We start from the raw sequence: 111,831 nt of genomic DNA on the forward strand, positions 1-111,831 counted from the left end.
GCGCCGTCCTTCATGCGCATCTCGTCGGCATTGGTCTCGCCGGTCAGGGCCGCGGCCGCGAAGCCGTCGCCGATCTCCACGCCCTTGACCGCGTTGATCGACATCATCGCCTGGGCCAGGTCGGAATCCAGCTTGCCGTAAATCGGCGCGCCCAGTCCTACGGGCACGCCCTCGGCCACCACCTCGATCACCGCGCCGACCGAGCTGCCCGCCTTGCGCACGCCGTCGAGATAATCCTCCCAGCGCGCGGCGGTCTGCGGATCGGGGCACCAGAAGGGGTTGCGATCGACTGTCTCCCAGTCCCATGCGTCGCGGTCGACGGCGATCTCGCCCACCTGCACCAGCGCGCCGCGAATGCGGACACCGGGCCCCAGCACCTTGCGCGCCAGCGCCCCCGCGGCAACGCGGCTCGCCGTCTCCCGCGCAGAGGAACGCCCGCCGCCACGATAGTCGCGGATGCCGTATTTCTGCATGTAGACATAGTCCGCATGGCCGGGACGGTACTTGTCCCTGATGTCGGAATAGTCCTTCGAGCGCTGGTCCACATTCTCGATCATCATCATGACCGGCGTGCCGGTGGTGCGGCCTTCGAAGACGCCGGACATGATGCGCACGCCGTCAGGCTCGCGGCGCTGCGTGGTGAAGCGGTTCTGCCCGGGCCGGCGGCGGTCGAGAAAGGTCTGGATATCGGCTTCCGCCAGTTCGATCAGCGGCGGACATCCGTCGACCACGCAGCCGATGGCGGGTCCGTGGCTTTCCCCCCAGGTGGTGACCCGGAACAGATGGCCGAAGGTATTGTGCGACATGGCCGGTCCCCGGCCCGGCTCAGATGTTGCCGATGTCGGGCGCGTCCACGGCCTTCATGCCGACGACGTGGTAGCCCGAATCGACGTGCAGCACCTCACCGGTGACACCGTCCCCAAGATGGCTGATCAGATAGAGCGCCGAATTGCCCACCTGGTCGATGGTGACGTTGCGCTTCAGCGGCGAATTCAGTTCGTTCCACTTCAGGATGTAGCGGAAATCGCCGATGCCGGAAGCCGCCAGGGTCTTGATCGGTCCTGCCGAGACCGCGTTGACGCGGATGTTCTTCGGCCCGAGATCGACGGCGAGATAGCGCACGCTCGCCTCCAGCGCCGCCTTGGCGACGCCCATGACGTTGTAGTGGGGCATCACCCGCTCGGCGCCGTAATAGGTCAGCGTCAGCATGCTGCCGCCATCGGTCATCAGCGGTTCGGCCCGGCGCGCGATCGCCGTGAAGGAATAGCAGCTGATCTGCATGGAGCGGCGGAAGTTCTCCAGGCTGGTGTCGACATAGCGGCCCTTGAGCTCGTCCTTGTCGGCGTAAGCGATGGCGTGAACCAGAAAATCGAGCCCGCCCCAGCGGCCGGAAATATCCTCGAAGACCGAATCCATCGAAGCGGGATCGGTGACGTCGCAGGGCATCACGTAGTCGCAGCCGATCGACTCCGCCAGCGGCACGACGCGCTTCTTCAGGGCGTCGCCCTGATAGGTGAAGGCGAGGTCGGCACCCTCCCTGGCGGCCGCGCGCGCAATACCCCAGGCGATGGAGCGGTCGTTGGCAACGCCCATAACCAGTCCGCGTTTGCCCGCCAACAGCCCGCTCGGTTCGCTCATGCTTGTCTCTCCTACAGGACCCTCCGCCACCGGCGGCCATGGCCCGAGTTGCTTTGACGCCCGGTTCGGCGCAACCATGTGATCCATTGGCGCCATGTGCAACCGAAGCGAATTGATGAGGATTTATAAGCGTTGAACCGGCAAAAGGCCATGCAATTGGCGCGGCGCTGGGGGCGCCTCGGGGCGTCGCTCGCCGTCTTCGTGGCCAGGCGCTTCGTCGCCAACCGCCTGCCGGAAGTGGCCTCGGCGCTGACCTTCACCTCATTGCTGGCGCTGGTGCCGCTGATGACGATCAGTTTCGCCATATTCGCCGCATTTCCGGCCTTCAATCAGGCCGAGGCCGAGCTGGAGGCCTTCATCTTCGGCAATTTCGTGCCCCACGCCAGCGACGCGGTGCAGGAGTACATCACGCGCTTCCGCGGCAATGTCGGGCAGCTCTCCGCCTTCGGCATCGTCGGACTGGGCGTGACCTCGGTGCTGCTGCTCGTGACCATCGAGAGCGCGCTCAATCGCCTGTTTCTCGTCCGCCGCCAGCGCTCGATGATTCGCCGGCTGCTGGCCTACTGGGCGCTGCTGACGCTGGGACCGATCTTCTTCCTGGTCAGCGTCACCCTGTCCTCGATGCTGTTCACGCTGGCCAACCAGACCGGCGGGCAGGAACTGGGCAATGCGGTCTCGTTTCTGGGCCGCGTGGTGCCCTATGTTCTGGCCTTCGCCGGCTATGTGGTGATGTACACGGTGATGCCGAACCGCCATGTCGAGGTACGCGACGCGGCCATCGGCGCCGGCGTCGCAGCGCTGCTGTTCGAGGCGCTGAAGGCGCTGTTCGGTCTCTATGTCACCACCTTTCCCGTCTACCAGACGATCTACGGCGCCATTTCGGTGCTCCCGATCCTGCTGCTCTGGATCTATCTCGCCTGGGTCGTCACCCTGATCGGCGCGGGGATCACCGCCGCCCTGCCCGAATGGCGCGCGGCGAGCGGCGTCGAACTGGTGACCGCACCCCGCTCGGGCCGGCTGGCGCTGGCCATCGAAGCCCTGCGTATCCTGCGCAAGGCCCACCGCGATGGCGACGACGTGCGCCCGCACGTTCTGGTGCGGCGGCTCAGGATGTCCCCCACCGCGCTCGAACAGCTCTTCGAGCGGCTGGAAGATGCCGGCTATGTCCGCGAAACGCGGCGGCACCGCTGGATACTGGCGAGGGAAATCGCCGACCTGACGCTGTACGACCTGATGCTCGCCATGGACATCCAGACCCGGCAGCCCTCGCTGGCCGGCAGCCCGGTCGCCGGCCTGGAAGGCCCCATCGACGAAGCCATCCAGATGGAGCGTTCGGTCTTCAGCGTACCGCTGGCCCGGGTTCTCGACGGCGACCAGCCGACGCCCATCACGCCGCGCCCCCGGGAGGCCGCGGACTGAGCGAGTCCGGGGCGGCTTCAGTCGGTCTTCAGGTCGGCGCGCGCGTCGAAGGCCTCGCCGCGCGACCAGGACTTCACGAACTGCTGCAACTCGGGATCCTTGCCGTCGGGCAGAACGATCTTGAGACGCACATACTGGTCGCCGTCCTGCCCCGACTTCCGGTTGACGATGCCCTTGCCCTTCAGGCGGAGCGTGCGTCCGGTATTGGAGCCCTCGGGCACCGTGACCGTGACATCCCCGTGAATCGTCGGCGCCTTGATCTTCGCGCCGAGCACCGCTTCGGTCAGCGATATGGGCAGCTCGATATGGATGTCCTGGCCGCGGCGCGTGTAGAGCGGATGCGGCTTCACCGAAACCTCGATCAGGGCGTCGCCCGGCGCGCCGCCGGGAGGCGCGTCGCCCTGCCCCTTCAGGCGTATCTGCTGGCCGTCTTCCAGGCCGGCGGGAATCCGCACGTCCAGCGTCTTGCCGCCGGGCAGGGTGAGCCTGCGGTTGGCGCCGCGCGCAGCCTCCAGGAAACTCACGTCCAGGGTGTACTTGCGGTCGCGGCCGCGCGCCTGCTGCCGGCCGCCGCGGAAGCTGGTGAAGATGTCGCCGAAGATATCCTCGAAGCCCCGCGCGCCGCCGCCATGAAACCCGCCGAAGCCCTCTTCGCCGCCTTCCGGCCCGGTGTAGGTGCGGTACTGGGTGCGTGACATGCGCTCCTGTCCGTCGGGGCCGATCTCGCCCCGGTCATAGCGCGCGCGCTGGTCGACGTCGCCCAGCAGGTTGTAGGCCGCGGACACTTCCTTGAAGCGGTCGGCGGCGGACGAATCCCCGGGATGCCGGTCAGGATGAAGGTCCTTCGCCAGCTTGCGGTAGGCTTTCTTGATGTCTTCCTGGGACGCGTTCCTGCCGACGCCCAGAACCGTATATGGATCTCGCATCATCTGATTCGGTCTTTTCGGATCGACGGCCCCCTGCCGTCATCCACGCCGCCATCAATAGCGCGGATGGGCCCGGCCGGCCATATATATGGTCACTGCCGGTCCGGTGAAAAGAGCACCACCAGATGATCCACGAGACCGTCGGTGACCAGCTCGGTGTTGCGCGGCGGCGGCCCGGAAGCGATCGAATCCTCTCCGGCCGGCGCCGGCGCGGATTCGATCTGCGAAGTGTCGGCCCCGGCGCGGCTTTCCGGGCGCTCCCCGGCCGGCGCACGAACCTCGGCATCCGAAGGCGCCTGGCGGTCGACGCCCATCTCCGTCAGCCGCGCGGCAGCGCGGCCGAAGCCGAGTTCAGCGGCGCGGCGGAACCAGCGGATCGCCGCCTCGCGGTCGCGCGCCGTGCCGTAGCCGCTTTCATGGAGAATGCCCAGATTGTGCATCGATTCCGCCAGGCCGCCCTCGGCCGCCTGTTTCATGTAGCGGAAGGCCCGTTCGGCATCCGCCTCAACGCCATTCCCCTTCAGATAGAGGTCGGCGAGGTTCGCCGCCGCCGGCGCGAAATCCTGCTCGGCGGCGCGGCGGAACCAGTCCGCGGCGGTCCCCGGATCGCGCGCCACGCCGACGCCGTTCAGATACATCAGGCCCAGATTGCGCTGCGCCGCGGGATCACCGGCCCTGGCGGCTTCCTCCCAGATTTCCGCGGCGCGCGGATGATCGCCGGCGCGATAGGCCTCCAGCCCGTCGCGGAAACTGGCTTCGGCGACCGCGAGCGGCGCACAGACGAAAAGAATGGCGAAAAGGGAGACTATACACTTGGTCATGGCTTGACCCTCCGGTGTGCTTCTGACGGCAAGGCGCACGGCGGCCTCATTCTCCGTTGATCGGGCGGTTAACCTTCCATACCAGATAGGGTGTGACAGGCGCGGGCGAAAGCTGTGGCACTCGGCAGCATGGCAATCGGGACGATACGCCCTAGCTTGCGCTTCACGGCAAGGAGACCTTCATGAGCGCACCCACCGACCCCATCGCCCATTTCCGATCCTGGATGGAAGAGGCGCGGGAAAGCGAGCCGAACGACCCGAACGCCATGGCGCTCGCGACTGTGGGCGCCGGCGGCATGCCCAGCCTGCGGATGGTGCTGCTGAAAGACGTCGATCGGGAAGGCTTCGTCTTCTACACCAATTTCGAGAGTCAGAAGGGGCAGGAACTGCTGGCCCACCCGAAGGCGGCGCTCTGCTTCCACTGGAAGAGCCTGCGCCGCCAGGTCCGTGTCGAAGGCATGGTGGAGCGCGTCGACGAGTCCGAAGCCGACGCCTATTTCGCCTCCCGCCCCCGCGACAGCCGCATCGGCGCCTGGGCCTCGGACCAGAGCCGCCCGATGGAGGGCCGGTTCGAACTGGAGAAGCGCGTGGCGAAATTCGCGGCCAGGTACGCCATCGGCGAAGTGCCCCGGCCGCCGCACTGGTCGGGCTTCCGGATCGTGCCTTCTCGGATCGAGTTCTGGCGCGACCGGCCCTTCCGCCTGCACGAGCGGCTGAATTTTGTCCGGGAGCGGGACGGCTGGCGGAACGAGGTGCTGTTTCCCTGATGGCGCCGGCGCGCAAACCGGAGAGCTGGATGCGCCTCGCCACCCTGGCGTCGGTGCTGACGGCCTTTGTCCTGTTGGTGATCAAGACCGTGGCACTGGTCATGACCGGCTCCACGGCCATGCTCGGGTCCCTGCTGGATTCGGCGCTCGATCTGACCGCTTCGCTGACCAACCTGTTCGCGGTCCGCTACAGCCTGACGGAAGCGGACGAGGAACACCGTTTCGGCCACGGCAAGGCCGAATCCCTCGGCGCCCTGGCGCAGGCGGCGCTGATTTCCGGCTCCGCCGTTTTCCTGGCCTGGGAGAGCGCTGCGAACCTTCTCGACCCCGATCCAGTACGCGCCACTACGCTCGGCATCATCGTCATGGTGGTATCGATCGCGATGACGCTCGTGCTCGTGGCCTTTCAGCGCTTCGTCGTCCGCCGCTCCGGCTCTGTCGCGATCAGCGCCGACCTGCTGCATTATTCGGGCGACCTGCTGATGAACGCCGGCGTCATCGTCGCGCTGGTGCTGTCGGGCATGATGGGCGTGCATGTCGCTGATCCGATCATCGGCGTACTGATCGCACTGTGGCTGCTGCGCGGGTCGTGGCAGATCAGCCGCAACGCCTTCGACCAGTTGATGGACCGGGAACTGCCCGAGGACGAGCGCGCGCGCATCCTGACCGCGGCGCTGGCAGTCCCCGACGTCAGCGCCGTGCACGACCTGCGCACGCGGCAGTCCGGCCTGGCAGCCTTCGTTCAGGTCCACGTCGAGCTGGACGGCGGCATGTCGCTCTACCGCGCGCATGTCATCGCCGACATGGTGGAGGCGGAGATCGAGCGCATCCATCCGGGCGCAGAGGTCATCGTCCACCTAGATCCGGCGGGCGCGGAAGATCTCGCGGATCAGTACGACCGCGTCACGGCGGCGGAGTGGGACGGCGGCGCGGAGGAGACCTCCGAAGAAGACAATTCCCAAGGGGAGCGGGCGTGAGTTATCTTCCCGGCCATGGCTGATAGCGGCAAGACACTGATCCTGACCGGCGCCTCGCGCGGGATCGGACATGCGACGGTGAAGCGCTTCGGCGCCGCGGGCTGGCGCATCATCACCGTCTCCCGTCATCCCTTCTCCGAGGACTGCCCCTGGGAGCATGGCGAGGAGGATCACGTCCAGCTCGACCTCTCGCGCCAGGAAACCATCCAGGAAGGCATCGCCAGCCTGAAGTCGAAACTGCCCGACGGCCGCCTCGACGCCCTGATCAACAACGCCGGCATCTCGCCCAAGGGGCCGGACGGCGGACGGCTGAGCACGATGAACACCGCCCCCGAGGACTGGTACAGCGTCTTCAACGTGAACCTCTTCGCCCCGGTCTGGCTGGCGCGCGGTCTGTTCGACGAACTCAAGGCGGCGAAGGGCGCGGTGGTCAACGTGACCTCGATCGCCGGCAGCCGCGTGCATCCCTTCGCCGGTTCCGCCTACAGCACCTCGAAGGCTGCGCTGGCGGCCCTGACGCGGGAAATGGCGGCCGACCTGGGCCCGCACGGCATCCGCGTCAACGCCATCGCGCCGGGCGAGATCGACACCGCGATCCTCTCGCCCGGGACCGAGAAGATGATCGAGGACATTCCGCTGCACCGGCTCGGCCGGCCCGAGGAAGTGGCCTCGACGATCTATTTCCTCTGCTCGCCCCAGGCCAGCTACGTCACCGGCGCGGAGGTCCACATCAACGGTGGACAGCATGTCTGACGCCGGCACGGCGAAGCATGCGGGCGAGACCGACCCTTTCGGCAAACAGGCCCAGGAAATCAACCGCGAACGCCTGATCTCGAGCGAGGCCGACCGCGCGGAAATGGCCGGCGCCGCGGCGCATCTGGCCAGGCATGGCTATGCCGTGTTGCCGGACATGCTTGATGCGGAGGGACTGGAGGCCGCGCGGGCGGCGCTGGACCCCATCAACGAGGCCAACCGCTGGGGTGTCTACGAGTTCGAGGGCAAGCGGACCAAGCGGGTCTACAGCCTGCTCTCGCTCAGCCGCGGTTTCGACTTCATGGCCGCCGACCGGCGCATGATCGCCCTGATCGAGAGCCGTTTCGGCGAGAGCCCGGTGATCAGCGCAGCCCAGGGCATGACCCTCCATGGCGGACAGAGCGCCCAGCCGCTGCACCGCGACGACGGCCACTACGCCGCGCCCCGGCCGCGGCCGCCCTTCGTCGTCTCCTGCATCTGGGCGCTGGACGACTTCACGGCGGAGAACGGGGCGACGATGTACGTCCCCGGCTCCCATACCGATCCGGGCGATACGCCTCCCACGACGCCCCCGTCGCAGGCGATCGTGCCGGCGGGCTCGGTCTTCGTCTATGACGGGGCGCTCTGGCACGGCGGCGGCGAAGCCCGGGGCGACAGCCGCCGGCGCGCGGTCAACATGATCTACTGCCGGCCCTGGCTGCGTCAGCAGGAGAACTGGATCGTCACCACCCCGCCCGAGGAGGCGAAGGACCTGCCGAAGGTCATGCAGCGGCTCTTCGGCTACTGGATCTACGGCTTCACGCTCAACACCGCCTTCGGCACCGCACCGCTCAAGGCGCACGAGATGCTGAAGGCGCGGAAATAGCTCGTAACATTATTGGCGTCCTGGGGCTTGACCTCAGGACCCAGTCTGTCGGTTCGCTGGGTCCTTGGATCAAGCCTGCCCCGGACATGATCCGGGGTCCAAGGGCGCCGACTTGACCTAGCCCGCGACGCCGGTCTTCTGGCGGCGTTCTCGTTCGCTGGCGGTCTTGAGCTGGCCGCAGGCGGCCATGATGTCCTGCCCGCGCGGGGTGCGCACCGGGCTGGAATAGCCGGCGTCGTTGACGATCTCAGCGAACTTGCGGATCGCCTCCGGCTTTGAGCACGCATAGGGCGCGCCGGGCCAGGGATTGAACGGGATCAGGTTGACCTTGGACGGAATGCCCCGGATCAGGCGGACCAGTTCCCGCGCCTCGGCCGGGCTGTCGTTGATGCCGTCCAGCATCACGTATTCCCAGGTGATGCGCCGCGCATTGTTCGCCGCCGGATAGGTGCGGCAGGCGTCCATCAGCTCCCGGAGCGGGTGCTTGCGGTTGATGGGCACGAGCACGTCGCGCAGTTCGTCGTTCACCGCGTGCAGCGAGATCGCCAGATTGACCTCCAGCTCCCGTCCGCAGCGTTCGATCATCGGCACGACGCCCGAGGTCGAGAGCGTGATGCGCCGCTTCGAGATGGCGATGCCGTCGCCGTCCATGGCGATCTTCAGGGCGCGGGCGACGTTCTCGTAGTTCAGCAGCGGCTCGCCCATGCCCATCATGACGATATTGGAGATGTAGCGGTTGCCGTCCTTCGGCGTCGGCCATTCGCCGATGGTGTCGCGCGCGACCATCAGCTGGGCGATGATCTCGCCGGCGGTCAGGTTGCGCACCAGCTTCTGCGTGCCCGTGTGGCAGAAGGCGCAGGTCAGGGTGCAGCCGACCTGGCTGGAAACGCAGAGCGCGCCGCGGTCTTCCTCCGGGATGTGCACCGTCTCCGCCTCGTGGCCGTCGCCGAAGCGCATCAGCCATTTGCGCGTGCCGTCGCTCGACTCCTGGTAGTCCGTGACCTCCGGCCGGCCGATCACGAAGCGGTCGTCCAGATCCGCCCGCCAGGCCTTGGAAATCGACGTCATCTCGTCGAAGGAGCGCGCGCCGCGGTGGTAGATCCAGTGGAAAAGCTGGCTGGCCCGCATCTTCACCTTGTCGGACCGCTCGCCGGCGTCCAGCAGGGCGCGGGCGATTCCGTCGCGATCCAGACCGATCAGCGACGGCCGCCGGTCGAGGCCGGCGGGAAAGGCGCGGTCCGTGGCGCGGAAGTCCGGCGCGATGGCGGTATCGTTCACTGGCAGGCCTTGTCGATGGCGTTGGAGGCGGCGGTGAAGCCGAGCAGCGAATAGACATCGACGGTGTGGGTGCCGCGGCTGGAATAGCCGTCGATGCGCATGTCGCGTCCGGCCTTCATGTCACGGATCATCGCCCGGTCGTCTTCCGGGTCCACCGTCCAGGCGCGCTCGCCGTCGGTGCTCATGCCGTACTCGCTGCTGCCGATCCTGGCAATGGCCTCGCGGTTCTCGGCGAAGGGATAGCCGACGATCATGCTGATCTCGCCCTGCACGCCTTCGGCGGGTCGGTGCGAGACGTAGAAGCGAATATCGCCGCGGCGCACGTTCGACGGCTCCGTCGATTTCGGCGTCGAGGTGATATAGCAGATGCGCACATCGCCCTCGCGGTAGACCCACGCCGACCAGTCACGGAAGTCGCCGATCTTCTGCGCCGCGTTCTGGGCCGACGCGACGCCCGACAGCAGGCCGGCCGCGACGGCAATCATGATGATGAGTGCCTTTCCCATGGGCGCAACATAGAGAGCGATTGCGGCAATTTCCAGCCAGCGTGAAGCCCGGCACATGGCGGCCCGCGGCGATCGGCGATTGTGCCGCCCGCCGGGCGCGGATAAACGGTCCCGACACCGTCACGGACCACCATCCTTGCAGCTTCATCCCAAATCCGCGCTCGGCGCCACGCTGGCCCTGCAGGTCGTCGCAGCCGCTATCTTCACCACCGGGGCGGTGCTGGCGCCGGCGCTGCCCGTCAGCCTCGGACTGGACGAAGCCGGCATCGGCCTCTACGGCGCCATCACCTTTCTCGGCGCCATGTTCGGCTCCCCCATCGCCGCCGCCTTCATCGGCCGTCACGGGGCCATCCGGCTAACCCAGGCGGGCATGGTGATCTCGATCCTCGGGCTGTCGGCGCTCTACCTGGAGACCTATGTCCTGGCGCTGGCCGGGGCGCTGCTGATCGGCCTCGGCTACGGACCCAATGCGCCGGGCGGCTCGCATCTGCTGGCCCGCCACGCGCCGCCGCGGCGACGCGGCCTGTTCTTCTCCATCAAACAGTCGGGCGTGCCCATCGGCGGCGCCATCGTCGGCCTGATGGTCCCGGCGCTGGAGGACGCATACGGCTGGCGCGTGGCCGCCGCGGCGGTGCTGCTGTTCGGCGGCGCCGTCCTGCTCGCGGTGCAGCCCTGGCGCGGCCGGCTGGACGTGGAGCGGCTGGCGCCGCCGAAGTCCGTGCGTCTCGGCCTGCGGGAGATCATCCCGCTGGACGGCATGCGCGCGCATCCGCTGCTGCCCTTCATCTCCTTCACCGCCTTCGCCTACGGCGCAGGGCAGATGATCATGTTCACCTACACGGTCATCTTCCTGACCACCCGGGCCGGGCTGAGCCTCGTGGAAGCCGGCCAGGCCTTCGCGGTAATGCAGGCGACCAGCTTCGCCATGCGCATCTTCGCCGGCTGGCTGAACGACCGCTGGCGCCGCCCGCGCCCGCTGCTGGCGGGCTTCGGCGCGGTCACGGCGGTGGGCGTGACCCTGCTCGCCGGGGTCGGACCCGACACGGCCCATGCGGCGATCCTTGGCATCGCCGCGCTGTGCGGCGCGGCGGCCGCGGGCTGGAACGGCGTCTACCTGGCCGAGGTCGCGCGCATCGTGCCCCAGGACAAGGTGGCGGCCGCGACCGGCGCCACGGTCTTCTGCACCTATTTCGGGCTGGTGGTGGGGCCGGCGCTGTTCGGACTGGCCGTGGCCAGCCAGGGCTACGCCTTCGCCTATGGCGGACTGGCGCTGGCCTCGCTGATCGGCGCGGCGGCGGTCTTCGCCCGCAAGCCGGTGGCGTAGCCGATTTGTTGCCCTCGGACTTGATCCGAGGGCCTGTGCAACGGCGCATCCACAACTCAGGTCCTCGGGTCAGGCCCGAGGACGCCAGCAACATTCACCCGCCGCCGCAGAGCGGGCATTCGGGATCGGGTTTCACCTTGATGCGGCGGAAGCTGGCGGACAGGCCGTCATAGATCAGCAGCCGGCCGGTCAGTCCCTCGCCCAGATCCAGCAGTTCCTTGATCGTCTCGGTCGCCTGCAGGCTGCCCATCACGCCGACGATGGCGCCCAGCACGCCGTCGCGGGCGCAGGTCTGTTCCTCCGGGGGGATGTCGCGGTAGAGGCAGCGGTAGCAGGGATTCTCCGGCTCCCAGCCGCGCCAGGTGGCGATCTGGCCGTCGAACCGCAGCACCGCCGCCGAAACCAGCGGCCGGCGCGCGGCGAAACAGGCGTCATGTACGGCGAAGCGGGTGGCGAAATTGTCCGAGCCGTCGCAGACGATGTCGTAGCCCTCGACCAGGTCGCCGGCGTTGGCGCCCTCGATGCGGGTGCGGTGTTCGACGATGCGGACGTCGGGGTTGATGCGGCGCACCGCGCGGACGGCGCTCTCGGTCTTGGCGAGGCCGAGATCGTCGCCGCCGTGCAGGACCTGGCGTTGCAGGTTCGACAGGGCGACCGTGTCGTCGTCGACGACGCCGATGGTGCCCACGCCCGCGGCGGCGAGATACATGATCAGCGGCGAGCCCAGTCCGCCGGCGCCGATCGCCAGCACCTTCGCGCGGAGCAGCTTCTGCTGGCCGGCGCCGCCGACCTCCTTCAGGACGATGTGACGGGCGTAACGCTCGATCTGGGCGTCATCCATGGCGCTCAGCCGTCCAGGGGCACGTCGGCGATACCGCGATAGGCGCTGCGCAGGGCCTCCGACCAGCGGTGCCGGATATCCTCGAAATACGGATCGCCCTCGGCGATGCGGCGCTCGATATGCTCGCCCGGATGGTCGCGGCGATAGACCATGAGGTCCAGCGGCAGGCCCACGGACATGTTGGAGCGCAGCGTCGAATCCATGGAAATCAGGCAGACCTTCGCCGCCTCCTTCACCGGCACTCCGAAGGTCATCACCCGATCGAGGATCGGCTTGCCGTACTTGGTCTCGCCGATCTGGAAGAAGGGCGTGTCCTCCGTCGCCTCGATGAAATTGCCCTCGGCGTAGATCTGGTAGAGCCTGAGCTTGCGCCCGGCGATCTGGCCGCCCAGCAGGAACGTGGCGTTGAAGCCGTGCGCGCCCTGTTCCAGCGACGGGCCGTCGACCTCGCGGACGTCGCGGATCGCCGCGCCGACCAGACGGGCGACGGCGAACATGCTGGGGGCGCCGAGAATGGTCTCCCCGGGATCGACCGAGTTGTCCTCCATCCGCTCTTCCAGCAGTCCGACCACGGCCTGGGTGACGGCGAGATTGCCCGCCGACATCAGCGCCACCAGCCGCTCGCCCGGACGCTTCCAGATCTTGAGCTTCCGGAAGGTGGAAATGTGGTCGATCCCGGCATTGGTGCGGGTGTCGGCCAGCATCACCAGCCCTTCGGCCGTCAACGTCCCGACGCAATAGGTCACTGCGGCGCATCCTCCGAGCATGAACAGGAAACAGGCCGCCTGATTAACGCAATCCGGCGGATTACGCCACGGATTGTGACTGGCTCTGGGTCTCGCCCTGCTCCTCCGGCACCAGCAGGAAGTCCCGCTGTATCTGCGCGCCGATCTCGATGTTGCGGTCGACGACACTGGTCAGGAACTCGTGCAGGCCGATCAGGTTGAAGATCTCGTCGATGGTGCCGTACTTGATCTGCGCGTGGACGCGGCCGGCCATTCTCAGGCTGGGCAGCGAGCGGCCGTAGTCGCCCGACAGATCCTCCAGGTTCCGCATGATCTCGTCATAGCAGCTCCGGATCGACCGCGGCATCTCGTCCCTGAGAATCAGCAATTCCGCCACGCGGATGGACCGGACCGCTTCGCCGAACAGCCGCCGGTAGTTGACATGCGCCGAAACCGACTGGAGCAGCGCCGTCCACTGATAGTAGTCGGCGGCGCCGCCGAGCGGCACGCCCTCCGGCAGGATCAGGTGGTACTTCACATCCAGGATCCGCGCAGTGGAATCGGCGCGTTCGACGAAGGTGCCGATGCGCAGGAAGTTGTAGAGGTCGTCGCGGATCATGGTGCCGGCGATGGCGCCGCGCACCAGATGGGAGCGCTGCTTCACCCAGTCGAAGAACTCCGAACGGCCGCGGCGCTCCATGGCCTCGACATCCATGTCCCGGATGCCGTGCCAGGTGTCGTTGACCGCCTCCCACAGTTCCCGCGTGATGGTATGCCGCTGGGCGCGCATGCTTTCGCGCGCGTTCTTCAGGCAGTTGTAGATGCTGGAGGGATTGTCACCGTCGAAGGCGATGAAATGGATGGCGTCGGCCTCGGTGACGGACTTGTATTTCTCGAGGTAGAGCGGCTCGGTGCCCGAAGCGATCAGGACCGAAAGCCACTCCCCGCCGTCCTCCGCCTTCATCGGCATCAGCGACATGCGCACGGCCACTTCCATCAGGCGGGCAAGGTTCTCGGCGCGCTCGACATAGCGGGAGGCCCAGTAGACGTCGTCTGCGGTACGGCTCAGCATCTCAGTCCTCCAGCACCCAGGTGTCCTTCGTGCCGCCGCCCTGGCTGGAATTGACCACCAGCGAGCCCTTCTTCATGGCCACGCGCGTCAACCCGCCCGGCACGATGCGGACCTCGTCCGCTCCCGTCAGCACGAACGGCCGGAGGTCGACATGCCGCGGCGCCACGCCTTCCTCGACGAAGGTGGGGCAGGTCGACAGCGCCAGCGTCGGCTGGGCGATGAAGCCGTCCGGATCCGCTTCGATGCGTTTCAGGTAGGTTTCCTGCTCGGCCTTCGTCGACTTCGGCCCCACCAGCATGCCGTAGCCGCCGGAGCCGTGGACCTCCTTCACCACCAGTTCGCCCAGGTTTTCGCGGATGTATTTCAGGTCGTCCGCCCGGCGGCCCATATAGGTCGGCACGTTCTTCAGCGTCGGCTCCTCGCCGAGGTAGAACCGCACCATCTCCGGCACGTAGACGTAGATCGCCTTGTCGTCGGCGACGCCGTTGCCGATGCCATTGGCGATCGCGACGTTGCCGGCGCGATAGGCCTCGACCAGGCCGCGCACGCCCAGCATGGATTCGGGATTGAAGGCGTCCGGGTCCAGGAAGGCGTCGTCGATGCGGCGATAGATGACGTCGACCCGCTTCGGGCCGCGGGTCGTACGCATGTAGACGACGTTCTCGCTGACGAAGAGATCCGCGCCCTCGACCAGTTCGACACCCATCCGGTCGGCCAGGAAAGCGTGCTCGAAATAGGCCGAGTTGAAGCGGCCCGGCGTCAGCACCACCACCTGCGGCGTACCGGTCTGATTGGGCGAGACCGACATCAGACTCTGTCGCAGCTCGTCCGGATAGTGGTCCACGGGCCGGACGCGGTGGCGCATGAACAGCTCCGGGAACAGGCGCATCTCGGCTTCCCGATTGCCCAGCATGTAGGACACGCCCGACGGCGTGCGGACATTGTCCTCGAGGACCACGAACTCGCCATCGACGCAGACCATGTCGACGCCGGCGATGTGCGCGTGAACGCCGGCGGGGGGCTCGATCCCCCGCATCTGCGGCAGGTAGGCGTCGTTGGCCTCGATGATCTCCCCGGGCACCACGCCCGAGGCGATGATCTCCTGGGCGCCATAGATATCGGAAAGGAAGGCGTTGATGGCGCGGACGCGCTGCTCCATGCCCCTGGCCATCTCGTCCCACTGCGTGCCGGTCAGGACGCGGGGAACGATGTCATAGGGTATCAGCCGCTCGGGATCCCCGCCCTCGCCATAGACCGCGAAGGTGATCCCCAGCCGGCGGAAGAGGAACTCCGCCTCCTGCCGCTTCTGTTCGAAGAGCTCGGTGGGCGTCCGTTCCAGCCAGTCGCGGAGATTGGCGTAGGCCGCGCGGACGTCCCCTTCCGGCGTCCACATCTCGTCGAAGGTCGCGGAACTGTCTTCTGTCATTGGCCCCCCTTCATCTCAAAGGACGTGGCTGCCGGCCGCCGCCCTTCAACGGGCAACAACGTCGCACGCGAACTTCGGGACCATGATTCCATGCGCCGCCGCGCTTGTCGTGGCGCAATTTTGGGCAGTGTCAGAACTCGAGCTGCATGTAGGCGACATTCAGCCAGCGCTCGAACTTGAAGCCGATGCGCCGGGCGACGCCGAACGGCGCGAAACCGGCCGCGCTGTGCAGCGCCACGGAAGCGCGATTGACCCCGGGGTCGCCGATGACCGCGATCACGCTGCGGAAGCCGTCGGCGCGCAGCCGGTCCAGCAGGGCCGCGAGCAGCAACCGTCCGGCGCCGTGGCCGGTCGCGCCCGGATGGAGGTAGATGGAATCCTCGGCCGTGAAGCGATAGGCCGGCCGTGGCCGGTAGGCGCCCGCATAGGCGTAGCCGATGACCTCGCCCTGCCGCTCCGCCGTCAGATAGGGAAATCCCCCCTCCCGATAGCCGGCGAAGCGCCGGCGCATCTCGGCCTGCGAGGGCGCCTCCAGTTCGAACGACGCCGTACCCGTCTCGACCCAGTGGGCGTAGATGGCGGTGATCGCGGCCATGTCGTCATCGCGGGTGTCGCGTACCCGCACGTCGCCTGCGGCCGGCGGCGTCAGTTCGCGTTCCATGGCGCCATGCCGTGCAGCCGGAGTTCCTGGAAAGCCCGGTCGGGGAAGACCGTCGGCAGTTCCCCGATCAGGACCTCCCCGCCCAGTTCCTCCCCCAGTCGCGTCAGGGCGCGGCGGTCGCCATCGTCCAGGCCGGCCAGGGCCTTGTCCAGAGGGTGCAGCACAAGGATCGGACTGAAGAACCGTCTGGGCCGGCCCGGCCGTATCAGGCCGCGGAGCAGGCGGGCCGCCGCCGGCAGGTCCACGGGCACGCCATAGGAATTGAAGGCCGCCTGTTCGTCGTCCGTCCAGGTTCGCCCGGCCTCGAAGACACGGCTTACCGGGCTGCCACGGAAGATCTCCACCCGTGCGCCGGCCTGACGCAACCGGACATAGATGATGTCGCGATAGCGCCGCGGCAGCCGCACCTCCAGCCGGGGCAGCACCGCGACGAGGATGATCAGAATGCCGAGGACGGCGACGGCGACGAAGATCGACGGCACGGACGCTCCTATGCCCGGGGATGATCGCGATGGTTGCCGATCCCGGCGGCGGCCGCAAGTTTCGCCGTCACATGATTGCCGGCGGCCATGGACCTTTGGCACACTGCGAATCCGTACGGCGCAAGGGGAGGTTTCCATGGCGGGCAGAAACAGGGCCATGATCGTGACGGCGCAGCCAGAGGCCTCTGAAGCCGGCGCCGAAGTGCTGATGCGCGGCGGCAACGCCGTCGACGCGGCCATGGCGGCGGCCTTGGTGCAGGGCGTGGTCGACCCGCAGATGTGCGGCATCGCCGGCTTCGGCTCCTGTCAGATCTACATGCCCCGGCGCGGCGTCCACACTTTCATCGACTTCCACGGCAAGACGCCGAAGGCGGCCCGGCCCGACATGTGGACCGACATCATCGAGGGCGAGACGCGCGACGGCTTCGGCTTCGTGCTGAAGGACAAGGTCAACGACCTCGGTTATCAGGCGGTGACCACGCCGGGCAGCCTGAAGGCCTATCACGAGGCGACGAGCGAGTTCGGCACCTGGGACTGGGCCGACATCTGCGCACCCGCCGTGGCCCAGGCGGAACAGGGCTTCATCGTCCGCCCGCATGTGGACTTCTGGTGGCATTCGGGGGCCAGCTTCGGCCGCGCCGACGTCACCGACCGGCTCGCCTTCTCGAAAACCGGGCGTGAGGCCTATTTCCGCGCCGACGGCTCGATCAAGCGGATCGGCGACCACGTCGCCAACCCCGACCTGGCGAAGACGCTGAAGCTGATCGCCGAGAAGGGGCCGGAAGTGTTCTACGAGGGCGAGATCGCCGAACGCATCGCCGAGGATTTCCGCGCCAATGGCGGCCTGCTGTCCTTTGACGACCTGAAGGATTACCGCACGACGCGGCTCGATCCGCTGCGCTTCGCCTATCGCGGCTGGGAACTCGCCACCAATCATCCGCCGGGCGGCGGCATCATGCTCAACGAGATGATGAACATCCTCGGTCACTTCGACCTCGCGGAAATCGGCCACAACACGGTCGAGTACATTCGCGTCGTCGCCGAGGCGATGAAGGTCGCGACCTCCGACAAGGACAATCACGTCGGCGATCCGGCCTTCTACGACGTGCCGGTCGAGCGGCTGACCTCCGACCTGCACGCCGAGGCGGCCGCGCGCCGCATCAAGGCGGGCAAAATGCACCATGTCGAGCGCATCGGCATGGAGGAATCGAAGCAGACCACCCACGTCGCCGTGATCGACGCCGACGGCAACGCTGTGACCATGACCCATTCGCTGGGCATGCCGTCGGGCGTCATCACCGACGGTCTCGGCTTCATGTACAACGGCTGCATGGCGGTCTTCGACCCGAGGCCCGGCCGCGCCGGCTCGATCGCGCCCGGCAAGTCGCGTTTCAGTTCGGTCTGCCCGACGCTCGGCTTTTGCGACGGCGATCTGCGGCTGGCCATCGGCGCACCCGGCGGCACCCAGATCGCCATGGGAGTGATGCAGGCGACGCTGAACGTCATAGACCACGGCATGACCATGACCGAGGCCGTCTCGGCCCCGCGTTTCTCCGCCACCTCCGACATCATCGATATCACCAACCGCATCCCCCGCTACGTCCAGCGGGAACTGATAGAACTGGGCTACGAGGTGGTTCGCAACCCGCTCAACTTCGACATCGGCGCCGTGCACGGCATCCGGCTGACCGAGGACGGCCGGCTCGATGGCGGGGCCGATCCCGGCCATGACGGCGTCGCTATCGGTGTCGAATAGGCGCGGCCCACCGACGCAGCCGGCGGTGATCTTCCTGTGACCGGCCTTCCTCCGCGGAAATCCGCACCCATCTGCGTGTCAGTATGGCGTCCCGGTCGTAGCGCAGGAGGTGTAGATGAGGATCCTGGTTCTGGTACTGATGTGTCTGGCCCCGCTGCTGGCGAAAGCCGGCGGGCTGCCGCCGGAAGGCGAAGTCCGCACCCACAGGGGCGTCGACCTGGTCGGCACCACCTATGCCGACCGTGACAGCGAGGATTTCTTCCGCGTCGCCGGGATGGCGGTCGACATGGTCCGCTCCCTGCCCCGGGCGGAGTGGAACCGCAGCGGACTGATCCGCAGGATCATCTACAACCCGCCTTCGAAATACCGCGACATCGACGACGAGACCGCGCACTTCACCGGCGTCTACTACCCCGAGCCCATGAACAGGTGGCCGGCACCCATGCTGATGAACCGCAGCGCCCGGTACGCCTCCGCCCTCGAACTGGCGCTGGCCATCGTCAGCGCCGGCATCCTGGCCGAGGACCACCGGAAATATGTCGACATGTCCGGCAGCGCGGCCGGGCGCGAGAGCGGCGAATACCGCCAGCTCCGCCTGCTGATGACCAAGTCGGCGTCCGCGGATGTCCAGCTCTCGGCGGACTGCCGGAACCTCGTCGCAGTCTACAATGCGCTGCGCATCCTCAACCCGCAGTCGATGGAACTCAATCAGCGGGTCCGCGAGATCAACAACCGCGGCTGCCGCTGACCGCCGTGCGGCTCAGGCGCCGTTCGTCTCCTCGACGATCCATTGCAGGTAGTCGTCGTTCACCATCGTGATCGGCAGGCCGATGATCGCGGGCGTCTCGTAGGGATGCAGTTCCCTGACCGCCGCGACGAGCCGGTCGAACAGCGCGGCGCGGGTCTTCAGCACCAGAGGCACCTCCGGCTCCCGCTCCACCTTGCCCTTCCAGTGATACGCACTCTCGATCGGCGCCATGACATTGGCGCAGGCGGCCAGACGCCTCTCGATCACGGCATCGGCGACCCTGTCCGCCGCGGCCTTGTCGGGGCAGTTGATCCAGACGTCGACAGCTTCCGCCTTCATGCCAGACCTTCGGGCGCCCGGAAGCCGCTCATGATCTGCTCCAGCATGGCCGCGACCGCGAGCGTGCGGCGGTCGCCCATCTCCGGTCCGACGATCTGCACGCCGACGGGCAAACCATCCTCCGAGGGCCCGGCCGGATAGACCGTCGCCGGCAGGTAGCTGACGCCGGTGAAGCCGGCCCAGAAGAGCTGCTGGAAATAGGGTACCGACCGGCCATTCACCGTGAGCTGGCGGGCGTTGAGATCCTCGGATTCGTCGTGCGGGAAGGCCGGCACCGAGGCAACGGGGCAGAGCAGCACGTCATAGCGGTCGAAGAACGCCGCCCAGGCCCAGCGCATCCGCGTCCGCGCCTCGTTAAGCCGCGCCCAGTCGCGGTGACGCATGGTCTGGGCGCGCAGCAGCATGGCGCGCCCGCTGGCGTCGTCGTCGGGCAGGGCATCGAGCTGCCTCAGGTTCTCCGTGAACACGTCCTCGGGCTGCCGCGCCGCCAGAGCGGCGTGGAGAAGCTGCATATAGGTCTCGTGGCACTCCCTCGGCTCGAAATCGGGCCGGGCCTTGTCGTCCACTTCGGCGCCCGCATCGGCCAGCGCCTTCGCCGCCGCCTCGATCCGCGCCTTCACGCGGTTGTCGACCGGCGCCATCGGATCGTCGGACCAGAGCGCCACCTTCAGTCCCTTCGCGCCGTGGTAGCCCGGCTGCGGCAGGTCGAGCTTCCAGCCCGGCGCATGCGGCCGGTCCGCGCCCGCCGTCAGGTCCAGCGCCAGTTCCAGATCGGCCGCCGACCGCGCCAGCGGCCCGACGACGGAGATATCGGTCGGCGTCAGCGCCCCGGCGAGGGAATGCCCGCGCATGGGCACGATTCCCCACGTCGGCTTGTGGCCGAAGACGCCGCTGTAATGCGCGGGGTTGCGGATCGAACCGCCGATGTCGGAGCCGTATTCCAGCGCCGAGAAGCCGGCCGCCAGCGCCGCCGCGCCGCCGCCCGAGGAGCCGCCGGGCGTATGGCCGGCCCGCCAGGGGTTGTGGGTGGTGCCGTAGACCGGGTTGTAGCTCTGGAAATCGGCGAGCATGACGGGGATGTTGGTCTTGCCGAAGATCACCGCGCCGGCGTCCTTCAGGCGCTTCACGACCACGCTGTCGGCCTTCGCGCGGTTGTCGCGGAACGCCTCGACGCCCCAGCAGGTCGGCAGCCCCTCGATGTCGAAGCTCTCCTTCACCGTCATCGGCAGGCCGTGCAGCGCGCCCCAGTTCTCGCCCCTGGCGCGGGCCGCGTCGGCGTCCCGGGCCCGGTCGCGGGCGCGATCGAAGTCACGGACCACGACGGCGTTGATGGCGTTGTCGTGACGCTCGACGCGGCCGATGTAGTGATCGAGCAGTTCCAGCGCGCCGACCTCGCCGCGGGCGATGGCCCCGCTCAGTTCCCGCGCCGTCTTCCAGGCCATGCCGGTCATCGTTCCCTCCCGCGCTGCCGGTTTCGGCACGCATCATTGCAGAATGCGAAGCATTCCGACCAGTTCCGATGCGCCGAACCCCGAAATCAGGAGCGCAGCCAGGCCCAGGCCTGATCCTCGTCGTCGCGGTCGAAGGAACGGATTTCCATGGGCAGGACGTGTTCGGCGGCCTCCACGGCGCGCTTCATCCAGTCGCTGGCCCCGACCAGGGCGTATCTGCGCACGTGCCGGATCGCGCCGATCTTCGCCGAGAACAGCGAGCCCGAGACCAGCATCGCCGGGTCGAAGCCCTCGTAGTCCTGCAGGCGGACGAACAGGTCGATACGCCGGCCGCTGGCGGTCGCTTCGCGCAGCGGCCCGACGATCGTGTCGATATCGCCCGGCGTGACGCGGCCATTGATCTCGAAGGCCAGCACGCCTTCCTCGCGCGGCTCGATCCGCCGGACCGCCTTCCGGGGTTGCGCCGGCGCCGCCGGGACATCGGAAGCGAAGGCCATCGCGGCGTCGCGCGAGGCCGGATCGTAGGCGCGGAACTCGACCGCGGCGACCGAACGGTTGAGGAAACGTACGATCGCGCTGACGAACTTCTTGTCGGAGACGGCGGCAACATGGGGGAAACGCTCCCACATCGACAACATCTCCATCTCGAAGCGGATGTCCTCGGCGATGGCGTCGCCGGTAACGTCGGACAGGCCGGTCAGGTCCACGAACAGGCCGAGGGTCTCGTGCCGCTCCAGCCTGGCGCGGCAGGCGCTTTCGATGGACTGGATGTCCTCCCGCGTGACCGTGCCCGAAAGCTCGATGGCGAGAACGTCGTCGGGGGCGTCGAGGATGGCGTACATGGCGGAATTCCCGTGCTGCCGTTGCTGACAGGCAGGGATATGCGCTCACGGGCCGCGGCGTTCAATGCGCCCGCCGGAAAAGAAAGGCCCCCGCCCCGGCAGGGATCCGGGACGAGGGCCGGAAGGCAATCGGGGGATCACGCGGAACCGATTTCGTGATCCCCCGACCGCAGGGTGGGTCTCAAGGCAATGGCCCGGCCGTTGGTGTCCCACCCAGCGGCTCTTTGTAAGGTCAGGCCGGCGGCACTCGGGCGTGAGAACAATACCGCCGGCCTGAAACGCCCCCGACCCCGATCGGTGGCGCGTTCTGTCCTTCGTCGCTGTCGGCTCGTGGTCCGCGCTGACCGGCAAGGCCTTCGGCGCTTGCCGTGAAACGCGTGACATGGGAACAATCAATCAATTCCAGATTGCGCCCGCCGACTGCGTGGAGGGGGCCCGAAGCGAAAGCGGGATATGTGATCTTCGCCATGTGCCACCCTCCGATAAGCTGTCACCCCGTCAACAACCCACCCCGCCGGCCTATTCGGTTACCCTATGAGCGAAGATGATCACGAAAGCGTGAGCGACGGACTGGCGGCGAATCTTCCCCGCCTCTGGCGCTATGCGCTCGTGCTCAGCCGCGATCACGCGACCGCCGAGGATCTGGTGCAGGCGACCTGCCTGCGGGCCCTGGAGCGCCGGGATCAGTACCGCACGGGCACCAACCTCCGGGCCTGGCTGTTCACCATCCTGTCCTCGATCTGGAAGAATCATCTCCGCGCCGAGCGGGTGCGGCAGGGAGCGGGTTTCGCCGACCCGGAAACCGCGCTGGTCGCCGACGGCGAGGGCGAGATGGAAATGAATAATCTGCTGCGGCGAGTGTTGATTGAGGTCGAAAGACTGCCGGAAGCGCAGCGGCAGACCGTCACCCTGGTCTATGCGGAGGGGTTTACCTACCGTGAAGCTGCGCGAATTCTGGACGTCCCCATCGGAACCATCATGTCCCGGCTTGCCACGGCACGATCCATGCCTGCAGGCCTGAAGGAGTCGCCGTCCGCGACCCCGCCTATGGAGGAAGACGAGCGGGAATGACCGCCAGTGCCGACAATGCGATGCTTGGGGACGAGGAGCTTGTCGCCTTCCTCGATGGCGAACTGCCGCTGGAAGAGCGCCGCCGGGTCAACCGCGCCCTCGCCGAATCGGCCGATGCGCGCCAGCGGCTGGAGCGACTTCGCACCGGCGACCGCCCCTTCCGGGAAGCCTTCGACCTGCTGGAGCGGCAGGCGCCGATGGACCGGCTGCGTCCCATGCTGGCCGACGCCGAGCGCCGCGCCGGCGCGTCAGCATCCCCCGCCGCCGACAGCCGCGCGCCGATGGCCGCGGCCGCCGCCATCCTGCTGGCTCTGGTCGGCGGCTTCGCCGGCGGCATGCTGCTGCAGCCGGAACCGGCCGAAGTGGCCCGGACCGCACCGGTCGAAGCGCCAGCGGAGCGCGGCTGGCGACAGGCCGTCGCAGATTACCAGAGCCTGTTCACGACCGAATCCCTCACACCATATCAGGGCGGCGATTCCGGTATCGAGCTGGCAAGCGCCACGGTCGGCCTGGAGCTGAAACGGCTGGCGCAGAACACGGACGAGCTCAATTTCCGGCGCGTGCAGGTGCTGCGCTTCAACGGCAAGCCGCTGATCCAGTTCGCCTTTCTCAGCGCCGACGGCATTCCGGTATCATTCTGCGTCATTCCGTCAGGCAACGAGCCCGCGCCGGAGAGCTTCGAGACCCGCAACGACATGGGCGTGGTCCACTGGGTCGATGACGGCTTCGGCTACATGGTCATCGGCGGCATGCCGCAGGAGCGCCTCTTCGACGTCGCGCACCAACTGAAGATGCGCCTGCCGGCCTGAACCGTCGGCGGGGCCGGTTCCTGCGAAGATTCCAGAGCATTCCACTGGTTGATTGAACCGACCCTCCAATTTCCTCCCCCATCAAGGGGGAGGTGGCTGCGCAGCAGCCGGAGGGGGGAAGGCCGGAGGCCATTTCGGCTTCGCCGATTCACCCCCACCCCGACCCTCCCCCATCAAGGGGGAGGGAGAGGGCTTCAATCAGATGTCGTAATGCACAGCTAATCCGTGGTCACGGCGTCATCCGCCGCCGGCGCATTTTCGGCGGCGGGGGATTCGGCGTTTTCCGGCATCCGGCACCCGATGGCCCAGAGCCCGTAGACCGGATGTTCCAGCGAGTTCAGGGACGGCATGGACGCCAGCATCCAGCCGTCGAAGACCACGGCGCGCGGCCGGTCGACGGCGTCGTCCTCGACGTGCAGCAGGACGAAGGATTCAGGCTGTTCGAACAACGGGCGGCTGCGGCAATAACGGGCGGTGATCTCCAGCGTGCCGAAACGCATGGTCTCGCCGATCGGGATTTCCAGGTCGGTGGTTGCGGCGGTGATCTTGTCGAGCACGCGCAGCACGGCGGTGTGACCGACCGGACGGTCGGGCGACGGGGCGGGCTGCGCGACGGCGGCGGCGGCGAGCAGGCTCAGCCCGGCAAGGACGCCGAGAAGCGCAGTCTGACGTAGTCGGCGGTCCATCTTCCCTCGCTGTCGCAGAGGCTGGGCCTCAGCAGTTCCACGGCCTCGGCGCGGGCCTCGGCGCGCTGGTCGGCCGGCAGGGCCTTGAAGAACGCCTCGCCAAATGTGTCCATCCAGCCGCCGACATCGGTCGGCAGCGGGGTCGGACGCGGTATCAGTTCGGCGGTGTGGACCTCGAAACCCTGCGCCGTCAGCAGGGATCCATATTCCTCGGGCGTGGGGAAATACCATGGCGAGAACGAGGCGCCATCGAGGCCGCGCGCATTGAGCACCGCGATCATGGCGGTCTTGCAGGCGGCGACGTTGGTATGGCCGCCGAACTCGCCGACGAACCGCCCGCCCGGCTTCAGCGCCCGTTTCACGCCGGCGATGACCTCGGCGGGCCGCAGCATCCAGTGCAATGCGGCATTGGAGAACACGGCGTCGAACTCCGCCTCGAAATTCAGCGCGTGACCGTCCATGACATGCGCATCCAGGCCCTTTTCCCGGGCGACGCGGATCATGTCCTCGCCGGCGTCGACGCCAACGACCTCGCAACCCATTTCCACGAGCTTCTCGGTCAGATAGCCGTCGCCGCAGCCGAGATCGAGGATGCGCTCGCCGCTCTGCGGCCGCAGCAGTTCCACCACGGGCATGCCCAGGACCGGAACGAATCCGGCGTTCTTCTGGTAGCGGTCGGACTGCCAGTCCTGCGGCTGCCCGCTCATTCCGACTTGCCGCTGGAATAGATCGCCTGGCCGACCAGATCGATCAGGTTCACCGCCCCCTGGGCAAAGCGGAAATTGTCGCCCGCCTCCATGTTGTCGATCCCCCCGCCCGGTTCGACCGAAAGATAGGAATCGCCCATCAGGCCCTCGGTCAGGATCCGGATGGCCGAATCGTCGGGAATGTCGACGCCCTTGCGCACGTTGATGCGCACGACGGCGAGCAGGCTGGACGGTTCCAGTTCGGTGGACATGACGGAACCGATCTTGATGCCGCTCATGCGCACGTCGGCGCCGACGTTCAGGCCGTCGATCTTGTCGAACTTGGCCGTCAGCGGAAAGCCGGACGTGGGCGCGATATCCGCGGTCCGGTAGGCGAAGATGATGAAGATCGCGGCGATGGCGAGAACCACCGCGCCGATCACTGTCTCGAGGACATTGCTGACCATGATCCGCGCTCCTTACCGGTCGGGCGACCAGGCTTCATAGTCGGCGTCCGACGCATCCCGTTCCGCCCGGCGCGTGACATGACCCTTCGGGCGGTAGGCGTGCGGCGTACCCGTCAGGTTCGGCTCATGCGGCCTTTCCCAGTCATAGACGATCGAATCGCCCTCCTTCGGGACTTCGTCGATAGTGTGGTGCAGCCAGGCGTTCCACATCGGCGGCACCTTCGAGCCCTCGTCGATCCCCTTGTAGACGACCCAGCGGCGGCCCGCTTCCTTGCGGTCCTCGTAGTAGGCGTTGCCGAACTGGTCCTCGCCGACCTTCCTGCCGCGCCGCCAGGTCATGAAACGGGTGAACATGTTGGGCATGAGCTTTCGGGACTCCCTGATGCGTGGGGCGGAATATGCCGAAAGGCTCCGGCGGCGGCAAGTACGCCCGCCCGGGGCTATGACGCAATATCGACGGCATGGGTATAGCCACCCTGACCGTCGGGAGCGAAATCAACCTGCACGCGCACTTCGCGCCCGCAGATGCGCACGGTCCAGATCTCCCGCCACAGGCGGTCGGCCAGCGGCGCATCGCCGGTGCTGCCCAGCCAGCGCCGGAATTGCGTATCGACGATGTGCCGCGCCGAGCTCCGGCAATCGCCGTCCAGCCGCGCGCCGGCGATGGCGAAGACGGCCGGCGTCGCCCTCACCTGCAATCGCCCGTCGGCCTTCGACGATCCCGGCAGCAGCACGGTCATGAACGGGCTCGCGCCCTCGCCCGCCGTCACCAGCACGTTGTGCAGCGCCGGCTCGCCGCAGCGGTCGATGCGCACCTGTTCGCGCCACTGTCCGCCGGTCGGTATGGGCAGGCCGGGTTCGAAGGACGGCTCGGCGATGATGCGCAGTTCCTGCCGCCGCATGCCCTTCAGCACCTGCACGCACTGCGGCGCCAGCCGGGTCTCCAGCCGGGCGATGCTGCGGCCCATCTCGTTGAGATAGGCCGGCGCGTTGACATATGCGCGGAAAGGCCCAACCCAGTCCGGTTCCGCCGCGGCGGCCAGTGCGGGCAGAAGGCAGGCCAGCGCTGCCAGCAGGCGGCGCATCAGGCGGCCGAGAGGCGCTCCAGCGCGGCGTTGAGCTTGGTGCGGGCCGCCGCCGCGTCCTCGCGGCGCTCCCGCTCCTGCTCGACCACGTGTTCGGGTGCGCGGGAGACGAAGTTCTCGTTGGCGAGCTTCTTCTCGATGCGCGCGATCTCGCCGTCCAGCTTCTCGATCTCCTTCGACAGCCGCGTCTTCTCGGCGCCGATGTCGATGACGTCGGCCAGCGGCAGCACCACCCGCATGCCGTCGACGACCGTCTCCGCGCCGCCGGCGCCGTCGGGCATGGCGAACACCAGTTCCGACAGCCGGGCCAGGCGGGAGATCATCTGCCGGTTGCGCTCGATCCGCGACTTACGTTCGTCGTCCGCATCGGGAAAGTGGGCGACGATCTGGGCGCCGGGCGGGACGTTGGTCTCGGCCCGGACGGAGCGGATCTCGGAGATCAGGTCGATGACGAAGCCGAATTCCTTCTCGGCTTCCGCATCCGCGAAATCGATGGCCGGCCAGTCGAGGGCCGAGACCGAACCTTCGCCGCCGGTGCGCTGCCAGAGCTCCTCGGTGACGAAGGGTGTGAAGGGATGCATCATCGCCAGGATGCGGTTCAACGCCCAACCTGCGGTTGCGCGCGTCTCGCCGGAGACCTCGGCGTCGTTGGACTGCAGCGCCGGCTTGGCCAGTTCCAGATACCAGTCGCAGAAGGTGTTCCAGACGAAGCGGTAGGCGGCGCCGGCCGCCTCGTTGAAACGGAAGGCCTCCAGTTCGCGGTCGATCGCCTGGGCCGCACGCGCCGCTTCGGCCGCGATCCAGCGGTTCACCGGCTGGGTCAGGGCCGCAGGGTCGAATTCCGCCGGCTCTGCGCACTGGTTCATCTCGCAGAAACGCGCGGCGTTCCATATCTTGGTGGCGAAGTTGCGGTAGCCGGCGACCCGCTGTGGCGAAAGCTTGATGTCGCGGCCCTGTGCGGCCATCGCCGTCAGCGTGAAGCGCAGTGCGTCGGCGCCGTATTCGTCGATCAGGTCCAACGGGTCGATGACGTTGCCCTTCGACTTGGACATCTTCTGGCCCTTCTCGTCGCGGACCAGGGCATGGATGTAGACCGTGTGGAACGGAATCCCGTCCATGAAGTGAAGACCCATCATGATCATCCTGGCGACCCAGAAGAAGATGATGTCGAAGCCGGTGATCAGCACGTCGGTCGGGTAGTAGCGTTTGAGCTCCGGCGTCTCGTCGGGCCAGCCCAGCGTCGAGAACGGCCACAGTGCGGACGAGAACCAGGTATCCAGGACGTCCTCGTCGCGGGTCAGCTCGACCTTGCGGCCATAGTGCTTCTCCGCCGCGGCTCCCGCCTCTTCCTCGGTGTGCTCGACGAAGATCGCGCCGTCGGGTCCGTACCAGGCCGGAATCTGGTGGCCCCACCAGAGCTGGCGGCTGACGCACCAGGGCTGGATGTTGCGCATCCACTCGAAATAGGTGTTCTCCCAGTTCTTCGGGACGAACTGGATGCGGCCTGTCTCGACGGCCTCGATGGCGGGCTTCGCCAGCGTGGCCGCATCGACGAACCACTGGTCGGTGAGCCACGGTTCGATGACGACGCCGGAGCGGTCGCCATAGGGCACCGTGTGGGTGATCTCGTCGATCTGCTCCAGCAGGCCTTCGGCCTCCAGATCGGCGATGACCTTCTCGCGCGCGGCGAAACGCTCCAGACCGCGATAGGCCTCGGGCACATTGTCGTTCAGGACCGCGTGCTCGTCGAAGATGTTGACCATCTCGGCGTCGTGGCGCTTGCCGACCTCGAAGTCGTTGAAGTCGTGGGCCGGCGTGATCTTCACCGCGCCGGAGCCCTGTTCGGGATCGGCGTATTCGTCGGCGACGATCGGGATGCGGCGGCCGACCAGCGGCAGGATGACGTGCTTGCCGATCAGGCCGGTGTAGCGCTCGTCGTCCGGGTGGACCGCCACGCAGGTGTCGCCCAGCATCGTCTCCGGCCGGGTGGTCGCGACGGTGATGAAGGCGCCGTCCTCGCCCTCGACCGGATAGCGGAAGTGCCACATGTGGCCCTTCACTTCGCGGTTCTCCACCTCCAGGTCGGAGATCGCGGTCAGCAGCTTCGGATCCCAGTTGACCAGCCGCTTGTCGCGGTAGATCAGATCCTGTCTGTAGAGGTCGACGAAGACCTTGCGGACGGCAGCGGAAAGCCCCTCGTCCATGGTGAAGCGCTCGCGGTCCCAGTCGCAGGACGCGCCCAGGCGGCGGAGCTGGTTGGTGATGGTGCCGCCCGACTCCTCCTTCCATTCCCAGACGCGCTCGACGAAGGCCTCCCGGCCCATGTCGCGGCGGTTCTTCCCCTGCTCGGCGAGCTGGCGTTCCACGACCATCTGGGTGGCGATGCCGGCGTGGTCCGTGCCCGGCTGCCACAGCGCATCGCGCCCCTTCATGCGCCGCCAGCGCATCAGGACGTCCTGCAGCGTGTTGTTGAGCGCGTGGCCCATGTGCAGGCTGCCGGTGACGTTCGGCGGCGGGATCACGATGGTGAAGGGATCGCCGTCCACCTGACCGCAGCGGAACAGGCCGCCCTGTTCCCAGTCGCGATAGAGCCGCTGTTCGACCTCCTGGGGCCGATAGGTCTTGTCCAGCATCGCCGAACCCGCCGTTTCCGATTGAACTGACACCATCCGCGGCGCGTCCGCGCCGGGATGCAGGGTACTAGGGCGCAGGACGCCAGGGCGTCAAGTGGAAGGGCGGCTAGCGCTTGCTGTCGTCGACCTCGCCGGCGAGCTTGGCGATCTCGCGTTCGACGATACGCTGGACGATGGCGGGCAGGTTCTTGTCCAGCCATTCCTTCAGCATCGGCCGCAGCAGCTCCTTGGTGATGTCTTCCAGACTGCGGTGGGTCGGCACGGAAATGTCGCGCTGGGACGAAACCCGGTGGGTGAGCGCGGCGAGCGAGGCTGCCGATTCGGCGGCGGTGACGTCGGAGATCAGACGATCGGTGATCGTCTGCGGCGACAGCGGCGGGGCCGGCGCTTCCATGCGGTCGTCCGCCGCGCCGCCCGTCAGGTCGGTGTCGGAATCCTCGTCCTCGACCATGTCGGTCAGTTCGAGAACCTCTTCCTCTTCGGGCTCCGGCGCGGGCGCGGGCTCGGGCTCCGGTTCGGGCGCGAATACCGGCTCCGGCTCGGGCTCGGGCTCCGGTTCCGGATCGGAGTCCGGCTCGGAGTTCAGCATCTCCTCGACGGAGTCCTCTTCCTCGGCCGCATCCGGCTTCGGCTGTTCTTCCTCGTCGTCTTCGGAAATGATCCGCCGGATGGAGGCGAGAATCTCCTCCATTGTCGGTTCGTTCTGGGCGTTGGCGTCGCTCATGATCTTTCCGTGTTCAATGACGGCCGTCGGTCGCGCGGCGTCCGGAATGGCCAGCGTTGCACGGATGACGCTAAAGCTTGGTTAACGCCCCCGCAATGCTCACTCGGCCCGCGGCTGGGTGCCCCACCACTGATCGCGGACCTGCCTGTAGTGGACATCGGGGTCGTAGGCTTCGACCGCGAGACCAAGCACCGCGACGCTGAGACGCCCGACGGCGTCCAGCAGCTGATAGGCCCCGACATACTCGTCGCGCTCCGCCTGAACCAGCGCGACCTGCGAATCCAGCAGGTCCTGTTCGGCGTCGAGCACGTCCAGCGTGGTGCGCGAGCCGACCTGCGCCTCCTGGATCACGCCTTCCAGCGCGATCTCGTTGGCGCGCACTTCGGCGCGGCCGGCCACGATCCGGGCGCGCGCGGTCTCCAGCGCTTCCCAGGCCTGGGTCACGCCTTCGCCGACCAGCCGGCGGGTCTCCTGCACTTCCAGCATGCGCTGGCTGTGCACATTCTTCTGCTGGCGCACGCCGCTGTGGACGGCCCCGGCCTGGTAGATCGGCACCGTCAGCACGCCGCGCAGACGCAGCGTGGTGTCGTCGTCGCCGGCCTGGGTGCTGTTGCGCGAATGGGTCGCCAGCGCCTCCACGTCGACCTGGGGCAGAAGCTGGCCATAGGTCGCGCGGATGTCGTGCTCCGCCGAGTCGGCAGTGTTGACCGCGACCAGCAGATCCGGATTTTCCGCGTAGGCGATCTCCAGCGCCAGCTTCTCGCTGGGCGGCACGTCGGGCAGCGGCGGCGGCGGCTGCAACTGATCGGGCATGTTGCCGACGACACGCTCATAGGCCGCGCGCGAGGCGATCAGGTTGCCCTCGGCCTGCGCCCGGTCGGCCGCGGCGCGCGACAGCGCCGCCCGCGCCTGGGCCACATCGGTGCGGGTGATCTCGCCAACGTCGAAACGGTCCTGCGCCGCCTCGAGCTGACGCCCCAGCCGCTCCTCGTTGTTCAGGTTGAGCTGCACGATCGCCTGGTTGAGCAGCACTTCCATGTAGACGGTGACGGCGTCCAGCAGGATGTCCTGCTCGGTGGAACTCAGATTGGCGCGGCCGGCCAGCACCAGCGCCTCGGCGGAATTGACCTCGGCCGGCGTGGTGCCGCCGTCATAGACCGGCTGGGTCAGGTTCAGCGTGGTGCTGAGAGGCACGGTGGTGTCCGAACTCGAAACGCCGCGGACCTCCTGATCGCTGAACTGGACGGCGCCGTCGGCCGTGGCCACGACGGTGGGCCGCCAGCCCGCCAGCGCCTGGTTGACGTTCTCGTCGACGGCGCGGAGGTTGGCGCGTTCGGCGGCCAGTGTCGGATTGGTCGTGTAGGCGGCGATCAGGGCTTCACGCAGGGTCTCGGCCGCCGCCGGCCCGGCAAGGGCCGTCAGCAGGGCAGCGCCGGAGACCGCGCCTAGTAGCGCGCGATTGACGGGTCGATTTCGAGCGACCATCTGTCGATGCCCCCTTCCATGTTGGTGACATTGCCGAAACCCTGCTGTCGCAGGTAGTTGACCGCCTGCATGCTGCGGCCGCCATGGTGACAGTTGATGACCACGGGCCGGTCCCGCGGCACCTCGGCCACGCGCTGGGGCAGACTCTTCAGCGGGATCAGGAGGGCGTCCTCGATATGACCCTGGTCGAACTCCCAAGGCTCGCGCACATCGATGATCGCGGCGCCCTTCGCGCGCATGTCGGCGGCCTCGGGGACCGTCACCTCCAAAGGCAGTTCGGGAGCGCTCAAAACACGAAACTCTTCTTCTTCTCGAAGCCGGGCAGGACGGGCGTCGCCGCGTCGAAGATCGTGCGCCGGCCGATCCCGCCCACGCGGGTGAAGATGATCAGCTTGCCGATGCCGCCCTCGCGCAGCACCGTCATCAGCCGCCCGCCTTCGGCGAGCTGGTCCAGCAGGGTCTCCGGCACTTCGGCCACCGCACCTTCCAGTATGATCACGTCGAAGGGGCCCTGGTCGGGAATGCCCTGCGCCAGTTCGCCCTCGACCACCGCCACGTTGGCGATGCCCAGGCCCGCCAGCGTCTCGGTGGCGCGGCGGACGAATTCCGGATCCTGCTCCAGCGCGATCACCGTGCCGGCCAGCGCCGCGGCCACGGCCGCGCCGTAGCCCGTGGTGCAGCCGACCACCAGCACCGTATCGTCGGCCTCGATGCGGGCGTCCTGCAGCATGCGCGCCAGCACCATCGGCTCCATCATGTAGCGGCCATCGCCCAGCGGCAGGTCCTCGTCGACATAGGCGATGCCGCGCAGTTCCTTGGGCACGAAGGCCTCTCTCGGCACGCGATCGATCGCCTCGATCAGACGCTCGTCGATCAGCCGGTTCGGCCGGAGCTGGCTGTTGATCATGGCCTGGCGGGCGGCCTCGTAATCCAGACTTGTGGACATTCACCCTTTCCCGGAAGCGCGCGGACCCCTCGGATCCACGGAAAACTCATGCAATTCGTGGCGTTATAAGGTGCGCGGGATCGCCGCGCAATGCGACCGGAACGCAACACCGCTTCCCGCTTGACCCGCCCCGGAGCGGGGCCTATACCGCAGCCCGCCCACTCATTGGTACGGCGCGGTGGCGGAGTGGTGACGCAACGGACTGCAAATCCGTGTACACCGGTTCGATTCCGGTCCGCGCCTCCAGCCTTTCCATCAGTCCAGTGGCCCGGCATCCGGGACGCAGCGGGTTGAATGCCGGGGCGGTCTCTCTCAAGTGAAATGCAGACGGGGTCGCCCGGCCCCGAAGGGGGCGCGGACGCGCGGCGGCGGAGCCGCCATTGGCCGTGGCAGCCGTTCTCCATCGCGGCGGGGCGGAGAGCCCCGCTCCGGATTCCCCGTTCCGGATTCCCCGCTCCCCCGGCAACCACCGCAGGAACCTCATGTCATGATGCCACCCAGAAGAACCGCACCATTCAATCCCCGCGGTTTCTGGCATTGGCGCCATGCGCCCGTTGTGGTGATGCTCGCCGCGGCGGTCGCGGCCACCCTGCCGCCCTACCTCATTGCAACATGGCCTGCTCCCCTCGAAGCGTTCTGGGCCTGGCTGAACCGGGGCCATGGCGCGGACGGAGTCACGAACGGCGCCACGCTGCGCAATCTGGGGCTGATCCTGCTCGGGCTGATCGCCCTGCCGCTGCTGGTCTGGCGCAGCGTCACCGCCCACCGCCAGGCCCACCGGCAATTCCGGCAGCTCGAGTCGGGCCAGCGCGGCAACCGCTACGGCCGGCTTCAGGATGCCGCCGGGATGCTGGGCGCGGACTCCCGACAGGAGCGGATGGCCGCGATGTTCGTCCTCGACGAACTCCGCTGCGAGGATCCCGCCGCCTACCACGTCCCGGTCATGCGCCTGCTGACGGCCTGCTTTCAGGACATGCGCGGCCCGGAGAGGCCGCCCAAAGGTGAGCCGTCCGCCGGCGGCGCCGGGAGCCTCTACACCGCAGACGAAAAGCGCCTGCTGTTCCGCACGCTCGGCACACGCGACGACAGGATGAAACGCGCCGAGCGGGCCGCCGGCTATCACCCCGAACTGCGCGGCGCCCGCATCCCCGCGCCGCTTGCCTGCCACTTCCTCGATTTCTCCGACTTCGATTTCGCGAAGATGGACCTGTCCGGGATCCGGTTCGAGGGCTGCGATTTCTCCCGCGCCGGCCTCGATCGCTGCGGACTGCGCCATTGCGCCTTCTTCCGCGGCGCAATGAAGGGCGTCCACATGACCGGCAACGCCATCGACGGCGCGACGTTCCACAGGGTGGAGGGGCTGAGCCCGAGACGGCTCCGGCACAACGCCTATGACTGCGAAGACGGCCTGCCGGCAGCGTTCATCGACGCCACGACCGGCGAGGAGCAGCCGGTCGATGTCACTCCGGCCCCGGAGACAGCCGCCGACAGGACCGCCGCGGAGCCCGCCTGATCCTGCCGGCGATCGTGGCGACACTGGCGCCGGCGCAGCGATCGCGCGGCTGTCGCCGATGCCGCGGCGCGGCCGGGGACGGTGGGATTTTTCGCTGGCCAATCCATGGGGCCTTTGTTATATCGCCGCTCCGCCACGGCTGGTCCTCGGTAGCTCAGTTGGTAGAGCAAGCGGCTGTTAACCGCTGGGTCGTAGGTTCGAGTCCTACCCGGGGAGCCAACCGGCGGCTTTTTTCCGATCATCTCCACGTCGGCCTGAGCGAGGCGTTGCACCCTCCGCCGGGCAGAATCCGTCGGAGCTTTCGGTCGACTTCCTCGGGGCACTCCGCTCGCACGCGACAGGCGGACGCGCCCGCCTCGGGTTGAAGCCCCTGATCCGACTGAAGAAATCAGAAGCAGGCCGGGTGCGCCTCCACACTCAAGCCCGGTCCCGCGGCCGATGACGGTCCCTGCGCGATGGCGTGCAGCCGTCGTTGGCCGTTGCAACGCTGCACCGGCCACCCGCCACCGCGCCAATCGTCCGCCGCGCCGTCACAGCCGGTCGGCCACCGCCTCCATGAAGGCGTCGCGGACGCCGATCTCCCGCAGGTGCGCGACCGTCTCCCGCACATAGTCGACATTGCGGCCGCTGTGGCCTTCGGCGCATCGCACCGTCTCCACCGCCGTCTCCACGCTGATGCGGTCGGCATATTGCGGGTTGGCGCGGTCGACGGTGAAGGTCAGGCCTTGCACCGCGCCGCCGTCGGCGAGGTCGAGGCGGACATGGGTGGGCACGTAGACCGGCGTCACCATCTCCCGGGCCGCGAGGTAATCGAAGGCGGCCTGCGCTTCATCCTCGGGCACGCGGTAGGCCGCCCCGATGCAGGAGCCGCCGCGGTCCAGGCCCATCACCAGCCCCGGCGCGTGCTGCAGCCCGCGGTGATGCCAGGACCAGACGCAGAGCCGGCGGTGCCGGCCGCGCAGCAGCGCCTGCTGGCGCTCGGCGTGTTCGAAGCCGGGCCGCCACATCAGCGAGCCGTAGCCGAAGACCCAGAGGTCGCCCCGGGGCAGGTCGAATGCGCTCACGCCGCCTTCAGCCGCTCCCGTCCGTGGGGCGCGTCGAAGTCGATTTCCGGACCGATGGAAACGACGCGCGCCGGGTTCACCCAGGGATGGCTGTAGTAGTAGTGCCAGCGGATGTGCTCCATGTTCACCGTCTCGGCGACGCCGGGCCACTGGTAGAGCTCACGCGTCAGGCCGAACAGGTTGGGGAACTCGATCAGCCGGTTTCGGTTGCACTTGAAGTGGCCGTGATAGACGTGGTCGAAGCGGATCATGGTCGGGAACAGCCGCCAGTCGGCCTCGGTGACGCGGTCGCCGGCGAGATAGCGCTGCTTCGAGAGCCGGTCCTCCAGCCAGTCCATGGTGTCGAACAGCTCGGTGACCGCCTCCTCATAGGCGTCCTGGGTCCGCGCGAAGCCGGAGCGGTAGACGCCGTTGTTGACGGTCTCGTAGACGCGTTCGTTGACGAGATCGATCTCGTTGCGGAGATCCTCGGGATAGTAGTCGTCGGTGTTGCCGGTGAGATCGTCGAACGCCGAATTCAGCATCCGGATGATCTCCGCGCTCTCGTTGGAAACGATGCGGCCCGTCTTCCTGTCCCAGAGCACCGGCACGCTGACCCGGCCGGTGTAGGCCGGGTCGTTGGCGGTGTAGACCTGATGCAGATAGGTGAAGCCGTTGACCGGGTCGCCCGTCGCGCCCTCGAAGTCCTTCGTCAGTTCCCAGCCGTTCTCCAGCATCAGCGGATGGACCACGGAAAAGGAAATGTGATCGGCCAGCCCCTTCAGCTTGCGGAAGATCAGCGTGCGGTGGGCCCAGGGACAGGCATAGGAGACATAGAGGTGATAGCGCCCGGATTCGGGCGGGAATTCGCCGCCCTTCCCGATCCAGTTGCGCAGCTGGGCGTCCTTGCGGACGAACTCGCCTTTCTTGCCCGGCTCGCGGGGCTTGTCGCGCCAGACGCCGTTTTCCAGCAGGCCCATCGCAGATCTCCCATGTCGTTTCTCGTTTCCGTTCATCTGGGACGGTAACGCTTGGCGGCCAGAGGCGCGCGTGGAAGAATTCGGTTTCCGGATGGAAACGGAACGGAGCCCATGCACGACCTGACGGCCATGGCGGTGTTCGCCGCGATCGCGGAGGCGATGAGCTTCAGCCAGGCGGCGGAGCGGCTCAACCTCTCGAAGTCGGCGGTCTCCAAGCAGCTCGCGCGGCTGGAGGAGCGGCTGGGCGCCAGGCTGGTCAACCGCACGACGCGCCAGATCAGCCTGACGGAGGTCGGCGAGATCTACTACGGCTTCTGCGCCCGCATCCTGAAGGACGCGGAGGCCGCCGACATGGCCGTGGCCCAGCTGCAGGCCGCGCCGCGCGGGCGGCTGCGCGTCAACGCGCCGATGAGCTTCGGCACCATGCACCTCGCGCCAGCGGTGGCGAGCTTCATGGCCGAATACCCGGACATCCATGTCGAGCTGGAGTTGACGGACAGCTTCATCGACCTGATCGACAGCGGTTTCGATCTGGCCATCCGTATCACGCAGATGGCGGATTCCAGCCTGATCGCGCGCCGGCTGGCGCCCTCGCGCAACCGGGTGATGGCGAGCCCCGCCTATCTGGAGAAGTTCGGCCGGCCGGAACATCCGGGGGACCTGAAGCGTCACCGCTGTCTGATCTACGCCAATTCGTCGGAGACGAGCTTCTGGACCTTCCGCCAGGGCGGCGACAGCCAGCAGGTCGCCGTCGACGGGCCGCTCCGCTCCAACAATGGCGAGATCCTGCGCGACGCGGCCATCGCCGGGGCCGGGCTGTCGATCCAGCCGCTGTTCATCGCCTGGCAGGCGGTGCGCCGGGGCGAACTCGTGCCCGTGCTGGAGGACTGGACGATCCGCGAGCTCTCGATCCAGGCGGTCTATCCCCACCGCCGCCACCTCTCGCCAAAGGTCCGCGCCTTCATCGACCACCTGGCCGGCTGCTTCGGCGACCCGCCCTACTGGGAAGGATAGGAGTTCGGTGTCGTGCCCGCCCCCCGAACGGGGTCATGCCCGCCTGGTGCGGGCATCCGGCTACCCAACGACTCGCGGCGAAGCCGCGCCGGACCCCCGCACAAGGCGGGGGTGACATTGAGAACCCGGGCCCCTACGCCGCCGGACGCGCCGCGCAGGCGAAGTAGTTCACGTCCAGGTCCTTCGCGTCGAGCGACCAGCCGGCCAGCGGCGAGTAGACCAGGCCCGTCAGGTCAGTGACCTCCAGCCCGGCATCCCGGCACCAGCGGGCGAGTTCGGACGGCTTCACGAACTTGTCGTGGCTGTGCGTGCCGCGCGGCACCCAGCCCAGCACGTACTCCGCGCCGACGATGGCGAGCGCGAAGGACTTCGCGGTGCGGTTCAGCGTGGAGAAGACCACGAGCCCGCCGGGTTTCACGAGGCTCGCGAGCGACTGCACGAACAGCGGCGGATCCGCGACATGCTCGATGATTTCCAGCGCGAGGACGGCGTCGAAGCGTTCGCCCTTTTCGGCCAGGACCTCGGCCGTGCCGTGGCGGTAGTCGATCTTCAGCCCCGCTTCCGCGGCGTGCAGGCGCGCCGCCTCGATGTTCTTCGCCGCCGCGTCGACGCCGGTGACTTCGGCGCCGAGGCGCGCCAGCGGCTCCGAGACCAGACCGCCGCCGCAACCGATGTCGAGCACGGAAAGCCCCGTCAGCGACGCGGCGCCGGCGCCGCGCCCGGAATGCCGCGCCAACCGGTCGGCCAGATAGCGCATGCGCGCGGGCGTCAGGCGATGCAGCGGCTTCATGGGTCCGTCCGGATCCCACCAGTCCTCCGCCATCGCGGCGAAACGCTCGATCTCGTCCGGGTCGACCGTGGTCGAGGTCATGGCTGCTTTTCCTACCGGCTGGTAACACGGAAGCGCCCTTGCGGGCCGTCCCGTGCAAAGTTAAGAGGTGCCCGCGCCCGGCCGCAAGGGCGCCGGTTTCAGCATCATCCATCCACGTCGAGCGGCTTGGGATAATATGGCGCGCATCGTCATGAAATTCGGCGGCACGTCCGTCGGCGACATCGATCGGATCAAGGCGGCCGCCCTGCGCGTCAAGCGGGAAGTCGAGGCCGGCAACGAGGTCGCGGTCGTGGTCTCGGCCATGTCGGGGGAAACCAACCGGCTGGTCGATCTGGCGCGGGCCGCCTCGCCCATGCACGACGCCCGCGAATACGACGTCGTCGTCGCTTCCGGCGAGCAGGTCACCATCGGCCTGATGGCGATGGCGCTGCAGGCGGTCGGCGTCCATGCACGCTCCTGGCTGGGCTGGCAGGTGCCCGTGCACACCACCGACGTGCACAGCTCGGCCCGCATCACCGGCATCGACACCGACGAGATCGTCCGCCGCTTCGGCGAGGGCCAGGTCGCGGTGGTCGCCGGCTTTCAGGGCGTGGCGCCGAACGGCCGGATCACCACGCTGGGCCGCGGCGGTTCCGACACCTCCGCCGTGGCGCTCGCGGCGGCGCTGAAGGCCGACCGCTGCGACATCTACACCGACGTCGACGGCGTCTATACCACCGACCCGCGCATCGTGCCCGCGGCGCGCAAGCTGGCCCGCATCACCTACGAGGAGATGCTGGAGCTGGCCTCGCTGGGCGCCAAGGTGCTGCAGACCCGTTCGGTGGAATTGGCCATGAATCACGGCGTCCGCATACATGTGCGGTCGAGTTTCAGCGACGAGCCCGGCACACTGGTCGTCGACGAGGAGGAAATCGTGGAACAGCAGATGGTCAACGGCGTGACCTACGCCCCCAACGAGGCCAAGATCACGCTCCGCAAGGTCGCCGACCGCCCGGGCGTTTCCGCCGGCATCTTCGGGCCGCTGGCCGACGCCAACATCAATGTCGACATGATCGTCCAGAACGTCTCGGAGGACGGCGCCACGACCGACCTGACCTTCACCGTGCCGCGCGACAGCCTGGACCGGGCGCTGAAGGTGCTGGACGGCGTCAGGGACGAGGTCCAGTGGAGCGAGCTGACCTCCGACCCCAATGTGGTCAAGGTCTCCATCGTCGGCGTCGGCATGCGCAGCCATGTGGGCGTCGCCAAGACCATGTTCCGCGCGCTGGCCGAGAAGGGCATCAACATCCAGGTCATCACCACGTCGGAGATCAAGGTCAGCGTGCTGATCGGCGCGGACTACACGGAACTGGCGGTCAGGGCGCTGCACAGCGCGTTCGAACTCGACGCGGCCTGACAGGGGGCCGGAAGGGAGGACGACATCGGCACAGGGGCGATATCGCCGTGAGCGGCGGACAGGCCATGACCGGGCCGCGCTTCCTGATGCGCCGCTTCCGCGAGATCATGCGGAGCGGCATGACGCCGGAGGAACGCCTGGAGCAGGTCGTCCGCCTGATCGCCGGCGCCATGGTCGCCGAAGTCTGCTCGGTCTACCTGATGCAGCCCGGCGGCGTGCTGGAGCTCTACGCGACCGAGGGCCTGAAGCGTGAGGCCATCCACCAGACCCGCCTGAACGTGGGCGCCGGCATCGTCGGCCATATCGCCGCGCTCTCGAAGCCGCTCCGGCTGCGCGACGCGCGCTCCCACACCCAGTACGAGTACCGGCCCGAGACGGGCGAGGAAGCGTTCCGCTCCATGCTGGGCGTGCCGATCCTCTACGCCAACAAGGTGGTCGGCGTTCTGGTGGTGCAGAACGTCAAGGAACGCAACTACACCGACGAGGAGGAAGAGGCGCTGGAGACGGTGGCCATGGGCTTCGCCGAGATGGTCGGCGTCGGCGCCCTGGTCTCCCCCAACGTGCTGGCGGAATCGGTCACCGCGACCAAGCGCGCGGCGCGGCTGACCGGCCGGCCCCTCTCGGACGGCTTCGCCATGGGCACGGCGGTGCTGCACGCGCCCCGGATCGAGATCACCCGGACCATCGCCGACGACATCGGCCAGGAGCTGGAGGACCTCAACGCCGCCATCGTCGACATCCAGTCCCAGATCGACGAGATGCTGTCCCAGCCGGTGCTGGCCGCCGGCGAATCGCGGGAGGTCATGGAAGCCTTCCGCATGTTCGCGCACGATCCGGGCTGGCAGCGCCGGATGCGGGAAGCCGTGGAAGCCGGCCTGACCGCCCAGGCTGCCGTCAAGCGCATCCACGACCAGACCCGGGCCCGCTTCCGCCAGGTGCCGGACCCCTATATCCGGGCGCGGATGGCCGACATGGACGACCTGGCCAACCGCCTGATCAACCGGCTTCAGGGCGGCCTGAACACCCTGAACGAGGAACTGCCCGACGACATCGTTCTGGTTGCCCGCGACATGGGGCCCGCGGAGATCCTGGATTTCGGCGAGGACAAGCTGAAGGCCGTGGTGCTGGAGGAGGGCTCGTCGGGCTCTCACATGGCCATCGTGGCGCGCGCCATGAACATCCCCGTCATCGGCAATGTCCGCGGCGCCACCGAGCAGATCGACACCGGCGACCCCATCATCGTCGACGGCGAGCACGCCCAGGTCTTCATCCGCCCCGACCAGAACGTCATCGACGCCTTCGACGAGATCGAAAGCGTGCGCGCGCAGGAGAAGGCGCGCTGGGCGGCGCTGAAGGACGTGCCCGCGGTCTCCAGGGACGGCGTCGCCATCGAGCTGCTGGCCAATGCCGGGCTGCTGCTGGACATGCGCCATCTCGATCAGACCGGCGCCGCAGGCGTCGGGCTGTTCCGCACCGAGCTGCACTTCATGGTGCGCGGGCGCCTGCCCCGGGTGCGCGAGCAGACCGAGTACTACCGCGCGGTGCGCGAGCTCTGCAACGGTCGCCGGCTGGTGTTCCGGACCCTGGACGTCGGCGGCGACAAGCTGCTCCCCTACATGAAGCGGGAAAAGGAGGAGAACCCGGCCATGGGCTGGCGGGCGATCCGCATCTCGCTGGACCATCCGGGCCTGTTCCGCATGCAGATCCGCGCCCTGCTGCACGCCAGCGCCGGCGAGGAACTGGACATCATGTTCCCGATGGTCGCCGACATCGCCGAGTTCAAGGCCGCGCGCGAGGTGCTGCAGCGTGAACTGGACTGGGCCCGCAGGCGCGGCCATCCGCTGCCTGTCCATATCCGCGTGGGCGTGATGCTGGAGGTGCCGGCGCTGGTCTGGCGGCTGCCGGCGCTGCTGCCGCTGGTGGACTTCATCTCCGTCGGGTCCAACGACCTGATGCAGTTCATGTATGCGGTCGACCGGGGCAGCGCGCGCGTCGCCGACCGCTATGACCCGCTGAGTTCGGCCTTCCTGTCGGTGCTGCGGCGCATCGCGCGCCAGTGCGAGCAGGCCGAGGTGCCCTTCTCGATCTGCGGCGAGATGGCCGGCCGGCCCGTGGAGGCGCTGGCGCTGCTGGCGCTCGGCTTCCGCCAGCTCTCCATGCGCGCCAACGCCATCGGCCCGATCAAGGAGCTGGTGCTCGCCACCGATATCGCGGCGCTGCGCAAGGAGATGAACGGCTGGCTGGGCCGCGACGACCGCACGCTCCGGCCGATGCTGCAGGACTACGCCGCCCGCCACCAGATCGAGGTGTAGGAGAGGCCGGCCCCGGTGGGGCGCGGAGTCAGTGGCTGCCCTTGCCCAGCACCTGGCGGACGGTCCACCAGAGTATCTTCAGGTCCAGCCAGAGGCTTTGCTCCCGCACATAGCGCAGGTCCAGGGCTGTGCGTTCTCCCGGCCCCGCCTCGTTGCGGACCAGGGCCTGGGCAAGACCGGTGATGCCGGGCCTGACCCGGTGGCGCTCGCGCCATTCCTCGGGCGCATAGAGTTCCTCCTGCGCCGGCACGTCGGGGCGCGGGCCGACCAGGCTCATCGAGCCCCCGAGCACGTTCAGGAGCTGCGGCAGCTCGTCGATGCTGGTGCGACGGATGAAGCGCCCGATCCGGGTGATGCGGGGGTCGCCCTGCGCGGTGGAGTAACCGCCGATGCGGTCGGCGTCGGCGACCATGGAGCGGAACTTCAGCATCCGGAACGGCCGGCCGCCGCGGCCGATGCGGACCTGGCGGTAGAGCGCGCCGCCGGGGCTGGTCGACGCCACGGCCAGCGCGACCGCCAGCAGCAGCGGCGACAGCGCCAGCAGGGCGGCGAGCGAGACGGCGATGTCGAAGGCGCGCTTCACGGGACGAGTACAGCTCCATTTCCGCCAGCCGAGCGCAGCGCTGCCTCAATGAGTCCCATGGTACGGCGCGCCGAAGCCCGGTCGGTGGCCTCGGCCCCACCATCGAGAACCGCGCGATGAAGATCGCGAATCGGATCGTCTCGGTCGGCGACCAACGCGACGACAGGCTCGTCGTTTCGCCTGACGAATCCGGCTACAAGGTCGACCTCGAAAGTCTCGTCGGCAGTGTTCACGATCATTCGTCGGCGGCCCGCTCGGTCAAGATAGTTCAGTTCCACGGTCGCCGCGCCGCAACGCTCGAAACGGCAGAGCAACGCGAAATGGTCGTCGGTGTCGATCTCCAGACGGCTGCTCCTTCCGCCTAACGCGGCGACGCTGGTCCAGCCGCCGAACAGCCAGTCGAGAAGGTCGAGTTCGTGACTCAGATCGTTCAGCGCCCCGCCGCCAGCATTTCTGCGCGCCGACTCCGTTTCCCGGTAGTCCCGACCGGGCCGCCATGTGGGCAGATACTGACCGACATAGGCCTGCACCGTGATCGCGGTCGCACCGGCCAGCTCCGTCTTCAGCCATCGCAGCGCCGGGTGGAAGCGGAGTTGATATGCGATGCGGATATCCAGTTCAGGCAGATTCTCCAGCGACTGGCCCGGCGACGACAGCGGCTTTTCGACCAACACCGGCCCCGTGTGTCCGGCCTCGGCCAACGCCTGGAGATCTTCCAGGTGCCGCGCTGTCTCACCAGCAATGACAGCGTAGTCCGCCGACCCGTCCGCCAGCGCCGCAGCCACCGAGCGATGGGCGTCGGACGCATGGCGACTGACCTGGGTCACATCGAAGCCCAACCTGGCAAGGATTGCGGAGTGCCGCTGTCCGATGGAGCCTGCACCCACAACCAGAGCCCGGCCACCGATTTGCTGTTTCTGATCGGTCATTTCCCCGCTAGTCATAATGCGAATTCCGGTGGGGGCGAAGATGATCCGTGAAATGATGTCCCTTGAAGGCCGCGTTGCGCTTGTTTCCGGCGGCGCCGGCCATATCGGGCAGGCAATCGCCACGGGCTTGACGGAACTGGGCGCAGCCGTGGCGCTGCTCGACCGAGCCGACGAAGTCAACGAGATCGCCGCAGGTCTGGACAGGGCGAGCGGCCACGTCGTCGATCTTTCCGACGAAAGGGCCACGCGCCGCGCACTGGTCGATGCCGCCGAGAGGCACGGCCGAATGGACATCCTGATCAACAACGCCGCCTTCGTCGGCACTTCCGATTTGACCGGTTGGGCCGAGCCGTTCGAAGGTCAGTCCACCGAGACCTGGCGCAAGGCCATCGAAGTCAACCTGACCGCCGCATTCGCCCTCTGCCAGGAGGCGACGCCGCATCTGCGGGCTTCAGGTTCCGGCGCGATCCTGAATGTCGCATCCATCTATGGCGCGCTGGGGCCGGACTGGTCGTTCTACGAAGGAACGCAGATGGCCAACCCCGCGGCCTACGCTGCGTCGAAGGGCGGCCTGATCCAGTTGACCCGCTGGCTCGCGACCACCCTGGCGCCGGAAATCCGTGTCAACGCCATCTGCCCCGGCGGGGTCGGCCGCGGCCAGCCGGAGAGTTTCGTGAAGCGCTATGAAGCCCGCACACCGCTCGGCCGCATGGCGAACGAGAACGATATCGCAGGCGCGGTGGTGTTCCTCGTCTCGGATACGGCTCGATATATCACCGGCCAGGTGCTGATGGTCGATGGCGGCTTCTCGGCCTGGTAAGGCTGCGCGAGATTGCGGCGGGACCGTGTTTCGGGTAATCCCATCACAACGTATAATCAAGGAGACGCGTGCATGAGCAGCGATGTGCTTAAAGGCAACTTCGAACCTAGGAAACGGGTCGTCTCGCCAGAGCGGGAAGAGACCTTGGAAGACCGCTTCGAGATGGAGGCGAAGAAGCGCCTTGGCGGTTCCATCGCCTATGTCTCGAAAAAGAAAGTCACCTGGGACGCGGACAAGAAGTAGGGCCGCCGGATGCCAGGGGAGCGTCAGGGACGCCTGCTCAAACAGCTTCAGAACGAGATGGCGTCGATGACGTCAGCCCGGACTATGGACATGTGTCTCGCGAATGTGGAGGTCAACGAACCGCACTACCGCAATGGCCGGTCATTGAAGGAGCTTCGGGATCTCGGGCTCGGCGAGGGCGACAGCGCCGTGGTGATCGCCGCCGGTCCGTCACTGCGCCGGCGCGACCCGGTGCCGACCCTGGTCGAGACGGGCTATCGCGGCGCCACGGTGATAACCGAAAGCGCGCTGTCGCATTGTCTGCGGCAGGGGCTGGTGCCCACCTGCGCAGTGTCGGTCGATCCCCATCCGCTGCGTATCGTGCGATGGTTCGGGGACCCGGATCTGGATGATGGCCGGATGGCAGCGGACGACTATTTTCGGCGCCAGGAGCAGGACCCGAGCTTTGCTGACGAGAAGCGCAAGAACGATGAACTGCTCGCCCTGATGGAGGAGTTCGGGCCCCGCATCCACATCGCGCTGGGCACGACTTCGTCACCCGACGTGGTGAAGCGGGTGCACGAGATCGGCATGCAGGTCTTCTGGTTCAATCCGATGCTGGACGACCCGGACGAGCCAGGCAGCGTGACGGCGGAGTTGCAGCGTCGCAACGGTCTGCCCTGCATGAACGCCGGCGGAAATGTAGGCGGCGCTTGCTGGATGCTGGCCCATGCGGTGCTCGGCAAGGCCCGGGTGGCGGTCACCGGCATGGATTTCGGCTACTACGCCGATACGCCGCTCATCAACACACAGTACTACTACGAGGCGCTGAATCTCGCCGGAGAAGCGCATGTCGAGGACCTCTACGTCGACATCTACAACCCTCATCTCGACGAATGGTACTTTACCGACCCGGCCTATTACTGGTACCGCTCCGCCTTCATCGAGATGACCGATGATGCCGACTGCGAAACTTGGAACTGCAGTGGCGGTGGAACGCTGTTCAGCGACCGGATCAATTGGGCGCCGCTGGAGAAATTTCTGGCGGAGGCCGGCTGACAGCGACGCCCCCATCCGAAAGGCGGTCGAACATGGCCAAGATACTTTTCATCAATCCCGTCGTCCGGGAGGAGGACGTGCCGCGCCACGTGCCCTACGGCATCGCGCTGCTGGCGGCGATCGTCATGGAGAAGGGCCACCAGGTCCAGGTCTATGACGAGAACGCCTGGCGGCTGGGCACCGAAACACTGGGTGATGTCTGCCGCGCCGACGATTGGGACATCATCGCCTATGGTGGGATCACGACGACATACAACTCGATCAAACGCCTGACGAAGATCGCTCGGCGGGAAGCGCCGTCGGCCGTGCAGGTAATGGGCGGAGGCATCCTCACCTCGATTCCGCGCGAGATCATGACGTGGCTGCCTGAAGTGGATGTCGGCTGCGTCGGCGAGGGCTTCGTGACCTTTCCCGAGATCTGCGACATGGTCGACCGGGGCGGCCGCGAGTTCTGGAACATCCAGGGCACCATCTCGCGCGTGCCGGGCCAGGGCCTGAAGCTGTCCCAGATGCGCCAGCTCATCGACGACCTGGACAACCTCCCCTTCCCCGCTTGGGATCTGTTCCCGCTGGAGGAGGTCTATTTCAAGAACAGCCAGGCGCTGTTTTCCGAGGAAGGCATGCTGGCCTCGCGACGGCTGGACATCAACGCCAGCTATGGCTGCTCGCTGATCTGCCGTTTCTGCTATCACCTCGGCATCGCCGGCGACATGCGCTACGAGGTGAACGATGCCGGCGAGACCCAGGTCGCCTTCGACAAGCCGGGCACCTACACCCGCAGCATCCGCTACCACTCGCCCGACTACGTGGCCGAGCTGGTGAAGCACGCCTACGACAAGTACAAGATCAATTTCGTCGGGTTCCTGGACGAGAACCTGATGACCATGGACAAGTACTCCGGCCGCACCTGGATGAAGGATATCTGCGACCGCTGGCATGACTATGGCTTCGCGCCGCGCAACCAGCGCGACGACGGCACCTGGGACGGCATTCACTGGTCCGGAACCAGCCACGCCACGCTCTGCACCAAGGACGTCTTGCAGACCATGCGCGCCGCCGGCTGCTCGCACCTGGTCTATGGCTACGAATCCTTCGCGCCGCACGTGCTGAAGACCATCGGCAAGGGCGCCACGCGGGAGTCCAACATCCGCAGCTTCTTCTGGACCCTGGATGCCGGCATCCGGCCGATCCCCAACCAGATCATCGGCTTCCCGAACGAGGACTTCGATTCCATCCGCATGTCGATGGACGCCTGGGACGAGCTGGGAATCGTGGTCAAGCCGCACTTCGCAACGCCCTATCCGGGCTCGGAGTGGTTCACCACCTACCGCAAGCGGATCGAGGGCCAGTACGATGGCAATCTGGAGCAATTCATCATCGATCTGGGCGATGCTTCGTCGATATCGGCGGTGATCAGCCACAACTTCAATGCCATCGAGCTGCTGGGTCTGCGCGAGGCGATGCTGGCCCGCGACAAGCGGCGTATCGACGAATACGAGAAGATCTGGCGGCGCAATCACGACATCGCGGAGGGCGAGCCCTCGACCCTGCTGGGTGAGCGCATGACCGCCGCCTTCCTGCGCGACGAAGAGAAGGTGAAGTCTGCGATCGAGAATTCCTCGGCGCAGGACGCCGTGGTCTGAGCGCGGGCGCATGATCGGCGAACACCGCGTTCTGGCGGTCCTCTGCGGTCGGGGCGGGTCCAAGGGCCTGCCCCGGAAGAATGTACTCGACCTCGGTGGCAAGCCGGTAATCGCCTGGTCTGTCGAGGCGGCGCACGCTTCCCGGCTGCTCGACCGCTGTGTTGTTTCCACCGACGACGAGGAGATCGCCGATGCGGCGCGGAACGCCGGCGGCGACGTGCCGTTTCTCCGCCCCGCCGAGTTGGCGACGGATACGGCGCCGGTGACCGAGGCGATGATTCACGCCGTCGAAAACCTGCCCGAAAGATACGACATCGTGGTGCTGCTGCACGCGACCTCTCCCTTCCGGACCGGCGGCGACATCGACGATTGCATTTCCATGCTGGTTGAGACCGGCGCGGAAACATGCGTCACCTTTTCGGAGATGATAAAGCCCCCTAGCTACATAGTGCAGATTGACGAGCGCAGCCGCATGCGACCGCTGGAGGTCTCCGGACTGCTCCGTCGGCGCCAGGAGACGGTGAAGCATTATCTGCCCAACGCTGCCGTCTACGCAGTCTGGACCGACTTCCTGCTTCGAGAGCGCAAGGTCTATTCCAAGGATACGGCGGCACTTGTCACGCCGCACGAGCGCGCCATCGACATCGACGGACCACTCGATCTCGAGATCGCCCGCGGCCTGCTCACTCGCCCCGGCTTCCCGCCAGCAAATGATGCGTAATGCACAGAACAACATAAGAGGCGGCGTGACACGGCAGGGGCGCACGATCTGGATCACCGGGCTTTCGGGCGCAGGCAAGTCAACGCTGGCCCGCGCGCTGGTCGACCGGTTACGCCGCGCGGGACAACCGGTGCTGCTGCTCGACGGCGATGAACTGCGCGCAGTGCTCGGTCCGGACGCGACGGCGGCGCCGAGCCACACGCGTGATTCACGACTGGCGCTGGCGTTGCGCTATGCGCGCCTCTGTCAGCTGATCACAAGCCAGGGAAACGACGTGGTGATCGCGACGATCTCCCTCTTCGGAGAGGTGCACGCCTGGAACCGGGCGAACCTGAGCGACTATTTCGAAGTCTTTCTCGACGTGCCTCTGGACGAATTGCGGCGGCGCGATCCGAAGGGCATCTATAGCCGTTTCGACAGCGGCGAGATCAGCAGCGTCTCCGGACTAGACGTGGCGGTCGACTACCCGGACGCGCCCGACATGCACCTGCCCTGGGATCCAGAACGGTCCGTCGAAGCGACGCTTGAAGCGGTTCTGGAACGGCTGGGCCGGCGCTGAGGCAGGCGGACGCCGGGCTGCCTAACGCAGCCGGGCGATCCAGATGTTCGTCCGGTACGGCACCTGGATAGAACCACTGGGCGATCATGCTGTTGACTTAGACGAGCCTAAGAAACTGTTGCTCGATAGTAACCTCCTCACTGGGCCATGCTTGTCGCCGAAGTAACTTCGGCCAACAAGACTGCGATACGCTGGACCGCATCGGGCGGACAGTCGAAGGCGTCGTCCGCATCCACCGCCCTGCGCTTCCGAACAAGGCAGGCCGCGACAGCGGCCTCAAGGTCCGCGTCGTGACGGACGACATGTGCAACGGGACTGCGGTCATAAGGCAGTATGCTCTTCTCCCCCGTCGAGTCCCAGACCACCAGCGACACGCCGTTGAAAATGGCGAGCAGCCCTACCGTCGAGCGGAAAACGATCACCGCATCGGAAGCCTTGACGACGGAGACAATATCCTCGTCGCGCAGCAGAAGCACCCTTTCGGCGACCGCCGGGAATTCGCGACGGAATTCGTCCAGACCAATGGAAGGATGCAGCTTGACCGCGAAGCGCCAGCGATCTGCGGTTTTCGCTGCCAGTTCCCCGATGACCCGCACCTGTGACGCCAGATGTCCACGATGGCCCGGCGTCATGTACGTCACCAATGGTCTCGAATCCGTCGGTAGCTCGAGCGGGACGGCGTCTTGGAACTCCCGACGCCAGTGCGCGAAGACCGGCTGACCAGTGACACGGACAGAATGTGACGGCAGACCCGCCTTGAGCATCCGCGCGCGAACAAAGTCGTTCAGCACGCCTATTTGGGAGGGACGGTCGTCGGAGGCGATTTGCACACAGTTCTCCTCCAGCGGCCGCTCCCCCAGCATGCCGTAGCCGTAGTGATCCTCGATCAGAATACCAGGAACGCCCCGGGCCCGGGCCACACGCATCGCCGCCAATTCCATGCGGACCAAACAGGTGACGACGACAGCGGCCGGCCGCTCCTGCTCGAACACACGGTCGAGAAAGCGCGTCGGCTGGAAAACGCGGCGGCCCTCGCGGCCATAGGCCTCGCGCGCCGCAGTCTCGCCCCGTTCCGCGATCAGGTCAGTCATTGACACGCCCAAATAGGCACAAGACTCTTCGAACGATACGCCCGAGGACGGCTCCCAAAAAGGCTCCGCGAGTTCGCGGCCAATCTGAAGCGCATCCTCGTAGCCCGCCATCGGCAGATAGTCCGACACCTGCCGGTAAGGCACCTTATGCGGGCGGAGAATCTGAGGCGCGTTGGTTAAAGCCAGCACCAGGGGATCGAATCGCGGGTCGGCCCGCAATAACGGATAGACATGACGGACGATGTCGGCGTGGCCACCGCCATAGGTCACGAACAGGATGCGCCGGGCACTCATTCCTCGGCCGGCCAGCGCGCCAGTTCAATGCCAGCGTCCAACAGTTTCTGTCGAGCACTGGGGAGCCCTGAGCCGACGAAATTGAACAGGTTCGCTGTCGCTACGGCGTCGATCTCCAGCGCCGCCAGCGCGGTTTGCAGGTGCAGGTGGTTGCCGGCGCCGCCGGCCATGATGACCGGGATTTCCAGTCTATCGGGCAGAAACGCGAGCGCGTCCATGTCATATCCCTGCCCGGTGCCGTCCTGGTTGATCGAGTTAAGATAGATCTCGCCAACTCCCAAGTCGACAACTTGGCGCAGATGCGCGGCAAGATCGTTCTCCAGCTGCCGCGCTCCGTTCTCAACATGGACGGCGTACTCGCCATTCTTCTCCCGCCGGTAGTCGACTGAGGCGATGACACACTGCGCCCCGAAGGTCCGCACCAGCAGCCGCACAAAGTCCGGGTCGTCGGCGAGCGCCGTATTCACCACCAGCTTGTCGGCGCCGGCGGCCGTCATCATCCGCGCCTGTTCTTTGGTGCGCAGCCCGCCGCCCAGCGCCACCGGCATGAAGCAGCCTCTGGCCACTGCCCGTGCCTGTTCACAGAAGCGCTCGGTGTCCGCGCTCTCCCGACTGGCGTCGAGGATGACAAGCTCGTCGATCGAGGTGGAGATATTGGAGAAGCCGTAGTTGCGGTTGAGCCAGTTCACGTCGCCGACTTTCTGCAGCCTGAAGTTTCGGCTCAGCATAAAGTGCCCGCGGTCGTGGATCAGCGTAAAGATCAGGCGCTTCTTCAGCATCAGAAAAACTCAATGAAGTTGCGCAGGACTTTGAGCCCGTTGGTCTGACTCTTTTCGACGTGGAACTGCGTACCACATACGTGGCCGCGCTCCACCGCAACAGTGAAGCTCTCGCCGTGGCTGCAAACGCCGGCCACCGCGTCCGGATCGACCCCGGTCATTCGGTAGCTGTGGGTAAAGTAGAAGTCGGCCGCCTCGCCCAGTCCCCGCATCAGCCGGCTTTCCCGCGGGAACCGCACGGTGTTGAAGCCAACATGGGGAATCTTGAGCCGTTTCTCCCAGTCCTCGTCAAAACGAAAGCGCCGCACCTCACCGCCGACATAGCCTAATCCGCGGCTCTCGCGGCCTTCTTCACCGGCGTCGCTGAGAACCTGCATGCCGACACAGATACCCAGCAGCGGAACGCCCTCGTCATCGACCTTCTCGCGGATCGCCGCCTCGAATCCGCGTCCGCGGATATTCGCCATGGCGTGGCCGTAGGCACCAACGCCGGGCAGGACAAGCTTGGTTGCCCATCTGAGTTCTTCCGGCGCAGTCGCTACCTTCACCGGAGCACCCAAGTGTTCGAAGGCGCTCACGACCGAGCCGAGATTGCCTGCCCCATAGTCGATGATGGTGATCATCGCAACCGCCTCATTCGACCTCGAATTTCGGCGCCCAGCGGTTGTTGGACTTGCGGAACAGGTCGCGGTTGACCCAGCGGTCGAGCACCGCGTCGAATTCCTCCTGGGTCATCCGGTAGTAGTCCAGATAAGTTTCGATGAATTCTTCAGGATACTGTCCGTCATACATCCGGACCAGATGCACCGCCTGCTCGCGCGTCATCGCGCCGCGCCGTATCTCAATGCCAGCGTCCTGCAGCGCGCGGCCGAAGCCGAATTTCAGATACATCAGATAGGTGTGGAGCGCGTAGAGTGCCTGATCGTTCTGGGCGAAGTTCGTGAAGGTGCCAGAGTTCGCCATGTCCACCTCCTTCAGTCCGCAATATTCCTTGGCGACCAGATAGTTGCGGTAGGAATCCCAAGGCTCGAAATAACTGAGGTGGGTCAGCGTGAGCTGATGGTCGCCAAACTCCTTGTCGGTCGGGAACTTCCAGAAATAGAGGTCGCCGTCCGGTACCTCGAGCAGTGAGCTGACCTTGTCATAGCCACGCTCCAGATAGACGCGCTTGATGTATTCCACATCGAAGAACGGCCGATTCATTGTCTCGGTGGAGCCGCCGTATTCGATATCGCCATCCTCGGCATACATGACCAGGGGGATATTGAAGTTGAGCGCCGTGCGAATCACTGACGAAAGGATGGCAATCAGCCAGCCGTAATAGGGGAAGCCCTTCTCGATGAAACCGTACTTGTTGTAGAGCTGCATCGTCCGCGCGTTCGGCGTGACGTGGACATGGTCGTAGCCGCTCTCGATGAACGCCTTCAGGTTCTCGTTGCCGATCTCCATCTCCAGCGGCGGACGGACGGTCACCGTCAGCGGGTTCATTCCGTATTCGTGCTTCATCTTGTAGGCGACGTACGAGCCGTCCTTCCCGCCGCTGACCGGCACGAGAACGTCGAATCCCCCTGTCGTGGAACGGTGCTTCTCCAGCAGATCGCGCAGCTGCTGCTGTCTCGGGCCCCAGTCCATGGTCTTCTTGGCTTCCATCCACTGGCAGGCGTTGCACCACCCCCGTTCGTCCCACTCGATCCGGGGACGGGTCGACATGTTGAGGCAGTTCTTGCACCAGAAGACGTCAGCGGTCATGGAAGCGGGAGTCCGTTGCAGTTCTCTATGAGGGAAACCGGGGCCGTCAGTAACCCCAACGGCCGTTCACGTCCAGAAACCAGTTGAGGATTTGATGAAGGAAGCGTGGTTGTGTCGCCTGATCGCCGCATCGCCGCATCGCCGCATCGCCGCATCGCCGCATCCTGCGACCTTACAACATGGTCGTCAAAAGACTACTCGGGTGCTAGACGATCAGGCACGCTTCCAGGAGGGAGCTGCCGGCCCACGGCCTCGCAGAGGCAAAACGTACTTGCTTGTCCGAAGCGCAAATCCATGAACGACATTCTGCCCATACTTTCCAAGCCGCCATTGCACGATGATGTCGTCCTGATCGACGGGTTGGCCCGTTCCGGCAAAAAGCTGACTTGCCGGCTGACCTGCTGGCTGGAGGACATGGATTTTTTCCAGTATATCTTCTGGGTTGAGCGTTTCAGCTATCTGCACTTGCTTGGCGCCATCCGAACCGACGTCGCTGTCAGCAACATCCAGGCCGCGATCGACGAAGCAATCTATTCGCGCTCCATTGGCCGGATGATGAATACACGGCTGTCGGATGCTTCCTCCGTTCTCAGTTCACCAGAACCTGAACTCTATCAGCAACGCGCCCGTGAACCGGACGGTTCTGTGGCGATGGAAAAGGTAAGAACCGCCAGACGGATGATGCCATTTCAGACACACTATCTGATGGCAAATCCTGGACCTTCCATGCAGGCGGTCAGGACACTGAAGATGCTGCATGTGTCCCGGCACCCAATTGCCATTGCCGAAGACTGGTTACGCCGTGGTTGGGGCGACCGCTATGGTGTCGATCCGATCGCATTTGAAGTACTGGTCGAGAAGAATGGCCAGACCGTCCCTTGGTTCGCAGCCTTTAGTGACGACGACTACGCTGCGATGAAGCCATCTGAACGCTGTATCGCAAATGTAATCGACCTGCAGGCGATGAACGACAGTGGGTTTGAAACGCTCAACGGCGCAGAGAAGGCCCGTGTGTATCGCTTCTGTTTTGAAGACCTGCTTTCCTCCACCGACGATATGGTCACCGATATCGCCAGTTTTCTTGGAAGAAAGCCCAGGTACGACCTAGGACTTGTGCTGGAGGAACAGAAACTGCCAAACCGAGGTGCAGCAGGGCCATACGATCACGAACTCGCGAAACTAATGCTAACCGCGTCAGAGCCATTTGTTGCACGGCTGGCAAAGGCCTCGCGGGCGTACGAGGCCCGTTGGGGGCTGGAGCCGACTATGTTTCCGGAGTACCGAAACAGATGAGCGATCAAGTCTATCGCACTTATTTCGAGGCCGAGGCCGAACAGTGGATGGACGAAAGCTACAAGGGCGATGCGTCCGTCTATCCCACGGCCGAACACCGCGCCCGTATCGTGCTGCGCCACGCAGGACAGGCCGGGCGTTCCCTGCGAATTGCCGATCTGGGATGCGGCGGCGGCGGCGTTTCCATTCCGCTGGCGCGCGCAGGCCACACCGTGGTCGGCGTGGACCGGTCCGAGGCTATGCTGGAGCTGGCGCGCGACAGTACCAATGGGCAGGACGCGGAGGTCGCCGCACGGTTGGAGTTCAAGCTCGGTGATGTGCTCGATCCGCCTGTCGATCCCGAATCTTTTGACATGGTAATTGCCATGGGTCTGATCGGATACCTAGAAGACGAGTCCCTGCTTTTTCAAGTGGCATACAAGTTGTTGGCGGATCGGGGCGAACTGTTGGTCTCCTGCCGGAATCGCCTGTTCAACCTGAACAGCCTTAGCTGGCGTACCCGGCGGGAGTTCGGCAAGGACGATATCGACGCCCTGCTTGCGGAGATGGAAGGCTGCTACAAGCCCGTGTCTAATAGCAGCCTGGTCGCCTTCCTTGCCCGGCTGGATGCCGTTGTGCGCGACCTGCGCGAGCAACTGGATGACCAGATTAAATCTGGCGATGACAGTCCGGCTTCTGCGATGGTCAATCTCTTCGAGCCAGCGGCGGATCGCATTGAAGCGCGTCAACAGACCCCTGCATTGATGGCAGCCCTTGCCAAAGCGAACGGGTTCGGGATGGGCAAGGTCTGGGGTGTTCATCCACACATGCTTGATCCCAACGCCAATGGGTTGCTACCTGCAGGTGCCTTCGTCGCCTTTTCGAAGGCGATGGAAGCACTGGACGAGGAACCAGTCAGTCTCGCTTGGTCGTCGGTCTTCATCGGGCAGTATGTAAAGCGCTGATCGCGTACCATTTGGCCAAACCGCGAGCGCCGCATGAAACTGCCCTTCGGCGAAAGAACCAATCTCTGGATCCACCGCCGCTACCGGGAACTGCTTTGGCCGAACTACGGCCTGCACAGCCTCTACCTGGCGGCGCGGGGGCGGCGTGTCGAGCCGTCGTGCGCGGATCTCACGGTCGAGGGCTTCGGCCGCTCCGGCAACACTTATGTCGTCCACGCCCTGGAACTGAGCCAGCAGCGCCCGCTGCGCATCATCAGCCACTTCCACTACCCGATCGCGGTCGGGCGCCCGGCGCGCGCGGGAGTGCCGGTTTGCCTCGTGCTGCGGCATCCGCTCGACAGCATCGCGTCCTACTGCCAGTACAGCGACTGGTCGCCCCAGCGCTTCATCGACGATTTCGTGGCCTATCACACTTATGTCCGGCCCTATCTCGACAGCATCTGCGTCGCTCGGTTCGAGGATTTCACGGTCGACTTCAACTGCCTGGTCCGGGCCATGAACGGCGTCTACGGACCGATCCTGGACGAGGTCGAGGACCAGAACGGGTTCAGCGACCGGGTGTTCCGTCGGATCGAAGCCCGCCAGCCCGGCGGGCGCGTCGACGAGCTCCGCGTCCACCGGCCGTCGGAACTGCGGCGACGCCGCAAGCCGGAGATCGTTGCCGACATCGAGGCGAACTACGGTCGCGGCATGGCCGAGGTGATGGCGCTCTACGACGTCTACCGCCAGCGCGCCGAAGCGCTGCAGCCGGCATGACTGCCAACCCGCCAGCCGGTGCGGCCGCGGGAAGCCGCCGGTGCTGAAGTCGGTCCTGAAATCCGGATTCGCCGTCGCCGCGGCCGTCCTCCTCGGCCGGGTGCTAGGCTTTGGGCGCGACGCCACCGTGGCCGCGACCTTCGGCATCGACCGATCGGCCGACATCGCGGTCTTCCTCATCGGATTGCCGGACTTTCTGATCAACGTTCTCGGCGCGGGCGGGTTCACCGCCATTCTGGTCGTCCACTACCGCCAGAAGCCGGCGGAGGCGGCGCGGCTGATGTTCCAGGCCGGCCTAGCCGTATTGCTGGGGGTCGGCGCGCTGGCGCTGGTCCTGATCGCCCTGCGCGGCGGTCTGGTCGACGCCCTGGCGCCCGGCTTCGACGCCGCGGCCCGCGAGCGCACCGTCGACCTGCTGCCGCTGGTCCTGCTGTCGGCGCCGATCGCGGCCATGACCGGCGCATCGATCGGCTTCCTGCAGGCGAAGGGCCGCTTTTTTGTCGCCGCCTGCGGCGCGGCCATCATCAACACGGTGCTGATCGCGGCCATGCTCGGCGCGCAGCCCGGCCGGACGCTGAGTGTGCTGGCCGCGGCCATCCTCGCTGGCGCGCTGCTGCGCTGGCTGGTGCAGGCCGCCGTGATCGGGCGCGAAGGGATCGGCGGGATCGCCTTCCGGCCCTGGCTGGTCGACCGCTCCCTGATGAAGGCCTTCGTCCGGGCCGCGGCAACCGAGGCGGTCGTCTTCTTCTATCCCTTCGCGCTCCGCGCCATCGCCACGCTGTTCGGCGTCGGCGCCCTCGCATCGGTCAACTACGCGACCAAGCTGGTGCAGTTGCCGCTGGGCGTCGTCGTCATGACCCTGACGACGATCCTCCTGCCCCAGCTTGCGGGCCTCGCCCCGCGGGAAAGGAATGCCGCCGACCTGGGCCCGTTCCGCCGTCTGGCCGTTCATGGCCAGTTCTGGATCCTAGTGCTGAGCGCGATGGCGGTCGCCGTCCTCGTGGTGCACGGCAGCTGGCTGGTCCGGCTGGCCTTCGGCTGGGGCGAGATCGGCCCGGACGGCCTCGCCGCCATCGCCAGTTTCACCGCGGTCTTCAGCCTCAGCCTGCTGCCGATGGGGTTGAACGTCTTCCTGCGCCGCGCTCTCAATGCGCTGGGTGAGACAAAGTCTCCAATGTCGGCGGAAATCGCCGGCTTCGCAACCTTCATAGCGAGTGCATTCGCGGTCATCGCCGCGGATGGTCCGCTGGAGGCCGTACTGCTCTGCGCCGCTGGGGGTTGCTTCGTCTCCATGGTCATGCTGCTCGCTGCCATGTCGCAGCGCGGCGTGCCGCTCGTGCAGGAGTTCCGCCGTCCCGGCCTCTGGGCGGCCGTGGTTCTGTCGGCGCTGGCGACGGCCGCGCCGGGCCTGATTCTGGAGCGGCTGGCCCCCGGCCACGCCTGGCTGCCCGCTATCGCCATCGCCCTCGGCGGATTGGCCGGCCTATGCGCGGCGCTGGCGGTGAACCGCGAGGCGCGGGCGGCGGTCAGGACCCTTTTGCCGCGCCGTCAGTAGCTGTTGAGCTTGCGGAAGACCGCGGGCGTCAGGTCCACGGTCTCCAGGAAGCCGGCGATGCGCGGCGCGGTCCGTCCGTCACCCCAGAGATTGGTGTACTCGCCGCGCCCTGCCGCCAGCGCCTGCCGGATTCCCGCCGCCAGAGACGCCGGCCTGTAGTCCGGAACGTCGATCACGTTGGCGTTGCGCAGGCGTGCATTCTGGCGGTCGCCGACATTGACGCAGGGAATGCCCAGGCTGGCCGATTCGATAACGCCGCTGGAGGAATTGCCGATCAGCAGATCGGCCGCCGCCAGCCAGTCGAGATATGCGGGGCGCGACAGGTGCGTCTCCCGGCGCAGCGCCACCGGCGATACTTCCGCGAAGCGGTCCGCCGCCCGGCGCACGGCGACGCCGCCGGCGTCCGAATTCGGGGCCAGCAGCAGCATCTGCAGACCCTCGGCCGCCACAGCCGCGAGCACCGCCGTCATCTGCTGGCCGCCGGCGGCGGCGTCCTGGACGACGGGATGAAACAGCACCACGGCCACCGGCCGCGCCGGATCCAGCCCGGCCTCGGCGCAGAGCGCCGCGCGGTCGCGGCCGCCGCGTGCGCCGATGTCGTCCAGCCCCGGCGCGCCCACCACCCGGATGCGCCAGTCTTCCTCGCCCATGCGCCGCAGCCGTTCGGCGGCATCCTCGGTCGCGGCGAGATGGAGGTGACAAAGCTTGGAAATCGCGTGACGCACGGGCTCGTCGACGGTGCCCGACCGCTCGCCGCCATGTATGTGGACGCCGGCGGCGCCCGCGTGCAGGGCAGCGATGGCGCCGGCCAGCATCTCGCCGCGGTCGCCCAGCAGCAGCACCATGTCCGGGCGCTCGGCAGCGAAGGAGCGGGACAGCGCGACCACCATCCGCCCGATGGCCGCACTCATCGTCCCGGCGTCGTCCATTTCCCCGTCGTCGGCGTGCTCCGCCGGCACCAGGTCGCGGATGGTGAATCCGCTCGCCTCGATCTCGCTCACGGTGCGGCCATGACCGGGCGAGAGATGCATGCCCGTCACCACCAGCGAGAGATCCAGGCCGGCACGGCCATCGATCTCGGCCAGCGTCCGCCGCATCAGTCCGAAATCCGCCCGCGTGCCGGTGACGTAGACCACGCGCCGGGTCATGGCTGAAGATCGTTCCATTCGATCGGCGCCCCCGCGCGGCCGGCCGCCTTCAGCCGCCGGCCCGCCAATTCGTCCAGGTGCCGGGGATGCAGTCCCGTCTCCGGCCGCAGCACGGCGATGTCACCGGGCGTCAGCACGTGACCGGCTGGCAGGTCGCGCTTCAGCTTCAGGCCCCGACGGGCGACGGCGCGGGTCTCGAGTTCGTCGGGCTGCGGTATCTTCTCGCCGCTGCCCAGCGCCTGCGCCACTTCGCGGATGCCGGCGGCCATCGCCGCAAAGTCGTCCGGCTCCAGGGAGGCGGCGTGATCCGGCCCGGCCATGGTCCGGTCCAGGGTGAGGTGCTTTTCGATCGCCACCGCACCGAGCGCCACCGCCGCCAGCGCCGCCGCGGCGCCCAGCGTGTGATCGGAATAGCCCACCGCCCCGCCATAACGCTCCCGCAAGGTCGTGATCGCCCGCAGGTTGGCCTGCTCGACCGGGGTCGGATAGGCGGAGACGCAATGAAGGATGGTCAGCCGGTCCCGGACGGGCGCCAGAGCCGCGACGGCCTCGTCGATCTCGGCGAGATCGGCCATGCCCGTCGACAGGATCACGGGCCGTCCATAGGCCGCCACCTGGCGCAGCAGCGGCAGATTGGTGACATCGCCGGAACCGATCTTGAAGCGGTCCACGCCCAGCTCGGCAAGAGTCTCGGCCGATCCGGCATCGAATGGCGTCGACAGGAATTCGATCCCCAGTTCGCCGCAGCAATCGTAGAGCGCGGCGAGCGCCGCCGCGGGCAGGGCGAGACGGCGCAGCATCTCGCGCTGATCGTCGATCCCTGTCGCCCGCTTCTGGTAGGCCGCGGTGGCGGCGTCGGCGGCGACCAGCGCATCCGGATCGAAGGTCTGGAACTTGACCGCGTCGGCGCCGGCGCGGGCGGCCGCGCGCACCAGTTCCAGGGCCAGTTCCGGGTCGCCATTGTGATTGACGCCGGCCTCGGCGATCACGAGGACGTCCGGCGGCGATGCGGTGTCGGCAGCGTTCATGGCGGCAGGGTTGTGGGCCGCACCGTTCCTGTCAACGCGCCTGTCGATCCATGTTCGCGTAAACCCGCCGCAACAGGGTCTTGAGCCGCGCCACCTCCTCCGCCCCCAGCCCTTCCAGCGCGCGCGCCTCGTAGTCCATGGCAAGCGGTATGAGCTCGGCGGCGATGCGGCGGCCGGCGTCGGTCCGGACGACGCGGACCACGCGCTGATCGGCGTCCCTGCGGACGCGCTCCACCAGCCCCTTGCGCTCCATCTGCTGCACCAGCCGGGTCAGCGTCGAACCCTCGATGGAGGTCGCCTCCGAGAGTTCGCCCATGCGCAGCGGGCCGCGGTCGTTCACCGCCGCCAGCACCCGCCACATCTGCAGGCTGACGCCGCGCCGCCGGGTCTCCGCCGAGAAGGCCTCGGCGATGCGGCTGCCGGCGCGGTTCAGCAGATAGGGAAAATAGTCGTCCAGATGCAGGTTCTGGTCCTGCGCCGCCCGGCTCATGCCGCCCGGATCGCCGTGTGGGCGCCCTCGAAGGCCGGCGCGATCTCCTCCATGAAGCGCTGCATCTGCTCCTTGACCATCGAATGGGGCTTCTGGCCGTAGTTGAAGTAGAGAATGACCTCCGAGATTCCCGCGGCCTCGACCGCCTTCAGGTCTTCGATGATCTTCTCCCGGCTGCCGACCAGCACCGATTTCGAGGTCAGCGCCTCCGGTTTCATCTCGTTGAGCAGGCGGACGATCTCGTTGAAGTACTTGTAGGTCGGCGGCGTCTTCGCCGGGTCGGCGGGAAAGGCGTCGATCAGCGCCTTCTGGAAATAGTTGATCAGCGACTGCCGGCCATAGGCGTCTTCCTCGGGCGTGTCGGCGATGTGGATGAAATAGCTGCACATGGCCTGACGCGCCGGCCGGTCGTGCTTCTGTTCGCATTCCTCGCGATAGGCCTGCACCGCCTCGGCGAGGCTGCCGTAGACCATCGCCGCGGCGAAGGGCGCGTAGATGATGTTCCAGTCGCGCCGCGCCGCCAGTTCCATCGACGGACGGGAAAAGCAGGCGACATAGGGCCGGAGCGGATCCTGCACCGGCTTCGGGCGGACATCGACATCCTCGAAATTGTAGAAGCGGCCCTTGTGGGAGAATTTTCCCTTCTCGGTCCAGCACTTCCAGACCACGTCGAGGCCTTCGGCGAAGATCTCCGCGCTTTCCTCGAAGGGCGCGCCGAAGGGATCGTATTCCTTGCGGTCATAGCCGCGGCCGGCGGCGAAGTCGACGCGCCCGCCCGACAGCAGGTCCAGCGTCGCCCAGTCCTCGGCCACCTGGATGGGATTGTGCACCGGCAGCAGCACCACCGCCGGCGCCAGCCGGATGCGTTTCGTCGCGCCGGCGACCTGGGCCAGCAGCATGTGCGGGCTGGCGTTGACGCCCAGCAGGTTGAAATGGTGCTCGCCGATCCAGGCGGAATTCAGACCCACCTCCTCGGCGTAGAGCGACTGTTCGTAGATCTCGCGGATGAACTGCTCGGGGCTCCGCGGATTGTCCGGATAGCGGTTGTCCGAAAGCGTGAAATAGCCGAAGTCCATGACCCTGCCTCCCTGTCTCCTGACGCAAGGTAATTTGCAAATACAATAATTGCAAATGCAATTGATGGCGGCAATTGGGGCGGCCGCTCAGTCCACGGGTCTGGCGCGGACGTCTGTCACGGCGTTCCAGCCGCCCGGCGTGCGGGCGAAGACGGTGTCAGCCGGCTCGTGTGTCACCATCATGTGGGTCGCATTGGCATGGACAAGGCCACCGGCCCCGTCGGCGATCATGCAGTGGCCGGGAAAATAGACCACGTCGCCGCGTTCCAGGCCCTCTGGGCCCTTGGGCACCGGCTTCGCAGCGCCCAGTTCCCTGGCCTGCATGTCCGAATCGCGCGGCGGCAGGAAACCACAGGCCTGGAAGGCCACCTGCACCAGACCGGAACAGTCGAGCCCCAGGCTGGAGCGCCCGCCCCACAGATAGGGCGCGCCGAGATTGCGCAGTGCCACGGCGACGACATCGGTCTCCGGCTCGTCCAGCGGGCGAAGATGGTCGGCGATGACGAAGCGACCGTCGGCCAGGCGTGCGAACCGGCCGGAGACATCCGTCACCGCGACCCGCGCGCCGAGCGTGAGACGCCCGGCGGGCGGCAGCTTGATGCTCGCTTCTGGAAACAGATGGCTGAGCCGCGACCGCACCATGTGCGTGGGCGTCGGCCCGGCTTCGGCCAGGTCGGTTTCGGCGACGTAGCCGACATAGCCGTCCAGGGCGCCCTGTGCCCAGGCCCAGCCGGCCTCGGCGGCATAGACGTCGACCGGCTCGCCGTGGAGCAGTTCGGAGATCTGCATGGCGCCGGGGTCGGGCTGCCGGCGGATCGAGGCGGTTTCGGCCACGACCGTGCGGCGTACGGGATCGGCATAGCGCGGCGCCGAAACGCGCTCTCTCAGATAACCGGCGGCAAGGTCGGCGCGAAACGGATGACGGCGGCTGTCGAGGCCGTCAGCCATAGGACCGCCGATCGTCCTCCTCGGCCGCGCGGACCAGATCCGCGAAAGCGGAAAGGAAGGCGACGCCGGCGTCCGTGCGCTGCACCAGCACGTTGCGCCGGTCCTCCTCGTCCCGCAGCCGCCGGGTCAGCCCCTTGGACCCCAGGGCGTCGAGTGCGCGGCTCACCGCAGGCTTGGAAATGTTGAGTGTCTCGGCCAGGCCACGCACCGTGTGAGGGCCGCCGCGCAGGTAGACATTCATCAGGATGGCGAGCTGCCGTGTCGACAGATCGGGCTCGTCGGATGCGACGAATCCGGTCAGGGCGCTGCACCAGACCGAGAGATTGCCAAGGTTCTGCCCCGTGTCTCCCATGGTCGCGCCGCCCTTCCGCCGTTGCCGTTTCGGGGGCGAAGCTGTCACAGGCCCATTGCCCCGGCAACTGATTTTAGTTCGCAGGCGTACGTTTTCCCGCGCATGGCAGGTCTGTCCTGATTCGATGCTTGAAATTGAGGCAGACTGCACGGATGGCTCGACCGATCGTGCCTGCGGATGGTTCAATCCGGGACGTTTCAATGGGGGGAAGCACATGGCGCGCATCGGCGAGGGCATCGGCCGCAAGGAGGATCTGCGCTTCGTCACCGGCCGAGGCCGCTACACCGCGGACATCGAGGCGCCGGACGCATTGCACGCCGTCTTCGTCCGTTCGCCGGTCGCCTTCGGACGAATCGCGGGCATCGACAGCGCCGCCGCCGCGGCCGCGCCGGGCGTCGCCGCGGTGCTCACGGGCCGGGAAGCGGCGGCGGACGGCCTGGGTCATATCCCCACCGGCGCCCCCGTCACCAACCGCGACGGCAGCCCCATGCATCAGGCGCGGCGGCCCGTCCTGCCCGAGGCACAGGTCCACCATGTGGGGCAGCCGCTGGCCCTCGTGCTGGCCCGGACCCGGTCCGAGGCCCTGGCCGCGGCGGAGCTGGTCGAGATCGACATCGAGGAATCGCCTCCCGCGCTGGAATGCGCCCGCGCGCCCGCGATCCATGACGGCATCCCTGAAAACATGGCGTTCGACTGGGAAGCCGGCGACTTCGAGGCCGCATCGGAAGCGGTGGAGAACGCGCCGCACAATGTCCGGATGCGCTTCCACCAGAACCGCATGGTGGGCGGCGCGCTCGAGGGGCTCGCCACGCTGGCGGAATACGACGCCGGGGCCGGACAGGTCGTGCTGACGGCAGCGACGCAGGGCGCGCACGCGCTCAAGGTCATGCTGACGAAGTTCGCCCTGAACTGGCCGCGCGAACGCTTGCGCGTGATCGTGCCCGATGTCGGCGGCGGCTTCGGCCCGAAGGGCTTCGTCTATCAGGAGCAGGCGGCGGTGGCCTGGGCCTGCTGGCGGCTGAAACAGCCCGTACGGTGGGTATCGGAACGCGCCGAGAGCTTCGTCTCGGAGGTCCATGCCCGCGACCAGTTCGTCACCGCCCGGATGGGCTTCGATGACGAGGGCCGCATCCTCGCCGTCACCATGGACGTGGACGCCGACATGGGCGCCTTCCTCTCGGGCTTTGCCCCCGGCGTGCCGACCGACGGCATGGCGAAGGTGCTGACCGGCCTCTACGACGTGCCGGCGGCGGGACTCAGGGTGCGCGGCTTCTACACCAACACCGTGCCGGTCGACGCCTATCGCGGCGCGGGCAAGCCGCCGGCGATCTATTGCCTGGAACGGCTGGTCGACCTCGCGGCGGGCGAAATCGGCATGGATCCGGTCGAGATCCGCCGGCGCAATCTGGTCCGCGCGGCAGCCCTGCCCTACACCACGGCCACGGGGAAGGTGCTCGATGCCGGCGGCGACTACGCCGCGGCGCTGCAATCGACGGCGCAGGCGCTCGACTGGGACCTGGCCCGCCGGGACGGCGCCATCCGCCGCGGCGTGGGCATCTGCTGCAACCTGCACCCCATCGGCGGCTCGTCGGCGGAGACCAGCCGCGTGACCGTCTCCGGCGATGGCCGGATCGTGGCCTGGACCGGCACCCAGTCCACCGGCCAGGGCCACGAGACCATTTTCGCCCAGGTGCTGGCCGACCGCCTCGGCGTGCCGATCGACCGGATCGACGTCCGCCAGGGCGACACGGCGCAACTCCGGCGCGGCGGCGGTACCGGCGGCTCCTCCTCGACCGTGATCTCGGGCTCGACATTGACGCGGACCGCCGACGAGGTGATCCGGCTGGGCAAGGCGCGCGCGGCGGACCTGCTGGAAGCCTCCGCCACCGACATCGAGTACGCCGGCGGCCATTTCAGCGTCACCGGCACCGACCGCCGCGTGAGCCTGTTCGACGTGGCCGGCGATGACGGCCTGGAGGCCGAGCAGGACTTCGCCGACCAGGTCTCGGCCTTCCCCTATGGCGCCGTCGGCGCGGAGGTGGAGATCGACACGGAGACGGGCGCGATCCGGCTCCTGAAGCTCGTCTCCTGCGACGACGCGGGCCGCATCATCAATCCGGTGCTGCTGGCCGGCCAGTCCCACGGCGCGCTGGTCCAGGGCGCGGGCCAGGCGCTCTGGGAACACGCCGCTTACGACCTGGAGACGGGTCAGCTCGTCGCCGGTACCTTCATGGATTACGCCATGCCGCGCGCCGCCGACCTGCCGGCGATCGGTGCGGAATTCATCGAGACGCTCTCGCCCACCAATATCCTGGGCGCGCGCGGCATCGGAGAGATGGGCGCCAACGGCGCGCCGGTCGCCATCGCCAACGCTGTCTACGACGCGCTGAAGGGACTGGACGTCACCGGTCTGGAGCCGCCCTTCACGCCCCATCGCGTATGGCGGGCGATCCGCGCGGCGCAGGCCGGCTAGATCGTTCCGCTGTTTGATTGCACCGCCACCCACTCGGCGTGTCACCCCCGCCTATGTGCGGGGGTCCGGAGCGGCTTCGCCGCAAGTCGATGATCCAGGCCGGATGCCCGCACAAGGCGGGCATGACACCGTTCGGGGGTGGGCATGACACCGAAGCTCCCGTGGCGATTCAATCTACCCGAGGATTGCTCTAACTCACCGCGCCGCGGCGGCGGTAGGTCAGCGCCTCGGCGATGTGGGCGCGGGCGATGGTCTCCGCGCCGGCGAGGTCGGCGATGGTCCGCGCGACGCGGATGACGCGGGTATAGCCGCGGGCCGAGAGTTTCAGCCGTTCGGCGGCATCTGTGAGCAGGGTCTGGGCCGCGGGTTCCGGCGTCGCGACCTCGGCCAGCGCCTCCCCGTCCACTTCCGCGTTGGTGCGGGCGTCGATGCCGAGCGTCTCGCCGCGGCAGGCCTGAATGCGCCGCGCCTCGGCGACGCGCCGGGCGACCTCCGCGGAGCCTTCCGCCGCCGGCGGCAGGGTCAGGTCGGCCGCCGAGACCGCCGGCACGTCGATGGCGAGATCGATGCGGTCGATCAGCGGGCCGGATATCTTCGCCTGATAGTCAGCGGCGCAGCGCGGCGCGCGGCTGCAGGCGCGCTCGGCGTCATCCAGGTGGCCGCAGCGGCAGGGATTCATGGCGGCGACGAGCTGCACGCGCGCCGGATAGGTGACGTGGGCGTTGGCGCGGGCGACGACCGCCTCCGCCGTCTCCAGCGGCTGGCGGAGCGATTCCAGCGCCGGCCGCGGGAACTCCGGCAGTTCGTCCAGGAACAGCACGCCCCGGTGCGCCAGACTGATTTCCCCCGGGCGGACGCGGAGGCCGCCGCCGACCAGCGCCGGCGTCGACGTCGAATGATGCGGGTTGCGGAACGGCCGGCGGCGGGAGAGCCGCCCCTCGGCCAGTTCGCCGGCCAGGCTGCGGATCATGGAGACTTCCAGCGCCTCCCCCGCCGAGAGCGGCGGCAGCAGTCCGGGCAGGCGCGCCGCCAGCATCGACTTGCCGGAGCCCGGCGGGCCGATCATCAGCATGTTGTGGCCGCCGGCGGCGGCGATCTCCAGGGCGCGTTTGGCGCTCTCCTGGCCCTTGATGTCGCGCAGGTCCGGGCCGGTGGCGTCGGTCTCCACCGGTCCCGGCTTCGGCGGCTGCAGCACCTGCGCACCCTTGAAGTGGTTGACGATGGCCAGCAGGTCCGGCGCCGCGACGATGTCGAGATCGCCGGCCCAGGCCGCCTCCCCGCCGCAGGCCGCCGGGCAGATCAGACCCATGCCGCGTTCGGCGGCGGCCACGCCGGCGGGCAGCACCCCGGCAACCGGCGCGATCTGGCCGTCCAGCGCCAGTTCGCCCAGCGCCATGAAACGCGCCATCTCGTCGGCCGGCAGCACGTCCATCGCCGTCAGCAGCGCCAGCGCAATGGGCAGGTCGTAATGGCTGCCTTCCTTCGGCAGGTCGGCGGGCGAGAGATTCACGGTGATGCGTTTGGGCGGCAGGCCGAGTCCGATGGCGTCGAGGGCCGAACGCACCCGCTCCTTGCTCTCCGCCACCGCCTTGTCGGGCAGGCCGACGATGGCCGTCGCCGGCATCTGCGGCGAGATCTGCACCTGCACGTCGACGAGACGCGCGCGGAACCCCTGAAAGGCGACTGTGGCGATGCGGGCAACCATGACGGCGGCGATTGTAGGCAGGATGCTTTCAGAACGAAAGCAGAACTTTATCCGGATCTGTCAGCGGCGGCGGATCCACGCCCAGCCAGACGCAGGCCTCGTCCATGGATTCGTAGACATGGGAATCGATCGGCAGGTTCCGGTATTCCGCGACCTGGGCGTAGAGCCGGGCGATGGGCAGGTTGTGGCGGTCGTCCATCACCAGCGCGGTGCGGCGGCGTTCGTGGATGACCGCCTGTTCCACCAGACCTTCGACGATGTCGCGGATCTCCGGCAGGGTGATCTCGCTCATGTCGGCGTCGCGCAGATCCCAGAGCGTCAGATTGGTCGGGCAATTGGCTTCCCGCCAACGATTGGCGTCGACAACCTGGGATCCCAGCAGCATGCCGATGCCCGTGAAGATGACGAGATCGTGCCCCGGAAGATGCTCCAGCGTCAGCTGCCCCATTTCGGCTCCCCTGGCAGGCAGCCCGCACGCCGTGCGGGCGGCGCATCGTTCTTCATGCAATCGGAGCAGAAACCGGCGCGGGTTACAATGCAGTGAACGCGCCGGGGTGATCAGCGTCCTTCGGGAAACGGGTTGCCGACGCCCAGCCACGCCCAGGCGGACTCGAGATCGAAGAACACTTCATAGATCACCGGCGAGTCGCGCGTTTCGGAGAGGGCGTCGAAAAGGCGGGCGAGCAGCATGTCGGCCTCGCTGTCGACCACCAGGGCCGTTCGCGGGTCCGGCCGGCTGGCCGCGGCCTCACGCGAGCGCGCCGCCACGCGCTTCAGATCCTCGACGTCGAGGCCGCTGAGATCGGCGCGGCGCAGGTCCCAGACGGCGCGCGGCGTGGCGTGGCGGCCGAAATGCGCATCGCCCGCATCGAGAAAGTCCTCGAACGTGACCCTGCCGCGCATGATGAAGAGGACGACACCGGCGTCGGCATCATGGCGCGTCTCCACATTCTTCATTCTACCGGCCCCACACTCCAACGAGCCACCGCCGCCATAGTGGCCCATGCGCCGGCGGACGAAAGCGATATCTGCGAACGAAGTCTCGAACGGATGCGACAGCCTGTCCGGGGGTGGCCCCGGTTGAAGCCGGCCGCCGTGCCGTCGAGGTAGAGGGCGCGAACGAACGATGCCTCGCGCCGCCGTCCCGAAACGGACGCAGGCGGAGGCCAAGTAGAGTAACGCGAGTAGAGGAACAACAAGATGATCAAGCAACTCCTGGCCGCGACCGCGCTGGCCACCACACTCGCAACCGTTCCCGCGATTGCGCAGCAGCAGAACCAGAACGAGAACCAGAACCGGACGCCGCAGGCGACGCAGCAGGACCGCGCCATGAATCAGGAGGTCCGCCAGTCCGTCCGCGAGATGGAACGCGCCGAGCGGAACCTCCGCCAGGCCGCCGAACGCGGTGTGGAGAAGGGCAGCCCGGAAGCCCGCGAACTGCAGAAGGAAGCCCGCGCGGCGTTCCAGAACCTGGACCGCGTGCTGGCCCGCATGGAGGGCGGTCAGATCAAGGCGACCGACGCCGAGATCGTGGCCCGCGGACGCGCCAATCTGAAACAGACCATGCAGGACATGGAAGACGACATCGACGTGATCATTCTGGCCGACGCCCTGAACGCCGGGCAGCAGACGCTGATGCGCGCGTCCGGACAGGACCGCGTGGGCATGAACGGCCGCAAGGGCGGCGCTGAAGTGACTGCCGGCGCGAAGGCCGATGCCGAAGCCGGCCCGCGCACCGCGGCCGAAGGCGAGGATGCCGAACTGGTGGTGGAGCAGCCGCCCGCGCAGGTCGAGGTCGAACAGACGCCGCCGCGGATCACCGTGGTCGATCCGGAGCCCCGGGTGATCGTCGAGCAGGACCGCCCCGAGGTCAGCGTCAACCAGGCCAAGCCCGAGGTGAAGGTGCAGAAGGCGCAGCCCGAGATCGAGGTTGAGAGCGGCGGCAAGGCCGAGGTCACCATCAAGGAGACCGAACTGCCCGAGGACGTCGCCGTGAAGGCCCAGAACGACGAGGCCGAAACCGAGACCGAGACGGTGACGGTCGCCGAGCGCACCGAGAAGACGGTCCAGGAAGGCCAGCGCGGCGAGGTCCAGATCCAGCAGGACTCCTCGGAGGTCGAGGTCGAGCCGGGTGAGGCCGACGTGCAGGTCGTCGAGGGCGATCCCAATGTGACCGTCGAACAGCAGGCGCCCGACGTCGCCGTGAACCAGCCGCGGCCGGAAGTCAGCGTCGACCAGCCGGCGCCCGAGGTCGAGATCGAGGGCGAGACCGACGCGCAGGTCAGCGTCAGGGAAGCCGACCGTTCGGCAACCGAACAGCAGTCCGGGCAGCAGGCCATGCAGTCCGGGCAGCAGGCCATGGATCAGAGCGGCCAGACCGGGCAGCAGGAAGAAGAGCTCGAGGTCGCTGTGGTCGAAGGCGACGCCGATGCCTCCGTCGAGGGTGGCGCCGGCATGGAGACCGGCATGAGCGATACCGACGCTGAAGCCACTGCCGAGGCCGAGGCCGCAGCGGGCGCCTCCGGCGACCGGATGGTCCGCGAAACCGACCGCGCCGCCGAGGGCCGGATCGACGAGTTCAACGAGGAATGGGAACTGGTCGAAGCCGAGGACAATCAGGTCGTCGGCATGGACGTCTACTCCTCCCGCGGCGACGAGGTCGGCGAGATCGAACGGGTTCTGCGTGACGAGAACGGCCAGATCGACGAGGTCGTGGTCGAGTTCGGCGGCTTCCTGGGTCTCGGCGATGAAGAAGTCGTCGTGCCGCAGGACCGCATGCGGATGGAGCCGGGCAATGACCGCGTCATCGTCGAGATGACCGAGGAAGAGCTCGAGCAGCTTCCCGAATATGTCGGGTGATCACCCGCAGTCGGCGTGAAGCCCTGGGGCGTCGGGTTCGACCCGGCGGCGCCCCTTTTTTTCTGCCATGACGGTCAGCCGGACTTGTCGAAGGCGTTCTCCACGCCGAACCACGCGAAGGCCGGCGGCAGATGGTAGAAGACGCGATGCTCGATCGGCGAACGCCCGGTTTCGGACAGCGCATCATATACCTTGCCGAGCAGGTAATTGGTCTCGTCCCGCATCACCAGGGCTGTCCGTGGTTCCCGGCGCGCGGCGCTGGCCGCCGCGGAACGGCGGGAAATTTCCATCAGGTCCGGAACGCTCAACGCATTGAGATCGACGCGGCGGAAATCCCAGATGGCGAAGCGGCAGGTCGGGTGCTCCTGGAAATGACGCTCCAGCGCTTCGAAGATGGCGGCGGCGGACGTCTGTCCCCAGAGGCGGAACATGACCACGTCGGTCGCCGGGTCGTACCGCGCCTCCACATGCGCCAGATCGGAACCCATTCCCACACCCACGGCTTCGGTTGCACAACTGCCCGCAGTCTATCCTCAATGTGGCAATCGTCCCAGCGCGCGGACGCATGGCTGGTTCACGTCCCCGCGCGGCGCCCGGAGGTTCAGTGCGTCGGCGCGGCCGCCAGCATCAGCCGCCGGTTCATCCGGATCATGTCGCGGACCTCCCGCACATAGGCCAGGCCGCGTTCCGAATAGCGCGCCAGTCCGCCGGCGAGCGCGAGCCCCGTGGGTTCCTCCAGCTCCGCGCGGAGGCGCGCCCGCTCCGTGCGGAGATCGCCATAGGCGGGCTGGGTGTTGATGTTGTGCAGATAGGCCCGGACCGAGCGGTTCACGCTGCCGAAGGTCGCGACCTCATGAGCCTTGCCCGCGGCGCGGCGCAGCGGGACCAGCCCGCAGCCCTCCCGGAAACACCACTGGCCGAACATGTTGTTGCCCGACCGCGCGAAGCGGGACTGGCCCCAGCCCGACTCCTTCGCCGCCTGGGCCAGCACCAGGGTGATCGGCACCGTGTCGACGCGGGCTAGCAGTTCGTCCCACTCCCGGCCCGTCCAGTCCACGCCGTAGCGCGCCGCCGCCTCCTCCACCCAGCCGCCGGACTTCCCCGCCTGGCTCGCCGCCAGCAGGCGCCCGCGCAGCTTGGCAATGCGCGCGTTCTCGGCGCGGACGATGGGCCGCAAGGTGTCGAAGAAGATCCGCTTCCGGGTCACCGCATCGATATCGGGCGGATAGAGTATGTCGGCGGCCACGATCACCGGCGCGCCGTGGCCCTCGTCCAGCGTGGCGTAGTGGCGCTGGGCGCTCCACAGCGACATGACGGCGACGAACAGGCCGAGCGCGATGAGACAGGTCGAGTTTCGCATGGGGACCGACCATCCGGCGGGCATGCGGCGGAATCAAGGCCTCAGTATGCGTACTCGGTGAATACGCGGTTGATGTCGCCGCCCCAGGGGCCTTCGTATTTCTGCAGCAGTTCCTGGGCCAGCGAGCGGTTGTCGTCGACGAGCTGGCGCAGGGTGCCGAGGAAGTGGCGCTCGTCCTGGCCCATGGAATCGTTCGTCGCCCGCGCCTGGAGTCCCTTGTCGGCGATGCAGAGCATGTCAGCGGCGAGGTCGCGCACGGTGCGCCCATCCGGGCTCGGCGCGTCGAAGCCCAGCTTCGGCACCTCGGCGCGGAGGCGATCCACATCGGCCGGCGTCCATCCCTTGATCAAATCGAGCGCCGCGTTCTGCGCCCGCTCGTCATAGAGCAGACCGACCCAGAGCGCCGGCAGGGCGCAGATCCGGGCCCACGGGCCGCCGTCGGCACCGCGCATCTCCAGGAACTTCTTCATCCGCACTTCGGTGAAGATGGTCGTCAGATGGTTGTCCCAGTCCTTCATCGTCGGCTTCTCGCCGGGCCGGGCCGGCAGGCGGCCGTCGAGGAAGTCGCGGAAGGACTGCCCCGCCGCGTTCACGTACTGCCCGTCGCGGTGGATGAAGTACATCGGCACGTCGAGGGCGTAGTCGACATAGCGCTCGAAGCCGAAACCGTCCTCGAAGACGAAGGGCAGGTTGCCGCAGCGCTCCGGATCTGTGTCGGTCCAGACCTGGCTGCGCAGGCTGAGCAGTCCGCCGGGCTTGCCCTCCTTGAACGGCGAGGCGGCGAACAGCGCCGTCGCCACCGGCTGCAGCGCCATGCCGATCCGGAACTTCTCGCGCATGTCGGCTTCGGAGCCGAAGTCCAGGTTCACCTGGATGGTGCAGGTGCGGTACATCATGTCGAGGCCCAGATTGCCCTTCGTCGGCATGTAGGCCTTCATGATGTCGTAGCGGGCCTTCGGCATGGTGTCGAAGTCCTCGCGCCGCCCGGTCGGGTGGAAGCCGAGGCCCAGGAAGCCGACGCCGATCTCGGCGGCGACCTCCTTCACCTGGGCCAGGTGCGTGTTCACCTCAGCACAGGTCTCGTGCAGCGTCTTCAGCGGCGCGCCGGAGAGCTCGAACTGCCCGCCCGGCTCCAGGCTGATGGTCTGACCGTCCATGTGCAGGGCGATGACATAGCCGCCCTCGACGATCGGCTCCCAGCCAAATCGGGCCAGGCCGTCGAACATGGCCTTCACGCCCTTCGGGCCCTCATAGGGAATGGGCTGCAGCGTCTCCAGATCGAAGCCGAACTTCTCGTGCTCCGTGCCGATCCGCCAGTTCTCGCGCGGCTTCGACCCGCTCTCGATATAGGCCACGAGCTGATCGCGGCTCTCGACCACGGTGGTGGAGAGGGTTCGCCCCTCCTCCGAATCGATCATGGTCGACATGTATGGCTCCGTCTTGGCTCCCCAGGTTCGCCGAACCTAGGGCGGATTCGTGAAAAAAGGAATCAGGGCGCATCGTCGCTCTGGCCGCCGTCGCCTCCCCGCCAGTCGCCGAGATGCGCCTGCCAGAGCGCGAGCGCGGCGAAGCAGGCGGTATCGGCGCGCAGCAGCCGGGGCCCCAGGCTGACCGGCAGCGCCTGCGGCAGGGCCCGGACCAGGTCCTGTTCCGCCGGTGCGAAGCCGCCTTCCGGCCCGATCAGCACCGCCCATCTGCCGCCCGGTTCCGCCGCCGCCAAAGCCCGCGCGACCGGCGCGGCGCCGGCGCGTTCGTCGGCATAGAGCAGCCGCCGGTCCGCCGGCCAGCGGGCGATCGCGTCGCCGAGAGGCTCGGGCTCGCGCACCAGCGGCAGGGTCAGCCGCTCGCACTGCTCGGCCGCCTCGACGGCGTTGGCCTGAAGCCGTTCGACATTGACGCGGGCGACCACCGTGCGCTCGGTCAGCACGGGCCGGATCTCGGCGCAGCCCAGTTCCGACGCCTTCTCGGCGATGGCGTCGACGCGGCGGCCCTTGATCGGCGCGAACAGCAGCCAGAGATCGGGTTCCACCGCCTGGCGCCTGAGGTGCTCGCCGACGGACAGCGTCATGCGGTTCTTCGAGACCTGATCGACCGCCGCGCGCCACTCGCCGTCGCGGCCGTTGAACAGCTTCACCGCCGCGCCCGCGCCCAGCCGCATGACATTGCGCAGATAGTGCGCCTGGTGCTTCTGCAGTTCGATCTCGACGCCGGGGCCGAGATCGGCGTCCACATGCAGTCGGGGTTCGGTCATCGGCTGTCCTTCCGGGGGAGCGTTCGTCATCGAATAGGCCGCGACGCCGGACGGCGCAACCGGGGCGGCGGGGCATGCACTGACGCTGGCGCATGGCTCCATCACAGGCAGACACTGTGAAATTGCCTCCGTCCGCCCTATTATCGGGGGCAGAGCAAGTTCACGCTGGATCTGGGAGGAATCCGATGAGTGCAGCCGCCGAGGCCGCGACCCCGAACGAGGACATCCTGCTGCGGGAGGACCGCGGCGGGATCGCCTGGATCACCCTCAACCGCCCCAACGCCTTCAACAGCCTGTCGCGCCCGCTGATCGCGCGGCTGCAGGAGGAGCTGGACCGCATGGCCGACGACCCGTCGGTGCGGGTCATCGTGCTCGCCGGCGCGGGCCGGGGCTTCTGCGCCGGCCACGACCTGCGGGAAGTGCGCGGCAACCAGGACAACCAGCCCTTCATCAAGGAACTGGTCGGCGCCTGCTCCAACATGATGCAGACGATCGTCCATCACCCGAAGCCGGTGATCGCACGCGTGCACGGCATCGCCACCGCCGCAGGCTGCCAGCTGGTGGCCAGCTGCGACCTCGCCATCGCCGAGGACGGCGCGCGCTTCGCGACGCCGGGCGTCAATATCGGCCTGTTCTGCCATACGCCAATGGTGGCGCTGTCGCGCAACGTCTCGCGCAAGCACGCCATGGAGATGCTGCTGACCGGGGAGATGATGGAGGCCGACGACGCCGTCCGCTTCGGCCTGATCAACCGCGCCGTCCCGGCCGGGAAGCTGGACGAGGCGGTGATGGAGATGGCGGGCCGGATCGCCTCCAAGTCCTCCTACACGCTGAAGATCGGCAAGCGCGCCTTCTACGACCAGCTGGAACAGCCGGACCTGAAGAGCGCCTATGACCACGCCTCTATCACCATGGTGGAGAACATGGCCGCGCGCGACGCCGCCGAGGGCATCCAGGCCTTCATCGACAAGCGCGAGCCCCAGTGGGAGGACCGCTGAGGCCATGGCCGACACCGCAGCCCCCGCCACGCCGGACGAAGTCTATCCGGACGACGAGATCCGCCGCGTCCTGCGCGATACGAAGACCATCGCCATGGTCGGCGCCTCGGCCAACTGGAACCGGCCCAGCTATTTCGCCATGAAGTACCTGCAGGCGAAGGGCTACCGCGTCATCCCGGTGAACCCGAAAGAGGCGGCGGCGGGCAACGAGATCCTGGGCGAGAAGGCCGTGGCCTCGCTGGCCGAGATCGGCGTACCCGTCGACATGGTCGACTGCTTCCGCAATTCGGACGCCATCCCGCCCATCGCCGACGACGCCATCGGCATCGGCGCGAAGACGCTCTGGCTGCAGCTCGGCGTGCGCCATGACGGCGCGGCGGAGAAGGCCCGCGCCGCCGGGCTCACCGTGATCCAGAACCGCTGCCCGAAGATCGAGTACGGCCGCCTCTCGGGCGAGATCGGCTGGATGGGCGTCAACACCGGCGTCATCTCGTCGAGGCGGAGCCGGCGGGTGTAGCCCGCAGCTCCATCGCGGCGGGCCAAGGGGAGGAAACCGCCATGAAACACGACCGCATCGTCGAACCCGTCAGCCTGCGGAACGCGGAGCCGGAGGCCCGCGCCGTCCTTGATCGCCTCCGCAAGGACTGGGCGAAGGTGCCCGTCTCCTTCGCCTTCATGGCCGCCCAGCCGAAGGCGCTCGACGCCTTCGCCACCTACGCGAAGGAAGTCATCTACAACGGCCCGCTGGACCCGAAGATCCGCGAACTCGCCTATCTCCGCACGGCGCAGCTCGCCGGCTGCAGGCTCTGCGTCGCCAATCACACGGCGGCGGCGCGGGACGCCGGCGTCGAGGACGCGAAGATCGAGAACATCGACCGTTCCGCCGACAGCGGCGCCTTCAGCGATCTCGAGAAAGCCGTGCTGCGCTTCGCCGAGCACGTGGCGTCGAAACCGGGCAAGGCGCCCGCCGACCTGCTGGCGGAACTGCACGCAGGGCTCGGCAATGACGGCGTGGTGGCGCTGACCCAGGTGATCGGCCTCGCCAACCTGTTCTCGCGCTTCAACAACGCGCTGCACACCTATTCGGACGCCGATATCGGGTAGCCGGGGCGTTTCTTGCCACACAGTATAATTACCGTGTGGCAAGGTCGTTCCAACCCGCCGCATTGCGCTTTGCCCCCTGCCCCGCCATGCTCCGGGCGTCGGCAATCGGGGGAGGGACGGCATGAGCGGACAGAAGAGCGACTACGGCTTCGAGACCATCGCGATCCACGCGGGCGCGGCGCCGGACCCGACCACCGGCGCGCGGGTGACGCCGATCTACCAGACGACCTCCTACGTCTTCGAGGACGTCGACCAGGCGGCAAGCCTGTTCAACCTGCAGACCTTCGGCAATATCTACTCGAGGCTCACCAACCCGACCGTCTCGGTGCTGGAGGAGCGGGTGGCGACCATGGAGGGCGGCGCGGCCGGCCTCGCCGTCGCCTCGGGCCACGCGGCACAGATGGTGCTGATGTTCTCGCTCATGGAGCCGGGCGACGAGTTCATCGCCTCGACCAAGCTCTATGGCGGCTCCATCACCCAGTTCGGCGTCAGCTTCAAGAAGATGGGCTGGACCTGCCACTTCGCCGATCCCGACGACCCCGACAGCTTCAAACCGCTGATCAACGAGAAGACGAAGGCGATCTTCATCGAGAGCGCGTCGAACCCGGGCGGCGTCATCGCCGATATCGAAGCGTTCGCGAAGATCGCCCATGACGCGGGCCTGCCCCTGATCGTCGACAACACCTGCGCAACGCCCTGGGGCTGCCGTCCGATCGAGTGGGGCGCGGATGTGGTCGTGCACTCGGCGACCAAGTACCTGGGCGGCCACGGTAACTCGGTGGGCGGCGTGATCGTGGAGAGTGGCGAGTTCGACTGGTCGGCCAGCGGAAAATTTCCCGCCATCGCCGCGCCCTGCGAGGCCTATCACGGGCTGAACTTCCACGAGACCTTCGGCCGCTTCGCGCTGACCGCCTATGGCCGCGCAGTGGCGCTGCGCGATCTCGGCCCCGCGCTCAGTCCGTTCAACGCCTTCCTGCTGCTCACGGGCATCGAGACCCTGCCGCTGCGCATGGAGCGCCACGGCCAGAACGCCATCAGGGTCGCCGAATATCTCGCCGCCCACGACAAGGTGTCCTGGGTCAGCTTCGCCGGCCTGCCCGGCAGCCGCTACAATGCGCTGCAGAAGAAATACCTGCCGAAGGGCGCGCCGCCGCTGTTCACCTTCGGGCTCAAGGGCGGCTTCGACGCCGGCGTGAAGCTGGTGGAGAGCGTCAACATCCTCTCCCACCTCGCCAACATCGGCGACACGCGGAGCCTGATCCTGCACCCGGCGTCGACCACGCACCGCCAGCTCACCGAGGAACAGCAGGAGGCCGCCGGCGCCGGTCCCGACGTGGTGCGGCTCTCGGTCGGCATCGAGACCGTCGAGGACATCATCGCCGATCTGGATCAGGGGCTGGCTCAACTGTAGCCGGCTACACCTGGGCCCTGCGTCATTGCCCGGTTCCGGATTACCCGCCCCGGGACTCGATCCCGGGGCTCAGCACGATATCGCCGCCCCACTGGGTCCCGCGATCAAGTCACGGGACCGGCAGGTGTTGTCGTCGCGTGTCTCCTTGAGGACGGCGGGCTGGCCGGCCCTACCATCCCCAGCCCGCCTGTGCCGTCTCACCCGCCCCTTGCCACGAAATACGGATTCTCGAAACCGGGCTTGCCGTAGCGGAGCGGCTGGCCGACTTCGCCGGACACGTCGCCGCCCGCGATAACCTGGATCTTGCCGCCCGCTGCCATCAGCACGGCGTGGCCTGCGGCGATGTCCCATTCCATGGTGCGGCCGAGCCGGGGGTACATGTCGGCCTGGCCCTCGGCCACCCGGCAGAGCTTCAGCGAGGAACCCGCGGAGACCAGTTCCAGCACCGGCACGTCCTTCAGATAGTCGTCCGTCGCCTGGTCGCGGTGGGAACGGCTGGCGACGACGACGAAACCGTCATGATCGGCGGGCCGCACCGTGATCGGCTCCGGCTCGCCCCCGACCGCGCGCCGCCAGGCCGCGCCCGGCCAGGCGCCCCAGTAGGTCTGGCCCAGCGCCGGCAGGTGCACCGCGCCGGCCACCGGCTCGGTCTGCTCGATCAGGGCGATGTTGACCGTGAATTCGCCATTGCGGTTGATGAATTCCTTCGTGCCGTCCAGCGGATCGACGAGGAAGAAGCGCCCCCCGGCGATATCCGGCACCTCGCCGGCGGCGACCGCTTCCTCGGCGACCACGGGGATGCCGGTCCCCAGCGCCGCCAGCCGCTCCAGGATCAGCGCTTCCGCCTTCTCGTCGGCGTCGGTGACGGGCGAACTGTCGTCCTTGGAGCGGGTCTCGAAATCGGAATTGTAGATATCGAGGATGAGCCGTCCGGCCTCCTCGGTGATGTCGGCGAGTTGCCGCGCCAGTTCCGCCCGGTCGATGATCATCAGCGTCCCCCCGCCACGTCCACCAGCGCGCCGTTCACATAGGACGAATCCTCCGACATCAGCCAGAGCGCGGCCTTCGCCACCTCCTCGGCGCTGCCGGCGCGCTTCATCGGCACGCTGTCCTTGAACCGTTCCACCCGGTCCGCCGCGCCGGCGCTGGCATGAATTTCGGTGTCGATCAGGCCCGGCCGGATCGCGTTCACGCGAATCCCCTGATCGCCCAGTTCCTTCGCCATGCCGATGGTCATGGAATCCATCGCGCCCTTGGAGGCGGCGTAGTCGATGAACTCGCCCGGCGAGCCGAGACGGGCCGCAGCCGAGGACATGTTGACGATCACGCCGCCCTTGCCGTCATGGGCGGTCGACATGCGCAGCACGGCCTCGCGGACGCAGAGGAAAGCGCCGGTGACGTTGACGGCCAGCATGCGGTTGATGCGCTCGGCGTCCAGTTCCTCGACCTTGCCGACCTTGCCGACGATGCCGGCATTGTTGACCAGCGCGGTGATGGTGCCGAGTTCCTGGTCGACCAGGCGGAACATGGACTTCACATCCGACTCCTGCGCCACATCGGCGCCGCAGATGATGGCCTTGCCGCCGGCGGCCTCGACCAGCTCCGCCACGTTCTGCGCGGCCTCGCGGTCGCTCTGGTAGTTGACGCAGACCGAATAGCCGGCCTTGCCGGCCAGCCGGCAGATCTCGGCGCCGATACCGCGGCTGCCGCCGGTGACGATCACAACTCCGGCCATTCGCTCCCCTCCATGCAACGGGCGTCGGAGCAAATCACCGCCCCCGGTGGCGGTCAAGGCTGGCCGAGCGGGCGCGAACGCGCCACATTCGGGCAATGCCGGAAACGCCCGCATATCTCGTCCGTCCCGATCCCGGGGACGTCCGCCTGACCCGGCGCATGGCCGGCGTCGACCATGCCGGTCAGCCGGTGGCGCAGGACGTGACCGTGGAGCGGGCGCTGACGCTGTTCCTCAACGGCCAGGAAATCGTCACCATGATGACGATCGGCGACTATCCCGACTGTCTGGCCGTCGGCTACCTGCTGAACCAGAACATGCTGAAGCCCGACGACGAGATCCGCAGTCTCGAGGTCGACGACGACAAGGGCCACATCTTCGTCCGTACCGCACGCCGCACCGATTTCGAGTTCAAGCTGAAGAAGCGGACATTGACCTCCGGCTGCGCCCAGGGCACCGCCTTCGGCGACGTCATGGAGAAGTTCGACAAGGTGCGCCTGCCGGCCGATGCCGAACTGCGCACCTCCTGGCTCTACGCCCTGACGAAATCGATCAACACCACGCCGTCGCTCTACCTGCAGGCAGGCGCGATCCACGGTTGCGTGCTGTGCGAACGGGACCGGCCGCTGATCTACATGGAGGACGTCGGCCGCCACAACGCCGTCGACAAGATCGCCGGTTACATGCGCCTCAACGATATCGGGTCGATCGGCAAGCTGTTCTACACAACGGGACGGCTGACCTCGGAAATGGTCATCAAGACCGTGCAGATGGAAATCCCGATCCTGATCTCGCGCTCCGGCTTCACGGCCTCTGGCGTCGAGCTGGCGCGGCGCGCTGGCCTGACCCTCATCGGGCGGGCGAAGGGAAAGCGGTTCGTCTGCCTCGCCGGCGAGGAACGGATCGTCTTCGACAGCGATCCGGACGCGGTGGCCGACGAACCCGATAAGCTGAACCGCAAGGGCGCCCGGTGAAGCCCGTCGGCGTCATCCTGGCCGGCGGGCTGGCGCGGCGCATGGGCGGCGGCCAGAAGGCGTTGCTGGGGCTGGGCGGACGCCCGCTGGTCGCGCACGCCATCGCCCGGCTGACGCCACAGGTCGCGGCGCTGGCGCTCAACGTGAATGCGGAAATGGCCGCCTATGAGCGCTTCGGACTGCCACTGGTCGCCGACACGGTGCCCGGTTTCGCGGGGCCGCTGGCCGGCATCCTGGCCGGCATGGACTGGGCCGCCGGGGCGCATCCCGAGGCCAGCCTCCTGCTCTCGGCGCCGACCGACGCGCCGTTCCTGCCCGACGACATGGCCGCGCGCCTGGGCGCGGCATTGACCGACGAAGGGGCGGCGGTCGCCGTCTGCGCCAGCGGCGGCCGCCATCACCCGGTGGCGGCGCTCTGGCGGATGGACCTGCGTGAACCCCTCCGAGAGGCGCTGACGGCGCGGGACATCCGCAAGATCGACCGCTTCACCGCCGAACACCGCGTCGCCATGGTCGAGTGGCCGGCGACACCGTCGGACCCGTTCTTCAACGTCAACCGGCCCGAGGATCTGGCGCGCGCCGAGGCACTTTTGGGGTGACCGGCGAGGCCCCGTTGGGCTATGCCGCAGGCGACAGTTTCACCCGAGACGGATAGTGCCTTCATGTCCTCCGATCCGGACGCCCCGCCGGTCAATATCTGCACCCTGAAATGGGGCGACCGCTACGGTCCCGACTTCGTCAACCGGCTCTACGGCGCGGTCCAGCGTAACCTGACGCGGCCTTTCCGCTTCCTGTGCTTCACCGACGACGGGGCGGGGCTCAGGCCCGAGGTCGAGGCCCATCCGCTGCCGCCGATCGAGCTGCCCGCAAGCCACCAGCGCACGACCTGGCTGAAGCTGGGGCTGTTCATGGACGGGCTGGCGGACATGCAGGGCGACTGCATGTTCCTCGATCTGGACCTGCTGATCGTCGACAATATCGACTGCTTCTTCGACTACATGCCGGGCAAGCGCTGCATCATCCACAACTGGGTGCTCGGTCATCACGTCTTCAAGAAGCGCCCGGACGTCGGCAATTCATCCGTGTTCCGCTGGCGGGCGGGCACGACGCAGTTCATCGTCGACAAGTTCTACGCCGAGGCCGAATGGGCGATGGCCAACTTCAAGCCGCCGCAGACCTATCTGACCTACGGGCTGGGCGAGAAGCACTGGTGGCCCGAGGCATGGGTCCGCAGCTTCAAGCGCCACGCGATCCCGCCCTTCCCGCTCAATCTGGTGCAGGCGCCGAAGATGCCGGCGGACACGAAGATTCTCGTCTTCCACGGCCGGCCGGATCCCGACGAGGCCCTGAGCGGCTATGATGCGAAGCGCCTGCATCGCCGCACGCGGCCCGCGCCCTGGATCGCCGACTACTGGGACGATCCGGAGGATCGGCCGGGCCGATGATCCGCCGCCTGAAACGCCGCCTGGGCATCCGCTTCTCGACCAAGGCGCTGAAGCGCAACCCCGGCGTCTACCTGCGCCAGTTGCTGCGCCGTCACCGCAGCTTCCCGGACCTGGTGGCCGGACTGGCGGCAACCCGGCCGGTCGCCATCGTCCAGGTCGGCGCCAATGACGGATCGTCCAACGACCCGCTGGGCGAGATGATCCTGCACCGGCCGGAACGCGTTTCCAGGGCGCTGCTGATCGAGCCGCAGCAATCGGCTTTCAAACGGCTCGCCGCGCGCTATGCCAAAGCGCCCCACGTCACCTGCCTGAACGCCGCCATCGACCGGGAGCCAGGCGAACGGGCGATCTATTCCATGGACATGGCGGCGGCGAGCGAAAGGCTGGGCAGGCGGATCTCCGACGGTCTGGCGTCGTTCTCGCGTCCGCATCTGGAAAACGCATTCCGGAATGCCGACCCGGCGATTTCCGACGCCGAACTGGATCAGCTGATCACGGAAACGCCGGTCCCGGTCACGACGATCCGGCAGGCGATGGAGACCGCCGGCATGAGAGACGCGGACGTGCTGCTGGTCGACACCGAAGGTTTCGACGCCGAGATCATGGCCATGGCCCTGGAAGCCGGCCTCAGACCGGCGCTGCTACAGTTCGAGCACGCCCACCTGGACGCCGCGACGCGGCGCGCGCTGGCCGGCCGTCTGCGACGGGAAGGCTACCGGCTCTGGGCCAGCCACCTGGACATGTGGGGTCAGCGCGTCGGGACGGGCACGTCGCCGCGGTAGTCGTAGAAGCCGCGGTTGGCCTTGCGGCCCAGCCAGCCGGCCTCGACATACTTCACCAGCAGCGGGCACGGGCGGTACTTGGTGTCCGCCAGACCGTCATAGAGCACCTGCATGACCGACAGGCAGGTATCCAGGCCGATGAAATCCGCCAGTTCCAGCGGCCCCATCGGATGGTTCGCCCCCAGCTTCATCGCCGTGTCGATGGCGTCGACCGAGCCCACGCCTTCGTAGAGGGTGTAGACCGCCTCGTTGATCATCGGCAGCAGGATGCGGTTGACGATGAAGGCCGGAAAGTCCTCCGCCGCCGTCGAGGTCTTGCCGAGGTTTTTCACGACCTCGCGAACCGCATTGAAGGTCGTGTCCTCGGTGGCGATGCCGCGGATCAGCTCCACCAGCTTCATCATCGGCACCGGGTTCATGAAGTGCATGCCCATGAACCGCTCGGGCCGGTCGGTGATCGAGGCCAGCCGCGTGATCGAGATCGAGGAGGTGTTGGAGGCGATCAGCGTCTCCGGCCCCAGATGCTCGGTCAGCTTCTGGAAGATGCTCTTCTTGAGCGCCTCGTCCTCGGTCGCCGCCTCGATCACCAGATCGGCCTTGCCGACCTCGGCGAGCTCCAGCGTTGGCCGGATCCGGGCCAGGGTGTCAGCCCGGTCGACGTCGGAGATCTTGTTGCGCGCGGCCTGGCGGGCCAGATTGCCCTCGATGGTTTCCAGCGCCGCATCCAGCCGCCCCTGGTCGATGTCGTTGAGTATGACGTCGTAGCCGGCGAGCGCGCAAACGTGCGCGATGCCGTTGCCCATCTGACCGGCGCCGATGATGCCGATCGAACGGATTGAGGCGGTATCGCTCATTCTTCAGACTTTCCCACTTGCGGACGGGATGCGGCGACCGGTCAAAGCTTCGATTCGAGCTCCGGCACCGCCTGGAAGAGGTCCGCCACGAGGCCGTAGTCGGCAACCTGGAAGATCGGCGCTTCCTCGTCCTTGTTGATGGCGACGATGACCTTGGAGTCCTTCATGCCCGCCAGATGCTGGATCGCGCCGGAGATGCCGACGGCGATGTAGAGTTCCGGCGCGACGACCTTGCCGGTCTGACCGACCTGCATGTCGTTCGGCACGAAGCCGGCGTCGACCGCGGCGCGGCTGGCGCCCACGGCGGCGCCCAGCTTGTCGGCCACCTTGTAGAGCATCTCGAAGTTCTCGCCGTTCTGCATGCCGCGGCCGCCCGAGACGACGATCTTGGCCGTGGCGAGATCCGGGCGATCGGATTCGGAGAGGCGCTCGCCGACGAAGGACGACAGGCCCGGATCGTCGGCCGCCGCGATCTGCTCGACGCTGGCCGATCCGCCCTCGGCCTCAGCCTTGGCGAAGGTGGTGGTGCGCACGGTGATGACCTTGATCCCGTCGGAGGACTGCACGGTCGCCATGGCGTTGCCGGCGTAGATCGGCCGCACGAAGGTATCGGCGCTTTCGACCTCGACGATGTCGGAGATCTGCTGGACGTCCAGCAGCGCGGCGACCCGCGGCAGGATGTTCTTGCCGGAGGTGGTGGACGGCGCGACGATGTGGCCGTAGTCGCCGGCCAAGCTGACGATCAGCGCCGCCCGGTTCTCGGCCAGCGAATGCTCCAGCCCGGCGTCGTCGGCGTGCAGCACCTTGCCGACGCCCGCGACCTTGGCCGCGGCCTCGGCGACGCCGCCCGCATTGTGGCCCATGACCAGCACGGTGACGTCGCTGTCCATCGCCTTCGCGGCGGTGACGGTGGCCAGGGTGGCCGGATTGAGTTCGTTGTTGTCGTGTTCGGCGATAACGAGAACAGCCATCAGATCACCCCCGCTTCGTTCTTCAGCTTGTCGACCAGCTCGTCGATGCTCTCGACCTTGACGCCGCCCTGGCGCTTCGCCGGCTCGTTGACCTTCAGCGTCTTCAGCCGCGGCGCGATGTCGATACCCAGATCTTCAGGCGTCTTCGTGTCGATCGGCTTCTTCTTCGCCTTCATGATGTTCGGCAGGCTGGCGTAGCGGGGCTCGTTGAGCCGCAGGTCGGTGGTCACGATCATCGGCATCTTCAGCTTGATCGTCTGCAGGCCGCCGTCGACCTCGCGGGTGACCTCGGCCTCGCCGCCCTCGATCTTGACCTCGGAGGCGAAGGTGCCCTGCGCCCAGCCCAGCAGCGCGGCCAGCATCTGACCGGTCTGGTTGCTGTCGTCATCGATCGCCTGCTTGCCGAGAATCACCAGGTCGGGCTTCTCCTCGTCCACCAGCGCCTTCAGGATCTTGGCCACCGCGAGCGGCTGCACCTCGTCGTCCGATTTCACCAGGATGCCACGGTCCGCGCCCATGGCGAGGGCGGTGCGGATCGTCTCCTGGGCCTGTTGCACGCCGATGGAGACCGCGACGACCTCCTCCGCCGTGCCGGCCTCCTTCAGACGGACCGCTTCCTCGACGGCGATTTCGTCGAAGGGGTTCATGGACATCTTGACGTTGGCGAGTTCTACCCCGCTCTGATCGGCCTTCACGCGCACCTTGACGTTGTAGTCAACGACGCGCTTGACAGCGACGAGTACCTTCATCTCCCGACATCTCCAGGGTGCATCCCACGGTAATTACGGCGCGAGACATTCTTGGGTGTCTTGTCGTCCCGCCCGGAGCTAAAAAAACCATCCGCGGCGAAGGCGCAACCCCCCGGGATGGTGCGGCGCACAATAGTTGGGCGGTTTTGGGCTGTCAACGAACCGTCACGGACGGCCCGGCGGCATATCCGCCCAGGCCGCGGAACCATGCGCCCGGCGGCGTTTCCGGTTTCAGTTCTGACGGTCCCCGCCGGCGGCCATCATCTGGAGCATGTCCCGGAGCGCGTCGGAAGCCGCGGTGCCGAGACTGGTCTGCATGGCCTGCATGAGCGTGGCCATCACCGCCGCCGAGAAGACCTCCCGGCCGAGCCCGGCCTCGGTGCATTCCTCCAGCGCCGCGTCCAGGTGCCGCGTCACGATCTCGGCGGCCTGGGACAACTGGCCCTGCACCTGCTCGTCGGGAAGCTCGTCCATCGGTTCGGTTCTCCTGGAATGCAACGCGGCCGCCCGCCCTGCGAGCCGCCCTGCCGGGACCATCGCAAAGGGCCGCGGGACGCGCAAGCGCGCCGTGCGGGCTCATCCCGGCCCCTCGCGAGGCCTTCGATTTCGTGGCATAATACCCATATCAGGCCGGATCGCATGTGCAGGTGGGGTTATCGCCCTTGGAACCATACGCACGCGCGGATCGCCGCCAGAACCGGCCGACCAGGCCGGCGGCGCGCGTGAAGTTGTGAAAGCAATAGGGGCCAAGAATGACGAACAAGAACGGCCACTGGTCGCCCGACGACATCGCCTGGGAACAGTTCGACCCTTCCCGGGTGGATTCCGACATACTGGCGGTGATCCGCGCCGCCAGCCTGGTCGAACGCAATTCAGCCGACTACGTCGCCTATCTGAAGCGGGTCATCTCCGACGATCCGGAATTCCGCGCCGCCGCCGAGCAGTGGGGCCACGAGGAGCACCAGCACGGCATCGTGCTGGGACGCTGGGCGGAGATGGCGGATCCGGACTTCGACTTCGAGACCGCCTTCCGCCGCTTCACCGACGGCTATCGCATTCCCCTCGACGCCGAGGCGTCGGTGCGCGGCTCCCGGGCCGGCGAGATGGTCGCCCGCTGCGTCGTGGAGGCGGGCACGAGCTCGTTCTACGCCGCGCTGCGCGACGCCACCGACGAGCCCGTGCTGAAGGACATCTGCGACCGTATCTCGAAGGACGAGATCCGCCACTACCGGATGTTCCAGGACTATTTCCAGCGCTACCAGGAGCGCGAGCACCTGGGCCGTCCGCGCCGGGCCTGGATCGCGGCCACGCGCTTCCTGGAGGCGGAGGACGACGAACTCTCCTTCGCCTATTACTGCGCCAACATGCCGCCCGAGGAGGAGTACGACCGCTCCGAGGCGGGCCGGGCCTACGCGCGCACGGCGCTGGGCTGCTACCGGCGCGATCACCTGGGCAAGGCGGTCAAGCTGATCCTGAAGGCCGCCGGCCTGCCGCCGCACGGACGGCTGGGCGACCTCGCCTTCCAGGCGACCTGGCTGTTCCTGAAGGTCCGCACCAGGGGACAGCTCGCCGCCTGAGGCAGACGTTCAGCCTTCGCCGGGCCAGCCCCACCAGCGCCGGAACGCCGCGCCCATGACCAGTTCCAGGTCAGCGCCCTTCAGCCAGTCCATCTCCTCGGTGAACAGCGTCACGCATTCCCGCCAGGAGCACGGCATCTTGGAGATGTCCGTACCCCAGAACATGCGCTCCGGCCCGAAGGCCTCGAAGATCCGGCGCAGATAGTCCTGCATGATCGGGAAGGGATAGGCCTCGCCCGAATAGCCCGGCGCGCCCGTGGCCTTGACCGCGACATTGGGATGGCGCGCGAGTTCCAGCAGTTGCGGCATGTGTTCCATCGCCGCGTGGTCCTTCAGCTTCGTGAAGCCCCCGCGCCCGCCCAGATGGTCGATGGTGAGCCTCAGACCGGGGTGCCGCGCCGCCACCTCGCCGAACTCGGCCAGCGTATCGGTCGCCAGCACCGCGACGGGCACGCCGGCCTCTTCCGCCGCCCGCCAGAGCCAGCCATGGCGGTCCTCCCGCAGCGCCGCGACCGCGTCGTCCCCCATGAAGACGTAGCGCAGCCCGAGCACGCCGGGCGCGTCGCGCACGGCGGCGATCTTCGCCGGCGTCGCCGGATCGTCCAGCTTCAGCGTCTTCATCATGGCGAAGCGGCCCGGATGGTCCGCGATGGCCCGCGCCGCCATGTCGTATGAGCCGGGATCCCAGCCCGGCGGGTGGATGACGGCGGCGTCGACGCCCGCCTCGTCCATCAGCACGATGGCCTGTTCCGCGTCGAAGCGGGTCACCTGCCAGTGCGCGTCGTTGACCGGCAGGCCGCTGCCCCAGATGTGGATCTGCGCGTCGACGATCTCCATTCAGCAGCTCGGCTTCTGCGGGAAGGGCGTGAGCTGGATCTCGTGGCTCCAGCAGGACCGGTCCTGGCCATGCAGGTACCAGAAGGCCTCGGCGATCTTCTCGGGATTTATGACGATGTCGGGATTGTCGCGCGCCTTGGGCAGGGCGCGGGTGCCGGGCGAATCGATCAGCCCGTCGATCACCACATTGGCGACGTGCACGCCGTGCTCGGAATATTCCTCGGTCAGCACCTGGGAGAGCGTGCGCATCATCACGCGCGGATAGTAGAGGCTCTCGCCGGTGTGGCGCTTGCGCCCGCGCAGCGAGGCGGCGTTGTTGGAGAACAGGAAGCTGCCCCGTCCCCGCGCCCGCATGGCCGGCAGCACCTCCTTCGCCACCAGGAACGGGCCGCGGCAGGAGACGGCCATGGCGGTGTCGAAGATGGCTGTCGGCATGTTCTCCAGCAGCTCCATCTCCTTCGGCAGTTCCCGCCCGTCCGGATAGCCGGCGTTGTAGATCAGGATCTCCGGGTCGCCCCATTCGGCGCGGATGCGCGCGAAGGCGCTGGCGATGCTCTCGTCCCGGGAAAGATCCATCTCCACGACCGAGACCGCGCCGCCCTGGCCGCGGATGGTCTCCGCCAGGTCGTCGGCGTTGGCGGCGGTCCGCGTGGTGAGGATCACGTGGCAGCCCTCGGTGGCGAACTTCTGGGCCACCGCCCCGCCGACGCCATAGCGCGCGAATTCGGGCAGGGCGGAATCGTCGACCTCGTGGCCGTGGATCAGCTTCGTCATGTGGCCGTCGCGGCGCCACTTGGTCGTCGCGCCGACGATCACGGCGATGGGTTTCTCGGTCATGGAACAGCCCTCCCTGCCCCGGAGTGTGCGTGGAGCGCACGCAAATTCAAAGGCCCGACCTTGGCGGCCCGGTCGGCTACGCCAACCGCCTGCACGTGGAGGCCTCGCCGCTCCGCGACCGGTTGCAGGTCCTGCCGCCGCCCGCGCCGGTCAACGCCCGGAACTTCCAGATGACCTGACGCCGCCGCAACGAGGCGGATTCAGGGCTGCTCTGGCTCAAGGGCCTGATCCGCGAGACGCTGGCGGAAAGACGGGCGGAACTGGGGGTTTGAGGGGTGGAGGTTTGGTGCGCCTCGGAGGAGATAAGTTCGAACCTCCTGATTCAGGTGCTGGACGGCTGCAGCGTCATGCTCCGCGCCTTACCCGACGAAACCAGTTTATCCGACCCTTAAGCGGTAAATGACGGTGATGTTGCTGCCAAGCTATTAGCAAAGCTTCCTGCGAATTACGCATTCCGCAAGATGTGTATTGTACTACAACACCATCTTGGCAAGGGGTGGGTGCCGCCCCCCGTTGCATCCCCCCTGCCTGTAGCGCTTCCCGGGCATCGAGCCAATCCAGCGCCAGAGAATCGTCTTGCCGTTTCATCACGCGCATACTCAGGTCGGTGCACCACCACTTTGGGGGAACCTCTAAGCTCCCACGAAGACCTCCATGGCTCTCCCGAGAAGCCAAAGGGCGTTCCTGTCCCTTGGAACCCTGGCCAACCCTCCGCCGATTGAATGCCGCCAGCGTTTCTCCACAAATCATCAATACCGTGAACAAACCACGACAGGTTCCTTCAAAAATGGTAGAATCCGCATCTGTCAAACCTAGAGAACCAAATTTATGCCAAGCTACACTCACACCAAACTAATTAAGCAAATAGAGCAGCTTGATGATCTCCCGTCGGAGCCAGGAACTCTAAGTACGTGGGTTCAAGCTGGTCAGCACCTACAATTTCTTCAGAATAACGCAACTTCAGACGAAATTGTGATCTACGGATCTGGTCCTTATTCATTCGTATATTCTATTGTTGTTCCCAATAAACAGTTGGTCTCGGACCCCCTGGAAGACCTCCTTAGTTGGAGCTGTAATCCATACACTAGTATCGCTAGCTATGTTTATGGCGGTGGTCGCGAGGACGTTTGGATTGAACGCGAGGAGACTACTCGTGGTTCAAAAGCGCTTAATGAAGGCAGGGACCTTATTTTTGGACGTACATTTGAAGGTTGGACCGGCAGTGACCGCGACTATTTTGAAGTCAGCCAAGAATATTCCCATCTAGCGGGAATTCACTGGCGCCCAGAATACAAAGCTTATTGCAGGTTTGATGAAAACGGTGACATTCAACACGTCGTATCGATCTCTGTACGAGACGATAATGATGTCTCACTTGTTTCTTTTGAATGGAAGACATTAGAAATGTATCTAGCAATAGCAGACTGCAGCCTAGTGAGAATGTTTGATTTTACTCTACTAAATAGAAAGTCGTTCTCAGGCTGGCCCGACGGCCCGGAGCAAATTATTCGCGAGTCAAATGATTTTCTGTACCGTCAAAAAATCTCGGGTAATAGTACGTATACGAGAGGTGTTCAAATCATCAAGATTCGGCGTGCCGCTGAAGAAATTATGCTAGAATTTAAAAATAGTGGCGTGCGAGAGAGCAATGAGAATTATGTTGAGTTTATCGCGGAAGACTGGCGCAATGGCCGAGTTACTAGAATTTCTACAAACCCAATGGCTACAACAAATTATTTTGTGGCAAAGGAAAATAATCTCCCATTTGAACTATCACCAGCCTTCTTTCGACCAGAAGTACTTTCAAAGTATAAAACGGATCGGGAAAAATATACGTTGGGTGAGCGCGATATACGCTGTCGATCATCGTGGCATCTTAGGGGATATGACGTAAATAAAGCAGGACAGGTACACGCATATATTTGTGATCTTCAGAAGCTGCCATATTCAGAACAGCTCCATTGGCTCGTTTACAATGAGGCTCCAAAAGAAAGCATATCAGAGCGTGCATTCACAAATGATTTTAAAGGCCAATTCGTTACCTACACCCCTCCAAGGGAAGCTGTGCTGTCTATACTGCGGCGCTGGAAAGATAGACGTACAGAATGGTGGAGACTTCGTGACAAGACTCTTTTAGATAGAGCAAACCCTCCCCTCACATCGAGTAAGGACGAGTGGGGAGATGCAATGATGGACTTATCAAAGCTTGTGACTGAAGGATTCATCATTAAATTTATTCGGAAAAAACTAGATGATTTGTCTATTGATTATGACAACAAGGAAATGAGTATTGTATTGCTAGAGAAGTATTTAAATAGCCGTCTTGATTCAAGTGAAATTGTTCAGCTTACCGGACTAAGAACAATTCAATCAATCCGTACAAAAATAAAGGGGCATGCAAGCGGTCGAGAAAGTGAACGCATCGCTAAAGAGGCAATATCGTCTTTTAGTAGTTTTGCAAAACATTTCGATCATATTTGCGAGATGTTGGCTATCGAACTGGAAATGATAGATCGCGAATTTTCAGATAATTAAGTGAGCGACCTCAGTACTTTTTTCGCCAAAATGTATTAAGGGGCTTCGCCCCTCGCGTGCGCAAGGAATCCGAACGTCTCCCCGCTATGCGGGGTCCCTCGTTCGGAGCCTCCTTGCGCTTGCTACCCCCATCCTCGCCGGAAGGCAAGGTTGCGTGTGCAACCCACAAGAACAGTTAGAACCAGCTGGAACGCCTCTTCTGTTCTGGTGGGGTAAATGGTGCGCCCTGCAGGACTCGAACCTGCGACCCCAAGCTTAGAAGGCTCGTGCTCTATCCAGCTGAGCTAAGGGCGCTCCGGGCCGGACTATAGCGATTCACGGCCGCCCCCGCGCGGGGGAAATCGACGCGCCCGGGCGCAGGCGCGCCGAGGTCCAGCCCCGGGTTCCCGGCCCGTCCCGGGACTTGATCCCGGGACCCACAACGGAGGCGCTGTCGGACTGGGCCCCGGGGTCGAGCCCCGGGGCGCGTCAAGGAGGGTGGCACTCAGAAAGGCGCGAGCCGACCATGCGAACTGCCCTCGGGCAACCACCCGAGGGTCCCTCGCGCGCCAACCGGTACGCCCTCCCCCCACCTCCCGCAGCCTGCTATAGTCGGGGCAACATCCGTCACCGGGGAGGCGCGCGATGAAACTCACCGACGAACAGCTGAGGCAATTCGACGAGCTGGGCTATGTGATGCTGCCGGACGTCTTCGGCCAGGACGAGATGGACGCCGTCACCGCCGACCTGCCGCGCATCTACGGGCTGGAGCGCGAGGAGGTCTGGCGCGAGAGCACCGGCGCCGTGCGCACCGCCTTCGCCGCGCACCGCTATTCCGAGCCCTTCGACCTGATCGGCCGCCATCCGCGGCTGGTCGAGCCGGTCCGCCAGCTGCTCGGCGGCGACGTCTACATCCACCAGTACAAGATCAACGCCAAGGCGGCCTTCGACGGCGACGTCTGGCAGTGGCACCAGGACTATGGCACCTGGGCGCGCGACGACGGCATGCCCGAGCCGCGCGCCATGAACATCGCGCTGTTCCTGGACGACGTGACCGAGTTCAACGGCCCGCTCTGGATCATTCCGGGCAGCCACAGGGAAGGCGTGCTGGAGGCCGGCCATGACCTGAAGACGACGTCCTACCCGCTGTGGACCCTGGACAAGGCGACCATCACCCGGCTGGCCAGGGAACGCGGTATCTTCTCCGCCAAGGGGAAGGCGGGCTCGGTGCTGATGTTCCATTCCAACATCGTCCACGCCAGCAGCCCGAACATCGGGCCGTGGGGGCGGACGATCGTCTATCTCTCGCTCTGCCACGTCGACAATCACATCCGCGAATTCAAGCGGCCGGAATGGATCGCGCACCGCGACTTTACGGCGATCGAGACGGCCGACGACGACTGCCTGCTGAAACTCCCGGGTGCCACGGTGGCGGCCGAGTGAACGCCGGGCCGGTCGAGGGCTTCATCGAGCGGCTGGAACGGCCGGCGACGGGCGCGGGGCCGCTGAACGGCCTGAGCTTCGGGCTGAAGGATCTCTACGACATCCGGGGCCGGACCGCCGGCTGCGGCAACCCCGACTGGGCGCGGACGCACGAACCGGCAGCGGCCGACGCGCCGGTGCTGCAGGCGCTGCTGGACGCGGGCGCGGCGCTGGCCGGAGTCACCCACACCGACGAGCTGGCCTACAGCCTGAACGGCGAGAACCATCACTACGGCACACCCGCCAACCCTGCCGCGCCGGCGCGGATTCCCGGCGGCTCGTCGTCGGGCTCGGCCTCGGTGACGGCGGCGGGGCTGGCGGATTTCGCCATCGGCTCCGACACCGGCGGCTCGGTGCGCGTGCCGGCGGCCTATTGCGGGCTGTTCGGCATCCGCACCACCCACGGGCGGATCAGCCTGGCCGGCTGCATGCCGCTGGCGCCGAGCTACGACACCTGCGGCTGGTTCGCGCGCGACGCGGCGATGCTGGCGCGGGTCGGCCGGGTGCTGCTGGACCAGAAGACCCCCGATGCGCCGCAGCCACGCTGGCTGATCGACCCGGCGCTGTTCCGGCTGTGCGACGACGAGACCGCGGCGGCGCTGGAGGCCGCGGCCGGCATGCTGGGCGGCACCGGCGTGGTCCCGGCCAAGGCCGACACGGGCTTCGACCCGGAAAGCTGGAAGGAGGCCTTCCGCATCCTGCAGGCGGCGGAGATCTGGCGCGTCCACGGCGACTGGGTCACGGCCACGCAGCCCGAATTCGGCCCCGGCGTACGCGACCGCTTCCGGATGGCGGAGAGCATCACCGAAGCGGAGGTCGCCGGGGTCCGGCCGGTGCGCGACCGTGTGCGGCGGACCATGACGGACCTGCTGGGCCGCGACGGGGTGCTGCTGGCGCCGACTGCGCCGGGCCCGGCGCCGGTGCGCGGCTGGGACCCGGCGCTGCTGGACGACTTCCGCTACCGCATCATCGCCCTGACCGCGCTCGCCGGCCATGCCGGGCTGCCGCAGGTGACGATCCCGGCGGGGCTGTCGGGCGGCGCGCCGGTCGGGCTCTCGCTCATCGGCCCGCGCGACGGCGACGCCATGCTGCTGGCGCTGGCGGAACGGCTCTCCGAGGCGTTGCTGACGGCGGCCTGAGGGCCGGCATCGCAACGGCGTCCTTGCCCGGTTCAGCAGGCGCGCGGGCCGGCCATGCCAACCCCCGCGCGCCCGTTCCGCTTCCTGGAGCAGTCCTCGGTAAGATTGAATCGCCAGTGAAGCTTCGGTGTCATGCCCGCCTCCGAACAGCGTCATGCCCGCCTTGTGCGGGCATCCGGCCCGAGATCACGACTTGCGGCGAAGCCGCTCCGGACCCCCGCACAGAGGCGGGGGTGACACGCTGAGTGAGTGGCGGTTCAATCAAACATCGGAACGATCTAGAGAACTCGCTTGTAGGCGAAGTTGTCGGCGTAGGCGCGGAGCTTCATCTTGCGCTCGCGCGGCTCGAAGACCTGGGCGTCGATGCCGTGCTTTTCGGCGTAGGCGACCGCCTCTTCCCTGGTCTCGAAGTCCAGGCGCACCTGGCTCTGGGTATCGGCGAGCGACGTCCAGCCCATCAGCGGGTCGGGATGGCGGGCGGTGTCGGCCCGGAACTCCAGCCGCCAGTTCTTCGTGTTGGCCCGGCCGGACTGCATCGCGGTCTTGGTCGGTTTGAAAATGCGTGCGCTCATCGTCATGCCCTTCGAATGCCCGCCTGGTCGGGGCGATTGGATTCGAACCAACGACCTCCGGTACCCAAAACCGGTGCGCTACCAGACTGCGCTACGCCCCGGACACAGACAGCTTCCAGATAGCCGAGCCCCCGGGACGGCGCAAGCGCCACGGTCAGTCGAGATTGCCGAAGACCTCGTGACGCACCGTGTCTCCGACCTGGATCTCGAGCTGACGGGCGAGGCCGCCATTGATCTCCAGCACAGCCAGGATCTCGCCCTTCGACGGGATCGCGGTTTCGTCGTGCGGCCGCGCCTGAGGATGGATATGGGTGATCTCCCCGCTTTCGTCGATGAAGATCAGGTCCAGGGGGATCAGCGTGTTCTTCATCCAGAAGCTGACACGCTGCGGCTTGCCGAAGTCGAACAGCATGCCATGCGCGTCTTCCAGCATCGGACGGAACATCAGCCCGCGGCTGCGTTCGCGGGCGCTGTCGGCAACCTCCACCATCAGGTGCCGGTCGCCGCTGACGGTCTGCACGATGAGCGGCGATCGGTACTCGTCGGCCGCCGCCCCGAAGGCGAACACGACGAACAGCACGGCCAGAAATCTACGCAAGGGCGGTCTCCTTCGGTCGGGGGCCGTCGGCGGGCAGCGGATCGGCCAGCGTCGTGAACCAGTGCTCCGGCGGATTGCGCCCGGCGGCGCGCCGCCAGCTCAGTCCGCGAAGCACGGCTTCTGCACCTTCGGGCAGGCGGCTCGGCCGGGCATAGCCGGCGATCACGCCCCAGATGCCCGTCCAGCAGCGGGCCACGGACCAGGGATTGTAACCCCCGCCGCCCAGCACGATCATCTTTTCCGCGGCACGGTCCAGTTGCCGGACCGCACGCCACAAGGCCCGGTTGGAGAGCTCCAGGCGGCTCAGCGGATCGTCGGCCAGGGCGTCGGCGCCTGCCTGGACGATCACCACCTGCGGATCGAACGCCCGCACGCGGGGCAGGGCGCCGGTTTCGAAAGCGGCGCGGAACGCGGCGTCGCCGGCGCCCCTGGGCAAAGCAAGATTGACCGTGGTCGCGTCGTGGCGCTGCTCGGTCGCGGCGTCATGCGGCCAGCGCCCGTGCTCGTGCAGGGAGACCGTCAGCACCGACGGATCGGCGTGCAGCGCATCCTCGACTCCGTCGCAGTGATGGGCGTCGAGATCAACATAGGCGATGCGCTTCACGCCCCGGTCCTTCAGCCTGAGGATGCACAGCACCGGATCGTTGAAGAAGCAGAAGCCCGACGCCCGGTCGGGACGCCCGTGATGGGTGCCGCCGGCCGGGGTGTATATCCGGTCGGCGCGGTCGCCCGCGATCAGCTCCGCGGCCAGCAGGCTCGCCCCGGCGGCGGTGGCCGGCCGGCGGAAGACCTCGCCGAAGACCGGGTTCTCCAGCCGGCCGATATTGTAGCGCTCGCGCAGCTCCGCGTCAGCGCGCTGTTCGCGCTCGGCGCGCTGCACCGCGGCGACATAGGCCGGATCGTGAAAGCGGCAGAGTTCATCGACCGTGGCGGTCGGGCTGTCGAGATAAGCGTCCTCGGGCAGCCAGTGCAGCGCCCGCGCCAGGTCCATCACCGTGGAGACGCGCGGGATGGCGAGCGGGTGGCGCCGGCCGTAGCGCGAGGCGCGGTAGATCTCGCTGCCGATGAAGTAGGTGCGCGCCCTCATGCTGCCCCGTGACGAAACTGAAACCGGCTCGACTTCGATCGCATCTTTCCTATGATGGCGCAATCCGGGGGAGCCGCAAGGGCGCGGCTGAGAGGTTCCGAGAACGCGACGGAACGACCCCTTGAACCTGATCCGGACAGACGGCCATGCCGTCCATGCCGGCGTAGGGAAGGAAAGGTTCCGATGGCCTCTGGCCACACGCCCCGGGGCGCCGCGCCCGGGCTGGCGATACGCGATGTAGGCGTCGCCTATGGCGGCCGCCCCATACTCGACAGGCTGGATCTCGACCTGGCGGGCGCCGAGACGACCGTGCTGCTGGGTATGAGCGGCGTCGGCAAGTCGACCCTGCTGCGCCGCATCGCCGGCCTGCTCGACGGCCCGGGCGCGATCCTGGCCCATGACGGCCAGCCGCTGGCCGGACGGATCGCCTTCATGGCCCAGTCGGACCTGCTGCTGCCCTGGCTCACGGTGGCCGGGAATGTCGCCCTGGGCCACCGGCTGCGCGGCACACAACCCGACCCCGAGCGCATCGGCGAGATGCTGGCGACCGTCGGCCTGGCCGACGCGGCGGCGAAGCGGCCGGCGCAGCTCTCGGGCGGCATGCGCCAGCGGGCGGCGCTGGCCCGCACCCTGATGGAGGACCGGCCGGTCGTCCTGGTGGACGAACCCTATTCGGCCGTCGACGCCCTGACCCGGCTGCGGCTGCAGGACCTGGGACTGCGGCTTCTCGCCGGCCGCACCGTCGTGATGGTGACTCACGAGCCGTTCGAGGCCATCCGCCTGGCGGACCGGATCATCGTCCTCGCCGGCGCGCCCGCGCGGCCTGTTCTGGATATCCGCCCCGAAAGCGGCAAACCCCGCGCGCCCGACAGCGTCGAGGCGCAGACGCTGTGGCGGCAAATCGTCGAGGCGCTGGGCGTGGAGCGGGCGGCATGAAGCCTCTGGCCAGCGCCCTGCTGACCCTTGCCGTGCTGGTCGCGGCCTGGGCGCTCTATGTCGATCTGTCGGGCATCGAGCCCTTCCTGTTGCCGGGACCGCTGCGCGTGATGGAGACCCTGCTCGCCCGCCACGCCCTGATCCTGGAGCATCTCGGCACGACGGCGCTGGAGATCGTACTCGGCCTCTTGCTGGGCACGGCGATCGGCTGCGCCTCGGCATTGCTGGTGCACAGCCTGCCGCTGGCGCGCCGCTTCGGTCTGCCGGTGCTGATCGCCTCCCAGGCGTTGCCGGTCTTCGCCCTGGCGCCGCTGCTGGTGCTCTGGCTCGGCTACGGCATCTGGTCGAAGGTCGCCATGGCCACGCTGATCATCTTCTTTCCCGTCACCACCGCATTCCTGGACGGCCTGCGCCGTACGGATCCCGGCTGGATCGAACTGGCGCGGACCATGGACGCAGGCCGGCTGGCGCTGATCTGGCGCATCCGCATCCCGGCCGCGCTGCCGGCGCTCGGCTCCGGCCTCAGGGTGGCGGCCGGCGTTGCGCCCATCGGCGCGGTGGTCGGCGAATGGGTCGGCTCCAGCGCCGGCCTCGGTTACCTGATGCTGCACGCCAATGCGCGGATGCAGATCGACCTGATGTTTGCCGCGTTGTTCGTGCTCGCGCTCTTCGCCGTGCTGCTCTGGCTCGCGGTCGACCGCCTGCTGCGCCTCGCCCTGCCCTGGCAGCCCGACAGCTTCGCTTCCGATCAAGGAGAACCGAAACGATGAAACGCCTGATCCTCGCCGCCTGCGCCGCCCTGGCACTCTCGACCGGGGCGGCCAGCGCCCAGAAAATGACCGTGCTGCTGGACTGGTTCGTCAATCCCGATCACGGCCCGCTCTACGTGGCGCAGGCGCTGGGCGAGTTCGAGAAGCGCGGCCTCGAGGTCGAGTTCATCGCCCCCGCGGATCCCAACGACCCGCCCAAGCTGGTGGCCGCGAAGCAGGCGGAAATCGCCATCTCCTATCAGCCGCAGCTGCACCTGCAGGTCGACCAGGGCCTGCCGCTGAGGCGCATCGGCACGCTGGTGGCGACCCCGCTCAACGCGCTGGTGGTGCTGGCCGACGGGCCCATCCGGTCTATCGCGGATCTCAAGGGGCGCAAGGTCGGCTTCTCCGTGGGCGGCTTCGAGGACGCGATGCTCTCGGCCATGCTCACGCGCCACGGCCTGACGATGGACGACATCAAGCTGGTGAACGTGAACTTCTCGCTCTCGCCCTCGCTGATCTCCGGCCAGGTCGACGCGGTGATCGGCGCCTTCCGCAATTTCGAGCTCAACCAGATGGACATCGTCGGCCGCCCCGGCCGCGCCTTCTATGTCGAGGCCGAAGGCGTACCGGCCTATGACGAGCTGATCCTGGTGGCCCACGAGGCGACGCTGGACGACCCGCGCTATCTGGCGTTCCTCGAGGCCATCGAGGCCGCGGTCCAGTACATGGTCAACGAACCGGAGGAAGCCTGGGCGCTGTTCCTGCAGCAGAACCCGGACCTGGACGACGAACTCAACCGCCGCGCCTGGGCCGACACGCTGCCCCGCTTCGCGCTGCGTCCGCGGGCGCTGGACCGCCGCCGCTACGACGAGTTCGCGAAGTTCCTGAAGCACCAGGGCCTGATCGGGGAAGCGAAACCGGCCGAGGCCTATGCGGTGGAGCTGCGGTAGCCTCCCGCGCCCAGGACGGGCCGCAAGGCCCGATCCGGGGTCCATGCCTGAGCCCTGGCGCAGACGCGGCGCGGCCGGATGGGCTCAGGCGTGGGTCCCGCGCCGCCGCTCATGCGCCGCGCAGGACTCGGCACCGGGCAAGCTACGCTCTCAGATCAATACCCACGATCGCTTCCAGCTCGCCCAGGGCCTGCTCCGGGCCGGCGACCTTGATCGTCTGCATGCCGAGCTGGCGCGCCGGTTTCAGGTTGACGCCGAGATCGTCGAGATAGACGGCCGCTTCGGCCGCCACGCCCAGCTCGCCCAGGGCATGCTGGTAGATCTTCGGGTCCGGCTTGCGCACGCCGACCTTGGAGCTTTCCACGATCAGCTCGAAACGGGACATGACATCGGCTACCGCCGCCGCGGTTTCCTCGTCGGCCGAAATGCCGGGGCCCTGACCGGCGCGGACATTGTTGGTGATGCAGGCACAGCGGATGCCGTGCGCCAGGATGCGATCCAGGGCGCGGACCATCTCCGGGCGCACCGTGCCGGAAAGCAGCGCGACGATTTCCTTGCCGCGGACCTCGTGACCGGCGGCGGCGGCTTCGGCCAGAAAGGCCTCGTCGAACTCGTCCAGGGAGATTTCGGAGCGCTCGAAGCGCGCCCAGGCGTTGGCATCGGGATTCGTGGCGTTGATCGTGCGGATGAAATCCTTCGGCAGGCCGCGCTCCGTCTCGAACGTCGCGAACCGGTCGAAGGGGCTGGTGGTGAACACGCCCCCGAAATCCCAGATCACCGCCTCGATGCCCATACGCCTCAGTCCTCCCCTTCGACGGGCTCGGCGAGGAAATGCCGGCCCTGCTGATCCTCCACCTCGACGACCCAGAGGTCCGGGTCCGTCGCCAGGCGGCGGCGAATATAGCTTTCCGCATCCGCGTCGGATACCGCCTCCGGACCGGTGGATTTCATCCAGATCCGCTCCCCGTCCATATAGCCGGGCGAAAGCACCATGCGGCCGCCTTCGGGCCGCTCGATCTTGAGCAGCACGCTGCCCGCCTCCTCATGACCCCGCTGGACGAGATAGGCGAACCCGCCATGCAGACGCACTGTCTTCATGTAGGCCGAGACCCAGATGTCGGCGCGCAGGCGCGGCGTCATCGAATCCGCCTGCGATGGACAGACACGCCACGCGGCGGCATGCTTCCGGGCAACGGATGAAGCCGGACGGTTCTGGGGAGGGCGACGATCATGGCGGATATCGAATACCGGGGCGCGAAGCAGCTTGTCGAGGCCATGCGTGCCAAAGAATTCGGTTCGGGCGAACTGCTGGACCACTATCTGGGGCGCGTCGAGGCCCATAACGGGACGATCAACGCCGTCGTCGCCACCGATATCGAGGCGGCGCGGGCAAGGGCGGAAGCCGCGGACGCGGCCACCGCGCGCGGCGAGAGCTGGGGACCGCTGCACGGCCTGCCCATCACGATCAAGGATACCTTCGAGGTCGTCGGCATGCCCTGCACCGCCGGCGCGCCGGAACTGAAGGACCATGTGCCGGCACGTCACGCCACCTCGGTGGAGCGGCTGATCGAGGCCGGCGCCATCGTCTACGGCAAGACCAACACGCCGATCTGGGCGGGCGACCTGCAGAGCTACAACGACGTCTACGGCACGACCAACAATCCCTGGGACCTGGGCCGCGCGCCGGGCGGATCGTCGGGCGGGTCGGCGGCGTCGCTGGCATCCGGGTTCACCGCACTGGAACTCGGCTCCGACATCGGCGGTTCGATCCGCAATCCGGCCCATTTCTGCGGGGTCACGGGCCTGAAGCCCAGCTTTGGTATCGTCCCGATCCGCGGCCACATCCCCGGCCCGCCCGGCAATCTGAGCGGCGCGGACATCGGCGTGGCCGGCCCCCTGGCGCGCAATGTCGAGGACCTGGAGCTGGCGCTTGACGTGCTGGCCGGCGCTGACGAGTTCGACGCGCCCGGCTGGAAGCTCGACCTGGCGAAACCGCGGCGGGAGCGCGTCGCGGACTATCGCGTCGCCGTCTGGTCGGACGATGCCTTCTGCGAGGTCGACCGGGAGATCGCGGCCCTGATCGAACAGGCCGGCGACGCCCTGGCCAGCGCTGGCGCCACGGTCGCCCGCGACGCACGGCCGGATATCGATATGGCGGAGAGCCACGAGATCTACTACTCGCTGCTGGCGGGCGAACTGGGCGCGGGTCTGCCGGAAGGGCTGCGCCGCCGGCTGCGCGACAGCCCGCCCGATGCGGACGACAACTCTCACGCCGGCATCTTCGCGCGCGCCGCGGTGATGGACCACGCCGCCTGGATCGCGCTGAACGAGCGCCGCGCCCGGCTGCGGGAGGTCTGGCGGCAGTTCTTCGGCGAGCACGACGTGCTGCTCTGTCCGGTGATGCCGCGCTCGGCGATCCCCCACGACCATTCGAAGGACTTCCAGGGCCGCAAGGTGACCATCAACGGCAAGTCCCGCGACTACACGGACATGATCGTCTGGTGCGGCATGACCTGCGGCGCCTACCTGCCGGCTGCGGTGGTGCCGATCGGGATGACAAGCGAGGGTCTGCCCGTCGGCGTCCAGATCGTCGCCAACTTCCTGGAGGACCGCACGGCGCTGGACGTGGCCCGCCATCTGGAGGCGGCTCTGGGCGGCTTCCGGCGGCCGCCGATGTTCGCGTGAGAACCGCCATCCCGGGCGGCGGCGGTCAAGGCGGCGCGACCGTGCCGCCTCCCTGCCCATGATTTACGGTTCATCAAGTCTTTACCGCTAGATTGCGGATGGTCGGGGCGTGGCAAAGCGCGCGCCGGCCAGGGCAGATCGTGCGGATACCGCGCCAGCGGCAGGAGCGGACGTGAAATTTCTCGACCTCAGCATGCTGAAGATCATGCTCATTGACGACAATCGTCACATGAGATCGCTGCTGACGCAGATCCTGCGGTCGATCGGCGTGCGCGAGATCGTCCAGGCCGAGGACGGAGCGAGCGGTTTCCAGCTGCTCCACAAGACCCGCTACGACATCGTCATCGTCGACCACCAGATGGCGCCGATCACCGGCACCGAATTCACCCGCCTGGTCCGGGTCAGCGAGGACAGCCCGAACCCGTTCGTGCCGATCCTGATGATCACCGGCTACGCCGACAAGCACACCATCATCAACGCCACCAACGCCGGCGTGAACGATATCGTCGTCAAACCCGTGTCCGCCAAGGTCGTCTCGACGCGCCTGGCCGACCTCATCCTGAATCCGAAGAATTTCGTGCGTACCAAGGACTATTTCGGACCCGACCGCCGCGAGGGCGGCGGCATTGTACCCACCGGCGGCATCGGCATCCTGGCCATGGAAAGCCTGGCCGACACCGGCGAACGCCGGCGCGCCGTGGATCGGCTGGACAGCCTGGCCACAGACCAGATCGAAGCGGAAATGTTGGCGGCCGACCGGCCCGACGACGACGATTCCATGATCCGGACGGCGGGAGGCTGAGATGGCCAGACGCGGCATGCTCGACCTCTCCAACCTGTCGATGCTGATCGTCGACGACAACAAGCCCACGCGGACCATGCTGAGCCGCATGCTCCGCAGCATGGGCGTGCGCGACATCTTCGAGGCGGAAACCGCGGAGCAGGCGCTGGCCGACATGCGCGGCGCCCTGCCCGACATCCTGCTGCTGGATCACAGGATGGAGGGCATGGACGGCATCAGCCTGGCCAGGTTCCTGCGCACCGCAGGCGACTCGCCCAACCCCTACCTGCCCATCATCATGGTTTCGGCGCACAGCGAACAGAAGAACGTCGTCGCCGCCCGCGAGGCCGGCATCAACGAGTATGTCGCCAAACCGGTCTCCGTCGCGATCCTGGCCGACCGGCTGAGCGCGGTGATCGAACGCGCCCGTCCCTTCGTGAAGACCGAGGACTATTTCGGACCCGACCGCCGCCGCCGCAGGAATCCGCCGGAGGACGCGCCCCGCCGCCGCGCTTCCGACCGGGAGGCCGTCGAGGTGGAGGACGAGGACGCCGCCTGACCGGCGGCCGATCCCGCACCGCCCTGTCAATCCGCCGGCGCTTTGCTATGTTTCCGGCCATGGAGCAGCTCAAGAACAAGCGCGAGATCATCGACCGCCGGAGCATCGGCGCCGATCTGCGCCGTCTGGCCGAAACGCACGAGGGCGACGGTCTGCGCCAGGCCGTGTTCGAACGCCTGCGCGACGCCCTGGCCGAGGGCCGCCAGACGATCGAGCAGCGGTTCCTGGAGGGCGAGCCGGGCGATGTGGCCGCGCGCGCCATGTCCTATCTGGTCGACCAGATCATCACCATGCTCTACGACCACGCCGTCGAGGATGTCTTTGCGGCAGCCAATCCGACCGACGGCGAACAACTCTCGGTCGTCGCCGTCGGCGGCTACGGCCGGGGGCAGATGGCGCCGTTCTCCGACGTCGATCTGCTGTTCCTGATGCCCTACAAGCAGACCGCCTGGTCGGAGAGCGTGATCGAGTACATGCTCTACATGCTCTGGGACCTGAAGCTGAAGGTCGGGCACGCCAGCCGCACCGTCGACGACTGCATCCGCATGGCGAAGCAGGACACGACCATCCGCACGGCCCTGCTGGAAGCCCGCTACGTCTATGGCAACCAGCCCCTCTACACCGAGTTGAAACGCCGCTTCCAGAAGGACGTCGTCGCCGGTTCCGGCATCGATTACGTCGAGCTGAAACTGGCCGAACGCGACGAGCGCCACCAGCGCTTCGGCGATTCCCGCTATGTCAACGAGCCCAACCTGAAGGAGGGCAAGGGAGGCATGCGGGACCTCCATACGCTGTTCTGGGTCGCCAAGTATCTCTACCAGGTCGACCGGGTCTCGGAACTGGTCGAGAAAGGCGTCATCAGCCAGGGCGAATACCGCAAGTTCGTCAAGGCCGAGCGCTTCCTGTGGACGGTGCGTTTCCACCTGCACCTGCTCGCCAACCGGCCCGAGGAGCGGCTGACCTTCGACGTCCAGACCAACCTGGCGAAGCGGCTCGGCTATACCGATCATGCCGGCGCGCAGGCCATCGAGCGGTTCATGAAACACTACCTGCTGACCGCGCGGGATGTCGGCGACCTGACCCGGGTGATCTGCACCGCGATCGAACAGGAGAACCAGCGCAAGCCGTTGCTGCGCCTGCCGCGGCTGGGGCTCAGGACGCGCGAGATCGACGGTTTCGTGGCCGAGGGCGGCCGGCTTGACGTGACCGACAAGGAGCAGTTCGCGGAGAAACCGGCGGACATGGTCCGGATCTTCCGCGTGGCCCAACACGAAGATCTGGACATCCACCCCAATGCGCTCCGGCTGATGCGCCGTCACCGCAAGAAGATCACCCGGCCGGTGCGCCAGGATCCGGTCGCCAACCGCGCCTTCATGGATATCCTGACCGGCGACAATGAGCCGGAAATCCATCTCCGGCGCATGAACGAGGCCGGAGTGCTGGGTCAGTTCATCACCGATTTCGGCCGCGTCGTCGCCCAGACGCAGCACGACATGTACCACCACTACACCGTCGACGAGCACACCATCCGCGCCGTCGGCCTGCTCTGGCAGATCGAGCAGGGCAAGCTGAAGCAGGACCACCCGCTCTCGGCCGAGATCATTCACAAGGTGTTGTCGCGCGAAGTGCTCTACGTTGCGGTCTTCCTGCACGACATCGCCAAGGGCCGCGGCGGCGACCACTCCGTGCTCGGCGAGCGCGTGGCCAAGAAGCTCTGCCCCAGGCTCGGCATGAGCGCGGCGGAGACCGAGACGGTCGCCTGGCTGGTGCGCTGGCACCTGCTGATGTCGGCGACCGCCTTCAAGCGCGACCTAGCCGACCCGAAGACCATCGCCGATTTTGTCGGCGCAGTGCAGAGTCCGGAGCGGCTGCGGCTGCTGCTGGTGCTGACCGTCGCCGACATCCGCGCCGTCGGTCCCGGGGTATGGAACGGCTGGAAGGGTCAGTTGCTGCGCGACCTCTACTACCGCGCCGAGGACGCCATGTCCGGCGACATGATCGGCCGCGCCTCCCGCGAGCGGATCAAGCAGGCGCGCCAGAATCTGGCCGAGCGGCTGAAGGACTGGCCGACCAGGCAGCTCGACAGCCATCTGGAGCGCTTCTACGACGGCTATTGGCTGGGTCTGGATATCGAGACCCAGGCTTGGCACGCGGAGATCATGCGCCGCGCCGACGAGCAGAAGAAGCATATCGAGATCGAGGCCCGATCCGACAAGTTCAAGGCGATGACGGAGATCGTCATCTACGCTACCGACCATCCGGGGCTGTTCGCGCGCATCGCCGGCGCCATGGCGGTGGCCGGCGTCAACATCGTCGACGCGCGCATCTTCACCACCCATGACGGGATGGCCGTCGACAGCTTCATCGTCCAGGACGCCGAGGAAGGGCCGCTTACCGATCCCGAGCGGCTGGAGAAGATGAAGAGCGCCATCCGCAAGACCCTTTCGGGCGAGATGCGGCCGACGCGGGTCATCGCCGACCGCAAACCGAACTACGCCCAGCGGACCCAGATCTTCACCGTGGAGCCGGTGGTCTTCATCGACAACAACGCCTCCAACACGTGGACAGTGATCGAGGTCAATGGCCGCGACCGGCTGGGGTTCGTCCACGACGTGGCCTGGGCGCTGTTCGACCTCTCGCTGAACCTCGGCCGGGCCCGGATCGCCACCTATGGCGAGCGCGCCGTCGACGTCTTCTACGTCCGCGACATGTTCGGTCTGAAGGTCGAGGACCGCGCGAAGCAGGAGCGCATCCGCCGCCGCCTGACCGAGGCGATCCAGCCCCCGACGCCGGCCCGGGGCGGCGGCAGCAAGGCCGCCTGACGGACATCCCCGGCATTTCTCGAGGTCACTGGACATCATGCCCGGACAGCGAGACATTGGCCGGGTCATGCAGATGCGGATCAAGCAGCAGAAGTGGTGGCCGCCGGGCGCGTGAGGCCAGACGCCTCCCGCGAACCCCTGGACGCCACCTTTCCGCAAACGAGCCCCGTCATGACCGATTTCGCCTTCGCGCTGGAGCCCGACGGGCTTCTGCTTCGTTCACCCGATGGAGCCAGCCGCCGCCTCCCCTGGCTCTGGCTGCGCGACAACGAACCCGCCGCCTTTCACCCCGTCACCCAGGAACGCAGCTTCGACCTGCTGTCGGTGCCGCCGGACATCCGCCCCGAAAGGGCGGAGATCCGCGGCGGCGAGATCCTGATCCACTGGCCGGACCTGCCCGGTCCCCGCGCCTATCGACTGGACTGGCTGCTGGCCCGGGCGCCGGGCCGCCGCCGGCCGGACCCGGCCGACATCGCGCCGGTGGCTTGGGCGAACGATCACGCAGTGGCGCGCTTCGAGGCGGCGGCGCTCGCCGGCGATGAAGGCCTGGGCCGGATGCTGTCGCAATTGAAGCGCAACGGCCTGGTCGTGATCGGCGGGCTGGACGGCGACGAGGACGGCATGGCGCTGGGGCGGCGCATCGGCTTTCTGCGCGAGACGAATTTCGGCGTCATCTTCGAGGTGATCTCCCGGCCCGATCCCAACAACCAGGCCTACACGCACGACGAACTGGGCCTGCACACGGACCTGCCCAACCAGCATCTGGTGCCCGGCTACCAGTTCCTGCACTGTCTGGCCAACGAGGCCACGGGCGGCGATTCCGTCTTCGCCGACGGTTTCCGTATCCTGGAGGATCTGCGCGCCGCGGCGCCGGCGGCCTGCCGGCTGCTGGCCGAGGTCGACGTTCCCTTCCGCTTCCGCGACCGCGAGACCGACCTGCGCATCCGTCGGCCGCTGGTGGAGCCGGACGCCGCCGGCCGTCCCGTCAGGCTGGCGTTCAATCCGGGAATCCTGGACATTGTCGACATGGAACCCGGGATCGTCGGCGACTGGTATCGCGCCTACCGCAGCCTGAAGGCGCTGGTGGAAAGCCATTCCTGCCGGCTGCAGGTGAGGCTGAAGTCCGGCGAGATGGCGGTGTTCGACAACTCGCGCATCCTGCACGGCCGCACGGCGTTCGATCCGAACACCGGCCGGCGGCGGCTGCGCGGCTATTACGTCGACCGCGGCGAACTGGACAGCCGCATCCGCGTCCTGCACGGCGCGCAGTTCGAATGAGGCCGCTGCCCGCCGATCTGCGGGTCGTCCGCCATGGCCGCGCGCGGCGGATCAAGCTCAGGCTGGACAGCGTCGACGGCGCACCCGTGCTCGTCCTGCCGCCCGGCGTGTCCCGCCGCTCCGGCGAGGCCTTCGTGCGCCAGAATCTGGACTGGCTGGCCGAAAGGCGCGCCGCGCGCCCTGCGGCACTCCCGTTCCGCGACGGGCTGGAAATCCCCTTCCAGGACGACCGGCTGGCCATCGTGCACAGGGCCGATGGCCGCTTCGGCGTCCGCCGCAACGGGGCGCTGCTGGAAGTCGCCGGCGGGGGCGAACACCTCAACCGCCGGGTGACCGACTGGCTGAAGGCCGAGGCCCGGCGGCGGCTGGGCGCAGCGAGCCGCGGCTACGCCGAAGAGATCGGCGTCCGGATCGCGCGGCTTCGGATCGCCGACCAGAAGAGCCGCTGGGGAAGCTGTTCGGCGCGGGCGGTACTCTCCTTCAACTGGCGTCTGGTGCTGGCGCCGGCGACGGTGCTCGATTTCGTCGCCGCCCACGAGACGGCGCACCTGAAGGAAATGAATCACGGGCCGCGTTTCCACGCCCTGGTGGCGCGGCTGCACCCGGACCCAGAGGGCGCGGACGCCTGGCTGAAGGCGCACGGCGCCTCGCTGCGCATCTGGGGCCGGGCCGAGTAGGCCGTTCCACAGGCTCACCCGATGGACCTCGACATCCAGCGAAAGAAAATCCCGCACTCCCTGGCGTCCTGGGGCTCGACCCCAGGACCCAGTGCAGCCGCCTCGCTGGGCCCTTGGATCAAGTCCAAGGGCGCCAGGTCGATTGCCCTTTCGTCATTCCGGGACGGCGACGGAAGAGCCAGTTCAGCTGCAGCGCGGCCGGTTCAGATGCAGACGCACCTCAGCGGGTCGAAGCCGTTGAAGCCGTTGGAGGCGTAGGTCGCCGTGTAGGCGCCGGTCGATTCGATCATCACCGTCTCGCCGATCTCGATCGAGACCGGCAGCAGGTACGGCTCCTTCTCGTACATCACGTCGACCGAGTCGCAGGTCGGCCCCGCCAGCACCACCGGCGCCAGTTCCTCGCCGTCATGGTCGGTGCGGATCGGATAGCGGATGGCCTCGTCGATGGTCTCGGCCAGGCCGCCGAACTTGCCGATGTCGAGATAGACCCAGCGCACGGGATCGTCGTCGTCCTTCTTCGAGATCAGCACGATCTCGGAGCGGATGATGCCCGCGTCGCCGACCAGGCCGCGGCCCGGCTCAATGATGGTCTGCGGGATGCGGTTGCCGAAGTGGCGCTTCAGCGAGCCGGTGATCGCCTGGCCGTACATCTCCACCTGGGGCACGTCGCGAAGATAGCGGGCGGGGAAGCCCCCGCCCAGGTTGACCATCTTCATCTCGATGCCCTGCTCGCCGAGCTGGCGGAACAGGTCCGCGCAGGTCGCAAGCGCACCGTCCCACATGCCCGGATTGGGCTGCTGGGAACCGACATGGAAGGCCAGGCCATGGGCCTCGAGACCCAGCTCGTGCGCGCGGCGCATCAGCCGGCCGGCCATGGCCGGCGCGCAGCCGAACTTCTTCGACAGGGGCCAGTCGGCGCCCTCGCCGTCGCAGAGCAGGCGGCAGACCACGCGGCTGCCCGGCGCCACGCGGGCGATCTTCTCCAGCTCGGCGTCGCAGTCGAAGGCGAACTGCCGCACACCCAGGTCGAAGGCCGTGGCGATGTCGCGCTCGCGCTTGATGGTGTTGGAGTAGCTGACCCGGTCCGGCGTCGCGCCGGCGGCCAGGGCCATGCGGATCTCGGCCACCGAGGCCGCGTCGAAGCAGCTCCCCAGCCCGGCCAGCAGCTCCAGGATCGCCGGCGCCGGGTTCGCCTTGATGGCGTAGAACACCCGCGTGTCCGGCATGGCGTGCGCGAACGCCTGATAGTTGTCGCGCACCCGCTCCAGATCCATCACCAGGCACGGCGCCTCATGGGCCGTGCGCTCCAGATAATCGTGAATCCGCTGTGTCATTGCAGACCCCCGAACCTTTCCATAAAGAAGCCGACCGGCGTGCCGGCGGCCGGGCGATACCCGCCCTTGAACCAACAACTCAGGCTGTCACTGGCGGCTCAGGCCGCGTCGAGCAGTTCCTGGACGTAACCCGGCAGGGCGAAGGCCGCCCTGTGTACCTCCGGGGTGTAGTAACGCGTGGAAAGCCCCGCCTTCCGGTACCGGTCGGCAAGGGTCTCGACGGCGACCCGGCGCAGCGACGTGTCGTCCGTGCCGAATCCGAAGGCCATGGGGCCGCCGACATAGGTCGGCACCGTGGCCAGATAACATGTGCGGTCGGCAAACAGCTGACCGAAGGCGCGCATGGTGCCGGTGAGTTCCGCACCCTGCAGGAACGGCACGCCGTTCTGCGTCACCAGCACCCCGCCGGGGTTCAGGCGCCGCCGGGCGTGACCGTAGAAGTGGTCGGTGAACAGCACCTCGCCCGGCCCGACCGGATCGGTGGAATCGACGATGATCACGTCGAATGTCCGCTCCGTATCGCGCACGAACTCGGCCCCGTCCGCGATCACCAGCTCCAGCCGCGGATCGTCGAAGGCCCCGTCGGAGACCTTCGGCAGGTACTCCTGCGAGAAGGTCACGACGCCCTCGTCGATCTCGACCATGGTCACCCGCTCGACGGAGCGATGCCGCACGACTTCGCGCAGCATGCCGCCGTCGCCGCCGCCGACGATCAGCACCGAGCGGACCTCGCCATGGGCCAGCAGCGGCACATGGGTCAGCATCTCGTGGTAGATGAACTCGTCGGCTTCCGTGACCTGGGTCACGCCGTCGAGCGCCAGCATGCGGCCGAACTTCGGGTTCTCGTAGAGCACGAGATCCTGCTGCCCGACCGGCCGGCGGTACAGAACGCGGTCTGCCCGGAAGGACGATCGAAGGCCGTCATGCAGCGCTTCGGTCACCCATTCGGTCATCCCACCATGCCCTTCCCGCGGCGGATTTCCGCGACCTCGACCATGCCCGCACGGAACGCCTTCTTCAGCACCGGCACGGCCTTCTGCGGCTCGGCGTCGCCGCACATGAAGACGTCGAGCGCGGCATAGCCGTATTCCGGCCAGGAATGGATCGAGATGTGGCTCTCCGCCAGGATCGCAACGCCCGACACGCCGCCATTGGGCGTGAAGTGATGCAGGTCGATCGACAGCAGCGTCGCGCCGGCCGCCTCGACGCAGGCCCGAAGGGTCTTGTCGATGTGCTTGATGTCGTCCAGGCCCTCGGCCTCGCGGACGTCGATCAGCAGATGCGTGCCGGCGAAGCACTCGCCGTCGCGCACGATGAAGAAATCCTTGCGCGCCTCGTCGGCGCGGTCGTCGAGATCCAGGCCCTCGTCCAGAACCTGAGAGGTCGTGAAGTCCATATGCGGGGTCCCCCTTGACGCAAATGACAGTGAGCCACGGCCCGGGGGTTGACGGGCGGTGGCCGGCGTATGGTCCAGCAGGTGGAGATGCTCAGCGGAACTGAGCGGCGGTTATCCCGATACCGGGCCTTGTGCCGCCTCTGACTTCAGCGAAGTCAGGTCTGTCGTCGCATGAACGGCATAGCATTTCTCCATCAGCCCCCGGCCCCAGCGGCCAGGCACATTCAAAGCCAAACAGAGACGCTCACGCCGTGACCGAGTCCCATCTAAGGGAAGCCCGTGCGATTGCGTTCGAAAGCGCGATCTAATGGTCCGCGGGTCCGCTGTCAAGACGGTTACGTTCGCAATTGCAAAAAGATAAGGTGCCGCCTTTCGCGTGCGGCCCGCCAGGCGCGGCCACGGTCCCGGACAACACGGCTGGAGGGAAACTTGGGCGAACTAGCGAGGCGTCATTTCGAACGTCAGGGCGAGGCCTGCGGGCGGCTCGGCTCGCCCTTCATGGCCCGCCTGCTGCCGCTGGCGGCGGCCCGGCTGACGCCGGAGACGGACCTCGGCCGCGCGGTGCTCGACTGGCCGGACGAACGCATGTTCGAGGACGCGCTGTCGCTGCGCTTCGCCGGCGCGCTGCACGCCCTGGTGCTGTCGGGCCGGGCGCCGGAGCTGGCCGATCACTACCCGCCCCGCGCGGCCGCGGAAGCCGGGGACGACGACGCCCTGTGGGCGGCGGTCGAGGCGGCGATGGCCGGCTATGGCGACTTCCTGGGCGAGTTCCTGCGCCACCCGCCGCAGACCAACGAGACGGCCCGCGCGGCGGCCCTGATGCTGGGTTTCCAGGACGCGGCGCGGCGCGGCGGGCGGCCGTTGCACATGCTGGAGATCGGCGCCAGCGCCGGACTCAACCAGAACTGGGACCGCTTCCGCTACGACCTGGGCGGCGCCGGCTGGGGACCGGCGGACTCCGCCGTCCGGCTGGCCCCCGAATGGCGCGGGCCGCCGCCCGCCCTGGGGCCGGTGGAGATCGCCGCCAGCTTCGCCTGCGACCTGCGCCCCCTCGACGTCCGCGACCCGGCGCAGATGCTGCGGCTCCGCGCCTATGTCTGGCCGGACCAGCAGCCGCGGCTGCAGCGCCTGGATGGCGCCATCGAGATCGCGAAGGCGCGCGCCACCCGCGTCGCCCGCGCCGACGCCGTCGACTGGATCGGGGCCAGCCTGCAGCGCCGGCCGAAGGACCGCACGACGGTGATCTTCCATTCGATCTTCTGGCAGTACCTGCCGCACGAGAGCCAGCAGGCGCTGCGCTCGGCCATCGAGGTCACGGGCGACCTGGCCGAGGCGGACGCGCCGCTCGCCTGGGTCCGGATGGAGCCCTGGCGCGAGGATCCCTGGAAGGCGGCGCTCTACGTCAACCTGTGGCCCGGCGGGGAGACGCGGGTGCTCGCGCACTGCGACTATCACGGCCGCTGGATCGAGCCCCTGGAGGAAGCCACGGGCGCCGCCGCCTGAGGCCCCGATCAGGCCCGCCCGCCCGCGCGCCGGCCGGTCCGAGGGGTCCAACGCCACGATTGCACGGCGTCGCGCTTTCCGCTATTTCGTGGGGCCGCGCCGCAACGCGCCAGCGGACCCGTAGCTCAGCTGGATAGAGCGCTGCCCTCCGAAGGCAGAGGTCACAGGTTCGAATCCTGTCGGGTCCGCCAATGTTTTCAAAGGATTACTGGAAATGACCAGCCCTTTGTTCTTTTCGGGTAAGCGCAGGGTAAGCAAGGCGAGCACGGACTTGCCAGGTGCGATGCCGCTGCCCTCGCCCCACGCGACGCTTTCTCTATCTGTTGGACCGGCTCACGGGCGACGTGAATACCATTTAAGGTAGGCCATTTGAGATGTTTAGACGTCATCGCGACAGGTCGGACTTAATCGCTGCATATCAAGAGTACGGAGCGTCAATTCGGCAGGCAAAGAAAGATCAATGGGCTGGTATTTACTATTCACTACTTATTTTTTCCGCCATTATCGCCTATATGCATCAAAATTCTACTGCTGCATGCGGATATTATGAACCGTTACCCTGGATTGTCTGGATATCTTATTTGTTTGTTATCATCTTTTCCATATTCAATCTGTGGAACTTGCATTATAACATCATGCTATATCGCAAACGAGCGGGATGCGTAGGGCGTTTTATGAGTACAGAATTTCGCAAGATTGTCGCGTCGGATGATATCGAAAATATTTCAAGGGGCCATGAATTTCCATTCTTGTTTTCTATGTTTTTACTATTTACGGGATGGTTCGCTTTCAAAGAATTGGGCATCAAAATATACTTGTCAAAAAGTGATTTCTATATTGACGGCAATGACTGGTTTTCATTTACAGTTCTTATTTTGGGCGGATTGCTCGGATGGGTCGCCGCTAAATATTTCTGCGGCGGCAGGCGGCTCGCCTCCAAACCAAAGAGTGGAGGTAAATCCGTATAGAAACTTGATTCGCAAATGCAACTCTACAATCTATATTTAGATTCTCTCGGCTGCGTATTCGGCATGCTAATTTACTCCCACCAACAACCTGGGCTTCACCAATACATTGTTGAAGACTCTTGGCTACGCCACCGTCATTGTCAGGCCCAACGCATCAGTAATCAGCTAAGCGATGAGCTTGGTGACGAAGAATTGCGGCCTCCTCGGCTACGAAGTGCGAAAAGAATGTGGGAATTCGACACCGCCATGACGCTTTTCGTTGTTCCGCAGGCCGAGTCACTCAGTCCGTCCTGCCGCATTTCCTAAATCTGAAGGCAACATTCACGCAAATCGCAATTTGATTTTCTGTGACTGCTGGGCTTGAAAGATTGATCTTATAAATAAAAATCAAACTATTCTACTGACTCTACCAGTCGAAAGGAAATTTCCGCGATTCAGGCGCTTTGTTTAAATTTTTTCGAGGTCGTGCTTTAGGTGATGAGTCGAGAGCTTGTTTTTTCATCATTTTTTCTAATTTTTTTCCAATATACAGACTCATTAATAATTCCGTAGCTAAAAATAGAAAGACAATCAAATTAATCCAGCCCCAGGTTTCATAGTGAAATTCAATCGGAACAAACGGCTGATAGAGGACAACGATGATTGCGTGTGCTATGCACAATGAACCGAATCGCCCCGTCATCTGGACGAGCTGCCAAGCCCAGAGCACCGCAGCCACCGACACGAAAATGCGCATCAGCGTGAAATACCCGTCCGGCATATCGGGCGAATCTGGAAATCTTCCCATATCAAAGCCGTGATAACTAAAAAAACTATCTACGACTACGATACCGATCATCACTATTGAAATTATTCGAAACGAAAATGTGAGCATCCTGTCCTCAATTTTTGCCAGCCTGTTCACAAAAACAATCACGTGCCAAACTAGCGACCCTACTCACACCGGTACGTGACCGTGCCGTCCAGGGCGTTGTCGGGGACCAGGCGGGCGGTCTTGCCGTACTCGGCGCAGTGCTCGGCCGCGCGCGCCGCGGTTTCCTTGTCCTGCCAGAGCGCGATCTCGTCGAAGCGAACGAATTCGCTGTTGCCGAATTCCGGTTCCGGGTGGCCGCAGGCGGCGAGCCCGGCGGCGACGGCCGCCAGCGCGGCGATGGTGATGACGCGGTTCATGCTGCCCCTCTCCTGTCGTTCGTGTCCCCCGAAGCTAACCCGGCGCGGGCGGTCGGGAAAGCCGCGCGCCTCTCAGGCCCCCTTGGCCGCCTGCCAGCGGTCGAGAATGCCGCGGGCGTCGTTCCGCGCCGGGTCGAGCGCCTCGTCATGGTTGTCGCGCACGGCCGTCAGCTCGACGACATAGCCGTTGGGATCGCGGAAATAGATCGAATCGATGAAGCCGTGATCGGAGATGCCGCGCGTCTCGATGCCGGCGGCGCGGCCTTTCGCCATCATCGGCTCCAGCACCTCCCGCGGCACCTTCAGCGCGATGTGCAGATCGAAATCGTGCTGGTCCTTGAACTCGAAGGGCTGCTCCGGCGCCTCGAAGA

General features: G+C 66.8%; 110 protein-coding genes, 5 tRNA genes, 1 pseudogene and 1 other annotated feature (2 of these 117 cut by a window edge). Of the genes and pseudogenes, 49 read left to right on the top strand and 67 right to left on the bottom strand.

Translation table 11 applies throughout. The annotated features are described in order from the left end of the window. Together TEF_17015 and TEF_17020 are read right to left on the bottom strand one after the other, a co-directional pair. Window positions 1-806 carry the 5' portion of a chorismate synthase gene (locus TEF_17015; protein ANK82303.1) on the bottom strand. 271 nt of this gene lie to the left of the window's left edge, so 806 of the gene's 1,077 nt are visible here — the first part of the coding sequence; its start codon is at window positions 804-806; the stop codon falls past the left edge of the window. Between the two features lie 19 nt (window positions 807-825). After that, complete coding sequence (locus TEF_17020) at window positions 826-1,638, bottom strand: enoyl-[acyl-carrier-protein] reductase (protein ANK82304.1); 813 nt, start codon at window positions 1,636-1,638, stop codon at window positions 826-828. Window positions 1,639-1,788: 150 nt separating this feature from the next. Here TEF_17020 and TEF_17025 point away from each other — a divergent pair, with 150 nt between their 5' ends. Continuing rightward, complete coding sequence (locus tag TEF_17025; GenBank protein ID ANK82305.1) at window positions 1,789-3,057, top strand: hypothetical protein; 1,269 nt, start codon at window positions 1,789-1,791, stop codon at window positions 3,055-3,057. Window positions 3,058-3,074: 17 nt separating this feature from the next. Here TEF_17025 and TEF_17030 read toward each other — a convergent pair whose 3' ends face one another. Continuing rightward, window positions 3,075-3,986 carry a molecular chaperone DnaJ gene (locus tag TEF_17030; protein ID ANK82306.1) on the bottom strand — a complete coding sequence of 304 codons (912 nt, stop codon included), beginning with the start codon at window positions 3,984-3,986 and terminating at the stop codon, window positions 3,075-3,077. An 89-nt stretch (window positions 3,987-4,075) separates the two neighbouring features. Continuing rightward, window positions 4,076-4,804 (bottom strand): hypothetical protein, encoded by a 729-nt coding sequence (locus TEF_17035; GenBank protein ID ANK82307.1) that lies wholly within the window; start codon window positions 4,802-4,804, stop codon window positions 4,076-4,078. 182 nt (window positions 4,805-4,986) lie between these two features. On the opposite strand from TEF_17035, the gene TEF_17040 reads away from it, so the two are divergent. The 4 genes from TEF_17040 to TEF_17055 are packed head-to-tail and all read left to right on the top strand — an operon-like array spanning window position 4,987 to window position 8,166. Further along, window positions 4,987-5,571, top strand: a complete 585-nt coding sequence (locus TEF_17040) for a pyridoxamine 5'-phosphate oxidase (protein ID ANK82308.1) — start codon at window positions 4,987-4,989, stop codon at window positions 5,569-5,571. Continuing rightward, entirely contained in the window at window positions 5,571-6,548 is a 978-nt protein-coding gene (locus tag TEF_17045) for a hypothetical protein (GenBank protein ID ANK82309.1), read from the top strand. Before TEF_17040 ends, TEF_17045 begins: the two co-directional genes overlap by 1 nt. A 15-nt stretch (window positions 6,549-6,563) precedes the next feature. Next, window positions 6,564-7,301, top strand: coding sequence for an oxidoreductase (locus TEF_17050; protein ID ANK82310.1), 738 nt, complete (start codon window positions 6,564-6,566; stop codon window positions 7,299-7,301). Next, window positions 7,294-8,166 (top strand): hypothetical protein, encoded by an 873-nt coding sequence (locus tag TEF_17055; GenBank protein ANK82311.1) that lies wholly within the window; start codon window positions 7,294-7,296, stop codon window positions 8,164-8,166. The genes TEF_17050 and TEF_17055 overlap by 8 nt, the downstream gene beginning before the upstream one ends. Before the next feature lie 117 nt (window positions 8,167-8,283). On the opposite strand, the gene TEF_17060 is transcribed toward TEF_17055, so the two are convergent. Then, window positions 8,284-9,450, bottom strand: a complete 1,167-nt coding sequence (locus TEF_17060; GenBank protein ID ANK82312.1) for a 23S rRNA (adenine(2503)-C(2))-methyltransferase — start codon at window positions 9,448-9,450, stop codon at window positions 8,284-8,286. Next, window positions 9,441-9,950, bottom strand: a complete 510-nt coding sequence (locus TEF_17065; GenBank protein ID ANK82313.1) for a hypothetical protein — start codon at window positions 9,948-9,950, stop codon at window positions 9,441-9,443. The genes TEF_17060 and TEF_17065 overlap by 10 nt, the downstream gene beginning before the upstream one ends. 136 nt (window positions 9,951-10,086) lie before the next feature. Between TEF_17065 and TEF_17070 the strand changes: the two genes are divergently transcribed. Then, a complete protein-coding gene (locus tag TEF_17070) occupies window positions 10,087-11,274 on the top strand; it encodes a hypothetical protein (GenBank protein ID ANK82314.1) in 1,188 nt (395 codons plus the stop codon). Between the two features lie 94 nt (window positions 11,275-11,368). Here the strand turns inward: TEF_17070 and TEF_17075 are convergent, their stop codons facing one another. The 6 genes from TEF_17075 to TEF_17100 all read right to left on the bottom strand — a co-directional run bounded on the left by TEF_17075 (window position 11,369) and on the right by TEF_17100 (window position 16,481). Then, complete coding sequence (locus TEF_17075; protein ID ANK82315.1) at window positions 11,369-12,115, bottom strand: adenylyltransferase; 747 nt, start codon at window positions 12,113-12,115, stop codon at window positions 11,369-11,371. A 5-nt stretch (window positions 12,116-12,120) separates the two neighbouring features. Further along, window positions 12,121-12,861: a peptidase gene (locus tag TEF_17080; protein ID ANK83566.1), complete on the bottom strand. Its 741-nt coding sequence runs from the start codon at window positions 12,859-12,861 to the stop codon at window positions 12,121-12,123. A 61-nt stretch (window positions 12,862-12,922) separates the two neighbouring features. After that, window positions 12,923-13,912, bottom strand: a complete 990-nt coding sequence (locus TEF_17085) for a hypothetical protein (GenBank protein ANK82316.1) — start codon at window positions 13,910-13,912, stop codon at window positions 12,923-12,925. 1 nt (window position 13,913) lies between these two features. Next, on the bottom strand, window positions 13,914-15,338 hold the full coding sequence (locus TEF_17090) for a hypothetical protein (GenBank protein ID ANK82317.1): 1,425 nt from the start codon (window positions 15,336-15,338) through the stop codon (window positions 13,914-13,916). Between the two features lie 130 nt (window positions 15,339-15,468). Continuing rightward, a complete protein-coding gene (locus TEF_17095; GenBank protein ANK82318.1) occupies window positions 15,469-15,999 on the bottom strand; it encodes a hypothetical protein in 531 nt (176 codons plus the stop codon). After that, entirely contained in the window at window positions 15,984-16,481 is a 498-nt protein-coding gene (locus TEF_17100) for a hypothetical protein (GenBank protein ID ANK82319.1), read from the bottom strand. Before TEF_17100 ends, TEF_17095 begins: the two co-directional genes overlap by 16 nt. 136 nt (window positions 16,482-16,617) lie before the next feature. On the opposite strand from TEF_17100, the gene TEF_17105 reads away from it, so the two are divergent. Next, entirely contained in the window at window positions 16,618-18,237 is a 1,620-nt protein-coding gene (locus TEF_17105; GenBank protein ID ANK82320.1) for a gamma-glutamyltransferase, read from the top strand. A 139-nt stretch (window positions 18,238-18,376) separates the two neighbouring features. Further along, a complete protein-coding gene (locus tag TEF_17110) occupies window positions 18,377-18,985 on the top strand; it encodes a hypothetical protein (protein ID ANK82321.1) in 609 nt (202 codons plus the stop codon). Between the two features lie 12 nt (window positions 18,986-18,997). Here the strand turns inward: TEF_17110 and TEF_17115 are convergent, their stop codons facing one another. The 3 genes from TEF_17115 to TEF_17125 form a co-directional block, all read right to left on the bottom strand. Next, window positions 18,998-19,324 carry a hypothetical protein gene (locus TEF_17115; GenBank protein ANK82322.1) on the bottom strand — a complete coding sequence of 109 codons (327 nt, stop codon included), beginning with the start codon at window positions 19,322-19,324 and terminating at the stop codon, window positions 18,998-19,000. Further along, window positions 19,321-20,775, bottom strand: coding sequence for a hypothetical protein (locus tag TEF_17120; protein ANK82323.1), 1,455 nt, complete (start codon window positions 20,773-20,775; stop codon window positions 19,321-19,323). Before TEF_17120 ends, TEF_17115 begins: the two co-directional genes overlap by 4 nt. A gap of 86 nt (window positions 20,776-20,861) precedes the next feature. After that, on the bottom strand, window positions 20,862-21,617 hold the full coding sequence (locus TEF_17125; protein ID ANK82324.1) for a hypothetical protein: 756 nt from the start codon (window positions 21,615-21,617) through the stop codon (window positions 20,862-20,864). A 534-nt stretch (window positions 21,618-22,151) separates the two neighbouring features. On the opposite strand from TEF_17125, the gene TEF_17130 reads away from it, so the two are divergent. Together TEF_17130 and TEF_17135 are read left to right on the top strand one after the other, a co-directional pair. Further along, window positions 22,152-22,688, top strand: coding sequence for an RNA polymerase subunit sigma-24 (locus tag TEF_17130; GenBank protein ANK82325.1), 537 nt, complete (start codon window positions 22,152-22,154; stop codon window positions 22,686-22,688). Continuing rightward, complete coding sequence (locus TEF_17135; protein ANK82326.1) at window positions 22,685-23,497, top strand: hypothetical protein; 813 nt, start codon at window positions 22,685-22,687, stop codon at window positions 23,495-23,497. The genes TEF_17130 and TEF_17135 overlap by 4 nt, the downstream gene beginning before the upstream one ends. Before the next feature lie 218 nt (window positions 23,498-23,715). Here TEF_17135 and TEF_17140 read toward each other — a convergent pair whose 3' ends face one another. The 10 genes from TEF_17140 to TEF_17185 all read right to left on the bottom strand — a co-directional run bounded on the left by TEF_17140 (window position 23,716) and on the right by TEF_17185 (window position 32,197). After that, window positions 23,716-24,183 carry a hypothetical protein gene (locus TEF_17140; protein ANK82327.1) on the bottom strand — a complete coding sequence of 156 codons (468 nt, stop codon included), beginning with the start codon at window positions 24,181-24,183 and terminating at the stop codon, window positions 23,716-23,718. After that, on the bottom strand, window positions 24,132-24,890 hold the full coding sequence (locus TEF_17145) for a trans-aconitate methyltransferase (GenBank protein ID ANK82328.1): 759 nt from the start codon (window positions 24,888-24,890) through the stop codon (window positions 24,132-24,134). Before TEF_17145 ends, TEF_17140 begins: the two co-directional genes overlap by 52 nt. Next, window positions 24,887-25,336 (bottom strand): outer membrane lipid asymmetry maintenance protein MlaD, encoded by a 450-nt coding sequence (locus tag TEF_17150; protein ANK82329.1) that lies wholly within the window; start codon window positions 25,334-25,336, stop codon window positions 24,887-24,889. The genes TEF_17145 and TEF_17150 overlap by 4 nt, the downstream gene beginning before the upstream one ends. A 12-nt stretch (window positions 25,337-25,348) precedes the next feature. After that, complete coding sequence (locus TEF_17155; protein ID ANK82330.1) at window positions 25,349-25,699, bottom strand: NADH dehydrogenase; 351 nt, start codon at window positions 25,697-25,699, stop codon at window positions 25,349-25,351. Window positions 25,700-25,776: 77 nt separating this feature from the next. Further along, window positions 25,777-26,421, bottom strand: a complete 645-nt coding sequence (locus TEF_17160; GenBank protein ID ANK82331.1) for a hypothetical protein — start codon at window positions 26,419-26,421, stop codon at window positions 25,777-25,779. Continuing rightward, window positions 26,421-29,090 (bottom strand): valine--tRNA ligase, encoded by a 2,670-nt coding sequence (locus TEF_17165; GenBank protein ANK82332.1) that lies wholly within the window; start codon window positions 29,088-29,090, stop codon window positions 26,421-26,423. Before TEF_17165 ends, TEF_17160 begins: the two co-directional genes overlap by 1 nt. Window positions 29,091-29,160: 70 nt before the next feature. Continuing rightward, entirely contained in the window at window positions 29,161-29,778 is a 618-nt protein-coding gene (locus TEF_17170) for a hypothetical protein (protein ANK82333.1), read from the bottom strand. A 99-nt stretch (window positions 29,779-29,877) separates the two neighbouring features. Continuing rightward, a complete protein-coding gene (locus TEF_17175; GenBank protein ANK82334.1) occupies window positions 29,878-31,263 on the bottom strand; it encodes a hypothetical protein in 1,386 nt (461 codons plus the stop codon). Continuing rightward, entirely contained in the window at window positions 31,224-31,502 is a 279-nt protein-coding gene (locus TEF_17180; GenBank protein ID ANK83568.1) for a hypothetical protein, read from the bottom strand. Before TEF_17180 ends, TEF_17175 begins: the two co-directional genes overlap by 40 nt. Before the next feature lie 47 nt (window positions 31,503-31,549). Next, entirely contained in the window at window positions 31,550-32,197 is a 648-nt protein-coding gene (locus tag TEF_17185; protein ANK83567.1) for a protein-L-isoaspartate O-methyltransferase, read from the bottom strand. A gap of 184 nt (window positions 32,198-32,381) precedes the next feature. Between TEF_17185 and TEF_17190 the strand changes: the two genes are divergently transcribed. The 3 genes from TEF_17190 (at window position 32,382) to TEF_17200 (ending at window position 33,941) form a co-directional block, all read left to right on the top strand. After that, window positions 32,382-32,455, top strand: a tRNA-Cys gene (locus TEF_17190). Between the two features lie 310 nt (window positions 32,456-32,765). Beyond that, on the top strand, window positions 32,766-33,722 hold the full coding sequence (locus TEF_17195; protein ID ANK82335.1) for a hypothetical protein: 957 nt from the start codon (window positions 32,766-32,768) through the stop codon (window positions 33,720-33,722). A 143-nt stretch (window positions 33,723-33,865) separates the two neighbouring features. Beyond that, window positions 33,866-33,941: transfer RNA gene (locus TEF_17200), tRNA-Asn, on the top strand. A gap of 311 nt (window positions 33,942-34,252) precedes the next feature. Here TEF_17200 and TEF_17205 read toward each other — a convergent pair. Together TEF_17205 and TEF_17210 are read right to left on the bottom strand one after the other, a co-directional pair. Next, on the bottom strand, window positions 34,253-34,729 hold the full coding sequence (locus TEF_17205; GenBank protein ID ANK83569.1) for a hypothetical protein: 477 nt from the start codon (window positions 34,727-34,729) through the stop codon (window positions 34,253-34,255). A gap of 53 nt (window positions 34,730-34,782) precedes the next feature. Further along, window positions 34,783-35,745, bottom strand: coding sequence for a glutathione-dependent reductase (locus TEF_17210; GenBank protein ANK82336.1), 963 nt, complete (start codon window positions 35,743-35,745; stop codon window positions 34,783-34,785). 111 nt (window positions 35,746-35,856) lie between these two features. Here TEF_17210 and TEF_17215 point away from each other — a divergent pair, with 111 nt between their 5' ends. Continuing rightward, window positions 35,857-36,759 carry a LysR family transcriptional regulator gene (locus TEF_17215; GenBank protein ANK82337.1) on the top strand — a complete coding sequence of 301 codons (903 nt, stop codon included), beginning with the start codon at window positions 35,857-35,859 and terminating at the stop codon, window positions 36,757-36,759. Between the two features lie 133 nt (window positions 36,760-36,892). Here the strand turns inward: TEF_17215 and TEF_17220 are convergent, their stop codons facing one another. After that, complete coding sequence (locus tag TEF_17220) at window positions 36,893-37,630, bottom strand: bifunctional 3-demethylubiquinol 3-O-methyltransferase/2-polyprenyl-6-hydroxyphenol methylase (protein ID ANK82338.1); 738 nt, start codon at window positions 37,628-37,630, stop codon at window positions 36,893-36,895. A gap of 136 nt (window positions 37,631-37,766) precedes the next feature. Between TEF_17220 and TEF_17225 the strand changes: the two genes are divergently transcribed. Together TEF_17225 and TEF_17230 are read left to right on the top strand one after the other, a co-directional pair. Continuing rightward, window positions 37,767-38,987: an aspartate kinase gene (locus tag TEF_17225; GenBank protein ID ANK82339.1), complete on the top strand. Its 1,221-nt coding sequence runs from the start codon at window positions 37,767-37,769 to the stop codon at window positions 38,985-38,987. A gap of 47 nt (window positions 38,988-39,034) precedes the next feature. Then, the gene (locus TEF_17230) at window positions 39,035-41,299 is read left to right on the top strand and encodes a phosphoenolpyruvate--protein phosphotransferase (GenBank protein ID ANK82340.1); all 2,265 of its coding nucleotides are present in this window, start codon (window positions 39,035-39,037) and stop codon (window positions 41,297-41,299) included. 28 nt (window positions 41,300-41,327) lie between these two features. Here the strand turns inward: TEF_17230 and TEF_17235 are convergent, their stop codons facing one another. Then, window positions 41,328-41,882, bottom strand: coding sequence for a sugar transferase (locus tag TEF_17235; GenBank protein ID ANK82341.1), 555 nt, complete (start codon window positions 41,880-41,882; stop codon window positions 41,328-41,330). Continuing rightward, entirely contained in the window at window positions 41,879-42,811 is a 933-nt protein-coding gene (locus TEF_17240) for a hypothetical protein (protein ANK83570.1), read from the bottom strand. Before TEF_17240 ends, TEF_17235 begins: the two co-directional genes overlap by 4 nt. Before the next feature lie 55 nt (window positions 42,812-42,866). On the opposite strand from TEF_17240, the gene TEF_17245 reads away from it, so the two are divergent. The 5 genes and pseudogenes from TEF_17245 to TEF_17265 all read left to right on the top strand — a co-directional run bounded on the left by TEF_17245 (window position 42,867) and on the right by TEF_17265 (window position 47,835). Next, window positions 42,867-43,631 (top strand): short-chain dehydrogenase, encoded by a 765-nt coding sequence (locus tag TEF_17245; protein ANK83571.1) that lies wholly within the window; start codon window positions 42,867-42,869, stop codon window positions 43,629-43,631. 252 nt (window positions 43,632-43,883) lie between these two features. Continuing rightward, entirely contained in the window at window positions 43,884-44,912 is a 1,029-nt protein-coding gene (locus tag TEF_17250) for a hypothetical protein (GenBank protein ANK82342.1), read from the top strand. 32 nt (window positions 44,913-44,944) lie between these two features. Next, window positions 44,945-46,462 (top strand): annotated as a pseudogene (locus TEF_17255) (B12-binding domain-containing radical SAM protein). A 103-nt stretch (window positions 46,463-46,565) separates the two neighbouring features. Beyond that, window positions 46,566-47,276 carry a hypothetical protein gene (locus tag TEF_17260; GenBank protein ID ANK82343.1) on the top strand — a complete coding sequence of 237 codons (711 nt, stop codon included), beginning with the start codon at window positions 46,566-46,568 and terminating at the stop codon, window positions 47,274-47,276. Further along, window positions 47,269-47,835, top strand: coding sequence for an adenylyl-sulfate kinase (locus tag TEF_17265; GenBank protein ANK82344.1), 567 nt, complete (start codon window positions 47,269-47,271; stop codon window positions 47,833-47,835). Before TEF_17260 ends, TEF_17265 begins: the two co-directional genes overlap by 8 nt. Before the next feature lie 137 nt (window positions 47,836-47,972). On the opposite strand, the gene TEF_17270 is transcribed toward TEF_17265, so the two are convergent. The 4 genes from TEF_17270 to TEF_17285 are packed head-to-tail and all read right to left on the bottom strand — an operon-like array spanning window position 47,973 to window position 51,748. Further along, window positions 47,973-49,220, bottom strand: a complete 1,248-nt coding sequence (locus TEF_17270) for a hypothetical protein (protein ANK82345.1) — start codon at window positions 49,218-49,220, stop codon at window positions 47,973-47,975. Further along, window positions 49,217-49,999, bottom strand: coding sequence for an imidazole glycerol phosphate synthase cyclase subunit (locus TEF_17275; GenBank protein ID ANK82346.1), 783 nt, complete (start codon window positions 49,997-49,999; stop codon window positions 49,217-49,219). The genes TEF_17270 and TEF_17275 overlap by 4 nt, the downstream gene beginning before the upstream one ends. Further along, window positions 49,999-50,622 (bottom strand): imidazole glycerol phosphate synthase, glutamine amidotransferase subunit, encoded by a 624-nt coding sequence (locus tag TEF_17280; protein ID ANK82347.1) that lies wholly within the window; start codon window positions 50,620-50,622, stop codon window positions 49,999-50,001. Before TEF_17280 ends, TEF_17275 begins: the two co-directional genes overlap by 1 nt. 10 nt (window positions 50,623-50,632) lie before the next feature. Further along, the gene (locus TEF_17285; protein ID ANK82348.1) at window positions 50,633-51,748 is read right to left on the bottom strand and encodes a legionaminic acid biosynthesis protein PtmG; all 1,116 of its coding nucleotides are present in this window, start codon (window positions 51,746-51,748) and stop codon (window positions 50,633-50,635) included. A 294-nt stretch (window positions 51,749-52,042) separates the two neighbouring features. Between TEF_17285 and TEF_17290 the strand changes: the two genes are divergently transcribed. From TEF_17290 to TEF_17305, 4 genes are read left to right on the top strand one after another with little or no spacing between them, the layout of a single operon-like run. Beyond that, a complete protein-coding gene (locus tag TEF_17290) occupies window positions 52,043-53,041 on the top strand; it encodes a hypothetical protein (GenBank protein ID ANK82349.1) in 999 nt (332 codons plus the stop codon). Then, entirely contained in the window at window positions 53,038-53,985 is a 948-nt protein-coding gene (locus TEF_17295; GenBank protein ANK82350.1) for a hypothetical protein, read from the top strand. Before TEF_17290 ends, TEF_17295 begins: the two co-directional genes overlap by 4 nt. A 33-nt stretch (window positions 53,986-54,018) precedes the next feature. After that, on the top strand, window positions 54,019-54,741 hold the full coding sequence (locus TEF_17300) for a hypothetical protein (protein ANK82351.1): 723 nt from the start codon (window positions 54,019-54,021) through the stop codon (window positions 54,739-54,741). A gap of 40 nt (window positions 54,742-54,781) precedes the next feature. Next, a complete protein-coding gene (locus TEF_17305) occupies window positions 54,782-56,296 on the top strand; it encodes a hypothetical protein (GenBank protein ID ANK82352.1) in 1,515 nt (504 codons plus the stop codon). Here the strand turns inward: TEF_17305 and TEF_17310 are convergent. From TEF_17310 to TEF_17335, 6 genes are all read right to left on the bottom strand, one after another. Then, the gene (locus TEF_17310) at window positions 56,290-57,444 is read right to left on the bottom strand and encodes a UDP-N-acetyl-D-glucosamine 2-epimerase, UDP-hydrolysing (GenBank protein ID ANK82353.1); all 1,155 of its coding nucleotides are present in this window, start codon (window positions 57,442-57,444) and stop codon (window positions 56,290-56,292) included. The genes TEF_17305 and TEF_17310 overlap by 7 nt on opposite strands. Next, window positions 57,441-58,472, bottom strand: coding sequence for a hypothetical protein (locus TEF_17315; GenBank protein ANK82354.1), 1,032 nt, complete (start codon window positions 58,470-58,472; stop codon window positions 57,441-57,443). The genes TEF_17310 and TEF_17315 overlap by 4 nt, the downstream gene beginning before the upstream one ends. A 31-nt stretch (window positions 58,473-58,503) precedes the next feature. Continuing rightward, window positions 58,504-58,962, bottom strand: coding sequence for a hypothetical protein (locus tag TEF_17320; GenBank protein ID ANK82355.1), 459 nt, complete (start codon window positions 58,960-58,962; stop codon window positions 58,504-58,506). Then, a complete protein-coding gene (locus tag TEF_17325) occupies window positions 58,959-60,038 on the bottom strand; it encodes a hypothetical protein (protein ANK82356.1) in 1,080 nt (359 codons plus the stop codon). The genes TEF_17320 and TEF_17325 overlap by 4 nt, the downstream gene beginning before the upstream one ends. Window positions 60,039-60,125: 87 nt before the next feature. Beyond that, a complete protein-coding gene (locus tag TEF_17330) occupies window positions 60,126-60,986 on the bottom strand; it encodes a hypothetical protein (protein ANK82357.1) in 861 nt (286 codons plus the stop codon). Beyond that, window positions 60,979-61,338, bottom strand: coding sequence for a hypothetical protein (locus TEF_17335; protein ID ANK82358.1), 360 nt, complete (start codon window positions 61,336-61,338; stop codon window positions 60,979-60,981). The genes TEF_17330 and TEF_17335 overlap by 8 nt, the downstream gene beginning before the upstream one ends. 214 nt (window positions 61,339-61,552) lie before the next feature. On the opposite strand from TEF_17335, the gene TEF_17340 reads away from it, so the two are divergent. Next, a complete protein-coding gene (locus tag TEF_17340) occupies window positions 61,553-63,811 on the top strand; it encodes a hypothetical protein (protein ID ANK82359.1) in 2,259 nt (752 codons plus the stop codon). A gap of 190 nt (window positions 63,812-64,001) precedes the next feature. Here TEF_17340 and TEF_17345 read toward each other — a convergent pair whose 3' ends face one another. The 3 genes from TEF_17345 to TEF_17355 all read right to left on the bottom strand — a co-directional run bounded on the left by TEF_17345 (window position 64,002) and on the right by TEF_17355 (window position 66,473). Further along, entirely contained in the window at window positions 64,002-65,516 is a 1,515-nt protein-coding gene (locus TEF_17345) for an AAA family ATPase (protein ANK82360.1), read from the bottom strand. Window positions 65,517-65,544: 28 nt separating this feature from the next. Then, entirely contained in the window at window positions 65,545-65,964 is a 420-nt protein-coding gene (locus tag TEF_17350) for a hypothetical protein (GenBank protein ID ANK82361.1), read from the bottom strand. 110 nt (window positions 65,965-66,074) lie between these two features. After that, the gene (locus TEF_17355; protein ANK82362.1) at window positions 66,075-66,473 is read right to left on the bottom strand and encodes a hypothetical protein; all 399 of its coding nucleotides are present in this window, start codon (window positions 66,471-66,473) and stop codon (window positions 66,075-66,077) included. Window positions 66,474-66,716: 243 nt separating this feature from the next. Here TEF_17355 and TEF_17360 point away from each other — a divergent pair, with 243 nt between their 5' ends. Beyond that, window positions 66,717-68,375 (top strand): hypothetical protein, encoded by a 1,659-nt coding sequence (locus tag TEF_17360; protein ID ANK82363.1) that lies wholly within the window; start codon window positions 66,717-66,719, stop codon window positions 68,373-68,375. 74 nt (window positions 68,376-68,449) lie between these two features. Here the strand turns inward: TEF_17360 and TEF_17365 are convergent, their stop codons facing one another. From TEF_17365 to TEF_17380, 4 genes are all read right to left on the bottom strand, one after another. Continuing rightward, complete coding sequence (locus tag TEF_17365; protein ANK82364.1) at window positions 68,450-68,863, bottom strand: hypothetical protein; 414 nt, start codon at window positions 68,861-68,863, stop codon at window positions 68,450-68,452. Window positions 68,864-68,976: 113 nt separating this feature from the next. Further along, entirely contained in the window at window positions 68,977-69,735 is a 759-nt protein-coding gene (locus tag TEF_17370) for a hypothetical protein (protein ID ANK82365.1), read from the bottom strand. Between the two features lie 41 nt (window positions 69,736-69,776). Further along, complete coding sequence (locus TEF_17375) at window positions 69,777-71,162, bottom strand: glutamate--cysteine ligase (protein ID ANK82366.1); 1,386 nt, start codon at window positions 71,160-71,162, stop codon at window positions 69,777-69,779. A gap of 62 nt (window positions 71,163-71,224) precedes the next feature. Continuing rightward, window positions 71,225-71,986 (bottom strand): 16S rRNA (uracil(1498)-N(3))-methyltransferase, encoded by a 762-nt coding sequence (locus tag TEF_17380; protein ID ANK82367.1) that lies wholly within the window; start codon window positions 71,984-71,986, stop codon window positions 71,225-71,227. A gap of 185 nt (window positions 71,987-72,171) precedes the next feature. Between TEF_17380 and TEF_17385 the strand changes: the two genes are divergently transcribed. From TEF_17385 to TEF_17400, 4 genes are all read left to right on the top strand, one after another. Further along, complete coding sequence (locus TEF_17385; GenBank protein ID ANK82368.1) at window positions 72,172-72,984, top strand: enoyl-CoA hydratase; 813 nt, start codon at window positions 72,172-72,174, stop codon at window positions 72,982-72,984. A 4-nt stretch (window positions 72,985-72,988) separates the two neighbouring features. After that, window positions 72,989-73,501 carry a CoA-binding protein gene (locus tag TEF_17390; GenBank protein ANK82369.1) on the top strand — a complete coding sequence of 171 codons (513 nt, stop codon included), beginning with the start codon at window positions 72,989-72,991 and terminating at the stop codon, window positions 73,499-73,501. Window positions 73,502-73,542: 41 nt separating this feature from the next. Further along, window positions 73,543-74,088, top strand: coding sequence for a hypothetical protein (locus tag TEF_17395; protein ANK82370.1), 546 nt, complete (start codon window positions 73,543-73,545; stop codon window positions 74,086-74,088). Between the two features lie 121 nt (window positions 74,089-74,209). Beyond that, window positions 74,210-75,499, top strand: coding sequence for an O-acetylhomoserine aminocarboxypropyltransferase (locus TEF_17400; protein ANK82371.1), 1,290 nt, complete (start codon window positions 74,210-74,212; stop codon window positions 75,497-75,499). A 197-nt stretch (window positions 75,500-75,696) separates the two neighbouring features. Here TEF_17400 and TEF_17405 read toward each other — a convergent pair whose 3' ends face one another. Further along, entirely contained in the window at window positions 75,697-76,488 is a 792-nt protein-coding gene (locus tag TEF_17405) for a 3'(2'),5'-bisphosphate nucleotidase (GenBank protein ANK82372.1), read from the bottom strand. Continuing rightward, the gene (locus TEF_17410) at window positions 76,488-77,234 is read right to left on the bottom strand and encodes an NAD(P)-dependent oxidoreductase (protein ANK82373.1); all 747 of its coding nucleotides are present in this window, start codon (window positions 77,232-77,234) and stop codon (window positions 76,488-76,490) included. The genes TEF_17405 and TEF_17410 overlap by 1 nt, the downstream gene beginning before the upstream one ends. A 95-nt stretch (window positions 77,235-77,329) precedes the next feature. On the opposite strand from TEF_17410, the gene TEF_17415 reads away from it, so the two are divergent. The 4 genes from TEF_17415 (at window position 77,330) to TEF_17430 (ending at window position 80,432) form a co-directional block, all read left to right on the top strand. Further along, entirely contained in the window at window positions 77,330-78,205 is an 876-nt protein-coding gene (locus TEF_17415) for a formate dehydrogenase family accessory protein FdhD (GenBank protein ID ANK82374.1), read from the top strand. Window positions 78,206-78,246: 41 nt separating this feature from the next. Beyond that, complete coding sequence (locus TEF_17420; protein ID ANK83572.1) at window positions 78,247-78,804, top strand: molybdenum cofactor guanylyltransferase; 558 nt, start codon at window positions 78,247-78,249, stop codon at window positions 78,802-78,804. Window positions 78,805-78,867: 63 nt separating this feature from the next. Next, a complete protein-coding gene (locus TEF_17425; GenBank protein ID ANK82375.1) occupies window positions 78,868-79,650 on the top strand; it encodes a hypothetical protein in 783 nt (260 codons plus the stop codon). Beyond that, window positions 79,647-80,432 (top strand): hypothetical protein, encoded by a 786-nt coding sequence (locus tag TEF_17430; protein ANK82376.1) that lies wholly within the window; start codon window positions 79,647-79,649, stop codon window positions 80,430-80,432. The genes TEF_17425 and TEF_17430 overlap by 4 nt, the downstream gene beginning before the upstream one ends. On the opposite strand, the gene TEF_17435 is transcribed toward TEF_17430, so the two are convergent. From TEF_17435 to TEF_17450, 4 genes are all read right to left on the bottom strand, one after another. Beyond that, window positions 80,399-81,286 (bottom strand): 3-hydroxybutyryl-CoA dehydrogenase, encoded by an 888-nt coding sequence (locus tag TEF_17435; protein ANK82377.1) that lies wholly within the window; start codon window positions 81,284-81,286, stop codon window positions 80,399-80,401. The two genes, TEF_17430 and TEF_17435, sit on opposite strands and share 34 nt — an antisense overlap. A 41-nt stretch (window positions 81,287-81,327) precedes the next feature. Then, on the bottom strand, window positions 81,328-82,257 hold the full coding sequence (locus tag TEF_17440; protein ANK82378.1) for an electron transfer flavoprotein subunit beta: 930 nt from the start codon (window positions 82,255-82,257) through the stop codon (window positions 81,328-81,330). Beyond that, window positions 82,257-83,006 carry an electron transfer flavoprotein subunit beta gene (locus TEF_17445; GenBank protein ID ANK82379.1) on the bottom strand — a complete coding sequence of 250 codons (750 nt, stop codon included), beginning with the start codon at window positions 83,004-83,006 and terminating at the stop codon, window positions 82,257-82,259. Before TEF_17445 ends, TEF_17440 begins: the two co-directional genes overlap by 1 nt. A 231-nt stretch (window positions 83,007-83,237) precedes the next feature. Continuing rightward, window positions 83,238-83,480: a hypothetical protein gene (locus tag TEF_17450; protein ANK82380.1), complete on the bottom strand. Its 243-nt coding sequence runs from the start codon at window positions 83,478-83,480 to the stop codon at window positions 83,238-83,240. 278 nt (window positions 83,481-83,758) lie between these two features. Here TEF_17450 and TEF_17455 point away from each other — a divergent pair, with 278 nt between their 5' ends. Further along, a complete protein-coding gene (locus tag TEF_17455) occupies window positions 83,759-84,583 on the top strand; it encodes a rubrerythrin family protein (protein ANK82381.1) in 825 nt (274 codons plus the stop codon). 9 nt (window positions 84,584-84,592) lie between these two features. On the opposite strand, the gene TEF_17460 is transcribed toward TEF_17455, so the two are convergent. The 3 genes from TEF_17460 to TEF_17470 form a co-directional block, all read right to left on the bottom strand. Beyond that, the gene (locus TEF_17460) at window positions 84,593-85,420 is read right to left on the bottom strand and encodes a hypothetical protein (protein ANK82382.1); all 828 of its coding nucleotides are present in this window, start codon (window positions 85,418-85,420) and stop codon (window positions 84,593-84,595) included. Further along, the gene (locus TEF_17465; GenBank protein ANK82383.1) at window positions 85,421-86,257 is read right to left on the bottom strand and encodes a hypothetical protein; all 837 of its coding nucleotides are present in this window, start codon (window positions 86,255-86,257) and stop codon (window positions 85,421-85,423) included. Between the two features lie 2,752 nt (window positions 86,258-89,009). Further along, window positions 89,010-89,086 (bottom strand) — tRNA-Arg (locus tag TEF_17470). Window positions 89,087-89,416: 330 nt separating this feature from the next. Between TEF_17470 and TEF_17475 the strand changes: the two genes are divergently transcribed. Together TEF_17475 and TEF_17480 are read left to right on the top strand one after the other, a co-directional pair. Further along, window positions 89,417-90,214, top strand: coding sequence for a proline hydroxylase (locus TEF_17475; GenBank protein ID ANK82384.1), 798 nt, complete (start codon window positions 89,417-89,419; stop codon window positions 90,212-90,214). After that, window positions 90,211-91,392 carry a hypothetical protein gene (locus TEF_17480; GenBank protein ANK82385.1) on the top strand — a complete coding sequence of 394 codons (1,182 nt, stop codon included), beginning with the start codon at window positions 90,211-90,213 and terminating at the stop codon, window positions 91,390-91,392. The genes TEF_17475 and TEF_17480 overlap by 4 nt, the downstream gene beginning before the upstream one ends. Before the next feature lie 278 nt (window positions 91,393-91,670). Here the strand turns inward: TEF_17480 and TEF_17485 are convergent, their stop codons facing one another. From TEF_17485 to TEF_17500, 4 genes are all read right to left on the bottom strand, one after another. Continuing rightward, window positions 91,671-91,964 (bottom strand): hypothetical protein, encoded by a 294-nt coding sequence (locus TEF_17485; protein ID ANK83573.1) that lies wholly within the window; start codon window positions 91,962-91,964, stop codon window positions 91,671-91,673. Between the two features lie 24 nt (window positions 91,965-91,988). Further along, window positions 91,989-92,065, bottom strand: a tRNA-Pro gene (locus TEF_17490). Between the two features lie 53 nt (window positions 92,066-92,118). After that, on the bottom strand, window positions 92,119-92,562 hold the full coding sequence (locus TEF_17495) for a hypothetical protein (GenBank protein ID ANK82386.1): 444 nt from the start codon (window positions 92,560-92,562) through the stop codon (window positions 92,119-92,121). After that, window positions 92,555-93,649 (bottom strand): acetoin utilization protein, encoded by a 1,095-nt coding sequence (locus tag TEF_17500; GenBank protein ANK82387.1) that lies wholly within the window; start codon window positions 93,647-93,649, stop codon window positions 92,555-92,557. Before TEF_17500 ends, TEF_17495 begins: the two co-directional genes overlap by 8 nt. Before the next feature lie 57 nt (window positions 93,650-93,706). Then, window positions 93,707-93,836: a binding site (TPP riboswitch), on the top strand. Between TEF_17500 and TEF_17505 the strand changes: the two genes are divergently transcribed. From TEF_17505 to TEF_17515, 3 genes are all read left to right on the top strand, one after another. Beyond that, window positions 93,833-94,585 (top strand): hypothetical protein, encoded by a 753-nt coding sequence (locus TEF_17505; protein ANK82388.1) that lies wholly within the window; start codon window positions 93,833-93,835, stop codon window positions 94,583-94,585. Its footprint overlaps the feature before it by 4 nt. After that, window positions 94,582-95,355: an ABC transporter permease gene (locus tag TEF_17510; protein ID ANK82389.1), complete on the top strand. Its 774-nt coding sequence runs from the start codon at window positions 94,582-94,584 to the stop codon at window positions 95,353-95,355. The genes TEF_17505 and TEF_17510 overlap by 4 nt, the downstream gene beginning before the upstream one ends. Next, window positions 95,352-96,287, top strand: a complete 936-nt coding sequence (locus tag TEF_17515) for an ABC transporter ATP-binding protein (protein ANK82390.1) — start codon at window positions 95,352-95,354, stop codon at window positions 96,285-96,287. The genes TEF_17510 and TEF_17515 overlap by 4 nt, the downstream gene beginning before the upstream one ends. 142 nt (window positions 96,288-96,429) lie before the next feature. Here the strand turns inward: TEF_17515 and TEF_17520 are convergent, their stop codons facing one another. Next, window positions 96,430-97,080 (bottom strand): HAD family hydrolase, encoded by a 651-nt coding sequence (locus TEF_17520; protein ID ANK82391.1) that lies wholly within the window; start codon window positions 97,078-97,080, stop codon window positions 96,430-96,432. 5 nt (window positions 97,081-97,085) lie between these two features. After that, window positions 97,086-97,427: a hypothetical protein gene (locus TEF_17525; protein ANK82392.1), complete on the bottom strand. Its 342-nt coding sequence runs from the start codon at window positions 97,425-97,427 to the stop codon at window positions 97,086-97,088. Between the two features lie 90 nt (window positions 97,428-97,517). On the opposite strand from TEF_17525, the gene TEF_17530 reads away from it, so the two are divergent. The 6 genes from TEF_17530 (at window position 97,518) to TEF_17555 (ending at window position 105,089) form a co-directional block, all read left to right on the top strand. Further along, window positions 97,518-98,972 (top strand): hypothetical protein, encoded by a 1,455-nt coding sequence (locus TEF_17530; GenBank protein ANK82393.1) that lies wholly within the window; start codon window positions 97,518-97,520, stop codon window positions 98,970-98,972. A gap of 172 nt (window positions 98,973-99,144) precedes the next feature. Next, on the top strand, window positions 99,145-99,774 hold the full coding sequence (locus TEF_17535; protein ID ANK82394.1) for a hypothetical protein: 630 nt from the start codon (window positions 99,145-99,147) through the stop codon (window positions 99,772-99,774). A gap of 16 nt (window positions 99,775-99,790) precedes the next feature. Next, complete coding sequence (locus tag TEF_17540; GenBank protein ANK83574.1) at window positions 99,791-100,312, top strand: hypothetical protein; 522 nt, start codon at window positions 99,791-99,793, stop codon at window positions 100,310-100,312. Between the two features lie 59 nt (window positions 100,313-100,371). Then, complete coding sequence (locus tag TEF_17545) at window positions 100,372-103,134, top strand: bifunctional uridylyltransferase/uridylyl-removing protein (GenBank protein ID ANK83575.1); 2,763 nt, start codon at window positions 100,372-100,374, stop codon at window positions 103,132-103,134. Between the two features lie 171 nt (window positions 103,135-103,305). Continuing rightward, the gene (locus tag TEF_17550; GenBank protein ID ANK82395.1) at window positions 103,306-104,412 is read left to right on the top strand and encodes a hypothetical protein; all 1,107 of its coding nucleotides are present in this window, start codon (window positions 103,306-103,308) and stop codon (window positions 104,410-104,412) included. Further along, on the top strand, window positions 104,409-105,089 hold the full coding sequence (locus TEF_17555) for a hypothetical protein (GenBank protein ANK82396.1): 681 nt from the start codon (window positions 104,409-104,411) through the stop codon (window positions 105,087-105,089). The genes TEF_17550 and TEF_17555 overlap by 4 nt, the downstream gene beginning before the upstream one ends. A 203-nt stretch (window positions 105,090-105,292) precedes the next feature. Here the strand turns inward: TEF_17555 and TEF_17560 are convergent, their stop codons facing one another. From TEF_17560 to TEF_17570, 3 genes are all read right to left on the bottom strand, one after another. Then, window positions 105,293-106,423 carry an ornithine decarboxylase gene (locus TEF_17560; protein ANK82397.1) on the bottom strand — a complete coding sequence of 377 codons (1,131 nt, stop codon included), beginning with the start codon at window positions 106,421-106,423 and terminating at the stop codon, window positions 105,293-105,295. Window positions 106,424-106,521: 98 nt separating this feature from the next. Then, window positions 106,522-107,376: a spermidine synthase gene (locus TEF_17565; GenBank protein ID ANK82398.1), complete on the bottom strand. Its 855-nt coding sequence runs from the start codon at window positions 107,374-107,376 to the stop codon at window positions 106,522-106,524. Beyond that, complete coding sequence (locus TEF_17570; GenBank protein ID ANK82399.1) at window positions 107,373-107,819, bottom strand: S-adenosylmethionine decarboxylase proenzyme; 447 nt, start codon at window positions 107,817-107,819, stop codon at window positions 107,373-107,375. Before TEF_17570 ends, TEF_17565 begins: the two co-directional genes overlap by 4 nt. Window positions 107,820-108,236: 417 nt before the next feature. Between TEF_17570 and TEF_17575 the strand changes: the two genes are divergently transcribed. After that, a complete protein-coding gene (locus TEF_17575) occupies window positions 108,237-109,322 on the top strand; it encodes a hypothetical protein (GenBank protein ANK83576.1) in 1,086 nt (361 codons plus the stop codon). A 114-nt stretch (window positions 109,323-109,436) separates the two neighbouring features. Then, window positions 109,437-109,513, top strand: a tRNA-Arg gene (locus TEF_17580). 1,710 nt (window positions 109,514-111,223) lie between these two features. On the opposite strand, the gene TEF_17585 is transcribed toward TEF_17580, so the two are convergent. Together TEF_17585 and TEF_17590 are read right to left on the bottom strand one after the other, a co-directional pair. Continuing rightward, window positions 111,224-111,460 (bottom strand): hypothetical protein, encoded by a 237-nt coding sequence (locus TEF_17585; GenBank protein ID ANK82400.1) that lies wholly within the window; start codon window positions 111,458-111,460, stop codon window positions 111,224-111,226. Between the two features lie 72 nt (window positions 111,461-111,532). Continuing rightward, window positions 111,533-111,831, bottom strand: the 3' portion of a protein-coding gene (locus tag TEF_17590; protein ANK82401.1) for a lactoylglutathione lyase. It continues 184 nt past the right edge of the window; only the last 299 of its 483 coding nucleotides appear in the window; its start codon lies beyond the right edge, outside the window; the stop codon is at window positions 111,533-111,535.

Source organism: Rhizobiales bacterium NRL2 (assembly GCA_001664005.1).
GTDB lineage: Bacteria > Pseudomonadota > Alphaproteobacteria > Minwuiales > Minwuiaceae > Minwuia.

Bases quoted from the DNA above. Each gene is read 5' to 3' on its own strand.
- TEF_17020 (ANK82304.1), bottom strand. From the start codon at position 1,638: ATGAGCGAACCGAGCGGGCTGTTGGCGGGCAAACGCGGACTGGTTATG.
- TEF_17025 (ANK82305.1), top strand. From the start codon at position 1,789: ATGCAATTGGCGCGGCGCTGGGGGCGCCTCGGGGCGTCGCTCGCCGTC.
- TEF_17030 (ANK82306.1), bottom strand. From the start codon at position 3,986: ATGATGCGAGATCCATATACGGTTCTGGGCGTCGGCAGGAACGCGTCC.
- TEF_17035 (ANK82307.1), bottom strand. From the start codon at position 4,804: ATGACCAAGTGTATAGTCTCCCTTTTCGCCATTCTTTTCGTCTGTGCG.
- TEF_17040 (ANK82308.1), top strand. From the start codon at position 4,987: ATGAGCGCACCCACCGACCCCATCGCCCATTTCCGATCCTGGATGGAA.
- TEF_17045 (ANK82309.1), top strand. From the start codon at position 5,571: ATGGCGCCGGCGCGCAAACCGGAGAGCTGGATGCGCCTCGCCACCCTG.
- TEF_17050 (ANK82310.1), top strand. From the start codon at position 6,564: ATGGCTGATAGCGGCAAGACACTGATCCTGACCGGCGCCTCGCGCGGG.
- TEF_17055 (ANK82311.1), top strand. From the start codon at position 7,294: ATGTCTGACGCCGGCACGGCGAAGCATGCGGGCGAGACCGACCCTTTC.
- TEF_17065 (ANK82313.1), bottom strand. From the start codon at position 9,950: ATGGGAAAGGCACTCATCATCATGATTGCCGTCGCGGCCGGCCTGCTG.
- TEF_17075 (ANK82315.1), bottom strand. From the start codon at position 12,115: ATGGATGACGCCCAGATCGAGCGTTACGCCCGTCACATCGTCCTGAAG.
- TEF_17085 (ANK82316.1), bottom strand. From the start codon at position 13,912: ATGCTGAGCCGTACCGCAGACGACGTCTACTGGGCCTCCCGCTATGTC.
- TEF_17090 (ANK82317.1), bottom strand. From the start codon at position 15,338: ATGACAGAAGACAGTTCCGCGACCTTCGACGAGATGTGGACGCCGGAA.
- TEF_17095 (ANK82318.1), bottom strand. From the start codon at position 15,999: ATGGAACGCGAACTGACGCCGCCGGCCGCAGGCGACGTGCGGGTACGC.
- TEF_17105 (ANK82320.1), top strand. From the start codon at position 16,618: ATGGCGGGCAGAAACAGGGCCATGATCGTGACGGCGCAGCCAGAGGCC.
- TEF_17110 (ANK82321.1), top strand. From the start codon at position 18,377: ATGTGTCTGGCCCCGCTGCTGGCGAAAGCCGGCGGGCTGCCGCCGGAA.
- TEF_17115 (ANK82322.1), bottom strand. From the start codon at position 19,324: ATGAAGGCGGAAGCTGTCGACGTCTGGATCAACTGCCCCGACAAGGCC.
- TEF_17120 (ANK82323.1), bottom strand. From the start codon at position 20,775: ATGACCGGCATGGCCTGGAAGACGGCGCGGGAACTGAGCGGGGCCATC.
- TEF_17125 (ANK82324.1), bottom strand. From the start codon at position 21,617: ATGTACGCCATCCTCGACGCCCCCGACGACGTTCTCGCCATCGAGCTT.
- TEF_17130 (ANK82325.1), top strand. From the start codon at position 22,152: ATGAGCGAAGATGATCACGAAAGCGTGAGCGACGGACTGGCGGCGAAT.
- TEF_17135 (ANK82326.1), top strand. From the start codon at position 22,685: ATGACCGCCAGTGCCGACAATGCGATGCTTGGGGACGAGGAGCTTGTC.
- TEF_17140 (ANK82327.1), bottom strand. From the start codon at position 24,183: ATGGACCGCCGACTACGTCAGACTGCGCTTCTCGGCGTCCTTGCCGGG.
- TEF_17145 (ANK82328.1), bottom strand. From the start codon at position 24,890: ATGAGCGGGCAGCCGCAGGACTGGCAGTCCGACCGCTACCAGAAGAAC.
- TEF_17150 (ANK82329.1), bottom strand. From the start codon at position 25,336: ATGGTCAGCAATGTCCTCGAGACAGTGATCGGCGCGGTGGTTCTCGCC.
- TEF_17155 (ANK82330.1), bottom strand. From the start codon at position 25,699: ATGCCCAACATGTTCACCCGTTTCATGACCTGGCGGCGCGGCAGGAAG.
- TEF_17160 (ANK82331.1), bottom strand. From the start codon at position 26,421: ATGCGCCGCCTGCTGGCAGCGCTGGCCTGCCTTCTGCCCGCACTGGCC.
- TEF_17165 (ANK82332.1), bottom strand. From the start codon at position 29,090: ATGGTGTCAGTTCAATCGGAAACGGCGGGTTCGGCGATGCTGGACAAG.
- TEF_17170 (ANK82333.1), bottom strand. From the start codon at position 29,778: ATGAGCGACGCCAACGCCCAGAACGAACCGACAATGGAGGAGATTCTC.
- TEF_17175 (ANK82334.1), bottom strand. From the start codon at position 31,263: ATGGTCGCTCGAAATCGACCCGTCAATCGCGCGCTACTAGGCGCGGTC.
- TEF_17180 (ANK83568.1), bottom strand. From the start codon at position 31,502: ATGCGCGCGAAGGGCGCCGCGATCATCGATGTGCGCGAGCCTTGGGAG.
- TEF_17205 (ANK83569.1), bottom strand. From the start codon at position 34,729: ATGTGGCGGCCCGGCTTCGAACACGCCGAGCGCCAGCAGGCGCTGCTG.
- TEF_17210 (ANK82336.1), bottom strand. From the start codon at position 35,745: ATGGGCCTGCTGGAAAACGGCGTCTGGCGCGACAAGCCCCGCGAGCCG.
- TEF_17215 (ANK82337.1), top strand. From the start codon at position 35,857: ATGCACGACCTGACGGCCATGGCGGTGTTCGCCGCGATCGCGGAGGCG.
- TEF_17220 (ANK82338.1), bottom strand. From the start codon at position 37,630: ATGACCTCGACCACGGTCGACCCGGACGAGATCGAGCGTTTCGCCGCG.
- TEF_17225 (ANK82339.1), top strand. From the start codon at position 37,767: ATGGCGCGCATCGTCATGAAATTCGGCGGCACGTCCGTCGGCGACATC.
- TEF_17240 (ANK83570.1), bottom strand. From the start codon at position 42,811: ATGACCGATCAGAAACAGCAAATCGGTGGCCGGGCTCTGGTTGTGGGT.
- TEF_17245 (ANK83571.1), top strand. From the start codon at position 42,867: ATGTCCCTTGAAGGCCGCGTTGCGCTTGTTTCCGGCGGCGCCGGCCAT.
- TEF_17250 (ANK82342.1), top strand. From the start codon at position 43,884: ATGCCAGGGGAGCGTCAGGGACGCCTGCTCAAACAGCTTCAGAACGAG.
- TEF_17260 (ANK82343.1), top strand. From the start codon at position 46,566: ATGATCGGCGAACACCGCGTTCTGGCGGTCCTCTGCGGTCGGGGCGGG.
- TEF_17265 (ANK82344.1), top strand. From the start codon at position 47,269: ATGCGTAATGCACAGAACAACATAAGAGGCGGCGTGACACGGCAGGGG.
- TEF_17270 (ANK82345.1), bottom strand. From the start codon at position 49,220: ATGAGTGCCCGGCGCATCCTGTTCGTGACCTATGGCGGTGGCCACGCC.
- TEF_17275 (ANK82346.1), bottom strand. From the start codon at position 49,999: ATGCTGAAGAAGCGCCTGATCTTTACGCTGATCCACGACCGCGGGCAC.
- TEF_17280 (ANK82347.1), bottom strand. From the start codon at position 50,622: ATGATCACCATCATCGACTATGGGGCAGGCAATCTCGGCTCGGTCGTG.
- TEF_17285 (ANK82348.1), bottom strand. From the start codon at position 51,748: ATGACCGCTGACGTCTTCTGGTGCAAGAACTGCCTCAACATGTCGACC.
- TEF_17290 (ANK82349.1), top strand. From the start codon at position 52,043: ATGAACGACATTCTGCCCATACTTTCCAAGCCGCCATTGCACGATGAT.
- TEF_17295 (ANK82350.1), top strand. From the start codon at position 53,038: ATGAGCGATCAAGTCTATCGCACTTATTTCGAGGCCGAGGCCGAACAG.
- TEF_17300 (ANK82351.1), top strand. From the start codon at position 54,019: ATGAAACTGCCCTTCGGCGAAAGAACCAATCTCTGGATCCACCGCCGC.
- TEF_17310 (ANK82353.1), bottom strand. From the start codon at position 57,444: ATGACCCGGCGCGTGGTCTACGTCACCGGCACGCGGGCGGATTTCGGA.
- TEF_17315 (ANK82354.1), bottom strand. From the start codon at position 58,472: ATGAACGCTGCCGACACCGCATCGCCGCCGGACGTCCTCGTGATCGCC.
- TEF_17320 (ANK82355.1), bottom strand. From the start codon at position 58,962: ATGAGCCGGGCGGCGCAGGACCAGAACCTGCATCTGGACGACTATTTT.
- TEF_17325 (ANK82356.1), bottom strand. From the start codon at position 60,038: ATGGACTTCGGCTATTTCACGCTTTCGGACAACCGCTATCCGGACAAT.
- TEF_17330 (ANK82357.1), bottom strand. From the start codon at position 60,986: ATGGCTGACGGCCTCGACAGCCGCCGTCATCCGTTTCGCGCCGACCTT.
- TEF_17335 (ANK82358.1), bottom strand. From the start codon at position 61,338: ATGGGAGACACGGGGCAGAACCTTGGCAATCTCTCGGTCTGGTGCAGC.
- TEF_17340 (ANK82359.1), top strand. From the start codon at position 61,553: ATGGCGCGCATCGGCGAGGGCATCGGCCGCAAGGAGGATCTGCGCTTC.
- TEF_17345 (ANK82360.1), bottom strand. From the start codon at position 65,516: ATGGTTGCCCGCATCGCCACAGTCGCCTTTCAGGGGTTCCGCGCGCGT.
- TEF_17350 (ANK82361.1), bottom strand. From the start codon at position 65,964: ATGGGGCAGCTGACGCTGGAGCATCTTCCGGGGCACGATCTCGTCATC.
- TEF_17355 (ANK82362.1), bottom strand. From the start codon at position 66,473: ATGAAGAATGTGGAGACGCGCCATGATGCCGACGCCGGTGTCGTCCTC.
- TEF_17360 (ANK82363.1), top strand. From the start codon at position 66,717: ATGATCAAGCAACTCCTGGCCGCGACCGCGCTGGCCACCACACTCGCA.
- TEF_17365 (ANK82364.1), bottom strand. From the start codon at position 68,863: ATGGGTTCCGATCTGGCGCATGTGGAGGCGCGGTACGACCCGGCGACC.
- TEF_17370 (ANK82365.1), bottom strand. From the start codon at position 69,735: ATGCGAAACTCGACCTGTCTCATCGCGCTCGGCCTGTTCGTCGCCGTC.
- TEF_17375 (ANK82366.1), bottom strand. From the start codon at position 71,162: ATGTCGACCATGATCGATTCGGAGGAGGGGCGAACCCTCTCCACCACC.
- TEF_17380 (ANK82367.1), bottom strand. From the start codon at position 71,986: ATGACCGAACCCCGACTGCATGTGGACGCCGATCTCGGCCCCGGCGTC.
- TEF_17385 (ANK82368.1), top strand. From the start codon at position 72,172: ATGAGTGCAGCCGCCGAGGCCGCGACCCCGAACGAGGACATCCTGCTG.
- TEF_17390 (ANK82369.1), top strand. From the start codon at position 72,989: ATGGCCGACACCGCAGCCCCCGCCACGCCGGACGAAGTCTATCCGGAC.
- TEF_17395 (ANK82370.1), top strand. From the start codon at position 73,543: ATGAAACACGACCGCATCGTCGAACCCGTCAGCCTGCGGAACGCGGAG.
- TEF_17400 (ANK82371.1), top strand. From the start codon at position 74,210: ATGAGCGGACAGAAGAGCGACTACGGCTTCGAGACCATCGCGATCCAC.
- TEF_17405 (ANK82372.1), bottom strand. From the start codon at position 76,488: ATGATCATCGACCGGGCGGAACTGGCGCGGCAACTCGCCGACATCACC.
- TEF_17410 (ANK82373.1), bottom strand. From the start codon at position 77,234: ATGGCCGGAGTTGTGATCGTCACCGGCGGCAGCCGCGGTATCGGCGCC.
- TEF_17415 (ANK82374.1), top strand. From the start codon at position 77,330: ATGCCGGAAACGCCCGCATATCTCGTCCGTCCCGATCCCGGGGACGTC.
- TEF_17420 (ANK83572.1), top strand. From the start codon at position 78,247: ATGGGCGGCGGCCAGAAGGCGTTGCTGGGGCTGGGCGGACGCCCGCTG.
- TEF_17425 (ANK82375.1), top strand. From the start codon at position 78,868: ATGTCCTCCGATCCGGACGCCCCGCCGGTCAATATCTGCACCCTGAAA.
- TEF_17430 (ANK82376.1), top strand. From the start codon at position 79,647: ATGATCCGCCGCCTGAAACGCCGCCTGGGCATCCGCTTCTCGACCAAG.
- TEF_17435 (ANK82377.1), bottom strand. From the start codon at position 81,286: ATGAGCGATACCGCCTCAATCCGTTCGATCGGCATCATCGGCGCCGGT.
- TEF_17440 (ANK82378.1), bottom strand. From the start codon at position 82,257: ATGGCTGTTCTCGTTATCGCCGAACACGACAACAACGAACTCAATCCG.
- TEF_17445 (ANK82379.1), bottom strand. From the start codon at position 83,006: ATGAAGGTACTCGTCGCTGTCAAGCGCGTCGTTGACTACAACGTCAAG.
- TEF_17450 (ANK82380.1), bottom strand. From the start codon at position 83,480: ATGGACGAGCTTCCCGACGAGCAGGTGCAGGGCCAGTTGTCCCAGGCC.
- TEF_17455 (ANK82381.1), top strand. From the start codon at position 83,759: ATGACGAACAAGAACGGCCACTGGTCGCCCGACGACATCGCCTGGGAA.
- TEF_17460 (ANK82382.1), bottom strand. From the start codon at position 85,420: ATGGAGATCGTCGACGCGCAGATCCACATCTGGGGCAGCGGCCTGCCG.
- TEF_17465 (ANK82383.1), bottom strand. From the start codon at position 86,257: ATGACCGAGAAACCCATCGCCGTGATCGTCGGCGCGACGACCAAGTGG.
- TEF_17475 (ANK82384.1), top strand. From the start codon at position 89,417: ATGAAACTCACCGACGAACAGCTGAGGCAATTCGACGAGCTGGGCTAT.
- TEF_17485 (ANK83573.1), bottom strand. From the start codon at position 91,964: ATGAGCGCACGCATTTTCAAACCGACCAAGACCGCGATGCAGTCCGGC.
- TEF_17500 (ANK82387.1), bottom strand. From the start codon at position 93,649: ATGAGGGCGCGCACCTACTTCATCGGCAGCGAGATCTACCGCGCCTCG.
- TEF_17505 (ANK82388.1), top strand. From the start codon at position 93,833: ATGGCCTCTGGCCACACGCCCCGGGGCGCCGCGCCCGGGCTGGCGATA.
- TEF_17510 (ANK82389.1), top strand. From the start codon at position 94,582: ATGAAGCCTCTGGCCAGCGCCCTGCTGACCCTTGCCGTGCTGGTCGCG.
- TEF_17515 (ANK82390.1), top strand. From the start codon at position 95,352: ATGAAACGCCTGATCCTCGCCGCCTGCGCCGCCCTGGCACTCTCGACC.
- TEF_17520 (ANK82391.1), bottom strand. From the start codon at position 97,080: ATGGGCATCGAGGCGGTGATCTGGGATTTCGGGGGCGTGTTCACCACC.
- TEF_17525 (ANK82392.1), bottom strand. From the start codon at position 97,427: ATGACGCCGCGCCTGCGCGCCGACATCTGGGTCTCGGCCTACATGAAG.
- TEF_17530 (ANK82393.1), top strand. From the start codon at position 97,518: ATGGCGGATATCGAATACCGGGGCGCGAAGCAGCTTGTCGAGGCCATG.
- TEF_17540 (ANK83574.1), top strand. From the start codon at position 99,791: ATGCTCGACCTCTCCAACCTGTCGATGCTGATCGTCGACGACAACAAG.
- TEF_17545 (ANK83575.1), top strand. From the start codon at position 100,372: ATGGAGCAGCTCAAGAACAAGCGCGAGATCATCGACCGCCGGAGCATC.
- TEF_17550 (ANK82395.1), top strand. From the start codon at position 103,306: ATGACCGATTTCGCCTTCGCGCTGGAGCCCGACGGGCTTCTGCTTCGT.
- TEF_17555 (ANK82396.1), top strand. From the start codon at position 104,409: ATGAGGCCGCTGCCCGCCGATCTGCGGGTCGTCCGCCATGGCCGCGCG.
- TEF_17560 (ANK82397.1), bottom strand. From the start codon at position 106,423: ATGACACAGCGGATTCACGATTATCTGGAGCGCACGGCCCATGAGGCG.
- TEF_17565 (ANK82398.1), bottom strand. From the start codon at position 107,376: ATGACCGAATGGGTGACCGAAGCGCTGCATGACGGCCTTCGATCGTCC.
- TEF_17570 (ANK82399.1), bottom strand. From the start codon at position 107,819: ATGGACTTCACGACCTCTCAGGTTCTGGACGAGGGCCTGGATCTCGAC.
- TEF_17585 (ANK82400.1), bottom strand. From the start codon at position 111,460: ATGAACCGCGTCATCACCATCGCCGCGCTGGCGGCCGTCGCCGCCGGG.